Source organism: Nonomuraea sp. NBC_00507 (assembly GCF_036013525.1).
In the GTDB taxonomy this organism is placed as follows: domain Bacteria; phylum Actinomycetota; class Actinomycetes; order Streptosporangiales; family Streptosporangiaceae; genus Nonomuraea.
Map to the genome: position 1 here is coordinate 9,891,759 of NZ_CP107853.1, position 115,343 is coordinate 10,007,101.

At 68.6% G+C, this 115,343-nt stretch carries 99 protein-coding genes, 1 tRNA gene and 2 pseudogenes (2 of these 102 cut by a window edge); 51 read left to right on the forward strand and 51 right to left on the reverse strand.

Features of this window, described 5'->3' with window-relative positions; genetic code table 11:
- On the reverse strand, positions 1 to 192 hold the 5' portion of the coding sequence (locus OHA25_RS47685) for a response regulator transcription factor (RefSeq protein WP_327583457.1). The gene continues 444 nt to the left of window position 1, outside the view; only the first 192 of its 636 coding nucleotides appear in the window; it begins with the start codon at positions 190 to 192; its stop codon lies off the left edge, out of view.
- The gene (locus OHA25_RS47690) at positions 180 to 2,135 is read right to left on the reverse strand and encodes a sensor histidine kinase (protein ID WP_327591149.1); all 1,956 of its coding nucleotides are present in this window, start codon (positions 2,133 to 2,135) and stop codon (positions 180 to 182) included. The genes OHA25_RS47685 and OHA25_RS47690 overlap by 13 nt, the downstream gene beginning before the upstream one ends.
- 167 nt (positions 2,136 to 2,302) lie before the next feature.
- Here OHA25_RS47690 and OHA25_RS47695 point away from each other — a divergent pair, with 167 nt between their 5' ends.
- The 4 genes from OHA25_RS47695 to OHA25_RS47710 all read left to right on the forward strand — a co-directional run bounded on the left by OHA25_RS47695 (position 2,303) and on the right by OHA25_RS47710 (position 3,969).
- On the forward strand, positions 2,303 to 2,620 hold the full coding sequence (locus tag OHA25_RS47695) for a hypothetical protein (protein WP_327583458.1): 318 nt from the start codon (positions 2,303 to 2,305) through the stop codon (positions 2,618 to 2,620).
- Between the two features lie 264 nt (positions 2,621 to 2,884).
- A tRNA-Ile gene (locus tag OHA25_RS47700) sits at positions 2,885 to 2,958 on the forward strand.
- A gap of 199 nt (positions 2,959 to 3,157) precedes the next feature.
- A complete protein-coding gene (locus OHA25_RS47705) occupies positions 3,158 to 3,712 on the forward strand; it encodes a hypothetical protein (RefSeq protein ID WP_327583459.1) in 555 nt (184 codons plus the stop codon).
- Complete coding sequence (locus tag OHA25_RS47710; protein WP_327583460.1) at positions 3,709 to 3,969, forward strand: hypothetical protein; 261 nt, start codon at positions 3,709 to 3,711, stop codon at positions 3,967 to 3,969. The genes OHA25_RS47705 and OHA25_RS47710 overlap by 4 nt, the downstream gene beginning before the upstream one ends.
- 385 nt (positions 3,970 to 4,354) lie before the next feature.
- Here the strand turns inward: OHA25_RS47710 and OHA25_RS47715 are convergent, their stop codons facing one another.
- On the reverse strand, positions 4,355 to 4,633 hold the full coding sequence (locus OHA25_RS47715; protein WP_327583461.1) for a hypothetical protein: 279 nt from the start codon (positions 4,631 to 4,633) through the stop codon (positions 4,355 to 4,357).
- Positions 4,634 to 5,104: 471 nt separating this feature from the next.
- Between OHA25_RS47715 and OHA25_RS47720 the strand changes: the two genes are divergently transcribed.
- Positions 5,105 to 5,299, forward strand: coding sequence for a hypothetical protein (locus OHA25_RS47720; RefSeq protein ID WP_327583462.1), 195 nt, complete (start codon positions 5,105 to 5,107; stop codon positions 5,297 to 5,299).
- A gap of 212 nt (positions 5,300 to 5,511) precedes the next feature.
- Here the strand turns inward: OHA25_RS47720 and OHA25_RS47725 are convergent, their stop codons facing one another.
- Complete coding sequence (locus OHA25_RS47725) at positions 5,512 to 5,721, reverse strand: hypothetical protein (RefSeq protein ID WP_327583463.1); 210 nt, start codon at positions 5,719 to 5,721, stop codon at positions 5,512 to 5,514.
- A gap of 108 nt (positions 5,722 to 5,829) precedes the next feature.
- Between OHA25_RS47725 and OHA25_RS47730 the strand changes: the two genes are divergently transcribed.
- Positions 5,830 to 6,111 (forward strand): hypothetical protein, encoded by a 282-nt coding sequence (locus OHA25_RS47730; RefSeq protein WP_327583464.1) that lies wholly within the window; start codon positions 5,830 to 5,832, stop codon positions 6,109 to 6,111.
- Positions 6,112 to 6,124: 13 nt separating this feature from the next.
- On the forward strand, positions 6,125 to 6,673 hold the full coding sequence (locus OHA25_RS47735) for a hypothetical protein (protein WP_327583465.1): 549 nt from the start codon (positions 6,125 to 6,127) through the stop codon (positions 6,671 to 6,673).
- 69 nt (positions 6,674 to 6,742) lie between these two features.
- On the opposite strand, the gene OHA25_RS47740 is transcribed toward OHA25_RS47735, so the two are convergent.
- The 10 genes from OHA25_RS47740 to OHA25_RS47785 all read right to left on the reverse strand — a co-directional run bounded on the left by OHA25_RS47740 (position 6,743) and on the right by OHA25_RS47785 (position 20,335).
- Entirely contained in the window at positions 6,743 to 8,548 is a 1,806-nt protein-coding gene (locus OHA25_RS47740) for a tyrosine-type recombinase/integrase (protein ID WP_327583466.1), read from the reverse strand.
- Between the two features lie 347 nt (positions 8,549 to 8,895).
- The gene (locus tag OHA25_RS47745; RefSeq protein ID WP_327583467.1) at positions 8,896 to 10,431 is read right to left on the reverse strand and encodes an amylo-alpha-1,6-glucosidase; all 1,536 of its coding nucleotides are present in this window, start codon (positions 10,429 to 10,431) and stop codon (positions 8,896 to 8,898) included.
- On the reverse strand, positions 10,431 to 11,252 hold the full coding sequence (locus OHA25_RS47750) for a carbohydrate ABC transporter permease (protein WP_327583468.1): 822 nt from the start codon (positions 11,250 to 11,252) through the stop codon (positions 10,431 to 10,433). The genes OHA25_RS47745 and OHA25_RS47750 overlap by 1 nt, the downstream gene beginning before the upstream one ends.
- A 10-nt stretch (positions 11,253 to 11,262) precedes the next feature.
- Complete coding sequence (locus OHA25_RS47755; RefSeq protein WP_327583469.1) at positions 11,263 to 12,189, reverse strand: carbohydrate ABC transporter permease; 927 nt, start codon at positions 12,187 to 12,189, stop codon at positions 11,263 to 11,265.
- Between the two features lie 2 nt (positions 12,190 to 12,191).
- On the reverse strand, positions 12,192 to 13,472 hold the full coding sequence (locus OHA25_RS47760; RefSeq protein ID WP_327583470.1) for an ABC transporter substrate-binding protein: 1,281 nt from the start codon (positions 13,470 to 13,472) through the stop codon (positions 12,192 to 12,194).
- A 57-nt stretch (positions 13,473 to 13,529) separates the two neighbouring features.
- A complete protein-coding gene (locus tag OHA25_RS47765; protein ID WP_327583471.1) occupies positions 13,530 to 14,291 on the reverse strand; it encodes an SDR family NAD(P)-dependent oxidoreductase in 762 nt (253 codons plus the stop codon).
- Positions 14,288 to 15,538, reverse strand: a complete 1,251-nt coding sequence (locus OHA25_RS47770) for an ATP-NAD kinase family protein (protein ID WP_327583472.1) — start codon at positions 15,536 to 15,538, stop codon at positions 14,288 to 14,290. Before OHA25_RS47770 ends, OHA25_RS47765 begins: the two co-directional genes overlap by 4 nt.
- The gene (gene gcvPB / locus OHA25_RS47775) at positions 15,505 to 17,046 is read right to left on the reverse strand and encodes an aminomethyl-transferring glycine dehydrogenase subunit GcvPB (protein WP_327583473.1); all 1,542 of its coding nucleotides are present in this window, start codon (positions 17,044 to 17,046) and stop codon (positions 15,505 to 15,507) included. Before gcvPB ends, OHA25_RS47770 begins: the two co-directional genes overlap by 34 nt.
- The gene (gene gcvPA, locus OHA25_RS47780; RefSeq protein WP_327583474.1) at positions 17,043 to 18,368 is read right to left on the reverse strand and encodes an aminomethyl-transferring glycine dehydrogenase subunit GcvPA; all 1,326 of its coding nucleotides are present in this window, start codon (positions 18,366 to 18,368) and stop codon (positions 17,043 to 17,045) included. The genes gcvPB and gcvPA overlap by 4 nt, the downstream gene beginning before the upstream one ends.
- Complete coding sequence (locus tag OHA25_RS47785; RefSeq protein WP_327583475.1) at positions 18,365 to 20,335, reverse strand: beta-galactosidase; 1,971 nt, start codon at positions 20,333 to 20,335, stop codon at positions 18,365 to 18,367. The genes gcvPA and OHA25_RS47785 overlap by 4 nt, the downstream gene beginning before the upstream one ends.
- A 108-nt stretch (positions 20,336 to 20,443) precedes the next feature.
- Between OHA25_RS47785 and OHA25_RS47790 the strand changes: the two genes are divergently transcribed.
- Together OHA25_RS47790 and OHA25_RS47795 are read left to right on the forward strand one after the other, a co-directional pair.
- The gene (locus OHA25_RS47790) at positions 20,444 to 21,091 is read left to right on the forward strand and encodes a GntR family transcriptional regulator (RefSeq protein WP_327583476.1); all 648 of its coding nucleotides are present in this window, start codon (positions 20,444 to 20,446) and stop codon (positions 21,089 to 21,091) included.
- Positions 21,092 to 21,350: 259 nt separating this feature from the next.
- Positions 21,351 to 21,770, forward strand: coding sequence for a sulfatase-like hydrolase/transferase (locus tag OHA25_RS47795; RefSeq protein WP_327583477.1), 420 nt, complete (start codon positions 21,351 to 21,353; stop codon positions 21,768 to 21,770).
- A 74-nt stretch (positions 21,771 to 21,844) separates the two neighbouring features.
- Here OHA25_RS47795 and OHA25_RS47800 read toward each other — a convergent pair whose 3' ends face one another.
- The 10 genes and pseudogenes from OHA25_RS47800 to OHA25_RS47840 all read right to left on the reverse strand — a co-directional run bounded on the left by OHA25_RS47800 (position 21,845) and on the right by OHA25_RS47840 (position 32,558).
- On the reverse strand, positions 21,845 to 23,140 hold the full coding sequence (locus OHA25_RS47800) for a hypothetical protein (RefSeq protein WP_327583478.1): 1,296 nt from the start codon (positions 23,138 to 23,140) through the stop codon (positions 21,845 to 21,847).
- On the reverse strand, positions 23,141 to 24,166 hold the full coding sequence (locus tag OHA25_RS47805) for a LacI family DNA-binding transcriptional regulator (RefSeq protein WP_327583479.1): 1,026 nt from the start codon (positions 24,164 to 24,166) through the stop codon (positions 23,141 to 23,143). It abuts the gene before it with no gap.
- Complete coding sequence (locus tag OHA25_RS47810) at positions 24,167 to 25,876, reverse strand: glycoside hydrolase family 36 protein (RefSeq protein ID WP_327583480.1); 1,710 nt, start codon at positions 25,874 to 25,876, stop codon at positions 24,167 to 24,169.
- Positions 25,877 to 25,878: 2 nt separating this feature from the next.
- Positions 25,879 to 26,688 carry a carbohydrate ABC transporter permease gene (locus OHA25_RS47815; RefSeq protein ID WP_327583481.1) on the reverse strand — a complete coding sequence of 270 codons (810 nt, stop codon included), beginning with the start codon at positions 26,686 to 26,688 and terminating at the stop codon, positions 25,879 to 25,881.
- Entirely contained in the window at positions 26,685 to 27,587 is a 903-nt protein-coding gene (locus OHA25_RS47820) for a carbohydrate ABC transporter permease (protein WP_127931646.1), read from the reverse strand. Before OHA25_RS47820 ends, OHA25_RS47815 begins: the two co-directional genes overlap by 4 nt.
- Entirely contained in the window at positions 27,584 to 28,894 is a 1,311-nt protein-coding gene (locus tag OHA25_RS47825; RefSeq protein ID WP_327583482.1) for an ABC transporter substrate-binding protein, read from the reverse strand. Before OHA25_RS47825 ends, OHA25_RS47820 begins: the two co-directional genes overlap by 4 nt.
- Positions 28,891 to 29,997, reverse strand: coding sequence for an aminotransferase class V-fold PLP-dependent enzyme (locus tag OHA25_RS47830; RefSeq protein ID WP_327583483.1), 1,107 nt, complete (start codon positions 29,995 to 29,997; stop codon positions 28,891 to 28,893). The genes OHA25_RS47825 and OHA25_RS47830 overlap by 4 nt, the downstream gene beginning before the upstream one ends.
- Positions 29,998 to 30,137: 140 nt before the next feature.
- Positions 30,138 to 30,316, reverse strand: a pseudogene (locus tag OHA25_RS61695) (transposase); the annotation flags it as partial.
- A gap of 43 nt (positions 30,317 to 30,359) precedes the next feature.
- Positions 30,360 to 31,736, reverse strand: coding sequence for an NAD(P)/FAD-dependent oxidoreductase (locus OHA25_RS47835; RefSeq protein ID WP_327583484.1), 1,377 nt, complete (start codon positions 31,734 to 31,736; stop codon positions 30,360 to 30,362).
- Positions 31,737 to 31,748: 12 nt separating this feature from the next.
- Entirely contained in the window at positions 31,749 to 32,558 is an 810-nt protein-coding gene (locus OHA25_RS47840; RefSeq protein ID WP_327583485.1) for an amidohydrolase family protein, read from the reverse strand.
- A gap of 142 nt (positions 32,559 to 32,700) precedes the next feature.
- On the opposite strand from OHA25_RS47840, the gene OHA25_RS47845 reads away from it, so the two are divergent.
- The gene (locus OHA25_RS47845) at positions 32,701 to 33,402 is read left to right on the forward strand and encodes a TetR/AcrR family transcriptional regulator (RefSeq protein WP_327583486.1); all 702 of its coding nucleotides are present in this window, start codon (positions 32,701 to 32,703) and stop codon (positions 33,400 to 33,402) included.
- A gap of 159 nt (positions 33,403 to 33,561) precedes the next feature.
- On the opposite strand, the gene OHA25_RS47850 is transcribed toward OHA25_RS47845, so the two are convergent.
- Complete coding sequence (locus OHA25_RS47850) at positions 33,562 to 33,696, reverse strand: hypothetical protein (RefSeq protein WP_327583487.1); 135 nt, start codon at positions 33,694 to 33,696, stop codon at positions 33,562 to 33,564.
- Positions 33,697 to 33,758: 62 nt separating this feature from the next.
- Complete coding sequence (locus OHA25_RS47855) at positions 33,759 to 34,868, reverse strand: LacI family DNA-binding transcriptional regulator (protein ID WP_327583488.1); 1,110 nt, start codon at positions 34,866 to 34,868, stop codon at positions 33,759 to 33,761.
- A gap of 157 nt (positions 34,869 to 35,025) precedes the next feature.
- On the opposite strand from OHA25_RS47855, the gene OHA25_RS47860 reads away from it, so the two are divergent.
- Genes OHA25_RS47860 through OHA25_RS47890 form a run of 7 tightly spaced genes read left to right on the forward strand, consistent with a single transcriptional unit; the run spans position 35,026 to position 43,396 of the window.
- Positions 35,026 to 36,642 (forward strand): ABC transporter substrate-binding protein, encoded by a 1,617-nt coding sequence (locus tag OHA25_RS47860; protein ID WP_327583489.1) that lies wholly within the window; start codon positions 35,026 to 35,028, stop codon positions 36,640 to 36,642.
- Positions 36,639 to 37,601 carry an ABC transporter permease gene (locus OHA25_RS47865; protein WP_327583490.1) on the forward strand — a complete coding sequence of 321 codons (963 nt, stop codon included), beginning with the start codon at positions 36,639 to 36,641 and terminating at the stop codon, positions 37,599 to 37,601. Before OHA25_RS47860 ends, OHA25_RS47865 begins: the two co-directional genes overlap by 4 nt.
- Entirely contained in the window at positions 37,598 to 38,464 is an 867-nt protein-coding gene (locus OHA25_RS47870; protein ID WP_327583491.1) for an ABC transporter permease, read from the forward strand. Before OHA25_RS47865 ends, OHA25_RS47870 begins: the two co-directional genes overlap by 4 nt.
- Complete coding sequence (locus OHA25_RS47875; protein WP_327583492.1) at positions 38,461 to 39,429, forward strand: ABC transporter ATP-binding protein; 969 nt, start codon at positions 38,461 to 38,463, stop codon at positions 39,427 to 39,429. The genes OHA25_RS47870 and OHA25_RS47875 overlap by 4 nt, the downstream gene beginning before the upstream one ends.
- The gene (locus tag OHA25_RS47880) at positions 39,422 to 40,324 is read left to right on the forward strand and encodes an ABC transporter ATP-binding protein (RefSeq protein ID WP_327583493.1); all 903 of its coding nucleotides are present in this window, start codon (positions 39,422 to 39,424) and stop codon (positions 40,322 to 40,324) included. Before OHA25_RS47875 ends, OHA25_RS47880 begins: the two co-directional genes overlap by 8 nt.
- The gene (locus tag OHA25_RS47885) at positions 40,321 to 41,736 is read left to right on the forward strand and encodes an amidase (RefSeq protein ID WP_327583494.1); all 1,416 of its coding nucleotides are present in this window, start codon (positions 40,321 to 40,323) and stop codon (positions 41,734 to 41,736) included. The genes OHA25_RS47880 and OHA25_RS47885 overlap by 4 nt, the downstream gene beginning before the upstream one ends.
- Positions 41,737 to 41,767: 31 nt before the next feature.
- Positions 41,768 to 43,396, forward strand: coding sequence for an amidohydrolase (locus OHA25_RS47890; RefSeq protein WP_327583495.1), 1,629 nt, complete (start codon positions 41,768 to 41,770; stop codon positions 43,394 to 43,396).
- Positions 43,397 to 43,498: 102 nt separating this feature from the next.
- Here OHA25_RS47890 and OHA25_RS47895 read toward each other — a convergent pair whose 3' ends face one another.
- The 4 genes from OHA25_RS47895 to OHA25_RS47910 all read right to left on the reverse strand — a co-directional run bounded on the left by OHA25_RS47895 (position 43,499) and on the right by OHA25_RS47910 (position 47,520).
- Positions 43,499 to 44,221 carry a fibronectin type III-like domain-contianing protein gene (locus tag OHA25_RS47895; protein WP_442941973.1) on the reverse strand — a complete coding sequence of 241 codons (723 nt, stop codon included), beginning with the start codon at positions 44,219 to 44,221 and terminating at the stop codon, positions 43,499 to 43,501.
- A gap of 234 nt (positions 44,222 to 44,455) precedes the next feature.
- Positions 44,456 to 45,157 (reverse strand): discoidin domain-containing protein, encoded by a 702-nt coding sequence (locus OHA25_RS47900; protein ID WP_327583497.1) that lies wholly within the window; start codon positions 45,155 to 45,157, stop codon positions 44,456 to 44,458.
- An 85-nt stretch (positions 45,158 to 45,242) separates the two neighbouring features.
- Positions 45,243 to 46,112, reverse strand: a complete 870-nt coding sequence (locus tag OHA25_RS47905) for a helix-turn-helix domain-containing protein (protein WP_327583498.1) — start codon at positions 46,110 to 46,112, stop codon at positions 45,243 to 45,245.
- A gap of 223 nt (positions 46,113 to 46,335) precedes the next feature.
- Positions 46,336 to 47,520 (reverse strand): CdaR family transcriptional regulator, encoded by a 1,185-nt coding sequence (locus OHA25_RS47910; RefSeq protein WP_327583499.1) that lies wholly within the window; start codon positions 47,518 to 47,520, stop codon positions 46,336 to 46,338.
- Between the two features lie 259 nt (positions 47,521 to 47,779).
- Between OHA25_RS47910 and OHA25_RS47915 the strand changes: the two genes are divergently transcribed.
- From OHA25_RS47915 to OHA25_RS47925, 3 genes are read left to right on the forward strand one after another with little or no spacing between them, the layout of a single operon-like run.
- Positions 47,780 to 48,679, forward strand: coding sequence for a substrate-binding periplasmic protein (locus OHA25_RS47915; protein WP_327583500.1), 900 nt, complete (start codon positions 47,780 to 47,782; stop codon positions 48,677 to 48,679).
- An 18-nt stretch (positions 48,680 to 48,697) separates the two neighbouring features.
- Positions 48,698 to 50,209: an amino acid ABC transporter permease/ATP-binding protein gene (locus OHA25_RS47920; RefSeq protein WP_327583501.1), complete on the forward strand. Its 1,512-nt coding sequence runs from the start codon at positions 48,698 to 48,700 to the stop codon at positions 50,207 to 50,209.
- 1 nt (position 50,210) lies between these two features.
- Positions 50,211 to 51,476 carry an NAD(P)/FAD-dependent oxidoreductase gene (locus OHA25_RS47925; RefSeq protein WP_327583502.1) on the forward strand — a complete coding sequence of 422 codons (1,266 nt, stop codon included), beginning with the start codon at positions 50,211 to 50,213 and terminating at the stop codon, positions 51,474 to 51,476.
- An 89-nt stretch (positions 51,477 to 51,565) separates the two neighbouring features.
- Here OHA25_RS47925 and OHA25_RS47930 read toward each other — a convergent pair whose 3' ends face one another.
- From OHA25_RS47930 to OHA25_RS47940, 3 genes are all read right to left on the reverse strand, one after another.
- Positions 51,566 to 53,566, reverse strand: coding sequence for a P-loop NTPase fold protein (locus OHA25_RS47930; protein ID WP_327583503.1), 2,001 nt, complete (start codon positions 53,564 to 53,566; stop codon positions 51,566 to 51,568).
- On the reverse strand, positions 53,566 to 54,975 hold the full coding sequence (locus OHA25_RS47935; RefSeq protein WP_327583504.1) for a hypothetical protein: 1,410 nt from the start codon (positions 54,973 to 54,975) through the stop codon (positions 53,566 to 53,568). Before OHA25_RS47935 ends, OHA25_RS47930 begins: the two co-directional genes overlap by 1 nt.
- A gap of 1,088 nt (positions 54,976 to 56,063) precedes the next feature.
- Positions 56,064 to 56,882 (reverse strand): GNAT family N-acetyltransferase, encoded by an 819-nt coding sequence (locus OHA25_RS47940; protein ID WP_327583505.1) that lies wholly within the window; start codon positions 56,880 to 56,882, stop codon positions 56,064 to 56,066.
- Between the two features lie 155 nt (positions 56,883 to 57,037).
- On the opposite strand from OHA25_RS47940, the pseudogene OHA25_RS61700 reads away from it, so the two are divergent.
- The 4 genes and pseudogenes from OHA25_RS61700 to OHA25_RS47955 form a co-directional block, all read left to right on the forward strand.
- Positions 57,038 to 57,115, forward strand: a pseudogene (locus tag OHA25_RS61700) (hypothetical protein); the annotation flags it as partial.
- A 50-nt stretch (positions 57,116 to 57,165) separates the two neighbouring features.
- Positions 57,166 to 57,324, forward strand: coding sequence for a hypothetical protein (locus OHA25_RS47945; RefSeq protein WP_327583506.1), 159 nt, complete (start codon positions 57,166 to 57,168; stop codon positions 57,322 to 57,324).
- Positions 57,325 to 57,402: 78 nt separating this feature from the next.
- Positions 57,403 to 57,900, forward strand: a complete 498-nt coding sequence (locus OHA25_RS47950) for a hypothetical protein (protein ID WP_327583507.1) — start codon at positions 57,403 to 57,405, stop codon at positions 57,898 to 57,900.
- A gap of 301 nt (positions 57,901 to 58,201) precedes the next feature.
- The gene (locus tag OHA25_RS47955; RefSeq protein ID WP_327583508.1) at positions 58,202 to 58,363 is read left to right on the forward strand and encodes a hypothetical protein; all 162 of its coding nucleotides are present in this window, start codon (positions 58,202 to 58,204) and stop codon (positions 58,361 to 58,363) included.
- A gap of 512 nt (positions 58,364 to 58,875) precedes the next feature.
- On the opposite strand, the gene OHA25_RS47960 is transcribed toward OHA25_RS47955, so the two are convergent.
- Positions 58,876 to 59,421: a dihydrofolate reductase family protein gene (locus tag OHA25_RS47960; RefSeq protein WP_327583509.1), complete on the reverse strand. Its 546-nt coding sequence runs from the start codon at positions 59,419 to 59,421 to the stop codon at positions 58,876 to 58,878.
- Positions 59,418 to 60,008 carry an NADPH-dependent FMN reductase gene (locus OHA25_RS47965; RefSeq protein ID WP_327583510.1) on the reverse strand — a complete coding sequence of 197 codons (591 nt, stop codon included), beginning with the start codon at positions 60,006 to 60,008 and terminating at the stop codon, positions 59,418 to 59,420. The genes OHA25_RS47960 and OHA25_RS47965 overlap by 4 nt, the downstream gene beginning before the upstream one ends.
- Before the next feature lie 72 nt (positions 60,009 to 60,080).
- Here OHA25_RS47965 and OHA25_RS47970 point away from each other — a divergent pair, with 72 nt between their 5' ends.
- Positions 60,081 to 63,167 carry a BTAD domain-containing putative transcriptional regulator gene (locus tag OHA25_RS47970; RefSeq protein WP_327583511.1) on the forward strand — a complete coding sequence of 1,029 codons (3,087 nt, stop codon included), beginning with the start codon at positions 60,081 to 60,083 and terminating at the stop codon, positions 63,165 to 63,167.
- Between the two features lie 106 nt (positions 63,168 to 63,273).
- Here OHA25_RS47970 and OHA25_RS47975 read toward each other — a convergent pair whose 3' ends face one another.
- The 9 genes from OHA25_RS47975 to OHA25_RS48015 all read right to left on the reverse strand — a co-directional run bounded on the left by OHA25_RS47975 (position 63,274) and on the right by OHA25_RS48015 (position 78,692).
- On the reverse strand, positions 63,274 to 64,179 hold the full coding sequence (locus tag OHA25_RS47975; protein WP_327583512.1) for a neutral zinc metallopeptidase: 906 nt from the start codon (positions 64,177 to 64,179) through the stop codon (positions 63,274 to 63,276).
- Positions 64,180 to 64,664: 485 nt separating this feature from the next.
- Positions 64,665 to 65,024: a CAP domain-containing protein gene (locus OHA25_RS47980; protein ID WP_327591150.1), complete on the reverse strand. Its 360-nt coding sequence runs from the start codon at positions 65,022 to 65,024 to the stop codon at positions 64,665 to 64,667.
- Positions 65,021 to 66,313 carry a trypsin-like serine peptidase gene (locus OHA25_RS47985; protein ID WP_327583513.1) on the reverse strand — a complete coding sequence of 431 codons (1,293 nt, stop codon included), beginning with the start codon at positions 66,311 to 66,313 and terminating at the stop codon, positions 65,021 to 65,023. The genes OHA25_RS47980 and OHA25_RS47985 overlap by 4 nt, the downstream gene beginning before the upstream one ends.
- 499 nt (positions 66,314 to 66,812) lie before the next feature.
- Positions 66,813 to 67,172 carry a glycoside hydrolase family 20 zincin-like fold domain-containing protein gene (locus OHA25_RS47990; RefSeq protein WP_327591151.1) on the reverse strand — a complete coding sequence of 120 codons (360 nt, stop codon included), beginning with the start codon at positions 67,170 to 67,172 and terminating at the stop codon, positions 66,813 to 66,815.
- 297 nt (positions 67,173 to 67,469) lie between these two features.
- Positions 67,470 to 69,143, reverse strand: coding sequence for a ThuA domain-containing protein (locus OHA25_RS47995; protein WP_327583514.1), 1,674 nt, complete (start codon positions 69,141 to 69,143; stop codon positions 67,470 to 67,472).
- 68 nt (positions 69,144 to 69,211) lie between these two features.
- On the reverse strand, positions 69,212 to 72,751 hold the full coding sequence (locus tag OHA25_RS48000; protein ID WP_327583515.1) for a ThuA domain-containing protein: 3,540 nt from the start codon (positions 72,749 to 72,751) through the stop codon (positions 69,212 to 69,214).
- A 154-nt stretch (positions 72,752 to 72,905) separates the two neighbouring features.
- The gene (locus OHA25_RS48005; RefSeq protein ID WP_327583516.1) at positions 72,906 to 75,599 is read right to left on the reverse strand and encodes a ricin-type beta-trefoil lectin domain protein; all 2,694 of its coding nucleotides are present in this window, start codon (positions 75,597 to 75,599) and stop codon (positions 72,906 to 72,908) included.
- An 898-nt stretch (positions 75,600 to 76,497) separates the two neighbouring features.
- Positions 76,498 to 77,643, reverse strand: coding sequence for a galactonate dehydratase (dgoD, locus tag OHA25_RS48010; RefSeq protein ID WP_327583517.1), 1,146 nt, complete (start codon positions 77,641 to 77,643; stop codon positions 76,498 to 76,500).
- Positions 77,640 to 78,692: an ROK family protein gene (locus OHA25_RS48015; protein WP_327583518.1), complete on the reverse strand. Its 1,053-nt coding sequence runs from the start codon at positions 78,690 to 78,692 to the stop codon at positions 77,640 to 77,642. Before OHA25_RS48015 ends, dgoD begins: the two co-directional genes overlap by 4 nt.
- 272 nt (positions 78,693 to 78,964) lie before the next feature.
- On the opposite strand from OHA25_RS48015, the gene OHA25_RS48020 reads away from it, so the two are divergent.
- From OHA25_RS48020 to OHA25_RS61705, 6 genes are all read left to right on the forward strand, one after another.
- Positions 78,965 to 79,759 carry an NAD-dependent epimerase/dehydratase family protein gene (locus OHA25_RS48020; protein WP_327583519.1) on the forward strand — a complete coding sequence of 265 codons (795 nt, stop codon included), beginning with the start codon at positions 78,965 to 78,967 and terminating at the stop codon, positions 79,757 to 79,759.
- Entirely contained in the window at positions 79,756 to 81,045 is a 1,290-nt protein-coding gene (locus OHA25_RS48025) for an ABC transporter substrate-binding protein (RefSeq protein WP_327583520.1), read from the forward strand. The genes OHA25_RS48020 and OHA25_RS48025 overlap by 4 nt, the downstream gene beginning before the upstream one ends.
- Positions 81,045 to 82,004, forward strand: coding sequence for a carbohydrate ABC transporter permease (locus OHA25_RS48030; RefSeq protein WP_327583521.1), 960 nt, complete (start codon positions 81,045 to 81,047; stop codon positions 82,002 to 82,004). The genes OHA25_RS48025 and OHA25_RS48030 overlap by 1 nt, the downstream gene beginning before the upstream one ends.
- A gap of 8 nt (positions 82,005 to 82,012) precedes the next feature.
- Positions 82,013 to 82,843 (forward strand): carbohydrate ABC transporter permease, encoded by an 831-nt coding sequence (locus OHA25_RS48035; protein ID WP_327583522.1) that lies wholly within the window; start codon positions 82,013 to 82,015, stop codon positions 82,841 to 82,843.
- Between the two features lie 2 nt (positions 82,844 to 82,845).
- Positions 82,846 to 83,613 carry a peroxiredoxin family protein gene (locus tag OHA25_RS48040; RefSeq protein ID WP_327583523.1) on the forward strand — a complete coding sequence of 256 codons (768 nt, stop codon included), beginning with the start codon at positions 82,846 to 82,848 and terminating at the stop codon, positions 83,611 to 83,613.
- A 148-nt stretch (positions 83,614 to 83,761) separates the two neighbouring features.
- Complete coding sequence (locus OHA25_RS61705) at positions 83,762 to 85,348, forward strand: carbohydrate binding domain-containing protein (protein ID WP_442942241.1); 1,587 nt, start codon at positions 83,762 to 83,764, stop codon at positions 85,346 to 85,348.
- A 166-nt stretch (positions 85,349 to 85,514) separates the two neighbouring features.
- Here OHA25_RS61705 and OHA25_RS48050 read toward each other — a convergent pair whose 3' ends face one another.
- On the reverse strand, positions 85,515 to 86,609 hold the full coding sequence (locus OHA25_RS48050; protein ID WP_442941974.1) for a LacI family DNA-binding transcriptional regulator: 1,095 nt from the start codon (positions 86,607 to 86,609) through the stop codon (positions 85,515 to 85,517).
- 377 nt (positions 86,610 to 86,986) lie between these two features.
- Here OHA25_RS48050 and OHA25_RS48055 point away from each other — a divergent pair, with 377 nt between their 5' ends.
- From OHA25_RS48055 to OHA25_RS48075, 5 genes are all read left to right on the forward strand, one after another.
- Positions 86,987 to 87,838 carry a carbohydrate ABC transporter permease gene (locus OHA25_RS48055; RefSeq protein ID WP_327583525.1) on the forward strand — a complete coding sequence of 284 codons (852 nt, stop codon included), beginning with the start codon at positions 86,987 to 86,989 and terminating at the stop codon, positions 87,836 to 87,838.
- Between the two features lie 2 nt (positions 87,839 to 87,840).
- Entirely contained in the window at positions 87,841 to 88,788 is a 948-nt protein-coding gene (locus OHA25_RS48060; RefSeq protein WP_327583526.1) for a carbohydrate ABC transporter permease, read from the forward strand.
- A 110-nt stretch (positions 88,789 to 88,898) separates the two neighbouring features.
- Positions 88,899 to 90,197: an ABC transporter substrate-binding protein gene (locus tag OHA25_RS48065; RefSeq protein ID WP_327583527.1), complete on the forward strand. Its 1,299-nt coding sequence runs from the start codon at positions 88,899 to 88,901 to the stop codon at positions 90,195 to 90,197.
- A 652-nt stretch (positions 90,198 to 90,849) separates the two neighbouring features.
- Positions 90,850 to 92,409, forward strand: a complete 1,560-nt coding sequence (locus OHA25_RS48070) for a ricin-type beta-trefoil lectin domain protein (RefSeq protein ID WP_327583528.1) — start codon at positions 90,850 to 90,852, stop codon at positions 92,407 to 92,409.
- Positions 92,410 to 92,558: 149 nt separating this feature from the next.
- Positions 92,559 to 93,929 (forward strand): GH1 family beta-glucosidase, encoded by a 1,371-nt coding sequence (locus tag OHA25_RS48075; RefSeq protein WP_327583529.1) that lies wholly within the window; start codon positions 92,559 to 92,561, stop codon positions 93,927 to 93,929.
- 159 nt (positions 93,930 to 94,088) lie between these two features.
- Here the strand turns inward: OHA25_RS48075 and OHA25_RS48080 are convergent, their stop codons facing one another.
- On the reverse strand, positions 94,089 to 94,754 hold the full coding sequence (locus OHA25_RS48080) for a nitroreductase family protein (protein WP_327583530.1): 666 nt from the start codon (positions 94,752 to 94,754) through the stop codon (positions 94,089 to 94,091).
- 68 nt (positions 94,755 to 94,822) lie between these two features.
- Between OHA25_RS48080 and OHA25_RS48085 the strand changes: the two genes are divergently transcribed.
- Together OHA25_RS48085 and OHA25_RS48090 are read left to right on the forward strand one after the other, a co-directional pair.
- Positions 94,823 to 95,230, forward strand: a complete 408-nt coding sequence (locus OHA25_RS48085; protein ID WP_327583531.1) for a winged helix-turn-helix transcriptional regulator — start codon at positions 94,823 to 94,825, stop codon at positions 95,228 to 95,230.
- 575 nt (positions 95,231 to 95,805) lie between these two features.
- Positions 95,806 to 97,368 (forward strand): cytochrome P450 family protein, encoded by a 1,563-nt coding sequence (locus OHA25_RS48090; protein ID WP_327583532.1) that lies wholly within the window; start codon positions 95,806 to 95,808, stop codon positions 97,366 to 97,368.
- Here OHA25_RS48090 and OHA25_RS48095 read toward each other — a convergent pair.
- A complete protein-coding gene (locus OHA25_RS48095) occupies positions 97,349 to 97,957 on the reverse strand; it encodes a TetR/AcrR family transcriptional regulator (protein WP_327583533.1) in 609 nt (202 codons plus the stop codon). The two genes, OHA25_RS48090 and OHA25_RS48095, sit on opposite strands and share 20 nt — an antisense overlap.
- A 50-nt stretch (positions 97,958 to 98,007) precedes the next feature.
- Here OHA25_RS48095 and OHA25_RS48100 point away from each other — a divergent pair, with 50 nt between their 5' ends.
- Genes OHA25_RS48100 through OHA25_RS48110 form a run of 3 tightly spaced genes read left to right on the forward strand, consistent with a single transcriptional unit; the run spans position 98,008 to position 101,286 of the window.
- Entirely contained in the window at positions 98,008 to 99,459 is a 1,452-nt protein-coding gene (locus OHA25_RS48100; protein ID WP_327583534.1) for an FAD-dependent monooxygenase, read from the forward strand.
- On the forward strand, positions 99,456 to 100,637 hold the full coding sequence (locus OHA25_RS48105) for an FAD-dependent oxidoreductase (RefSeq protein WP_327583535.1): 1,182 nt from the start codon (positions 99,456 to 99,458) through the stop codon (positions 100,635 to 100,637). The genes OHA25_RS48100 and OHA25_RS48105 overlap by 4 nt, the downstream gene beginning before the upstream one ends.
- 4 nt (positions 100,638 to 100,641) lie before the next feature.
- Positions 100,642 to 101,286 (forward strand): DUF3159 domain-containing protein, encoded by a 645-nt coding sequence (locus OHA25_RS48110; RefSeq protein ID WP_327583536.1) that lies wholly within the window; start codon positions 100,642 to 100,644, stop codon positions 101,284 to 101,286.
- Here OHA25_RS48110 and OHA25_RS48115 read toward each other — a convergent pair.
- Complete coding sequence (locus tag OHA25_RS48115; protein WP_327583537.1) at positions 101,193 to 101,915, reverse strand: TIM-barrel domain-containing protein; 723 nt, start codon at positions 101,913 to 101,915, stop codon at positions 101,193 to 101,195. The two genes, OHA25_RS48110 and OHA25_RS48115, sit on opposite strands and share 94 nt — an antisense overlap.
- Between OHA25_RS48115 and OHA25_RS48120 the strand changes: the two genes are divergently transcribed.
- Positions 101,871 to 102,389 carry a hypothetical protein gene (locus tag OHA25_RS48120; protein WP_327583538.1) on the forward strand — a complete coding sequence of 173 codons (519 nt, stop codon included), beginning with the start codon at positions 101,871 to 101,873 and terminating at the stop codon, positions 102,387 to 102,389. The genes OHA25_RS48115 and OHA25_RS48120 overlap by 45 nt on opposite strands.
- Before the next feature lie 93 nt (positions 102,390 to 102,482).
- On the opposite strand, the gene OHA25_RS48125 is transcribed toward OHA25_RS48120, so the two are convergent.
- The gene (locus OHA25_RS48125) at positions 102,483 to 104,489 is read right to left on the reverse strand and encodes a cation:proton antiporter (protein ID WP_327583539.1); all 2,007 of its coding nucleotides are present in this window, start codon (positions 104,487 to 104,489) and stop codon (positions 102,483 to 102,485) included.
- Between the two features lie 307 nt (positions 104,490 to 104,796).
- Here OHA25_RS48125 and OHA25_RS48130 point away from each other — a divergent pair, with 307 nt between their 5' ends.
- Both OHA25_RS48130 and OHA25_RS48135 read left to right on the forward strand, forming a co-directional pair.
- A complete protein-coding gene (locus OHA25_RS48130) occupies positions 104,797 to 106,296 on the forward strand; it encodes an FAD-dependent monooxygenase (RefSeq protein ID WP_327583540.1) in 1,500 nt (499 codons plus the stop codon).
- Entirely contained in the window at positions 106,293 to 106,778 is a 486-nt protein-coding gene (locus OHA25_RS48135) for a VOC family protein (protein ID WP_327583541.1), read from the forward strand. The genes OHA25_RS48130 and OHA25_RS48135 overlap by 4 nt, the downstream gene beginning before the upstream one ends.
- Positions 106,779 to 106,836: 58 nt before the next feature.
- Here OHA25_RS48135 and OHA25_RS48140 read toward each other — a convergent pair whose 3' ends face one another.
- Positions 106,837 to 108,177, reverse strand: coding sequence for an ATP-binding protein (locus OHA25_RS48140; RefSeq protein WP_327583542.1), 1,341 nt, complete (start codon positions 108,175 to 108,177; stop codon positions 106,837 to 106,839).
- A 152-nt stretch (positions 108,178 to 108,329) separates the two neighbouring features.
- Between OHA25_RS48140 and OHA25_RS48145 the strand changes: the two genes are divergently transcribed.
- Genes OHA25_RS48145 through OHA25_RS48155 form a run of 3 tightly spaced genes read left to right on the forward strand, consistent with a single transcriptional unit; the run spans position 108,330 to position 110,826 of the window.
- Positions 108,330 to 109,781 (forward strand): ankyrin repeat domain-containing protein, encoded by a 1,452-nt coding sequence (locus OHA25_RS48145; RefSeq protein ID WP_327583543.1) that lies wholly within the window; start codon positions 108,330 to 108,332, stop codon positions 109,779 to 109,781.
- A gap of 15 nt (positions 109,782 to 109,796) precedes the next feature.
- A complete protein-coding gene (locus OHA25_RS48150; protein ID WP_327583544.1) occupies positions 109,797 to 110,105 on the forward strand; it encodes a muconolactone Delta-isomerase family protein in 309 nt (102 codons plus the stop codon).
- A 28-nt stretch (positions 110,106 to 110,133) separates the two neighbouring features.
- Positions 110,134 to 110,826 (forward strand): EthD domain-containing protein, encoded by a 693-nt coding sequence (locus OHA25_RS48155; RefSeq protein WP_327583545.1) that lies wholly within the window; start codon positions 110,134 to 110,136, stop codon positions 110,824 to 110,826.
- 51 nt (positions 110,827 to 110,877) lie between these two features.
- Here OHA25_RS48155 and OHA25_RS48160 read toward each other — a convergent pair whose 3' ends face one another.
- Positions 110,878 to 111,957, reverse strand: a complete 1,080-nt coding sequence (locus OHA25_RS48160; protein WP_327583546.1) for an IS701 family transposase — start codon at positions 111,955 to 111,957, stop codon at positions 110,878 to 110,880.
- Between the two features lie 295 nt (positions 111,958 to 112,252).
- Between OHA25_RS48160 and OHA25_RS48165 the strand changes: the two genes are divergently transcribed.
- The 4 genes in view from OHA25_RS48165 to OHA25_RS48180 are tightly spaced (at most 5 nt apart) and all read left to right on the forward strand, a layout consistent with a single transcriptional unit that may run on beyond the window.
- Positions 112,253 to 113,080, forward strand: a complete 828-nt coding sequence (locus OHA25_RS48165; protein ID WP_327583547.1) for a type 1 glutamine amidotransferase domain-containing protein — start codon at positions 112,253 to 112,255, stop codon at positions 113,078 to 113,080.
- A 5-nt stretch (positions 113,081 to 113,085) separates the two neighbouring features.
- Complete coding sequence (locus tag OHA25_RS48170; protein ID WP_327583548.1) at positions 113,086 to 114,720, forward strand: thiamine pyrophosphate-binding protein; 1,635 nt, start codon at positions 113,086 to 113,088, stop codon at positions 114,718 to 114,720.
- Positions 114,717 to 115,271, forward strand: a complete 555-nt coding sequence (locus OHA25_RS48175) for a DJ-1/PfpI family protein (RefSeq protein ID WP_327583549.1) — start codon at positions 114,717 to 114,719, stop codon at positions 115,269 to 115,271. The genes OHA25_RS48170 and OHA25_RS48175 overlap by 4 nt, the downstream gene beginning before the upstream one ends.
- On the forward strand, positions 115,268 to 115,343 hold the 5' end (the start) of the coding sequence (locus OHA25_RS48180) for an AGE family epimerase/isomerase (protein WP_327583550.1). Its footprint extends 1,724 nt past the window's final position; 76 of the gene's 1,800 nt are visible here — the first part of the coding sequence; it begins with the start codon at positions 115,268 to 115,270; the stop codon falls past the right edge of the window. Before OHA25_RS48175 ends, OHA25_RS48180 begins: the two co-directional genes overlap by 4 nt.

The following is a 115,343-nucleotide window of genomic DNA, read 5'->3' on the forward strand; positions in this document are numbered from 1 at the left end:
CACTCCGTCGTCACTCATCGTCGGCGGCATCCGCACATCGATGACCGCGATGTCGGGCCGGTGCCCGCGTACCGCGTCGACCAGGGCCTGGGCGTCCCCGACGGCGGCGACGACCTCGTGACCCGCGTCTTGGAGCAGCCGGACGATCCCCTCCCGGAACAGCGCCGAATCCTCCGCCACTATGACGCGCATGGCATCTCCGCCTCGATCGTGGTGCCCTCGTGCGGCGCACTGATCACCGAGAGCGTTCCGCCGATCGCGCTGACACGATCGCGCAGGGTGGTCAGGGACGCCTGGGACGGCGTGAAGCCGACGCCGTCATCAGTGACGGCGATGTGCAGGCAATCCCCGGCCTGGCGCACGCTTACGCGGATGCCGGTCGCCTCGGCGTGTTTCAGCACGTTGGTCATGGCCTCGGCCACCAGGAAGTACGCGGTGGTGGCCACGACGTCGCTCGTCACCACCGTGCCGGCGCGCAGGTCGACGGGCAGCGCGCACTGGGCGGCGAGCCTGCGCAGGGCGGCGGTGAGCCCGTCGTCGAGACTGGCGGGGCGCAGGCCGTGAGCCAGCCTTCGGAGCTCGCCGACGGTGTCCTCCAGCCGGTCCACCGCCAGGTCCAGCTCGAGGGAGAGCGGGTCGGCAGGGTCGAGACGCCGCTGGGCGGCCCGTAATTGCATGCCGACCGCCAGCAGGTGCTGCTGGGCGCCGTCGTGCAGGTCGCGTTCCAGCCGCTTGCGCTCGGCCACGGCGGCTGAGACCAGACGCCGCCGGCTCTCCGACACCTCCGCCAGAACCCTGCGCAGGCCCAGCCGCAACCGGCTCACCTCGATCGGCAACCCGGCCGCCGACACCGCGAGGCGGACCCGCCTGAGCTGACGAGCCGACACGCGGCCGAGGACCACCACGCCGATCTCGGCATCGGCCGTCCGCAACGGCAGCGTGGTGCGGTCCGCGGGCACCTCGGCGTCGGTCCCCCAGATGTCCACGTACCCGCCGCGCTCGGCCTCGGTGAGCAGCAGGACCAGCCCGGGGTCGCCGGCGAGCGCGCGCAGCGCCTCCTGCACCGACTCCGGCTCCGCCGTGCCGTCCCGTACCCGGTCGACGAAGTCGGCGATGCCGGCGAGGATCACCGTACGGTCCCGGTCGAAGACCCGTCCGGTGGCGTCGTGCACCCGCCGGAACACCGGCATGAGGATCAACGCGGCCACGAACACCGCCCCGTACCCGCCCAGCGGCGAGTCACGGCCGAAGAAGGAGCCGAGCACGACGGCGGACGCGGCGAACACGCCCGCCGCGATGATCGTGGTCAGCACCCACGCCGCGGAGTCGCCGAGGATCCTGTCGATCTCGAACAGGTCATGGCGCAGTACGGCCACGGCCACCGCGGCGGGGACGAGCACCACGATCCCGATCAGGAAGCCGCCGTACGCGGCGGGTCCCGCCCAGCCGAGCGCGGTGATCGCCCAACTGGCCACCATGAGCGCCACCACCAACACGGCGGCCAGGACGAGCCATCTGGTCTGCGCGCGTACCCGCTCGTCACCGCGGCGGTAACGCACCACCACGGAGCTCACACTGGCGACCGACACGACGAGCAAGGCCGCGAGCGCGGCCACCATCAGCGGCATCCAGATACCCGCCGGCACCGCCACCGGTGAGCGGACCACCGGCGGCGGGTCGTAATGGTTCATGGTCACCACCATCGCCGCCGTCACACCGGCCGCCGACAGGGGCACCGCGGCCGCCGCCACCCGCCACCGTCGTCCCGGGAGCAGCCCGTCAGGAAAGACCAGTAACAGGAGGAGAAACCCCACCACCTGCCACGACCAGATCACCGCCCCCCACCACGAGTGGCGGCCCCATTCCTCCAGCGCGGGCACGGCCAGCATCGAGACCGCCACCCCCGCGAGCGCGCCCGGCACAGGACTGGCCGGCGCCCGTACCGCGATCAACCAGCCGAGTCCCAGCGGCACCAGCCCGAGCAGATAAACGGCGAACGCCCAGCCCCCGCCCGCCGCCCAGCCCCCGCCCGCCGCCCAGCCCCCGCCGGCCGCCGACGCCCCGCCCGCCGCCCAGGCCAGCGCGGTCCACGCGCCGGCGCACGCGATCGTCGCCGCCACCATCCACCAGCGCATGCGGCTCACCGCGACATTCTCCTGCGCGAGCGCCACCCTGGCATCAGTGCCACCACGTACCGGCCTGCCCGGCACGACATCCAGCGCTGCCCTCGATGCGCGCCCAGGACCGATCCACCGACAGTGGATGCGTCCCGAACACCTCCGAACAACAAGGAGAGAACACCATGGTCGCCATCATCGTGGTCCTGCTGGCCCTGCCGATCGGTTTGCTGATCCGCAACCGGCTCGGCGCCTACCTGGCGTTCGCCGTCGTCTTCGCCCAGGTCTACACCTTCCAGACGGGACTCCTGGTCATGGAGTGGACCAACGGCGCGACCGCGGCCTTCCCGCGCAGCACCTCGCCGGAGCTGCTCGACAGCAGCCTCGGCTACCTGGCCTTCACCTCGGTGGTCTACCTCGTGGGGTTCGGGCTGGTGACGCTCGGTCACTGGCTGCGCGGCCGACGCCGCCACAACGCCGAGGAAGTACGGCTGGACCGCTGACCGACCCCCTCCATGTGCCCCGCCACCCCTCAGCAGACAGCGACCCCGCCCCGCCACCAGTACCCTCTTTACGCGTGCACTCGACCTGAAAGATCCGCGGATACGATCGACTGAGGGTCCGCTGACGTTGCGGAGCGTGGAATGATGTCCGGGGGACCTTGTCTCCCGTCCGGCGGGGCACCAGAACGGGATCGAAATGCTCTAGCCTTAGCCATGCACGAGGCCGGGTATGACACCCTGCCGCGCTGCACACAACTGAATCCAGGGGCGGTAGCTCAGCCGGTCAGAGCATCGGACTCATAATCCGTGGGTCGTGGGTTCAAGTCCCACCCGCCCTACTCTCCCACTCCAGGCTGTACCTGGGGGTTCCTTGATCCCGCCAAGTCGGCGGGACGGCGGTCTCCCAGATGGGAGACCGTATGGAGACCGCCAGTTTGGGACGCCTCCCCCACGGCGACCGCCCGAGGCACCAGAACAGCACTCGCTTCGGCCGCTTCCCGCGCTACTTCCGGCAGCACCGTTGTGTAAAGATCTGCCGTGATCGACACGCTCGAGTGCCGCAGCATCGCCGACGTCGTCTTCATGTCGTTGCCGGCCGCCAGGGACAGTGTGGCCGCGCCGTGGAGGTCGTGCAGCCGGATCGGCGGCAGGCCAGCCGCGAACGCCAACCGCTCGAAGTGCTCACTGACCCAGTCAGGCGTCAACTCGCTGCCGTCCTCGCGCGTGAAGATCCGGCCTGTGTCCGTCCACGCCGATCCCCACGCCAGCCGCTCCTCGTCCTGCCGGGCCTTGTGCGCCCGCAGGACGGCGACCGTGACCTTGTCCAGCGCAACCACCGCGTCCGACGACTCTGTCTTCGGCGATCCCTCCTTCACCTCCCGGCCGACGTTGGTGAGCTGCGTGGCCGTGGCCAGCAGACCCCGCCCCGACCACTGGTGGTGCCTGATGCAGGCCCGCTCCGTCTGGGCGCGCGTCGGCTACTGGCTGCCACTCGGCGGCGGCCATCGGGCACTCGGCGACGCCCGTGACGCGCACGAGCTGGCACGCGATCGCCGCCCCGCTCGCACACTGACCACAGGGAGACACGCATGAAGATCCGCCTGGTCGGCACGGCGGAAGAGGCAGAGGCCGCCGCCGCCCTGATCGGCACCGTAATGACCGTGCTGGAGGACTCCGGACCGCGCTCCCGTCGTGGCGGTGGCCTGCAGATTCAGCGCTACCTCGACGTCAGGCTCACACCACCGGACCCGCCGGGCTCGAAGGACCAGCCGCCGCACCGGTGCTCTGGCGATGCCGGGCGCGAAGCGAAGGCCTCGCACGACGCCGTCGACCTCAGCTCATGGGGCTGACGATCTCGGAACGCACCGGCTCCCATCTGCGACGCAGGGAGCCGGTGCCGTGTCAATAGGCGATACCGCAGCTCAACGGCATGACGTCGGCGCCGAGTCCGTCGCCGGCGAGGCCTCCCCGGCCGCCGCGGTGGCGAGAGAAACCCCAGCTCAGCGTTGTGTCGGCCCCTACTCGATCGCTATTGACAGCGCCGAAAGCACGTCGATTTGTCGGAACGGCGGCGTAGCGTCGCAGCCATGACTGTGGGTCCTCGTCTGGAACGGCGAGTTCGCAGGCGATCTGGCGGAGCAGGTGGCGAGCTGTCATCTGATGTGGCGGAATGGCGGCACACTGAACGAACGGGAGTGCCGTGGTTGTGGAGGATCCGGGAGCTATCCCGTGCGGCTACTGGGCGCTCGTGCCATCGCGCGCCTCAATCACCGCGGCCATGAATTCCTGGAAACGCGCGAACTGCTGCTGATCCATCTTCAGCGGCACCCCGTTGGCGATCCGGTCGTTGTACCTGGTGCCGATCGTAACCTTGAAGCCGTCACCGTGTGGTTTCGCGTCCACTCCGAGGAACGCCACGTGGTATCGCCTGGCATCCGTCAGACAATGGAAGATTTCGAAGGTCCTGCCATCTCGCACCAGGATGTACTCGCCGATCGCGAACTCCGCTGTCATAGCTTCCCGTTCATGCCGCTTGATGTGCCGGGAGTCAGGGTCATCCCGGGGCACACGTCATAAAGGGAGACTCCTCTCTATTACACCGCAGATAGCCGACGCCGACCGGCGTGGGGCTCTGTTTCCCCCGAAATCCGCCACTTCAGATGAGAGACCAAGGCAAGTGACCATCCCGGCCCCAACTGGCGAACCGCAGGTCAGCGACGGTGTTCCTCGACAGATCAGAAGAGAGGCCACAATGACGATGGTGACGACAGCACCTCGAGCACCCGCCACCAGGAGAACTTCATCGCGCTCGCCGATGACCTCGCCGAGCTCGACGCGGCGCTGCTGGCGCAGCTGGACCCGGTCGACCGGGCCCGGCAAGTCCGCGCCCGCCGGGCACTGTGGCTGTACGCCGACGCACTGTGGGACGCGGCCAAGGCGACCAGGCCCGACAGCGAACCCGGCAACCTCGACGGCTACAACTGCGTGGCCGCGCTGCGCGACTTCACCGCCGAACTGCACACCATCGCCGAGCAGGCACAGGCCGACGCCGGCGACCCGGACCCCGACGATGACGACCAGGGCGACGTCGACATGTGGAGGGAGCGGTTCGGCGGGCCGGGCATCGCCATCGAACCCACGCCCGCCTACACCCTTCCGGACCGCCCTCCCCCGCGCTGAGCCACAGGCGCCTGCCCGCAGGGGGATGTTCTGGCACGTCACCTGAGGGCCGCTACCTGGCGTCGCGCACCGCTGAGCCCTGCCCTTCCAGATTCCCCCCGGAAGGCAGGGCTTTCACGATGTCATGGCCCCGCCCAACTCGCAGTTGCCCGCTCCATTGCGTTCCGCCCCGGTCACATCCAGGCGAGCACAGGGACGCGGGAGGCAGGCGGTCAGCTGGTACTGGCCCGCCTGAGCAGGGCCTTGATTGCTCGGTTGTCGTCGCGGGATAGGCTCTCGCGGTGGGCCTTGCGCAGTGCGTGCAGGCGCCGTGCGCACCGGGCCGTGTTCTTGCGGTCTTCCAGGACCAGCGCCTCTTTCAGGTGCGCGATGGCGTCCTTGAGTTCGTTGGCGATCTGCTCTTCGGAGCGGGGCGCGGGCACCCTCACTGCGAACGCGTGCCGCCCAGTGGGCTCTGACGCACGTGGGCGGGGAGCAGCCAGCCGGCCTCCCGGCCCGGGCGCGAAGGCAGGTTCGCGCGTGGGCCCGCTTTGGTCGGTGAGATCACGATCGAGGACGCCGATGGGCCGTGGCTCAGCGGTCGGTTCGTTGCCGGGCCTGCGTTCCCTGACTTGGAACCGCTGTTCCAGCAGGAGCTGGCGCTACTCGACACCCTTGACGAGGACTATGAGCGGTGGGAAACGATCTATGGCAAGATCACGCGGGCGGTGCACCTGGTAGCGCCTCATGGGCAAGTGGCAGAGTTCCTGCTTCACGTTCAGGACGGTGAGGCGTGGTTCCGTTGGAGCGACGAACCGTTCGCCGAGGAGTAGGAGCTGGTTGGCTGTGACCGATGCTGAGGCTGAGTCCAAGAAGCGTTTCCTTGTCCTGCATGACTATGGCATGGGCGGGGTGTGGTGGTGGGTCCATGCGAGGTCGGCCCGGGAGGTTTTGGAGACGTTCGCGGAAGTGGAGGTCATCGACAGTCCGCAGGCTGTTGACCAGGCTGAGGGATGGGATCTGGCCGAGGTCGATATCGACTCTCCCACGATGCCCGGGGGCTTGAATGACCTGCGGGCAAAGCGTGACGCTCAGCGTGCTCTGCCCGGCTTTGGCGCGTTCGCGGACAGGGCTGTTCTCCATCTGCGGCGCCGTTGGGATGGCGACGACGGCGTGGACCCGGCGACCTATCTGATGGAGATCGGATCTGATGGTCGCCGGCTCCGTCAGGTGGAACAGGCCGACGACGGCACCGCTATCAAGAGTGATCCGAACGATTGGCCCTTCAACCCGCCTGTTGTGGATCTCTTCGATCCTGAGCTGGTGGAGATGGAGATCAGCCAAGACGAGTTCGAGGAAGCGTGGCTGCGCGCGAAGAGGGAGCACGCTCGGTAGTCGCGACGCCCCTGCCGCCTTTTGATCATTAGATGATGCGGCCAGCATCCCGGCAGACTGTGCGTTCGGTCACGACGCCTGTCCGTCGAGTCGATTGAGTAGGCCATTGAAGATCTGTTCGCGGGCGACTTGCCCCTTGGCCGCGGCGTCGTCGCGTTGACGTTCGAGGGTGGGCCGAAACTCGATGGTGGTGACGAAGAAGGTGCAGGACTCGCAGATGGACTCGAAGTGGCAGTCCATCTCGACGGGGCGGGCGCAGTAGCCGTTGCCGAGCATCCGGCGGTGCATCTCCCGGCGGAGCTTGGCCATCTCGCTGCCCTCGGCGTCGGCTGGTAGCTGGCGCGGGGCGTCGTAGAGGGCCTCGACCTTCTCGGTGACCGCGAAGTACTCGTCGGCGACGGTTCGATCGGCGATGCGGGCATAGACGCGGGTCATGGACAGAGATCGGTGCCCGAGTAGCGCGGCGATGGCCTCTAGCGACATGCCCCGGTTGATTGCCTGGGTGGCGAGCGTGTGCCGGAGTTGGTGCGGGGTGACTCGGCCCAGGCCGGCGCGGTCGGCGGCGTTGCGGACGGCGGCTTCGATGCGGGAGGCGTTGACGGGGCGGCCGTGGTCGGTGAACAGCAGGTTCGAGCGCAATCCTTCGGGCCGTTGCTGCAGCCAGTCGTCCAGCAGCGCTTTGAGCTGGGGATGCAGGGGAACGTAGCGGTCGGTGTGCATCTTGCCCACCGGAACCCGCAGCCAGTAGGCGGAGCCGATCTGGACGACGGCGTCGATGGTGAGGCCGAGCATCTCGCTGCGCCGCATCCCGGTGCGGGCCAGGATCTCGATCGCCAGCCGCGCGAATGGGTCGGGGTCTTGCCTGGCGGCGGCCAGCAGCTTGGCGGCTGCGGCGTCGTCGAGGAACCGCGGGAGTGGCTCATCGGCGATGGGCATGTCGCTGTCGAAGACCAGCTGTCGAGCAGGGCGATCGTCGGCATCCCACTCATCCAGGCGCCGCAGGAAGGTCCGCAGCGTGCCCAGCCGATCGCGGACCGTGTGCCGGTGCAGCGGACCGCCGCGTGCGGCCGGTCGTTCCAGCAGCCAGCCCTTGTAGCGTTCGATGTGTCGACGCTGCAGCTCGGCCACGCAGCTCACCGTTGGGTCCTCGGCCGTGATGAGCAATGCGAACTCGCGCAGAGTCAGTTCGGCGTTCTTCACGGTGCTCGATCGCAGGGTTCCGCTGATCTGCTCCAGGTAGTGGTGCATCGTCGCTGCCATCGTGGCCGGGACGGTCGACCACTGCCGCGCCCGGACATTGCCACGGTTGGGCGAGCGGCGACGTGGCAGGTCGTTGGTAAGCCCGCAGTGGAAGAGTGTGGCCTCCAGGTTGAACAACGACGTCGACAGCGCCTTCACCCCGCGGTTGGGGATGCGGCGTGCGGCTTCCAGCAACAGCCGCCGTCCTTCGTCCCAGTCGGCTTGCCGGAGCTGATCGGCTGGCTTGCCGGCCAGGGCCACCAGGTGGGCGAGCAGATTGAACTGGGTCATCGCCAGCGGCTCGCGAAAGCCGAGAAGGCGAGCGGTTTCCATGAACCGCAGGTGCAGCTCGGGGTCGGTGCGGGCCAGTACGGTGCCCAGCCGTGGCCGCCGGGCCACCAGGTAGTCCGCTCCGGGCCGCAGGTGCCCGGTGACGGCCAGCCAGCTGACGAACCGGTGGCTCTCGTGATGAAGGGCCAGCTGTCGCTCCAGCGGCAGGCAGCGGAACGCCTCCAGGTCGGGTGAGAGGGATAGGCGTGCCCGACGAGGAGCAGGTCGTAGCGCGCCGCCTTGAGCTCCTTGAGAGCGACGGAGCCCGGGGCGGTGTCCTCCAGCCGGGTCGGCCGCAGGTCCCACGCCTCGTTCAGGTCGGAGCGCCAGCCGGGGCCCAGGAGGTGGACGTTCGAGCCCGCGCGGCGCGCGCCCAAAGCCAGCGCCCACAGCCAGCGTTCGATCCCTCCGTAGCCCTGTGGCCGAACCGCGACTTCGCCGCGGCCTCGGCCTCGCCGGCAGCCATCGGCCATCTGCTCAAGGTGTGCTCGCCAGAGGAACTGTTCCAGGGCATCCGCGCAGGCTCGGCTACAGCACGTCCGGCGAGCTGACGCACCGTGAGCGCGTGCACCGCCAAGGTCATCGGCGACGAGGATCCGGTACGCGGTCATCGCCGCGGTCTGGTCCGCCCGCGTTCCGCCGTCCAGCGCCGGTCAGCCCTCCTGGGCGAGGTCCAGGAAGAGGGCGGCCGACCAGCCGAAGGCGGTCGTCGCGCGGCCCGCGCGGCGGCCGGTCAGCGGGTTCCAGTACTCGTGGAGACCGCCACCGTCGCGGACCATGGCCAGCGTGCGCTCGCGTAATTCGGCGGCCGTACCCTGATGCCCCGAGCGGCGCAGGCCGTCGATGAGCAGGTAGTTGACGTTCAGCCAGACCGGTCCGCGCCACATGGCCTCGGGGTCGAATCTCGGGTCGTCGAAGGCGACGGTCGGCACCGGGTGCTCGGCCCAGAAACTGGGCGAGCGTAGGTCGGCGACGAGCCGGTCCGCGATCCCGGCGGGGAGCCTCCCGGTGAAGAGCGGCATCAACTCCAGCGGGGTGCGCACGCCCGCCTCGCGCCCGCCGACCACGGTGACGAACCTCGTGCCGTTCCACCGGCGCGCGATCACGCGGTCCACCAGCGCCTGCGCCCTGGCCCGCCACGGTGCGGCATCCTTGCCGAGCGCCTGCGCGATATCGCCCAGGCGGTCGTACTGGAGAGCGAGGTAGGCATTCAGGTCGGGCGGCTCGGCGCGGGGGCCGGCGTCCCAGATGGGGCTGTCGTCCAGGCCGGACGAGTACGGGTGCAGGTACTCGGCCAGGCCGTCGCCGTCCGGGTCGGAGTGACTGAACCACCACTCCTGGGAGCGGGCCAGCGGCTCGTAGACCTCGGCGAGAAAGTCGGGGTCGGGGTTCGCCTCGTGGATCTTCCACACCGCCCAGGCGATAAGCGGCGGCTTGGTGACGGGGACGACGTCCCCGATCGGCTCGCCGCCCACGTGGGCGGCCAACCTGACCAGGTCGGAGCGGGGCAGGTCGGTGGTCTCGGCCAGCACGCCGTGGTCGTGGACCACATCGGGGATCAGGCCGTCGGGGCGCTGGTTGTCGAGCAGGATGCGGATCTGCTCCCTGGCCAGGGCGGGGTCGGTGTGCCGGAGCGCGATGGCGTGGAAGTAGGAGTCCCAGTTCCACAGGCCGACGTAGCCGTTCTTGGAGGGGACGAGTGCCTCTCGGTCCTGGATCCGCACCAGGTTCACCGCCAGCGTCCACCACGCGTCCTCCGCTCGTTCGCGCAGGTCCGCAGGCACGGCGGGCATGCGGGCGAACCAGTCGCGCCACCGTGCGGCGGCCGCGCCCAGCACCGCCGCCGCGTCGTGCGGCTCGCGATCCGGGCCCACGAGGGTGACGCAACCGTCGATGTCGGCCTCGCCGCCGTCCCACACGGCCCGCGCGCCCGCACCGGTCAGGACGAGCGTGTCCGGTCCCGCGAAGGCCATGGCCACGCCGGCCGCGAACTCCACGCGGTCCGGCAGCACCCGCAGCACCGGCAGCTCGCCGCTCCCCGAAAGGATCCGCAGGCCGGTGAGCACCGTCGCGTCGGCGAGCCTGGTCTCGTACAGCGCTCTGGCGATCCAGAGCGAGCCGTCGTCCGCCGCCATCACCAGCAGCCGCGAGCCGCGGTCGGTGAACGGGCGTTCGCGCAGGTCCGGCATCAGCGACCTCCCAGGCCGGAAGCGGCCATCGAGTTGATGATCTTCCGCTGGCCAATGAGGAAGGCGATGAGCGTCGGCACGACGGCGATCGCGGAGGCGGCCAGGATGAGCCCGTAGTCCACGGCCGTGTGCTGGCCGGAGAACTGGCTGAGCAGCAGCGGCACCGTGGCCAGCTCGGGCGAGTTCAGGAAGATCAGGGGGAAGAAGAAGGCGTTCCAGGACGCCAGGAAGGCGATGATGCCGAGCGCGCCGAGGCCGGGGCGGATGTTCGGCAGCACGATGTTCCAGAAGCAGCGCCAGCGGCCCGCCCCGTCGATCCTGGCGGCCTCCTCCAGTTCCACGGGCACGGCCCTGATGAACTGGCGCAGCAGGAACACCGCGAACGGGTTCGCGATGCTCGGCACGATGAGCGACAGGTGCGAGTCGATCCAGCCGAACGTGGCCAGCATCAGGTAGAGCGGCACGACCGTCACCTGCGCGGGCACCATTTGGGTGGCCAGGAACACCAGGAACAGCACGCCGGAGCCGCGGAACCTGATCCGGGCGAAGGCGTAGGCGGCCATGGCCGAGGTCAGCAGCGTGAGTGTGACGTTCAGCGCGGCGATGTAGAAGCTGTTCCAGTACGCGGCGCCGAACGGCATCGCGCCGAGCGCGTCGGGGTAGTTCTCCCAGCGCCACGGGTCGGGCAGCCAGTCGAGCGGGTTGTTCAGCATCTGCCGCACGCCCTTGAACGACGTCAGCAGCATCCAGACGAACGGGAACAGCATCGCCAGCCCACCGAGGGTGAGCGCGGCGTGCAGGGCTACCTGCCTGGGTCGCATCCTGGCCCCCTCACGAGTCGTAGTGGACGAGGCGCTTTTGCGCCGCGAACTGGACGAGCGTCACGAGCAGCGTCAGGACCAGGAGGATCAGCGCGGCGGCGCTGCTCATGCCGAACTGGAAGTCCTTGAAGCCCAGCTCGTAGACCTGGTAGACGATCGTCTTCGCGCCCTCGTTGTCCTCGGGGTCCACCAGCACGTAGATCTGGTCGAAGGCCTGGAACGAGCTGATCACCGCGACGACAGTGGAGAAGAAGATCGTCGGCGAGAGCAGCGGCAGCGTGATCGAGCGGAAGATCCGCAGGCTGTCCGCGCCGTCCATGCGGGCGGCCTCGACGATCTGCAGCGGGATCGTCTGGAGCCCGGCCAGGAAGATCACCACGTTGAGGCCGAGCGACGACCAGATCGTCACGACGGCGATGGCCACGATCACCCAGCCGGGGTCGCCGAGCCAGTCAGGCGCGCTGATGCCGAACCAGCGCTCCAGCGACGCGTTCAGCACGCCGTAGTCGTTGCCGGCCAGGATGATCTGCCACATCAGCGCGACGGCCACCGAGCTGGTGACCACTGGGAGGAAGTACAGCACCCGGTAGAAGCCGCCGCCCTTGACGTTGTTCAGCGCGACCGCGATGAGCAGCGCGAGGCCGAGCCCGAAGGGCACGGTCAGCAGCGCCAGCTTGACCGTGTTCCACACGGCCAGCCCGAACTCCGGATCGGAGAGCTGGGCGGCGAAGTTGTCGAAGCCGGCCCATTCCTTCTGCCCGAGCCCGTCCCAGCGCATGAACGCCAGCACAACGGCGAAGCCGAGCGGGAAGGCGAGGAACACCAGCAGTGCGGCGACCTGCGGCGCGAGGAAGAACGCGGCCCACCAGCCGTCGCGGTTGCGCACGGGCCGCGCCTGGTGGACCGCGCGGGGCCGGGCCCGGGTGAGGACGGTCACGGCTAGCCCAGCTTGCCGTCGACGAGCTTCTGGAGCTGCGTCATGCCCTCGTCGAAGCCGACCTTGCCGGTCCACACCTTCATCAGATGCTCGTTGATGTCGGCAGTGAGGCCGGGCACGGCGACCTCCTCGGGGTAATTCGCGAAGCCGGTGTCGCGTACGTCAAGGAAGGTCTGGGCGTGGGCGGGGTAGCCGCCGGCGAGGACGATCTGCTCAGCGCCCTTCACTGACGGCACGGCACCGCCGTCCTTGAGCCTGATGAGCTGGCCCTCCTTGCTGACGAACTCGGTGAGGAAGGTGAACGCCTGCTCGGGCAGCTTGGTGTCCTTGTTGAGCGCCAGGTAGGAGGCGGCCACCGCGCCGGGCATGGGTCGGCCGGTCTGCGAGGGGAACGGCACGATGTCGTAGTCGCCCAGCTCGCCGCCCTTCTTCAGGGAGTCGATCACCCACCGGCCTCCGGCGTAGAAGCCGGCCTTGTGCTTGAGGAACTGCGTGCTCGGACCGTTGCTGTCGGGCAGCAAGTCGGCGCTGAGGAAGGTCTTGTCCTGGTAGCCCTTGGTCAGAGCCTGCAGGGCCGCGCGCGCCTTGGGGTCGGTGGTGGCGACGAACTTGCCGCCGTCCCAGACCTTCCCACCGAAGCCGTTGATCATGGAGTACGTGGAGCCGTACCAGTTCCAGAAGATCGACCCGGCCTTGCCCGCGGCCTTGAGCTTGGCGTTCATGTCGAGGTACGTGGCCATGGTCCACCGTCCGGCCTCATTGAGCGCGGCAGGGTCCTCGGTGATCCCGGCGTCCTTGAGCGCCTTCTTGTCGAACCAGAGCACCTCGGGGTTGGTGTCGTTGGGGACGCCGTAGATCTGGCCGTCCTTCTTGGCGCCGCCGTAGATGCCCTCGAAGAAGTCCTCGGGCTTGCTCTTGGAGGAGGGACCGGCCAGCTTGTCGTTGAGCGGGGTCAGCACCCCGGCGGAGACGAACTTGCCGATGTTGTCGTCGCCCACGAAGAACACGTCGGGGGCGGTCTTGCTGGTGAGCTGGGCGAGCAGTTTGGGGTGGTAGTCCTCGTACTTGGCGACCGGCTCCAGCTTGAGCTTGATGTCGGGGTGGCGCTGCTCGAAGTCCTCGGTGAACTTCTCGTAGAGCTTGATGTCCTCGGCCGATCCCCAGGTGGACCAGCGGATGGTGACCGGGCCGGATCCGCTGCTCACTCCTGGGGCCTTCCCGCTGCCGCTGCACGCGGTCGTCGCGACGGCGAGGATGCCCAGGACTGCCAGGGCACGGTTCATGGTCGGCTCCTTCGGGGGTTGCGTGGGGGGTGTGGGTGAGGCGGGTGGATCGGGGTGTCAGGCGAGCCCGCCGCCGTCGACGACGAGGGCGGACCCGGTGATGTAGCTGGCCGCGTCACTGGCCAGGAAGAGCACGGCCTGGGCGATCTCGTCCGGGGTGCCCGCGCGACCCATCGGCCGGTCTGCCGCGTCGGACTGGAAGGCGGCCCAGTCCTCGCCTAGCTGGCGGGCCTCGTCGCGCAGCATGGGCGTGTCGGTGTCTCCAGGGTTGACGGAGTTGACCCGGATGCCGGCCTTGGCGTGGTCGATGGCGAGCGCGCGGGTCATGTTGACCACGGCGGCCTTGGAGGCGCAGTACGAGATGGCGTTGCCGCCGCCCTTGAGGCCCCATCCCGACCCCGTGTTCACGATCGAGCCGCCCTGGGTCATCGCCGGGATGGCGTGCTTGCACATCAGGAAGACCGAACGGACGTTGACCGCCATGACGCGGTCCCACTCCTCGACGGCGAGGTCGAGCGCGGTGGTGCGGCGGATGATGCCCGCGTTGTTGAACAGGACGTGCAGGCCGCCGAAGGTCTCGACGGCGGCGCCGACGACGCGTCGGCAGTCTTCGGGGTCGGAAACGTCGGCCCGCACCGCCACGGCGGTCGCGTCTCCCGCCTCCGCGACGATCTGCGCCACGGTGGCGTCCGCGCCGGCCGCATCGATGTCGGCGACCACCACCCGGGCGCCCTCTCTGGCGAAGAGCAGGGCGGTGGCCCGCCCGATGCCCGAGGCGCCGCCCGTGACGATCGCGACCTTGCCGTCGAGCGTCTTCATCTGTCGAACTCCTCACTTGCCGCACAGATGCGATAAATCGTGCTTTCGCGGTATCCAGTGATCACCTGGACGTGCCCGCCGAGCTTCTTGTCGAGGTCCTCGTCGCCGCTGTCGGCCAGCAGCGGCCGTCCCTTCAGCGCCGCGAGCTTCTGCTGGGTGGCAAGGACGAGCAGCCGCTCACCCGGTCCGAAGCGGCCCCCATCGAGCACCGCATCGAGTACCCGGGGCGACACCTGCTGGTTCCCGCGCCCCAGCACGAACCCCTGCCCGCCGACGACCGACAGAACCAGCACCGACTCCTTGCCGCTGACCAGGCCGAACAGCTCGGTCTCCGCGACGTCCGCCGCCACCAGGCGGCCGCCACGACCGCCCTCGGGCGTGCGTTCGACCACGTCCACACCGAGCAGCGTGGTGGCGAGGCCTAGCGCGCGACCGACGGCCCGCGTGGTGGCGCCCGGCCCAAGAACGTAACGGACGCCGAGCCGCATCCTGGCCACGACCTCCCGTGCGACGCCCTCGGCGGTGGCGGACGCCACGCCGGACGACCCGGCCTTGCGCCCCGACAGCGCGGTGCGGACAGCGGGGACGCGCAGGCTGCCGTACAGCCGGGGGCTGACCAGGCCGCGGCGGTAGGCGTCCTCGTCGAGATCCACCACCTCGGCCTCGGCCGTGCGCGCCGGGTCGAACTCCGCCGCGACGAATCCGGCGGCGGCCGGGCTGACGGCGAAGCAGCCGGAGTACACCTTCACCCCGGCCGGGACGCCCAGCACGGGCGGCGCCTGGCCACCGAGCGCGCGGACCGCGTCGAGCACGTCGCGCGCCGTCCCGTCGCCGCCCGCGAACAGCAGCAGGTCCACCCCGGCCAGCGCGGCCACGGCGCGCCGTGTGTCCTCCGCGCTCGTCCCGGCGGCGGACCAGCCGGAAGCCGCTCCGGCAGATCTGTCAGCGGACGGCGTCCGGATCAGGTCGCATGGGACCCCGGCGGCGCGCGCGCTGTCCTCGCCCATCTGGCCCGGCACCGTGAGCACCCGGATGCCGGGACGGCGGGCCATCAGCGTGCGGACAGCACGCGCCGCCCGCTCGCCGGCCCGGGGCGTGGCACCCCTGGCCAGGGCCGCGCGCTGCACCTCCACGCCGTCGCTGCCTTTGAGCCCGGCCGTGCCGCCGAGACCGGCGACGGGGTTGACGACCAGCCCGACCACCGCCGCGCCCGTCATGACAGGTGCTTGCGGACGTAGGCGCGCCACGTGGGCGCCCACTCCTTGGGGTCGTCGAGCGGCGTCATGTCGATCTTGTGGACGGTCTGGTTGTACGGCGCCCCCTTGACGAACTCGGGATCGCGCCGCGCCTCTTCGGCCACGTGCGCCAGGATGAGCGCGTACTCGTCGAGGTCCTCCTTCGAGTACGACTCCGTGGGCTCCAGCGTGAACGGCTCGGGCACCACGTACGGATGGTGGCTGGTCCAGTAGTGCACCCCGAAGTCGGCGGCTCTGACGCCGATCTCCTCCGAGTGCACCCCGGTCTGCTCCGACAGCTCCTGCCACGAGTAGCGCACCTGCTCGACCCTGCGCCTGTCCCACGGTGCGGACGCGCCCGGTATCTGCAGGATCTTGTGCATCAGGTAGTTGTTGTTGAGCACCGCCGTCTCGGCGACCTGCCGCAGGCCCTCGGCGCCGAGCGCCATGATCCAGGCGTAGGCGCGCACGATGTTCGGGGTGACGCCGAGGAACGGCCGCACCTTGCCGATGGAGGCGGGCGGCGTCTCCAGATGGTAGGACTCGCCGTCGAAGGCGACGACCGGGCCGGGCAGGAACGGCGCCAGGTCCTCGGAGACGCCGCACGCCCCGGCCGCGGGGCCGCCGCAGGCGTGCGGCGTGGAGAACGTCTTGTGCAGGTTGAAGTGGCACAGGTCGAATCCGGCGTCGCGAGCGCGGGTGATGCCGAGGATGCCGTTGGCGTTCGCCTGGTCGTAGCAGGCCAGGCCGCCCGCCTCATGCACCAGGTCCACGAACTCCCTGATCCGGGGGTTGAAGATGCCCGTGTCCTCCGGGTTGGTGATCATCAGTGCGGCGGTGCGCGGGCCGACGGCGGCGCGCAGCGCCTCGATGTCGGGCAGGCCGTCGGCGTCCGGCATCAGGGTGATGACCTCGTAGCCCGCGGTCTTGGCGCAGGCCGCGTTCGACGGGTGGGAGAACATCGTGGTGATCACCTGGTCACGGCGCGCCTCGCCGCGGGCCGCGTGGTACGCACGGATCATGGCGATGTTGGCGTAGATGGCTGCCGACCCGGAGCCGGGCTGGAGCGAGACCCGCGCCATGCCGGAGATCTCCCCCAGCATGCGTTCGAGCCGCCAGTAGATCTCCAGCACGCCTTGCACGGTGTCCTCGTGCTGGAGCGGGTGCAGCTCGGCGATGGCGGCGGCGAACCTGTCGTTGACCTTGGGGCTGTACTTCATCGTGCAGGTGCCCTGCCCGACGTCGATGTTGAGGTCGGCGCCCAGGTTCTCCTGCGACAGCCGCAGGTAGTGTCGCAGCACGTGCAGCTGGGACATCTCGGGCAGCTTCGGCGGCTGGGCGCGGCTCACGGAGTCGGGCAGCTCGACGCGGGGCGCGCCGGGCTCGGGCACGGCGATGCCGCGGCGGCCGGGCGCGGACAGCTCGAAGATGATCGGCTCGTCCCAGCGCGCCTGGTGGAAGCGGCGCAGCGGCGGCTTCGGCGTGACGGGGAGCTCGGCGAAGGACTCCGTGGTGTTCACAGCGTCTCCTGTACGGCTGCGGCGAGCAGGTCGATGTCGGCGATGGAGTGGCGTTCGGTCACACAGACCAGGACCGTGCGGTCGTCGAGCGCGACTCCGCCGTAGATGCCGTGCTCGCGAAGTCCGTCAAGCAGGGCGGCGCTGGAGGGCACCTCGATGGCGAACTCGCGGAAGTGGATCGCGTCGCGGTGCAGCACCGTGACCGACGCGGCCAGGGCGTCCATGGCGTAGCGGGTGCGGGCCAGGATCGTCTCGCCCAGATCCCGCATGCCCTGTGGGCCCATGAGCGCCAGATAGACCCCGGCCGTGATGCCCCAAAGGGCGGCGGCGGTACCGACCCACTCCTTGCCCTCCTCGCGGTGCGCGAAGGAGGTGCGGTCGTAGTAGACGTCGCCGAAGCCGTACTCGCCGGGCACCTTCGTGGGTGCGATGCCGAACAGCCGGGACGGGAACTCTGCGACCAGCGGCTCGTGGTCTTGGGTGGCGATGTAGCCGGCGTGGCCGCCGCCGTAGCTTTGGTGCATGCCGAGCGACTGGATGTCACCGCAGGCGATGTCCGCGCCGTAGGAGGCGGGCGGGGCGAGCACGCCGAGGGAGATCGGGTCGGCGCCGACCACGAGTAGCGCGCCGTGCGTGTGCGCCAGGTCGGCCAGCTCGCGGCCGCGCGTCTCGACGACGCCGTAGACGTTCGGGGTCTCCAGGTAGATCGCGGCGTAGGAGGCATCGAACGCCTCGACCGTGATCTCGCCACCCTCCCCCACTGGGGCCAGGACGATCTCGATGTCGGGGGCGAGGAAGTCGCGTAGCTTGCTCATTTTGTCGGAGCTGACGGCGGCGCTGAGGAGGATCTTCGAGCGCTCGGTGTAGCGGCACGCCATGCGCAGGGCGGTGCCGGCCGACTGGAAGCCGTCGTAGGTCGGGACGTTGACGACGTCCATCTCCAGCAGTTCGCCCATCATGCTGACGTACTCGAACAGGGCCTGGAAGCGGCCGTGGTCCTCGTACGGCTCGCCGGCGTACGCGGTGAGGAACTCGCTCCTCGCGTTGACCTCGTCGCACACGGCCGGAACGTGGTGCGGGTAGCAGCCGTGGCCGAGGAAGCTCAGCGCCTGCTCCGTGTCGGTGACGCGGTCCAGCAGACCCTTCATGTGGCGTACCAGGTCGTGTTCCGCCGTGAGCGGCGCGGGCAGATCGAGCGGCCGGGCCAGGCGCAGCTCCGCGGGAATGTCGGCGTAAAAGTCCTCGACGCTCGACGCGCCGATCGCGGCGAGCATCTGGGCCCGCACGCCGGGTTCGGCGTTCGGGATGTACGGGTGCGTCACGTGTCTCCTTCGATCCTGAGCACTACGGCGTCGCGCGGGGCGAGTTCGATGTCGCCGCGCAGGCGGGTCTGGGTGAGCAGGTCTGTGCCGGGGTGCGGCAGCGTGACCCGCTGCCGGGTGGTCGTGTGGTTGAGCAGGAAGAGGTGGCTCCGGCGGCGGACGGCCTCCACGCCCGCAGGCACCTCGACGGCCGCGACGCCGCCGAGCACCAAGTCGAGCACGGGCGTCACGTCGTCGAGCAGGCAGCTGACGTAGGTGGCGTTGCCCTTGCGGGTGATCGCGGGCAGGCCGTCGAGGTCGCCGCCCTCGTACGTGGCGAGCACCGCCGCGGGATCGTCGCCGTCGAGGCGCACCCATTCCGTCCAGGTCCTGGCCACGCCGGTGGCGCCGCCCGCGTACCGCACCGGCTGGGTGGCGCCGTAGGTGAGCGGCCAGAACTCGTCGATCGAGACGCCGAGCAGGTGGCGCAGCGGGCCGGGCGCGCCGCCGTCGTGGACGCGGTCGGCGGCGTCCACGACGCCGCTGAACGGGCCGACCACCAGCTGGCCGGTGACGGACGCCAGCCTCCCGGCCTGCTCGTGTGTGCACAGGTAGAGATTCGGGACGATCACCACGCGGTAGCCGGACAAGTCGCGGTCCGGCGGCGCGAGATCGACCGTGATGCCGCGGGCGCGCAGCGGCGCGTACCAGGCGAGCAGCAGGTCCTTGAGCTTGAGCCGGTTGGACGGCATCGACTCCGGCGCCTCCAGGCCCCACCAGCTGTCCCAGCCAAGGACGAGTGCCACCTCGGCGTGCGTGCCCGTGCCCGCGACCTCCGCGAGCCGCCGCAGGTCGGAGCCGAGGCGAAGGGTGTCCTGCCAGCCGCGCGTGCGCGTGCCGCCGTGCGGGAGGAGGGCCGAGTGGAACTTCTCGGGGCCGTACTTGGCTTGACGCCACTGGAAGAACATCACGCCGTCGGCGCCGTGCGCCACTGCCTGAAGGCTGTGCAGCCGCATCATGCCGGGCGGTTTGGGGACGTTCACCTCGCGCCACGACACCGCCGACGGCGCCGACTCCAGCAGCAGCCAGGGGCGCCCCTTGAGCGAGCGCATCAGGTCGTAGCTGAGCGCGACCGCCACGTGCGACTCCCCGTCGGCCGGGTCGGGATAGGCGTCGTCGCTCACCAGGTCCTCGGCCGCGGCCCACGCCCAGTAGTCGAGACCGTGCAGGATGCTCATGAAATTCGTGGTGACGGGAACGTCCGGGGTTATCACGCGGAGCACGTCACGCTCAGCCGAGAACAGCTCCAGGAGCGCGTCGCTGCAGAAGCGGCGCCAGTCGAGGAGCTGGGCCGGGTTGATCGGGCCTGGCGCCTTGCGCGGCGGCTCGATCTGGCCGAACGCGGTGTAGTGCTGGCCCCAGCAGGACGTGCCCCAGGCGGCGTGCAGCGACTCGATCGTGCCGTAGCGGGCCTCCAGCCAGGCGCGGAAGTGCCGGGCCGACTCCGGGCAGAAGCACTCCAGCGTATGGTCGGCGTACTCGTTGCCGACGTGCCACATGGCCAGGGCGGGGTGGCCGCCGTACCGCTCGGCCATGGCCGTGGCCAGCCGCACGGCGTTCTCGCGGAAGACCGGCGAACTGGGGCAGTAGCCCTGGCGCGAGCCGAACTCCAGTCGCACCCCCTGCGCGTCGACCGGCATGACCTCTGGGTGCTCGCGGACCAGCCACGGCGGCGGGGTCGCGGTCGCGGTGGCGAGGTCGGCCGCGATGCCATGCTCGTGCAGCAGGTCGAGGACGCGGTCGAGCCAGCCGAAGTCGTACGCGCCCGGCTGCGGCTCCAGCCGCGACCACGAGAAGACCGCGACGGTGACCATGGTGACCCCGGCCTCGGACATGAGCCGCATGTCCTCGGCCCAGACCTCCTCGGGCCACTGCTCGGGGTTGTAGTCGCCGCCGAACAGCAGCCCGGGCACGCGGGTCAGGCTCACTCCTGCTCCCTTCTCCCGGCCGGTTATTTTGTATTCAGAATTCATAGTGCAGTATTTTGTATCGCGTCAAGCGGTAGGCTTGGCCCGGCTGAACAGCGAAGGAGCGACATGCCCATCGAGCGGCGACCGCTGCGCGAACAGATCAGGGAAGAGCTGCTGAGCAGGCTTGACCGGGGCGACTTCGCCGCGGGCACCGACATCAACGAGGCCGCACTGGCCGCGGAGTTGGGCGTCAGCCGCACACCCCTGCGCGAGGCGCTCATCACCCTCGCGGGCGAGGGCGTCCTGGAGAGCAACCAGGGACGCGGCTTCAGGTTCGCGCCAGTGACCCGCAAGGAGTTCCGGGAGCTGTGCGAGATCGTCGCGGCGCTGGAGTCGCTCGCACTCGACTGCTCCGACCCCGCCCACCTGCGCCGCATCGCGCCCCGGCTGCTGACGATGGCCCAGGAGTTCCCCGACCGGATCGCGGAACAGCAGGAGATAGAGCGTCACGACGACGAGTGGCACGACCTGCTGCTGAGCGGCTGCCGCAACGAGCGGCTGCTCGACCTCATCACCAGCGTCAAGGCGGGGATGCGGCGCTACGCCCACCTGCTGGCGGGCGACGACACCCCGCTGGAGCGCGAGGCGACCGAGCATCGCCGGGTGGCCGAGCTGCTCATCGCCGGAGATCTTCCCAAGGCCGCACAGGCCCTGCGCGACAATTGGGTCAACGGCATGGAGCGCATGATGTCCCGCATCCCCTCGGCCGATTAGCCCAGCAGGCCAATGGAACCTCGCCGGCCATGACACCGATGGCCCCGCTCCGCCTCCAGCTCGGCGATCCACCGGTGGGCGGCTAATCCCGAGGAGTTGGGCGACCTCGGCGACCGAACTCGGGGCCGTACAGGTAAGGGCGGCTTTTCGAGCACGCGGAGTTGGAGGACCCCTCCTGGACGCGTTGCCGCGGAGCAGGGAGAGTGGGTGATCCGCGTCAGTGCGCGGCGCTCAGCGGTCCTGCCGACGGCTCACGGGTTTGACGAGTTCTTCGGCAACCTCTACCACCACAACGCAGGGCGACTATCCGACCGAGGAGGAGTTTCCCGGGTTCAGGAAGCGGTTCGGGCCGCGAGGAGTGATCCACTCGTGGGCTAACCCGGACGGCACCCAGCGCATCGAGGACACCGGGCCGCTCGGCATCGGCGACGACACGATCGTCATGTACTCCACCGACAACGGCCCGCACATGAACACCTGGCCCGACGGCGCCATGACCCCGTTCCGGAACGAGAAGAACTCCAACTGGGAAGGCGCCTACCGCGTCCCCGCCGTGGTGCGGTGGCCGGGCAAGATCCCCGCGGGCACCGTGCTCAACGGCATCGTCAGCCACAACGACTGGTTCGTCACTCTCCTGGCCGCGACCGTCCGGCCGCCCGCGCTGTTCGCGCACTCGTGAAGATCCAGGTCTCCCGTAAGGGACGGCGGCTACAGGTGCGTCCGTGGCCATCGAGGCCGGAAGGATCCATGCGCTCAGCCGTGTTCCGCGGTGACGGTGGCGCCGGGCGGGACGTGTCGGGTGGTGGCGGACCCGTCGGGGAAGCGGGCGGTCCACCGGTACGTCACCCCGTCGGACAGGTTGGTGAGCGTGGTGGCGTGCCCGCCGTCGTGCCGAACCGTGACGCTGCCCCGCCCGATCGGGATGCCGGAGACGGCGGCCCAGCCGATCTCGGCGGGCAGCCGCGAGAGGGTGGTCAACGCGTTGCCCGGCGCGTCCGGCCGGACACCGAGCAGCCCCTCCACCACCTGGCTGACCAGGGTGAAGGAGAGCTCCGGGTAGTCGCCGTTGAGCCCGCCCGCGACGTGCGGGGCGGTGCGGGCGTGGAAGATCTCCCGCATCCACCGCCAAGCGGTCTCCTGCCTGCCGTGCCGGAAGAAGACGTCGGGCAGGTACGTCCACGCCTCGACGTTCTCCGGCCGCCCGGGACCACTCGCCTGCGCGTCGATGTAGTCGAGGTAGGCAGGGTCTTCGCGCAGACCCTTCAACGGCATGAACCAACTGTTCTCCGCACCCCACCCGGTGACCGGCCGGCCGTCGAAGGTGAAGCCGCGAGCGCCGTTCCACTCCTGCTCGTAATGGCGGCGCAGCCGTGCGGCCAGTGCTTCGAACCGCCCGCCGTCCTCGCCGCGCGCCCTGGCCAGCTCGGCCATCGCCAGGTGGGCGGCGTACTGCGCGGCGATGCCGTCACCGGCCACCGCCAGCGGCTCGCCGCTCAGTTCGTTGTAGCTGGCGATGCCCTGGAAGATGCCCGCGCCCCGACCGGTCGCGGGAAGCGCGATCGCGTTCGAGCAGTAGTCACGCAGCACGGAGTCATGGACGTAGGCGCGCTCGCCGGTCCAGCGGTAGAGCGCCGCCACGCATTCCACCAGCTCGAAGACCGCGGGCACCTCCCTCACGAACTCGTCGGGACCGCGGTAGTCGATCGACAGGTAGGAGCCGTCGAAATTGAACGCCCACACCGGACGGTGGCCGTGCTCTTCGGTCGCCGAGGCGGCGAAGCAGCGAATCATCGCCAGGTTGGCCTCGGCCAGGCCGAGCAGGTGGGCGCCCGCCGCCTGGTGGACGAAGTCACGGGCGTAGAACCCACTGCGGTGCGCGTACCCGGCCCAGTAGGAGGGCAGGTAGACGCCCTCGCCGGTGCCGTGCGGGCGCCGCTCGTCAACATTCACCGGGCCGCGCGTCCCGCCGGGATGCGCCCAGCGCAGCGCGCGGTCGCGCGCCCACGCGAACATCGCCACGAGCTCGTCGTGGCCGGAGTCCAACTGCATTCATGGTCCTAGGCTCGGGCGGATCACCAGCTCGCCGGGGAGCAAGAGCCCCGCCTGCGGGGTGACGCCGTCTTCGATGATCTGGAGGAGGCGGCTGATCAGGGCCTCGGCGATGCGGCGCAGCGGCAGCCGCACCGTCGTCAGCGCGGGCTGGAGGAACCCTGTGATCGGCAGGTCGTCGAAGGCGGCCACGGCCAGGTCCTTACCGATCTCCAGCCCTTCGGCGCGAGCCGCCGTGTAGAGGCCGAGCGCGAGCCAGTCGCCGCCGGCCACGATTGCGGTGGGCCGGTTGCGCCCGGCCAGCAGCTCGCGGGTGGCCGCGACGATCTCGTCTGGATCGTCGCCCGGCGAGTACACCTGCCCGGCCAAGCCATGGCGGCGCACGCCGGCCAGGAACCCGTCACGCCGGTCATCCATCCACGGCTGCCCGGAGGAGGAGGCCAGGAAGGCCACCCGCCGGTGCCCTCTGGCCGCCACCATGCCGACCAACTCGATCACCGCCTGCACGCTGTCGACGTCCACCCAGGACTGCGGCTGCTTGGGCGCGGTCCTGCCGAAGGCGGCGAACGGGAAGCCCGCGCCGGCCAGGTGGGCCACACGAGGGTCATCGCGCAGTATGTCCGACAGCAGGAAACCGTCCACGGTCCGCGCGGCGATCAGTTCGTCGAGCGCCTGCTCCTGGCTCTGGCCCGGCTGCGGGCGCACCAGCAAGATGCGGTAGCCCACCTCGCCCGACGCCGCCACGACCGCTTCGAGAAAGCCGCCCATCAGCGGGTTGGGATTGGCCGGATCATCCACCGGAGTCGGGTAGCCGATGATCCGCCTGGTGCCCGACTTCAGGCTGCGTGCCGATTGGTCGGGCCGGTAGCCGAGCTCCTCGATGACCGCCGAGACCCGCTCCAGTGTTTCCGCCTTCAGCCGGTACGGGGCGTTGAGCGCGTTGGAGATCGTCTGGCGGGATACGCCGGCCGCCCGCGCGACATCCTCGATGGTGACCCCGCGTGTGCGTGGCCGGCGTGTCGTCACTCAATCTCTCCTCAGCGTGAGCAGACCACCCATGGGCACCTCGACGACGCAGGCCCCGGACTCCAGCGCGAGCGTGGCCGCGCGGACCGGGGCGCCGCCGCAGTCATGCACCTCGACGTGCGCCGAGCCGGTGCCGTAGAGGACGACGCGCGGATCGGAGTCGGCGTTGGCGACGAGCAGCTCCCCGGACTCCGGCACGTCCACGGGCAGCGCCGCGTACCGAGCGACGATCGTGGTGTGATAATCGTAGGCCCGCACGAGCGGGTAGCCGTGCTCGGGCTGCTCGGGCCGCAGCGTCCCCAGCTGGAGCGTGCCCAGGTAGCGGTGGAAGATCCCCAGCCAGAACCGGATCGCGGCGAGTTGGTCCGGGCGCTGTACCGCCAGGTCCACAGAGATCTGCGGCACCGAGAACAGCGCGTTGATCAGGTGCACGGCCACCTGCTCGGCGGGCTCGTCGGGATGCCAGAGGATCATATCGGAATGCACGGCCACAGGACCGGCGGCGAGCCGCAGGTCCACGGTCCGCTGCCGGTTCTCCTGAGAGCTGAGCGGGCAGTCCACCGCTCGGATCATGTTCGCGTACGGCCACAGCCCGGGGCTGGTGTACGGCTGGCGATGCTCGATCAGCACGTCCGGCCTGGTACGGCGGAGCCGCGCGTCCAGATCGTGGAGCAGTCGCCTGACCCCTTCGTCCACATCCGTGCAGTCGGTCCCTTCGCCGGGCGCCGGGTCACCGCCCGGGGTCGCGAAGCGGTCCACGAAGTCGATCTTCAGGCCGTCCATGCCCCACGTCTCGACCGCTTGGACGAGCCGGTCGATGAGGAACTCGCGTACCTCCGGGTGGCGCGGATCGAGCACGGCGGCGTCCATATGGTCGAGGTAACGCAGGAACTTGCCCTCGAAGCGCTCGAAGGCGGCGTTGTGCTTGCCCACGAACGGCAGCGCGTACCAGAGCATGTAGGACATGCCGAGCTCGCGCACCCGAGCCACATGTGTCGAAATATCGGGGAATGCGGCCGAGTTCGGCTCCCAGTCACCGCAGAACGCGTAGCCGCGCGTCCGGTCGGCGGTCTGCCAGCCGTCGTCCACGATGATCGTCTCGCAGCCCAACTCCTTGGCCAGCCGCGCCTGGAGTTCCACGGACTCGGCGGTGACCTCCTGGTGCATGCTGTACCAGGTCGAGTAGACCGGCAGCCGGGCACGGTCCGGCGCAGGCGGCAGGTCGCTCGCGTCGTCCTTCCACCAGGCCGCCACGTCGGCCACCGCCGCCGAGAACGGTCGCTCCGACAGGTCCAGCCGGATCCGCAGCCCGTCGCCGTGCAGGGTGAAGACGAACTCGCCGGTCTCCTCCATCACCCCGCCGGTGAAGCTCACCTGGGCCACCGGTTCGGCCAGGCCAACCGTACAGACGTTGGCGCCGGCCGTACCGATGAGGGAGACCACCGGCGCGCCCGCTGTCAGCCTCGACACCAGCGGCGCGCTCCAGATCGGCGGCACCCAGCAGGTCCCGCCCAAGGGCGTCCAGAACGCGCTGACGCGCACGCACGGCACTCGCCACTGCGCGGCCGTGGCCTCTGGCGCGTCGATCAGCCAGGTGCGGTCGGCGACCTGCGTCACCTTCGCATCGGCCGCTCCGGCCAGTGCCAGCTCGACCGTGCCGGCCCGTACCGCGGTCGTCTCGCCGAGCGCGTAGGGCTCCCAGACCTGCATGCTTATCCCTTCGTGGCACCGGCCAGCAGGCCGGAGATGAACTGTTTCTGGAGGACGAGGAAGAGGACCATCATGGGAAGCGAGGAGATCGCGGTGCCCACCATGACCTGGCCGAAGTCGGTCCTGGCCAGCCCCTGCAGGGTGGCCAGTGCGACGGGCAGGGTGTACATCTCCGGCGTGCGCAGCGCGATCAGCGGCCACAGGAAGTCGTTCCACGCGCCGAGGAAGAGGAAGACCGCCAGCGCCGCGAGTACCGGGCGCATGACGGGGATCACCACCCGCCACAGCACCCGCAGCTCGCCCGCGCCGTCCACCCTGGCCGCGTCGAGCAGTTCGTCGGGGATGGCCAGCAGCGACTGGCGCATCAGGAAGATGCCGAACGGGACGGACAGGCTTGGCAGGATCAGCGCGGGGAAGCTGTCGATCAGCCCGATGTCGTTCATCATCTCGAAGATCGGGATGATGGTCACGCCGCCGGGGATGACCAGCGTCGACAGCAGCAGCACGAAGAAGGTGTTGCGCCCGACGAATTGGAACTTGGCGAAGGCGTAACCGGCCAGCAGCGAGACCACGATCGCCCCCGCGGTCTGCACGACCGCGACGAAGAGCGTGTTGCCCAGCACGTTGACCAGACCGATCGACTCCTCCAGTTTCGCCGTGTTGGCCACCAACTGGTCGCCGGGGTAGAACCTCGGCGGCCAGGAGAAGATGTCGGAGTTGGCGTGCGTGGCCGCCATGGCCAGCCAGTAGAACGGGCCGACGCACAGCGCGAACACCGCGGCCAGCACGAAGGTGAGCGTCCAGCCCTTCATCGTTTCTGCATCCTCATCTGCGCGATCCCGAATCCGGCCACGATCAGCGTGAGCGCGTAGGCAATCGCCGCGGCGTAACCGAAGTCGAAGTAGCGGAAGCCGTTCTGGTACAAGTACAGCGAGATCGTCAGGGTCGAGTTGTCCGGCCCGCCGCCGGTCAGCACGAACGGCTCGTCGAACAGCTGCAGGGTGCCGATCGTGGACAGGACCACGGTCAGCAGCAGAATCGGCCGCAGCTGGGGCACTGTGATCGACCAGAACCTGCGAGCCGAGCCGGCGCCGTCCACCATCGCCGCCTCGTAGAGGTCCTTCGGGATGCTCTGCAGGCCGGCCAGGTAGATCACCGCGTTGTAGCCGGTGTAGTGCCAGGTGAGGGCGATGACGATGGCGATGCGGGCCCAGAACGGGCTGCCCAGCCAGTCGATCGCGTCGACGCCGAAGAGGCTGAGCAGCCAGTTGAGCAGTCCCGCGTCCTTGCGGAGGATCACCGAGAACATCACGCCGTAGGCGACCAGACCGGTCAGCGACGGCATGAAGACGCCCAGCCGCCACAGGCCGCGCAGCCGTACCAGGGAGGAGTTGAGCGCGAGCGCCAGCAGCAGCGCGAGCAGCAGCATGATCGGGACCTGCACGACCAGGATCAGCCCGGTGTTCCACAGCGACGTCCAGAACAGCGGGTCGTTCACCAGCCGCACGTAGTTGTCCAGCCCGACGAAGCTGCGTGCCGCGCCCGCGCCGGTGGTCAGGCTGATGTACATGGCGGCCACGATCGGATAGGCCTTGAACCCCACGAAGCCCAGCAGCGCGGGCAGGACCAGCAGGTACGGGATGTTCCGCTTGGTGACGAGGGAGCGCCTGCCCACCGCCACCCGCCCGGGGCGCGACAGTGTGAGTGTCATCCCGCGAGCTTCCTTTTCGTCTGCTGGGACAGCAGCGTGGCGGCCTCGGTCAGCGCCGCGGCCGGGTCGGCGCCCTTGAGCAGGACCTTCGTCTGCGCGTCACTGGCGATCTTCAGCGCCCTGGCGTAGTCACCCGAGTAGTAGGTTGCGTCCGCGCCCTCGGTGAGCGCGTCCACGAAGGTCTTGAGCGCGGGCTGATCGCCGAAGTAGGGCTGGGGCGCGGTGAACGCCGGGTCGGAATAGGCCGCGGTCAGTGCGGGGAAGACGCCGCCCTCCTTGAAGACCTTGTTGATGACCTCGGGCTTGGTCAGCGCGTACTCCACGAACTTGAACGCCTCCGCCTGGTGCGGGCTGCTCCCCGAGACCGACAGATGGGTGGAGTTGACGATCGCGGCGCGCTTGCCGCCCGGCGTCACCGCGGGCGGCTGCATGACGCGCCACAGGCCCTTCTGCTCGGGACGCATCTCGGGGATGTAGCTGACCGCCCAGGCCGCCCACGGCAGCACGGCCAGCTTGCCGCCACTGATGAGCTGCTTGGCCGTGTTCTCGCCGGAGGTGTCGGCGACGATGCCCGCGTCGTTCATCTTCTTGATGAGGGTCATCGCCTGTATGGCCGGCGCCGAGGCGAGCGTGACCTCGCCCTGCTGGTTGAAGTAGAAGGCGCCCTGCTGCTGCAGCAGCGACTGGTAGAAGTCCATGTCCACGCCACCGGCCGCGGGCTTGTTCAGCCCGATCAGGAAGGCGCCTGTCTTCTCCTTGAGCGTCTTGCCGGCCTGGATGGCGTCGTCCCAGGTCTGGATCTTCTCCGGGTCGATGTCTGCCTTCTTGAACAGGTCCGCGCGGTAGAAGAAGCCGACCGGGTTGACCTCCCAGGGCATCGCGTAGACGCCGCCGTCCTTGCCGGTCACCGTGGGCCACAGGCCCTTGGCGAAGGCATCCTTGTACGTGTCGGCGCCCAGCTTGCGCAGGTCGGCCAGGCCGCCGGGGAACTTGTCCATGTACCCGGGCAGGTAGTCGATGCCGATATGCAGCACGTCGGCCAGGCCCTTGCCGCCCGCGGCCATGCCAATGGTGATCTTGTCCCAGATGGCCGGGTTGCCGACGGCCTGAATGTCGATCTTGATGCCGGGGTGGGTCTGCTCGAAGTCCTTGGCGACGGCGGCCAGGCCGTCGGAGGCGGGCTTCCAGCTCCAGACGGTGATCTTGACGGGCCCGCTGCCCTTCTCCGGGGTCTTGCCGCCGCCGCAGGCGGCCAGGGCGAGCGTGCCGGTGAGTGCGAGCGCGAGGGCTCCACGACGGTTGATCATTTGTGTGTTTCCTTTCGGGGGGTGAGTGCTGCGCGGAGCCGGTCGGCGGCGTCGCCGGGGGTGGTGGCGTGCGGGGAGAGCCGGATCCAGCCGCCGCGCAGCGTGGTGGTGAGTCCGGCGGCGCCGAGTGCCGCGTGCGTGTTGGCGGGGTCGTGGCCGGGCAGCCGCACGCGGGCGATCCCGGCCGGCTCGGCGGGGACCAGGACCTCGGCGCCCGCGGTCCTGGCGGCATCCAGCAGGCTCGCCAGGGTGTGGGCGATCTGCCGGGCGATGTTCATTTCTCCGGCGGAGAGCACCAGGTCGATGGCGGCTCCCAGTGCGGCGACGGCGGAGAGGTCGGGGTTGGTGGGCGTGTGCGCGACGGCTCCGGGCAGCGGCGGCATGGGGTGCCGGGCTCCGAAGGGAGCGTGCACGCCCGACCAGCCGCCGAGACCGGGGGCGAGGCGGTCGGCCACCCGGTCGCGGACGAGCAACAGCGCCGCTCCCCAGCCCGCCCGCAGCCACTTCTGCCCGCCGCAGGCGAGCACGTCCGCCGCCGCCACGTCCAGCGGCACCGCGCCGAGGCCCTGGATGGCGTCCACCACCAGCAGCCGGTCCTCGCCCAGCACCTCCTTCAGCGCGCCCAGCGGGGCGCGGTGGCCGGTCGTGGCGTCCACCGCGCTGACCGCCAGCGCCAGGACGTCGTCGTCGAGGTGCTCGAGCAGGACGTCAGCGGTGATCGCGGCCGAGTCGATCCAGCGTGGCCGCAGCCCGCCGCGTTCCTGGAACCGCAGCCACGGATAGACGTTGGCGGGGAACTCTCCGCGCGGGACGAGCACCACGCCGCCGCCCAGGCCCGCCGCGGCGGCGAACAGCGCGTGGCTGGTGGAGGAGACGAAGGCCACCTCATGCGGGGCGCAGCTCAGCAGGCGGGCCGCGGCGGCGCGTGCACTGCTCGCCTCAAGTTCCAGTCTGGTGAGCGCTGCGGACGGATCGCGGGCCAGCAACTCCGCAGCCTGCGCGACGGTCCGTGCTACGGCCAGCGAGGGCGGCCCGATCCTGGCGAAGTCAACATATCCGGCCGGTTCCCGGAACTGGCTCAGATAGGCAGGTGGAACGTTCAAACCAGCTCCATACCAGGTAGAGGACATAAAGACAGCAGATAGCAGGAGGCAGTGCGCCAAAATGCTAGGCAGACGATATTTGAACGTTCATATCTGTGCAAGAGGCAGTTTGCCGCGATGTGGCAGAACAGGAGCTAGAGCTCGTAGAAGCGCTCCAGCGCGGCGGCCTTGGTCGGGGCGGTGCAGACGGGGCTTGAGCGCTTGGCGATGGCGTCCCAGTGCCGGGGCCGGCATACCGGAACGAGGCGCGCAGCAGGGGCACGACGCACGTCTGGACCACGGCCTGTGGCCAGACGGTCTCGATGGCCTGCGGCATGCCGCAGGCCGATCCGATGTGCCGCCGGCCGGAACACGAGATGGCCTCATGAGGCGAACCCCATCCCGAGGCGGTCGAGCAGGCGCAGCCACAGGGTGCGCCTGCCCGTCTCATCCTCCCCGGCCATTGCCCGGCGGGTGAGCTGGATGCCCGCCCAGGCGAGCGGTTCCGGCGGGAAGGGCACCGGCTTCTGCCGCACCATGCGCAGGCGGGTGCGCTCGGTGTCGGCTCCGGACAGCAGGTCGAGCATGACGTCGGCGGCGAACCTCGACGCTCCCACGCCCAGGCCGGTGTACCCGGCGGCGTGGGCGACGCGGTCGCCGTGAGTGAGGCCGTAGAAGGCGCAGAAGCGCGAGCAGGTGTCGATGACCCCGGCCCAGCGATGGGTGAAGGAGACATCGCTGAGCTGCGGGAAGGTCTCGAAGAAGTGCCGGGCCAGGAGCCGGTGCGTCTGAGGGCGGTGCTCGTGCTCGGCCCGGATGGACCGGCCGTAGTGGTAGATCGCGTCGTAGCCGCCCCAGAGGATGCGGTTGTCCGCGGTACGGCGGTAGTAGTGGAACTGGTGGCCGATGTCGCTGATGCCGTAGGGCTCCTGCCAGCCGATGGATTCCCATTGTTCGGGGGTAAGGGGTTCCGTGGCGAGCACGTAGTCGTAGACGGGGACGACGGCGAGCGAGCGCAGGCCGAGCAGTGACGTGAACGCGTTCGTGGCCAGAACGGCCTGGCCGGCGTGGATCCGTGTCGCGCCGCTGTGGACCGTCAGCCCGTCGCGATGCTTCCGCAGCCGAGCGACGGGGGTGTGCTCGGCGATACGCACCCCGAGGGCTTCGGCGACCCGGGCCAGCTCCCAGACCATGCGTGCCGGGTCCACGGTCGCGTCTTCCCCTGTTTCGAGGCGTCCGGCGAGATAGGTGGGCGATCGCACGAGGCGGCGGACGTCGTCGCGGTCGAGGAACCCGGCGACGTCGGGCTCCAAGGAAGCGATCGCATGCGGGCGGGTGGCTACCGAGAGCGCGCCGCCCGGCGTGAAGCCGCAGCTCATCTCGTACCTGTCCACGGTCGCGGCGATGCCGGCGAAGTTTTCCGCGCCGAGCCGCTCCAGGAGGTCGTACTCGTCGGGCCAGCGCCTGAGCCCGTTGGCACGGCCGTGGGTGAGGCTCGCGTCGCAGAAGCCGCCGTTGCGGCCACTCGCGTGCTCGGCGATGCGATCGCCCTCCACGAGGAGGACGTCACGCCCGGGATCTCGTTCCTTGGCCCGGACAGCGGCCCACAGGCCCGTGAACCCGCCGCCGACGACGACCAGGTCCGCCGTGATCTCACCGTCCAGCGGTCGCCTGGGAGCCGGACGGTCGGGGGTGTCGAGCCAGAGGGGCGTCGATATGGCCTTGCTCAGAGCGCGGTCGATGAGGGATTCGGCATGCATGGTGCGTTTCCTTCAGGCGTCGGGTGCGGTGTGGACGCGCTCGCCGCTGGCGTAGGTGAGGGCGACGCGGGTGTCGGCCAGGGCGGCGTCCACCATGATCTTGACGGTGTCGCAGCGCAGTCGGCCGCAGGTGAGGCGGTCGCGCTGTTCCAGCAGGGCGGGGATCTGCTCCGTCCCCTGACCTCTGGCCCACCACAGCGCGCCCACCACGGTGGCGGTGAGCCGGCCGTCGCGGGCGGCGGTGAGGTGGGCGTCGGAGGGGTCGGGGTAGCCTTCGGCGCCGGCCACCATGGCGTCCTGCCAGGCGGCGATACCGAGGCTGTGCAGCAGGTCCTGCGCGCGCAGCAGCCCGGTCGGCCGGTCGGCCGTGGTGAGGGCGGGGACGAGGGTGCCCACCAGGGCGACGGCTCCCTCCTGGAGGGTTCCGCCGGGGGCGGGGCGGCGTTCGATACGGCCGTCGGCCGGGTCGGGGGTGGCGGCGGCAATGCCGATGATCCACTCCTTGCCGGGGTTCGCGTCGGCGTAGGCGCGGATCCGGCGCGCGTACTCCTGCGGATAGGTGGTGCCCGTCAGGTCGCACTGCCCTAGTTCCCCTCCGCCCATGACGGCATGGACGTGGGCGTCCTGGAAACCGGGGAGCAACAGCCGTCCCCGCAGGTCGACGACCTCGGTGCGGGGCCCGGCCGGCTCCTTCACCTCGTCATGCCCGATCGCGACGACCCGGCCGTCACGGACGGCGAGACTGCTCGCCCAGGTGCGGGCTCCGTCCATGGTCAGGATGGGGCCGCCAGAGAACAGCAGGTCAGCATGGGGATGCGCCATGGAGGACAGGTCCAATCAGGAACGGCTGCATGCGGCGAGCGACACGGCTCGAACCTCGGCGTGGGGGCTGTCATCGCCGCCTGGCCCCATGGAACTACCGGGCCGCTTGGCCCGTCAACGGTGTTGTCGTAAGCTTGAAGGCGTGAATGATCGCGTCATCGGCGCACCACGCAGGCGGCGGCCAGCCAAGTCAGGCGTGGTGCTCTCCCGCGAGCTGATCGTGGAGACCGCCATCCGGCTGCTGAGCCACCACGGCGCGGACGCGCTGTCGGTGCGCCGGTTGGGCGCCGCCCTGGGAGCCGATCCCTCGTCGCTCTACCGCTATTTCCGCAACACCGACGAGCTCGTCCTGGCGATCGCGGACGAGCTCATCCGCCACGCGATGGAGGGATTTCGCCCGAGCGGGGACTGGCGGGAGAGCCTACGCGAGCTCGGCCGCCGCCTGTATGCCACCTACCAGCGGCATCCCGAGGCTGCGCGCCTGTCGGCGGCCCGGGTCACCCGCCGCCCGAGCGAGATCAGGGCCGTGGAAGTGGGGCTGGGCATCCTGCGCGCGGCGGGCTTCGGTCCCGAGCAGGCCGCACGGCACTACCACAGCTTCATCGACATGAGTTTGGGATTCGCCGCGCTGGAAGCCGCCGCCAGGACGCTGCCGGAGCCCGCCGCCACCGCGGACGAGGACGCGTGGCGCTCGACGTACGCGAAACTGCCGGCAGAGGAGTACCCGAACATCGCCGCGTGCGCCGACGCCCTGGCCGCGACGATGATCGGCAGCGCCTATGCGGGGGCGCTGGAACTCCTGCTCGACGGGATGGCGGCGCAGCTTCCGCGGCCTGTCAGGTGACGGGCGTCAATCGGGCCTGCGGTCCTCGACGGCCTGGCGGCATCGAGGAGGAGGGCCTCGGCGAAGCGCGCGCCGATGAGCTGCATGCCCGTCGGCAGCCCGTCGGCCAGGCCGGTCGGCACCGTGAAAGGGCCGGGAAACCGAGGCCCGGCACGGCGGTCATGTGCCACTGGGCGGGATCAGGTCGCGGGTGCGGGCGGGGTCAAGGATGTCGGCGTCCTGTTCGAAGGGCGGCTCGGCTGAGGTCGGGGTGAGCAGGACGGTGCCCGTGCCGAGCAGTTTCTGCAGGTCCATCCTGCCGCGTCCGTGGTGGCGAGCCGGTGGGCATTTGAGGGCCCCAGCGATCAGCAAGCTGTTCAAGGCCGAGTTCGGCGTCCGACCCCAGGGAGTCCAGGACGCGCGTCAGCCGAGGGTGAGACTCGCCACCGCCGGCCTGGAGCGACAGAGGACGCGCGGACCTGGAAGTCGGCCGAGAACAGGCGGCCGAGATCGCCCGGGCGGCCTTCGAGGCAGTCGACGAGCAAGTTCACCGCCGCCTGCGCGGTCTGGCCGGGCAGGAAGCCGAGCGTGCTGATCGGCGGGTCGGTGTAGCCGGCCGCCGGGTCCTCCGTAGCGCAGACCAGCAGCAGGTCATCGGGAACGGATCGGCCGAGCCTGCGGATCGCGTCAAGCAGGAGCGGCGGGCTGAGCTCGACCAGGGTGAAAAGCGCATCCGGCGGAACGGGGGCGGCCAGCAACTCCGTCACCGCGTCCAGCGTCTGCCCGACTCCGGGGGCGGGGAGGAACGAGATCCGCGGTTCGCGCCGCCGCTCGGCGCACCAGTCGTGGTAGGCGCTGACGGTCTGCTGGTGGAAGCAGGCCGTGGTCGCGCCCGCGGCAACCGCGATCCGCTCGGCGCCCGCCTCTTCCAGGTGGTCGAGGACCTGGCGTACGGCGGCAGCGTAGTCGAAGTCGACCCACCGGCCGATCTCCCGTGCCTCGTCGGCGGCCTCCGCCAGCGCCCTCCGGTCGGCGACCACGGGGACGCCGGCCACGAGAAAGTCCCTGACCATCGGGTCTCCCTGGACCGGGTCGATGACGAACACGCCGTCGAGCGGCATGTCCAGCCAGCAGTCGTCCGGCCCGTATGTGGGCAGCAGGACGACGCCGTAGCCGTGGGCCAGAGCCGCCTGGGTCGTGGCGGTGACGATCTGGGTGAAGTAGGCCAGCTCCGCGTAGACCCACGGCGTCTCGACGTACTCACGGGCCGCGACGCCGAGCAGGCGGGTATGCCCGGCGCGCAGCAACCGTGCCGCGGCGTTCGGGCGATAGCCGAGGGACCGTGCCACCCTTCGCACGTGCTCCCGGGTGGCGGCAGGGAGGCGTCCGGCCTCATTCAGCGCGTCCGACACGGTGGTCTTGGACACCCCCGCAGCGCGGGCCACGTCCACGAGGCGGACTCTGGGCCTGCGGTCTGACTGGCTCATGAGTGAGATCGTGTCATCTGGCCGGACGCTCCGCCACCCCTCTCAGCTTTGCAGAATCGTTCCATCGGGCTCTTGTGCAGGAACGTTCCTTCACGAATACTCGCTGCCACCCCAGCCGCACCCTTTCGTTGCGGCCCGTTCCGAAAGAGGTGGTCTGATGCGCACCTCCCGTTTCGCTGCCACAACCGCACTGCTCGCGCTCGCGGTCGCTGCCTGCGGCGCCTCACCGGCCGGCAAGGACGGCCCCTCCGGCACCTTCGAGATCACCAACGACACCCCACCCGCCAAAGGCCCGGTGGACTCCGTGACCTGGTCGCTCTACGCCGAACCGCAATCCCTCGACTACGTGTACGCCTTCGACTACCCGCCCAACACCGTGCTCGCCAATGTGTGCGAGCAGCTCATGCGGATCACTCCGGACATGAAGGTGAAGCCCGGCCTGGCCAGCGCGGCCCGATCCCCCGACCCCAAGCGCTGGGTGTACACGATCCGCTCAGGGGTGAGGTTCCACGACGGCTCCACACTCACCGCCGGCGACGTCGTCGCCAGCCTGCGCCGTCACATGGACCCCAAAGTCGGCTCGTACTGGGTCTCCGTCTACCGCAACGTCGACAGGATCGAGAAGACGGGGCCGCTGGAGGTCACGGTCCACCTGAAAAAGCCCGACCAGCTCTTCAACGCGGAGATGGGCACCTCCGCCGGGACCGTCGAGAGCGCCGCCTTCCTGTCCAAGGAGGGCTACGGGACCCCGGACGTCGGCGTCAACTGCACCGGCCCCTTCTCCTTCGGCTCCTGGCAGAAGGGTCAGTCGATCATCCTCAAGAAGTTCGCCGGCTACTGGGACACGTCGCTGGCGCCGAAGGCGAACACGATCAAGAACGTGTTCATCTCGGACCCGGCCGCTCGCGTCAACGCGCTGCTCGCCGGCGAGGTCGACGGCGGCTACCTGCTGCCGTCCTCCGGGTTCCCCAAGCTCCGCACCGCCGCGAACGGCACGCTCTACTTCGGCCCCAACACGACGACAGTGAGCGTGATCCCCACCAATCTCAAGGGCGCGCTCGGTGACGTCAAGGTCCGTAAGGCGCTGTCCATGGCGCTCGACCGCGACGGCATCATCAAGGCCGCCGCGGGTGGTGTCGCCACCCCGGCGAAGGCGCCCGGCGCCACAGGCGCCTGGGGCATCGCGCCGGAGGCGGCCAAGGAGTACTACGCAAAGCTCCCGGCACTCAACCGGGACATCGCCGGGGCCAAGAAGCTGGTCGAGGAGGCCGGCGCCACCGGCAAGAAGATCGTGATGGCGACCAGCACGCTCTCCCCGGAGATCGGCGTCATCGCCAACGCCGTGCAGGCGGCGGGCCAGGCCATCGGCCTGAGGGTCGAGCTGAAGGCGGTCGCCCCCGAGGCCTACACGGCGCTGTTCTCCGACCCGAAGGCCCGGGAAGGCATCGACCTGGTCATGACGGTCTGGTACGACTCCACCCCCGACCCGCTGGAGTTCTACGGGATCCTGACGACGGGCAACTTCGCCAACTACGGCGGCTACTCCAACCCCGAGTACGACGCTTTGGTCGATGAGGCGAGCGCGCAGGCCGACCCGGCCGCGCGCGCCGCGACGGTCGCCAAGTTGCAGGAGATCGCCGTCCGCGACATGGTGTGGATCCCGTTGTACGAGGTGCCGCACACGCTGTTCCTCAACAAGCGGCTCACCGGCGCGCCGACTGGCATCGCCCAGCTCGTCTTCCCGTGGGGCGCCCCTCTGGGATCGGCAGGTTGAGCTCGACCATGGCCGGCTTCCTCCTCCGCCGGATCGGCGGCATCGCCTTGACATTGCTGATCACGTCGTTCTTGGTCTTCGGTTCCGTCCATCTCGCCCCCGGTGACCCGGCGTCCTTCCTCCTGGGAGGCCGCTCGGCGTCACCGGCGGCCGTCGCGGCCATCAAAGAGCAGTACCACCTGAACGACCCGTTCCCGATCCAGTACGCGAAGTGGATCGAAGGTGTCGTCACCGGCGACTTCGGCAAGTCGGCGCAGTTCAGGCAGGACGTCGGCGGTCTCATCATGGCCCGGCTGCCGACGACCCTGTGGCTCATCGGCTACGCCGGGGTGCTCATCATGATCGGAGGACTTGCGCTCGGTACGGTGGCCGCCCTGCGGCGGGGCGTCGTCGACCGGCTGGTCCTCGTCGGCACGGGCGTCGCCACCGCCACCCCGTCCTTCGTCGCCGCGATCGGGCTGATCTCGCTGTTCTCCATCCAGCTCGGCTGGTTCCCCGCCTTCGGCAACGGGAGCGGCCTCGGCGACCGGATCCACCATCTGACGCTCCCGGCGGCGGCGCTCGCCCTGACCTTCGTCGGCCTGCTGGCCCGCGTCACCCGGACGTCCATGCGGGAGGAGCTGGGACGCGAACACGTCGAGGTGGCCCGATCCCGCGGGGTCCCCGGCTCGGTCGTGGTACGGCGCCACGTGCTGCGCAACGCCCTCGGCCCGGTCACCACCGTGTCCGGGACCATCGTCGCCGGCCTGCTGGTCGCCACCTCGATCGTGGAGACCGCCTTCGGCCTGTCCGGGGTCGGCCAGTTGCTCGTCAGCTCCGTCACCGTCAAGGACTTCCCGGTCGTGCAGGCGGTCAGCCTGCTGGTGGTGCTCGCCTTCGTCACCGCCAACCTCGTCGTCGACCTGCTCCATCCGCTCATCGACCCCCGTCTGTCCCATCCGAAGGGCGGCACAGTATGACCGCCGTACCCGTCCACCGGCGCAAGCTCCTCGCACCGCTGGCCCATCTCGTCACAGGCGACAAGCTCGTCGCAGCCGCCCTCGCCCTGCTGGCCCTGCTGATCGTGGCGGCGGTGTTCGCCCCGCTGATCGCACAGCACGACCCCGACGCCGTAGATCTGTCAGCGACATTGAGCGGCTCCACTCCCGAGCATCCGCTGGGCGCGGACCAGTCCGGGCGGGACGTCCTGTCCCGGCTGATCTATGGCGCCCGGACGGGGCTGCTCGGCCCGCTCATGGTCGTGATCGTGTCGACGGCGCTCGGCACACTGATCGGAGTGACGGCCGCCTGGTACGGCGGAGCCGTCGACTCCGTGCTGTCGCGCGCCATGGAGCTCGTCTTCTCCTTCCCCGCCCTGCTATTGGCGATCATCCTGGTTGCGGTCTTCGGCGTCGGGCTGACCGCGCCGGTGATCGCGATGAGCCTCGCCTACGCGCCATACGTCGGCCGGTTGGCACGCAACGTGGCCCTGCAGGAGAAGGCCCGCCCCTACATCCAGGCGTACCGGGTGCAGGGCTGGTCCGGCTGGGTGATCTGCGTGAAGCACCTGCTGCCCAACATCGCGCCGCTGATCCTCGCCCAGTCCGCGATCAACTTCGGGTACGCGCTCATGGACCTCGCGGCGCTGTCCTTCCTCGGCTTCGGCGTGCAGCCACCCACGGCCGACTGGGGCGCGATGATCAACGAAGGTTCCACGTCCCTGCTCCAGGGCGCCATGCTGCCCTCCCTCGCCCCCGGCGTCGCCATCGTCGTCACCGTGGTCGCCTTCAGCCTCGTCGGCGAGTCCATCGCCGACCGCGTCGCACGGCGGGAGCAACGATGACCGCGCCACTACTGGAGATCGAGAACCTGACCGTGCGGCTCACGGGAGGCGGGGCCGCGCGCCCCATCGTCGACGGTGTCTCGCTGCACGTCGCGCGAGGCGAGGCCGTCGGCCTGGTCGGGGAATCCGGATCCGGCAAGTCCGTCACCTGCCGAGCGGCGCTGGGGCTGCTTCCTGAAGGGGCTGCGGCCACCGGCGCCCTGCGGCTGGACGGGGACGACATCCTGACGATGTCGCCCGTCCGGCTCCGCGAGCTGCGCCGCCAGGACGTCTCCATGATCTTCCAGGACCCCAGGGCCTCCATCAACCCGCTGCGAAGGATCGGCGACTTCGTCACCGAGGGGATGCGGGCCGGCGGCGTGCTGCGTAAGGACGCGATCAGGCAGGCCGAGGACCTGCTGGAGTCGGTCGGCATCCGCGAGCCGCGCGCGGCGCTGCGCAGGTATCCGCATGAGTTCTCCGGCGGCATGCTGCAGCGCGTGATGATCGCCGGCGCGCTCGCCGGAGAGCCCCGGCTGCTGCTGGCTGACGAGCCGACCACGGCGCTGGACGTCACCACCCAGGCCGAGGTGATCTCGATCCTCACCCGCCTGCAGGCCGAGCGCGACATGGGGATGCTCTTCGTCACCCACGATCTGGAGCTGGCCGCGGCGATCTGCGACCGCATCTACGTGATGTACGCGGGCCGGATCGTGGAGGCGCAGTCCGCCGAGGGGCTCTTCGGCCGGCCTCGCCACCCGTACACCGTGGGACTGCTGGCCGCGACCCCGCGGCTGGACTCCGACCAGGCGCCGCACGGGGTCCCCGGGCGGCCGCTGTCGCTCGCCGAGGCGCCTGCCGGATGCGCGTTCGCGGCCCGGTGCGCCCACGCGCGGCCCCGGTGCGGCGAAGGGAAGCCCGTCCGGCGGGACGTCGACGGCGCCCAGGTGGCCTGCCTGCGCGTGGAGGAGCTGATCGATGAGTGAGCACGCGCTGGAGGTCGAGGGCCTGCGCAGGACGTTCGGCGACCATGTCGCCGTCGACGGCGTCTCCTTCTCGCTGCCTCCCGGCGGCTCCCTGGCCATCGTGGGCGAGTCGGGGTCAGGGAAGACGACCACCGCGCGGATGCTCGTCGGCCTCGAACGGCCGGACGCCGGCCGGATCCGCGTCGGCGGGCGGGACCGCTCGCACGCCGTGCGCGGCCGGGCCACCAGGCTGGCCCACGCCAGGGAGATCCAGATGGTCTTTCAAGACCCCTACCTCTCGCTCGACCCCCGCGTCACCGTCGCCGGGTGCGTCGAGGAGCCGCTGCGCCTGCACTTCTCCATGAGCCCAGCGCAACGCCGGGCCCGGCGCGACGAACTGCTGGCACGAGTCGGCATCGGCCAACGCGAGGCAGGCACGCTCCCCAGGCGGCTGTCCGGTGGCCAGCGCCAGCGGGTCGCGATCGCCCGCGCGCTGGCGACCGCGCCGAAGGTGCTGATCCTGGACGAGGCGACCGCCGCACTCGACGTGTCCATCCAGGCCCAGATCCTCGACCTGCTGGCGGAGATCCGCCGTGACACTGGCGTCGCATACCTCTTCGTCACACACAACCTGGCGCTTGTCCGGCACGTCGCCGACGACATCCTCGTCCTCTATCAGGGACGGGCAGTCGAGACAGGCCAGACCCCGGACGTACTGGCCGCACCCGACCACCCGTACACCAGGCTGCTGCTCCACTCCGTGCCGCGACCCGGCTGGGACCCGGCCAGGATCGCAGCCGACCGGCGCGCCCTCGCGGCCGCTCTGCGGAAGACGCCGCCCGCTCCGACGCCCTCGACGTCCCTTCGTTCTCACGCCGCAGAAACCGACTCCACGGAAAGGAGTGCGGCCGAGTGACCGACCTCCCCTACCTTCCCGCAACCGACGCCTTGCGGATGTTCCGCTCGCGCGAGCTGTCTCCCGTCGAACTGATGACCGCGCTCATCGAGCGGGCCGAGGCCGTCGAGCCCCAGGTCAACGCGATGAGCGAGCACATGTTCAACGAGGCGCTCCTCCAGGCGGAGCAGGCTGAGCGCGCCTACCGCGCCGGCTGCCCGCGCCCCCTGGAGGGGATTCCCACCGCCACGAAGGACGAGCAGCCGATCGCAGGACGGATCGCCTCGGACGGCTCGCTGGCCCACGCCAGCCACGTGGCCGAGGTCACCCACCCGGTCGTCGAACGGATCGTCGCCGCGGGCGGCATCGTGCACGCCCGCACGACCACTCCGGAGTTCTGCTGCGCCGCGTTCACGCACTCGAAGCTGTGGGGCGTCACCCGCAACCCGTGGAACCTCGACTATTCCCCTGGCGGCTCCTCGGGCGGTTCCGGTGCGGTGCTCGCCTCTGGCACCGCCGTTCTCGCCACCGGCTCCGACATCGGCGGCTCGATCCGGCTGCCCGCCGCCAACACCGGCACCGTCGGTTACAAGCCGCCCTACGGCCGGGTGCCGGCGATGCCGCCGTTCAACCTCGACCACTACTGCCACGACGGGCCGATGGCCCGCACCGTCGCCGACTGCGCGCTGCTGCAGAACGTCATCGCCGGCCCGCACCCTCACGATGTGGTCTCGCTCCGCCCCGCCGTCCGGATCCCCGACAGGCTGGGCGACGTGGCCGGGATGCGCATCGCGTACGCACCCAACCTGGGCGACTGGGAGATCGAGCCGGACATCGCCGCCAACACCCTGGCCGTGGCCGACGCGTTACGGGAGGCCGGGGCGGTCGTCGAGGAAGTCGCGGTCGGGCTGCGCCGCGCCGACGTCATGCGCGCCGCCTTCATCCACTTCGGCGCCGTCTTCGGCCCCATGGTCGGCCGGATCGCCGCCGCGCACGGTGACACGCTCACCCGGTACGCGCTGGACTTCGCCGCGCAAGCCAGGACCACGTACGAGCGGGGCGGTGGCTTCCTGGCCGGCCTGGAGATGGAGGCGGCGATCTACCGCCCGATCGGCGAGCTACTCGACCGCTACGACGCGCTGATCTGTCCGACCACCGGCGGGCCCGGCCTGCGGGCGGGCGAGGAGTATGTCGACACCAAACTCACCGTGAACGGCGTCGAGCTCGACCACTACATGGAGTACTCGCTCACCACGGTCTTCAACATCGCCAGCCGCTGCCCGGTGCTCAACGTGCCCTCCGGACGTGCCTCCAACGGCGTGCCGACCGGCGTGCAGATCGTCGGCCGCAGCTACGAAGACGCCACCGTCTTCCACGTCGGCGCCGCCGTCGAACACGTCCGCCCTTGGACGCACCGCCCGGAATCGCTTTGATCACTCCGCTCACGCGAGAAGGAGAAACCACATGACCGCCCCCGCCGACCTCGTCTTCCGCGGCGGCCCGGTGCACACGCTCGGACCGGTGCGCCCCACGGCCACAGCGATCGCCGTCCGCGACGGCCGGATCGTCGCCGTCGGCGACCACCCCGACGTGCGGCCCCTGATCGGCCGCGGCACCGAGGTCGTCGACCTGGCCGGCCGCGCCCTGCTCCCGGGCTTCCAGGACGCCCACGTGCACCCCGTCCTGGCCGGCCTCACCATGATCCAGTGCGACCTGCATGACGCCCGCGATGCGGTCAAGGCGGTCACGGCCATCCGCGCGTACGCCGAGGCGAACCCGGAGGCCGAATGGATCAGCGGGGGTGGCTGGTCCATGGAGTGGTTCCCGGGCGGAACCCCCAGCAGGCGCCTGCTGGACACGGTGGTGCCCGACCGGCCCGTCCACTTGATCAACCGGGACGGCCACGGCGCCTGGGTCAACACCCGGGCGCTGGAGCTGAGCGGTGTCGACGCGAGCACTCCCGACCCGGCGGACGGGCGGATCGAGCGAGAGGCCGGCGGCGCGCCGCAGGGAACCCTCCACGAGGGCGCATCGCACCTGGTCGGCCGGCACGTCCCCGAGCCGACGGCGGAGATGATGCTGCGGGCGCTCCAGGCCGGCCAGCGGAGACTGCACGCCGCCGGCGTGACCGCCTGGCAGGACGCGATGGTCGATCCGAAGGTGCAGCGCGCCTACCTGGCGGCGGCCGAGTCGGGGCTGCTCACCGCCCGGGTGGTCGGCGCGCTGTGGTGGGATCGCGACAGGGGTGAGGAGCAGATCCCCGAGCTGCTCGCCCGCAAGGACGAGGTGGGCCGGTTCCGCACCACCAGCGTCAAGATCATGCAGGACGGCGTGGTGGAGAACTTCACCGCCGCGATGACCTCCTCCTATCTCAACGGGTGCGGGTGCCTGACCGGCAACCGAGGGCTCAGTTTCGTCGATCCTGAGGCGTTGCGCGGGTGCGTCACCCGCCTGGACGCCGAGGGCTTCCAGGTCCACGTGCACGCCGTCGGCGATCGGGCGGTCCGGGACGCTCTGGACGCGTTCGAGGCGGCGCGCGCCGCCAATGGTGCCAACGACCACCGTCATCACATCGCCCATCTGCAGGTCGTGCACCCGGACGACGTGCCGCGGTTCGCCGCGCTCGGCATCACCGCCAACGTGCAGCCGTTGTGGGCGGCACACGAGCCGCAGATGGACGCGCTGACCATCCCGTTCCTCGGCCCGGAACGGGCGGCCTGGCAGTACCCGTTCGGGGATCTCGTCCGTGCCGGCGCCCCGCTCGCGGCGGGCAGCGACTGGCCGGTCAGCAGCCCCGACCCGTTCCTGGGCATCCACGTCGCCGTCAATCGAACGCCTCCGGGCGGGAACGCCGAGGTGTTCCTGCCGGAACAGCGGCTGAGCCTGACAGCCGCGCTGGTCGCCTACACGCTCGGCACGGCGCGGTTGAACCACCTGAACGCCCGGACGGGCACCATCGACAAGGGCAAGCTGGCCGACTTGGTGGTCACGGACCGCGACCCGTACGCCGTCCCGCCCGACGAGCTCGCCGGGACGTCGGTGCTGGCCACCTACGTCGAAGGCGAGCGCGTCCACACTGATCCGGCCTTTTGACGGCCCCAACCGGAAGCGCGGGCGAGGGCCGCACGGCCTCGCCCGCAGCGATTGCGCCAAGCAGGCCCGGCCTGATGCGCTGGCCAAGCGTGCAGGCGGGCCTTACAGGGTGACGGCGGTGGTCAGGCGGATGTCGTCGAGCGCGTGGCCGATCTGGAGGACGTAGTCACCACGAACCAGATGCCATCCATTGTCGGTCCAGATCTCGGCCGCGCGGCGCGGGATGTCGATGGAGACAGTGGTGCTCGTGCCTGGGCCAACTTCAGCGACGGCGAACCCGGCCAGCGGGCGGGCCGCGAAGCGTCTGGCACCCTTGGCGCCAGATAGACCCGCACAACCTCGCGTTCCTGCTTGAGGATCTCCCAAACGGTGGAGGGCGCGACCTTGATACCGAGGGTGGTGAGCTCGCCGTGCACGCGCCGGTAGCCCCATGACGGATTCTCTTTGACCAGCCGTAGAACGAGATCGCCGATGGAGCGCACGGTAGCGGCCATCCGGGCCGCTTCTTCCGACACATGCGAGCATGGCGCTTGCTGGCCAGATCGCTGGTGCCAGCGAAGGACGGTGTCCGGGCGGATGAGGAGCCGGAGCCCGCGCAGGACTTCGCGCGGCAGCGACGTCAGGAGAGCCGCGAGGAACGCCCGGTCCTCCGGGGCGAATCTCGCCCTGGTGCCGACGCCGAGTTGCCGTTCCGAAATGGTGATCTGGTGTCGCAGGGCAAGGATCTCGACATCCTTGTCTCGATCTCCCAGCGGCAGCGGCCGCAGTGCGGCAAAGGCGTTCGTGACAGTCAGGTAGGCCAGACGGAAGAGCACGGATGATCATTTTGCCCTCCCCCGGTGGCTGTCGGCAGCCGGAACAGGTACACGTCGCGACGCCGTTCGACCTGCACGGATGGCGTTATCGGCAAGTACAGTCTGCCACTGAGTCGTCGTTCATCACCGCGGCACGGCAGGCGGGACGGCTTGTGTGCGGCTGGGAACTTCGACTCGGCGAGCAACGCGACCAACTGGAGCGCCGGATGCCCCGGCGCTCCTCTCGTTCCGGATCTGAGCCGGGTCAGGACACGGGGGCTCCGTAGACGCCCATCTCGTAAATGGAGTACCCCCACGTTGTCTTGCGCCGTACGCCCTGCATGCGGACGTACTGCACGGCCTCATCCTCGGTGATCCGGATCACGTCGTTGCCGCACGTGTCCGGACGCTGGGTGGAGGCGGTGGTCCAGGTGGCGCCGTCGGCGGAGGTCTGGATCCGGTACTCAGCCGCGCAGGCGTTCTCCCAGGCCAGGGTCACGGCCGCGACCTTCGCCGGTGCGGCGAGCTTGACCTGCACCCATTCGTTGTCGGAGTAGCCGGAAGCCCAGCGGGTGCCCATAAGACCGTCGTTGACGTGCCGGGCGGCGAGCCGGTCGAGGCCCTGCTCCACGCTCGACGCGGTCGCCGTGCCGTCCAGAGCGAGGTTCTTGCCGCCGCCGGCGACGTCCCACAGCTGGATCCGGACGTCAGCCTGGACCAAGAAGACGTCGAGGACCCCGTCGCCAACCTTGGGCTGGACCGAACCCCAGGTGTTGCGCGGCGGGCTGACCCGGACCGCGCGGGCCTGCTGCTGCAGTTCCCGGGAGTCGGCGAGCAACGCGTCGGCCCTGGTCGTGTCCCCGGCCTGCCGGGCTTCGAGCGCGTCGAGCATGGCGACCATCACCCTGCCCCACAGCTCGGTGGCGGTCAGCCAGGGCGCGGCGTCGTCGGTGAATCCCTTCTCCACCGCGCCACCGCGAATGGTGGCCGGGGCCGCGGCGTTCTCCGCGTCCTGCAGGAGCGGCTCGAAGTTCTGCGCCTGGAGGCGGACCTCATAGGTTGTTTACCTTGGCCTCGAGGCTCGTCCGTAGCGGTTCTTCGGCGGCGCTCGCCTGGTCGAAGAAGTCACCGTCGCCGAAGGCGTCGTCGACGAAGATCCCGATCGAGAGGCCGGACGTGGCGGCCGAGGACGAGGATGAGGACGTCGTGGGCGCGGTGCCGCCGCAGGCGCTCGCGGTCAGCAGGGTCGTGGCGGCGAGGAGGAGGGCCTTGGTACGCATGTCATGAGTTTCTTGCCAGTGCAGGACGGGCTCGAAGGTCGGAGGAGTGACCATCCAGAGGGCCTCGACCGTCTCGGGGCCGGGGTTGCGGTACCAGTGCGGCGTGGCGCACTGGTACGTGATGGAGTCGCCGGCTTCGAGCACGTGACACGTGCCGTCGAGCCAGACTTCGTGCCGTCCGGACAGGACGATGCCGAATCCCTCGCCCGGATGGGAGAACGGAGTGGCGGATGTGTCGTAGCCGGGTGGGGCCGTCACCCAGACCACCTCGAGCGCGCCTCTGAGCGACGGGGTCAGCAGCTCCAGCTGGGCGTCGCCGGCGATCCCGTCACGCGCGCCCAGTGTGCGCCGGTCGACCCTGCGTACCACCGGCGACTGCCGCTCGGGCACGTGGAACAGATGGCCGACCGAGATGTTCAGGGCGTGGGCCAGCTGCGCGAGCGTGTTGATCGACGGGTTGGCGATTCCACGTTCGATCTCGCTGACCACACCGATGCTCACTCCGGACAGGTCGCTGAGCGCCTGCAGGGACAGGTGGCGCTGCCCGCGCAGTTCGCGGATCTTCGCGCCCACCTTGCTCAGCAGTTGCTCGTCAGGAGCGACGTTCGTCTCGGCGCCACCCCACGCAGCGCTCCTGGCCATCCGCGTCTCCTTCCGGATTTCGCCATATCGAAAAATTTCAATAGAACGAACATAGGTCGCCGGATGGATCTCGCATTGCGAGCACGATCGCGCAGGTAAGCGCTTCGCAGGATTGATGTCAGCGGCGTTGCGGACACCGGGTGTCGCTTGCCGAGCAGCCGGTCGCCGTGCAGGCCTGTCCGATGTGTCCGCGCGGCCTCGTACCGAATATGCAGCCGGTCAATCAGTCCGGGGCAGGGTCCTCGAGCTCGTCGATGAGGCAGGCGAGGTAGAGACTGAGACAGGTCCTGGCGTCCTTGAAGCCGGGACCGAGCAGCGTCTCGATCTTGTTGAGGCGGTAGACCAGCGTGTTGCGGTGGATGTGCAGCGCGTTCGACGCCCGTACGAGGTGAAAGCCGGACTCGCACCAGGCGGTGATGGTTCTCCTGGTGACCTTCCACCCGGGTTCCCGCCGCAACGGGCCGATCGTCGCCTCGGCGAACCTGGACCGCGCCCCGTGCGCCACCGTGGTCAGCAGATCGTGCACGCGTACGTCCGCGATTCGGGTGACGCGTTCGCCGCGCCCCAGGCGATCGGCCAGGTAGAGGGTGTTGGCCGCGTCCCGGTAAGAGTCGTGGAGCTGCGTGACGGAAGCCGCGAGGCCGCCGACGCCTATCCTGCACGCGATCCCGCGCGGCCGCATGAGGTCGCCGGCCACCTGCCTGCATCTGGCCAGCAGGTCCGCGAGCGGATCCGCGTCGTGCGGCGCCGCGAGATGGTGCAGGACGACGAACCGTCCCGAAGCGATGCTGCCGAGCAGATCTCGCGCGTCGGGAAACCTACGGCGCAGCACCCGCAGGATGGCTGAACGCAGCGTCCCGGGCTCCGACGGCGAGCGGATCTCCTGGGTCGGGGCGTCGATGTCCATGACCACGACACAGCGGCGCAGCCGCAGGTCGTGCCCCAGCTCGTGAGCCTTGAACGCGATGAGGTCGGGCTCGGCGATCTCCGGATCGTAGTGGGCCAGGTCTCGCAGGAGGTCCTCGACGGCGCTCTCCCTCAGCAGCAGCGATCGCTGGAGCAGGGACTCGCGGAGCAGGATCTCCGTCTGGTTGCGCACCACCAGGCCGAAGCGCTCGACCTGCTCCGGGTCGCCGGTGATGCCGACGGTCCCGACGGATTCGCCGTTCAGCAGGATCGGCAGCGTGATGCCCGGTTGCACGCCGATGAGCCCCCTGGCGGCCTCGAGGCCGTGGCTCGCCGCGCGCAGGGTGTGCATGACCTCGACCGACGCCTCGTGAAAGGTCCCCAGGCGCGCGGTGTCCCCGCTCCCGATCACCATGCCCTCTCTGTCGGTAATAAGCACGTTAAATCCGATGATCGTGCTTGTTTCCCGGGCGATCTCCTGGGCGATCAACGGTGTCAGCATCGGCGCCTCCACACGCGAATCAGGGCAGAGCTGTACGGATCATACGACGACATTTCGCAAATATCGTGACGATTCGTATTAGTCGGCCAATGACGTGGACGCGCTGGCCACCTAGTGTTCACCCATCAGCCAGGAGTCGCCCACCAGTCCACCCCGCGATCAAACGAGCGACGCCAGCGATCTACAACCCCCCATCTCCCCCGCGAAGGGTGAAAGCCTCATGTGGACCTCTCGAGTACCTCGTCCGCGTCTGGCGAGATTGGTCGCCGGGCTCGCCACCGTGTTCCTGGCCGCGTCCTGCTCCTCCACCGCCACCTCCGCCGAGCAGCCGGCGACGACCCCGGACAACCCCCTCGGCACCATCGAGCCCGGCGTGCTGACCGTGGCGATCCAGCCGTACGCCCCCTACACCGACAAGCAGGGCGACGGCATGACCGGCCTCGACGCCGACATCGTCAACGCGGTCGCCGAACGGCTGAAGCTCACGGTCAAGGTCGAGGTCACGGACTTCGCGGGCATGCTCGCCGGAGTCCAGTCACGCCGCTACGACATGACCGTGGGCGGCGTCGCCTGGACCGCGGAGCGCCAGAAGTCCGGCCTGTTCACCGATCCGCCGTACTACTCTCCTCCTGCCATGGCGGTGCGCTCGGGCAAGACGTACCAGACCGTCAACGACCTGCAGGGACTCCAGCTCGGCACGGTCGAGGGATACGTGTGGGTCAAGTCCATCCAGCAGGTGCCGGGCGCCAAGCTGCACGCCTACCCGGACGGCAACGGGGTCCTGGACGACCTGGGCGCCGCCCGCATCGACGTCGGGTTCCTCGACCCGCTGATCATCCTCGCGGCGCAGCAGGCGCGCCCTGATCTGAAGATCTCGACGCAGTACCTCACTCCGCCCACCGACGACGCGGTCAAGGCGCATCCGGCATACGACTACTTCCGGCCGTACATGACCGCCTTCTACCTGCCGAAGCAGGCCACCGCACTGGAGAAGGCCTTCTCCGAAGAGATCCGCAAGATGTACGCCAGCGGCGAGATGACCACATTGGTGAAGAAGTACGGCGCCGACCCCGACCAGTTCCTGAAGCCCGCGCCGACCATGGCCAAGACCCGCCAGGGCGTCGACCGCCCGGCCGACTGGGCCCCGCCGTCCATCTGAGCCTCCACGGAGATCCCCATGTTCCAGGTGCCCTGGCCGGAGTACGCCGGCGATCTCGCCGCCGGGCTGTTGAAGACCCTCGAGTACACCGTGGCCGGTTTCGCCGGCGCGGTCGTCCTCGGCTTGCTGCTGGCGCTCATGCGGCTCAGCGGCCTCCGGTCGCTCCGCTGGCCCGCGGCGACGTACACCGAGGTGTTCAAGAACATCCCGCTGCTCGCCATCATCTTCGTGACCTACTTCGGCCTGGGCTCCATCGGCATACGGCTGGACGTCTTCAGCGCGGGGGCGCTCAGCCTCGTGATCTTCTACGCCGCCTACCTCTCGGAGACCTTCAGGTCGGCCATCTCCGGCGTCCACCACGGGCAGCGCGAGGCGGCCGAGGCGCTGGGGTTGGGCCGGGTCAGCACGTTCTCCTGGGTGATCTTCCCCCAGGCGCTGCGGCTGGCGCTGCCCGGCACCAACACCATGCTGGTCGACCTGCTGAAGTCCACCTCGCTCCTGGTCACGATCTCCGCCGCGGAGCTGATGTCGGAGGCCCGCCTGATCACCTCGGCCACCTTCAGGGCGCTGGAGGTGTACCTGGTCATCGCGGGCATCTACTTCCTGTTGTGCTACCCGCTGTCCCAGGGCCTGCTCTGGTTCGAGCGCCGCATCCGCGCGGGGACTCCGCTGTCCTGGCGACGCCGCCGGCGGCTCCGCGCCGCGGCGGCCCTGCTCTCCGCCGACGGCGACACGCCCGCCCCCTCCGGTACGGCCGGCGGCCCCGTCCAGCAGGAGACCGTGGTCCGGATCGAGCACCTCGGCAAGTCGTTCGACGGCCGCCAGGTGCTCGACGCCGTCAGCCTGATGGTCGGTCGCGGGAAGATCGTCAGCATCATCGGGCAGAGCGGCGGCGGCAAGACGACGCTGCTGCGCTGCGTCAACCTCCTCGAACGACCCGAGCGTGGGCTCATCGAGGTCAACGGTGAGCCGATCTTCACGGATCGGGGGATCGTCAGCCGTGACCTGGCGCGGCTGCGCCGCTCGGTCGGCATGGTGTTCCAGCGGTTCAACCTGTTCCCGCACCTGACCGCGGTGGAGAACGTGATGCTCGCCCAGCTGCTCGCGGGCGTCGCCGAGCAGACCGCCGTGGAGCGCGCGGTCGGGCTGCTGCGCCGGGTGGGGCTGGCGCACCGGGGTACCGCCTACCCCGAGCAGATGTCGGGCGGCGAACAGCAGCGCGTGGCCATCGCCCGCGCTCTCGCACTGCAGCCTTCGGTCCTGCTGTTCGACGAACCCACCTCGTCACTGGACCCCGAGTCGACGGCCGAGGTGCTGACGGTGATGCGGGAGCTCGCCGACGACGGGATGACGATGATCCTGGTGACTCACGAGCTGACGTTCGCCCGCGACGTGGCCGACTGGGTGGTCTTCGTCGACGGCGGGCGCATCGTCGAGGAAGGGCTGCCCGGCGACGTGCTGTCGCGCCCGCGCGAAGCCCGTACGCGTGCCTTCCTGTCCAGCCATCTCGCGGTCAGCGCGGAGGCATGACGTGGCGATCACGGAACACCCCGTCCTCATCGTGGGCGGCGGTGTCGTGGGACTGTGCGCGGCACACTACCTGACGGCCGCCGGCGTCGAGGTGGAGGTGGCCGAGCGCTCGAGCCTCGCCTCCGGCGCCTCCTGGGGCAATGCGGGCTGGGTCTGCCTCAGCCATTCCACGCCCGTGCCCGCCCCCGGGGTGGCCCGGTACGGCTTGCGATCCCTGGGCCGCCCCGACTCCCCCCTCTACATCCGGCCTTCGGCGGATCCCCGCTTCCTCGCCTGGCTGTGGCGGTTCTGGCGCAACAGCGGCGAGACCACCTTCCAGCGCGGCTACGCGGCCCTCGCGGAGCTGAACCGGCCCACGTTCGACCTGTTCGACGAGCTCGCGGAGGCAGGCGTCGACACCGCGCTCGAACGTCCGGGACTCGTGCACGCCTTCCTGTCCGAGCAGGAGGCCCTGCACCACCTCCACGTCCAGCAGGCGATGGCGGCAGGACGCTACGAAATGCCCGACGACGTCGTCGTGGGTGACGACGCGCACAAGCTGGACCCCGCGCTGTCACCCGAGGTCCGGGCGGCGTACCTGGTGCGGGGCGAGGGCGTGCTGGACCCCCGGCGGCTGGTGGAATCGCTCGGCAAGGTGGTCCGCAAGGCCGGCGGCCGCATTCACGAACACGTCGCGGTGACCGGCTTTCGTACGTCCGGAGGCCGGGTGGCCGCCGTCCGCACCAGCACCGGCGAGATCGCCTGCCGGGCGGTGGTCATCGCCGCCGGCATGTGGACGCCCCGCCTGCTGCGGCTGCTCGGGCTGCGCCTGGCCATGCAGGCGGGCAAGGGCTACAGCTTCACGGTCGATCTCGAGCTGGCGCCGCAGCACTCGCTGTATCTGGGTGACCGGCGCATCGTGGCCTCCCGGATCGGCGGCACGACCAGGCTCGCCGGAACCATGGAGCTCAGCGGCGACAACCGCCGCCTGAACTGGCAGCGCATCGTCGCCATCGCCAGGGGCAGCCGCCGCTACCTCGGCGACTGGTTCGACGACCAGGACGACCTGCCGCGGCTGATCCGCGACCCCTGGGTGGGAGGCAGGCCCCTGCTGCCGGACGGCCTGCCGATCGTCGACCGGCTCCCCGGCCACGACAACGTCTTCCTCGCCACGGGACACGGCATGCTGGGAGTGACGCTCGGACCCGCCACCGGCCGCGCCCTGGCCGACTTCCTGCTGAGCGGCCGCCGCCCCGCGGTGCTCGCGCCCTTCTCGTTCAGCCGCTGACGTCGACGGCGTTCCACCGGCTTGTCATGACCTGCCCGTGCGGAGACATTCCTGACCGCCTTCCAGCACCGGCGCCACTACAACATGAGTCAGCGTCGACGGGTGCCGAGGGATCCCTCAACAGGCGCAGCGCCGTTGTCAGCTCGGGTGAGGGGCAAGGACTCCCACGAGGCTCGGATTCTCGCCAGCTCGGCCCTTGCCAGATGGTTCGCCACGCCGATGCCGGCCCTGGCCCTGGCCAGGTCGGTCAGTACGGCCTCCGCCTCCGGCGCTCGCAGCTTGGCCGAGATCGTGGAGTCCTGGAAGACGTGTATCACCGTCGCGAGGAAGAGGAGCATCGTGCCGATCGTCGACTCGTCGTCGTCGACGACGAGATCGTCCTCGGAGATCTCGCGGTCGCGTGACAGCAGGGCCGCCAGCACGGCGGGCACGCGCTGGTCCGCGCTGCCTACTATGCGTTCCAGTTCGCGCTTGACCAGCCGCTGAGTGGTCTTGTGCAGCGACTGGTTGGTTCTGTCGGAGTCCGCGGTGACGATGATTCCCGCCCTGGCGGTGCGGACCAGGTCGCGAGGTATGCCACCGGCCAGCGCGTTGAACAGCCCGACGAAAGGGAGAGGAACGCCGACTACCCGCGGTTCGAGCAGGCGAGCGGCCAGTTTCTGGTCCAGCGGTTCGCACCTCACCACCTCGTCGATGGCGCTGTCGAACACACCGCGCTCTCCCACGTGGGCCAGGTCGGCCGCGCGCAGCGCCTCGTCCGACACCGTAAGGACGAACAGGCACCCCTGCACGTCGAAGATGACCTTGATCTCGTTGAGGAACTTCTCCGCATCCTCAGCGGGCTGGATTCTGTCCAGTTCGTCGATGCCGATCATCAAGCTCTTCCCCCGCTCGGCCATCGCGATCTGTTCGAGGAACCGCTTCAGCTCCGAGACGACTTCTGGATGCGTCAGCGGCTGCCGTGCCCAGCTGCCACCACCTTTCTGCGACAGGCCCAGCCACGGCAGTGTCAGCCCGCCTTCGCTCGTGCGTGTCTGCAGGTGGGTGATCTGCCGCAGATGCAGCCGCGCCAGCCTGCGCATGGACCGCGGCCCGTCCCCGTCGATCACCACTTTGCACGCCGCCGCGAACAGGTGCAGTATGAAGTCTCTCTTGTCATAGAGCACGGGCGCTTCCACCACGACGCTCCGCGTCTTGCTGTCCCCGCACAGCGCCTTGAGGAGTGCGCTCTTCCCGACACCGCGCGGTCCGGACAGCGCGATGCTGCCATCGCGCATCCCCCCTATCGCGGCTCGTACCCGGTCCGCGGCGGGTGTGTCGACGTAGGTCGACACACTGTCCCACACGCGTTCGAGGCTCTCAGTCCGGGCTACCGCCAGCGTGGTGGAGTAGAGCTGTGCCTTGGCCGTGTCGACTTCGGTGCGCAGTCTTTCGCGAAGAGCGTTGCGCAAGGAGTCGCGGGCCTGTTTGCAGGAGATGTCCAACCGCTCCTTGTCCCGCCTGACTGCTTGCGGGTCGATCAACGCCAGCAGCCAGGACCGGACAGGTTTGCCGAACAACGCCACCCACAACAATGTGCTCACACCCACACTTGCCAGAGCGGCGGGCCAGCCGAGTTCGGTCAACGTGAGGTATCCGCCCGCTCCCACCGTCACCAATCCGATCAGCGCCAGGGTGGCGTCCGAGGGACCGACCAATGGCCGCCTCCAGCCGCCCTCGGCCGGCGTCAGGATCCAGGCGATGCCGAACGCCAATCCCGCGCCGACCACCATTCCGCCAAGAGCCCACAGCGCTCCCGGCAGAGGGTCGGACAGCGGCGAGGTTGCTCTGCCGAAGAGCCAGCACGCCGCGAGCGTCGTGAGGAGGCAGAGTGTGAGATCGGCGGCAGGCCACACCGCACGCCAACCCCTGGGCGGCAGCCGGGCGGCGAGCTGATCATGATCGTGCACCCGGTCGTTCTGCGTGAGCACCACCGAGAAATGCTTTCTGGCGGCGGCCTCGAAGTCGCGTGGCAGGGTGGCGCCCTGAGCCATGGCTTCGGCGGTGATTTCCGTGACGGCCTCCGCGATCACCGAGTCGAAGTCGCACATCAGTACAGTCTCCTGATGGGGATATCCATCCCGACGCGGCGTCCTCCGCTGCCTTGCTCGAACTTGATCGGGCCCGACGCACCTCGCACGGGGGTGAAGGTGATGTTGTTGAGTTGGGTCGGCAAGTCCTGGGGTTTCGGTACGGGCTTGCTCACGGCGTTTCTCGCGGCGTACACCGCGGTGACCAGAGCATCATGATGAGCGATCGCCAGACCGTCGCCCAGATCCTGATCGTTGGTGAAACCCTCCCGGCGGTAGTCATTCAGGAAGTCGTGGTAGTCGGGCGGGGGTGTTTTTCCCTCCCAGCCAGGCGCGGCGGAGGACGAGGCGTAGTAGACCTCGATATTGCCCTTGCTCATCAGAGGTGCCAGACCACTCGCGCTGGCGAAGCCGGTCGCGGCCGTCAGCACGGTCAGCTTGGTTCCCACGCAGGTGCGCTTGCTCAGGTCGGTGATGAAGGCAGGGAAGTCGGCAACCCGCCCTGCGTAGAGAAGCGTGTCCACGGGATGCGTGCGGTCGTTGACCGCTCCGCATACGTTGTTGATCACCTGGTCGAACACGCCGGGCGTCGCCGGCTGGTCGATGGTGCCGCCGTTGAACTTCTGCTCGGCGGGGCTGACGTAGATCACTCCCCTGAGCTGCTCTCTGAATGCCGCAGCCAGAGAACTGGTAAATGGATCGTCGTTGGCATCGGCTATCGGAAGGGCCGCCTTGAGATTCTGACCGCGCACGAACGACGCCAGTGCCTGCACGTACTGGATGTTGCTCGGCGAAACGCTCCAGAAGTTCTTCATGCCGGTGAGGCTGTCGGCCGAGGTGATGGCGCTCACCATGGCAAGGCCCTTGTCACCGAGCTTCGCCACCACCGTCTCGGTATTGACGACACTGGAGCCGAGCCCGATCACGGCCTCCAGGGGATGGTCAGGCTCCGACTCGTCCAGCATCTCGTCGATGAGCCAGTCGTCGACATTCTGCCGACTGCCCTGGTTGACGAGGACGAGCTGGACCTGGAATCGCTGGAAGCTCCCGTACGTCCCGGTGCTGTTCACGCGTTTCAGCGCTGTGTACGCGCCCTGCAACGCATGCTCGATCTGGCTGAGCGGGATGGCGGATTGCTTGGACCTCGATATCGTCAACGGCATCAGCAGGGCGATCCTTACATAATGCTGCGCCTGGCCCTCGACCCGGGTGTTCTCTTGGTGGATTTTCTCGAAGATGGAGTTGATACGGTTCTGGGTGGCCTTCTTGGCGGGATCCTCCTCCGCGTGACCATCGTCGAAGATCGTGTCGCCATAGCTCACGCCGAGAACCTCATCCGTCTTCGATGAGTTCACTACCGTGATCACCGCCGCGATGACCAGCGCTAACGCCAGAGCCGCAATGGCGATACGTATCCGGGCATCCTTCATCGATCTCATGGTCGCCCTCCCCCGGAGGAATTGACGGAATGGCTCAATACTGCACCATGATCGTGAGCATTCACCTGTGGCGCAATCTCGGGTTCAAACGGGTGGAGACCTCCACCGGCACCAAGAAGCCCCGCCCATACGACCAAGCCGTCGCTCTCCTCCGCGACTTGCGCCCTGGCCATCCGCGACGTGCATGCCGGCACCTTCGCCCAGCGCCGCCTCACTGACCTCCGGGAACGACACCAGGGCAGCGAGTGGCCGGCGATTTCCAGGCCTGGCACTCAGCGATCCGAATCCATCCATTGGCCGGCCGGGCAGCGGCCATGTGAATCTCGGTGGTTCGGTCGATCTGTCATGAAGTAGGAGCCTCATCACGAAATCCTGGCCGCATGACCACCGAGATAGTGGACAAAAGGCCCATAATGACCATGGCAAAAACACGCGGTTGCTCGGTGGTTGCTCACGTGTACGCGATACAGCGCGATACGCATACGCACAGGGCGACATTCCAGCGGAGAGAATCCCTCTCACAACGATACAAAACAACACTCTCTGACACCGGCCGACACCAAACGAAACCGCTCGTAATCCGTGGGTCGTGGGTTCAAGTCCCACCCGCCCTACTCTTCCAGATCAGCCAAAACCCCCGCCTGACCTGCACTTACGTGCGGTGACGGGGGTTCCATGTGTCTGACTGTCTATGGCTGATACCGATCGTTTGCGGGTGTCTCTCCCCAATGCGTCCCCACGCATGCGTCGCCGGGCCAGCAGCACTCGGCCGCGACGGTAGGTTGAGGCCTGACGGGCGTTGCCGGTCAGGCGTACCGGGCCGGCGATCGAGGTGACGGTGACGGGGGTGCCGCTGGCGCGGCGCAGGCTGGCCTGGAATTTCTCGACGGTCAGGGCGACGTCCCGATCGGGCTGCGGAACCCGAACTCGACCACCGTTGTGAGTGCCGGCGGCGGCCAGGCGATCAGCATCCCGGCCGTGTTACGCACGAACCCGGCCGGCAGGGTTGGTGAGCCGCCCGGAGGCCGGACCGCGCGGGTCCGCGTCTTCGCCTGGGCGGCGGCCGACCTGATGGCCGGTCAGCCCATCGAGATGAGGATGGGCGCGACGTATCGCCCGCGGTCGCCCGGGTGGCGGTGGGCGCCGTAGACCATCGTCGGCAGAGCCGCGGGTCCCTCGGTGGGCCCCAGCCCAGTGAGCCACGGGCGCAAGCCCGGGTAGGCGTCCAGCAGATCGATCCGCACGTCGCGGTCGGCGCCGTGGGCGGCGGCCAGGATGAGCTCGCGGGCGGCTTCCTCCGTGGGCGCGACGACCGGGCCGATGACACGGTGGGGGCCGGCGTTCCAGGCCACGGCGAAGCCGCCGTCGGTAACGATCGTGCGCTCGGCCGTGGCCAGCAGGGCGTTCAGCGCCTTACTCCGGTCGGCCCCGGTGACCTCAGCGTCCAGGCCGAGGAGCGCGGCGTGATCGTCCGGTGTCGCCACGCGGACTCCGGACGACCCCGCCGCCCCCTCCATCGGGCCCATAGTGATCGTCAAGTTGCCCGTAGGCCGGAAGCCCAGCCGCTCGTAGACAGGGCGCCCGAACCGGGTCGCGGTCAGCTCCACAATGCGGTCCCCGGCGGCCTCCAGGGCGTGCTCCATCAGCCGCGTGCCGAGCCCCTGCCTGCCGTACCTGCTGGCGACCAGCATCATGCCGACATCGGCCAGCGAATCGCCGTAGCGGGTCACCACGACGCACCCGGCCAGACCGTCGCCGTCGGCCGCGTCGACGGCGTAGACCTCGCCCGTCTCGAACATCAGCCGCCATTTGGCCTCGTCGGTGGACCACTCGCGATCACTTTCGAGCCGCTGGCACAGGGGCAGCTCCTCGGGACCGAGAAGTCGAATACCACTCACAGGCGAGAACCTACTCCGTCGGCCACTGCGGCACAGCCCCGGAAGTACCAGAGCCTGTACGGAGTCGAGAACACAGAGACGCCCTGCGCTCCGGTCTGCGGTTCTGACAGACCTTCGCCATGACGCGCAGAGACCTCACCGACGAGGAGCGGTCCATGATCGAGCCTCACTTGCCCCTGGGTGAGCGAGGCCCGATTCCGGATCCGCGGCGGCAGATCAACACGGTGGTGGGGCGGTTTCGTACCGGTAGCCCGCGGCGGGACCTGCCCATCGAGTACGGGCCATGGTCCACCGGTTCCGCTTGTGCCATCTGGCTCGCGACTACGAACGCGATCCCGCGGTGTCCGCGGCGATCATCCGCTGGGCCGCCATCGCCGGTATTGCCCGCCGCCTTACTCGCGGCGGACCCGCCCAACGCCAGGCCCGTTACATCTGCAACTGACAGAGATGATCACCATCTCAGGCGCCTGGAGGTGATCCGTCGCGGAACGCTCAGTGTGAATCGGCCGTCTAATCGATCATGGATCTGCGACACCTGAAACGCTCGCCCGCCCTACTGTGCGCTCTGGCAGCGCCGTTGCTGTACGCCGGAGTGACCCTGATCGCGCTCCAGTTGGCCGCCCAGGCGGGGCTCAACCCCGGGCACGAAGGCTGGAACGACCTGCTGCCAGGCCGACTGGACGGGGCGATCGATTCGGCGAGGGGATGGGTGGGCGCCATCGCCCTCATCCTCGCCGCCGAGGCGGCCGTACTCGCCGCACTGGGGGGCTGGCTGAATCGCCCATCCACCGCCAGCGGCCTCGTGCTGTGCACGGCCGCCGGCATGGTCTACCTGATGAGTCTCGCCCTGGCCGTACTGAGCACTTACGCGATCGTGCTTTATCCTTCTGGCGATACCGATCTCGGGCCGCTTTTCCCGGGTTGGTACTTTCCTGCACTGATCGTCATCGCCATCGTGACCCTCACCGGGCTGACCGTCTGGCTGTCCGCCGCGGTCAGGGAGGCCTCAGCCTCCTGATGGTCGACGCTGCGACCACGGTGGCCGCATACGTGCCAAGCCGCGCTGCCCGAACATGTCCGCAGCCTGCCAAGCGGCTCCGTGGGCTGATGCGACTCCTTGAAGTGCACAACTCCACCCCCTCAAGCTGATCTTCTCAAACATGCTCTTATTTGTATTTGACGCGGTACACGCCTGACCCCCACCACCCGATAGAGCAAATCAAGATCGAGAAACACCGTTCTCTAGACAAACCCCCACCTGGCATCGGAATGAACCCGGCGTCGGAGGGCGAGAGCCGGTCGGAGACGGTCGCCGCCTCATGCCAGTACGGGTAGAGCAGCGGCTGTCGGTGGCCAGGAGGCGATCGCCGACGTCGACCTCTTCGATGGGTCTGTCCGTGCCGTCGGCCATCACGACCGCGGTGCCGGGGACGAAGCTGCTGTTCGGAGGGCTGATGGGGCACGCCGCGTTCAGAAGCTGATCCATAGGCTGTGTGGGCGGCCGAAGAGGGCCGGCACGCGTCGGGATCAGTTGGGCCAGCTGGATGACCTGCACAGATGACATTATCGGCAGGGACAGTGCTCATCGAGATCGGGCAGTCGCTGCCCACGAGCCTGATGCGACCGGTGCGCGTTGTAGTGATCGCGATACTCGTTCAGGCCGAACGCAGGTGACGCTCGCCGTAGATCAACATGCGGCCCGTGCACTCAGCTCGCACCGTCCGGACCCAGCGCTCCGCATTGCAGTTCGCCTCGGCGTCCGCCCCGGTTATCGCCCTTCGTCAGCCGGCACCTCGGCGTGCACGGCGCCTACAACTTCCTGCTTCCCGACCTGGCCCGGCACCATCCGCGACCTGCGCGATCCGGACGGTGCCGAAGATGACGACAAGATCTGACCGTCACCCCAGCGGGCGGGCCTCGATTACCCTCCACCACAGCGTTGGCCTTCGGCGGATTCCGCTGACCGGGGCGGGTTCGCAATGATCATCCTGGTCTACTGCTCGGGCTGGTAGACCAGGATGACCAGGCCGGAGCTGAACGTCTTGTTCTCCAGCAGCTTCAGCTTGGCCTTCGACTCACGCCTGAACAGCGGCTCACCCTCACCGAGGATGAGGGGGTGCACCCACAGGTGGTACTCGTCGAGCAGCCCGGCCTGCGACAGCGCGTCGGTCAGCCGCCCGTTGCCGTAGATGATGATGTCGCCGCCCGGCTGCTGCTTGAGCTTGGTGACCTCCTCGACGAGGTTCTCGCCCCTGATGATGGTGGAGGTGCCCCAGATGTCGGCCTTCTCCAGGGTGTCGCTGACCACGTAATGGTGCATGCCGTTGATCCGGTCGGAGAACTCGTCGCTGGGCCTGGTCGGCCAGACCGACGCGAACCCCTCGTAGGTGAGCCGCCCCGCCAGCAGGGCGTCCGACCTGCGCATCAGGTCCAGGGCGTACTGCATGGCATCGTCCGTCCGGTAGTCGAACGACCAGTTCTGCGGCTCGTCGATATAGCCGTCGAGCGTGGTGAAGGTCGAAGCGATGACTTTCCTCATTGTTCTCTCCATTGGTAATCGTTTCTGGCGTCCCGCAGCGTACGGGCCCACCATGACAGCTGGTCAAGCGTGATTCCGGCCGCCGCATGGCAGCTCGCGCCCCGTTTGGGCCACGAGCCGTCGGCGTCGAAGAGATCCCAGTAGCAGGGCAGGCTGACCGCCTCGGTGACGGCCACCGCCCGCAGCACGGCGAAGATCTCACGGAGCTGGGCGACCGCGTGCAGGCCGCCCGACTCTCTGCCGTACGACACGAAGGCGACCGGTTTGGCCTGCCACTCCGCGTAGTACCAGTCGATGGCGGTCTTGAGCGGTGCGGGGAAGCTGTGGTTGTACTCGGGGGTCACCACCACGAAGCCGTCCGCCGCGGCCAGCCGCGGAGCCAGCGCCCGCACCTCGGCAGGCAGCTCCTCGTCCTCGTCGGTGAGGACCTCGGGCAGCCGCGCCTCGGCCAGATCGACGACGTCGACCTCCAGCTCCCTTCGCCTGCGGGCCTGGGCGGCGAACCACTCGGCCACCGTCGGGCCGAACCTGCCGCTTCTGGTGCTACCGATGATCACCGCCACCCGCAGCCGTTCGTTGCTTGCCATGTGACTACTGTGCTGGGCGGCCCTTACCGATTTCTTCCACCGCGCTTACCGCTCCGGCATAGGGTGACGGTCATGCGGTTTGGGGTGCTTGGCCCGCTGATGGTGTGGGACGCGGACGGCGCGCCCGTCACGATCCGTGGGCTGAAGGTCCGCGCTCTCCTGGCCGACCTGCTCCTGCACGAGGGCCGCCCGGTGTCGGCCGACCGGCTGGTCGACGACCTGTGGGGAGACGACGCCCCCGCCAATCCATCGGCCACGCTGCAGGTCAGGGTCTCGCAGCTGCGCAAGGCGCTGGGCGATCGGAACCTGGTGGCGCACCGGCCCGCGGGCTACCTGCTGCAGGTGGAGGCGGACGCCGTGGACGCGCGCCGGTTCACCGAGCTCACCAAGCAGGCCCAAGCGGCGAAAGACCCGGGAACGCGGGCCGCGCTGCTGGCCGACGCGCTGGCCCTGTGGCGGGGCCCGGCGTTCGCCGATTTCGCCGACGAGGAGTTCGCCAGGGCGGCGATCGCCCGGCTGGAGGAGCAGCGCCTGGCCGCCGTGGAAGCGCACGCCGAGGCCCGGCTGCAGCTGGGAGAACACGCCCTGCTCGCCGGGGAGCTGGCCGACCTGGTGGCGCGACATCCGCTTCGTGAGCGACTGCGTGCCGTACACCTGAAGGCCCTGTATCGGGCCGGACGGCAGAGCGAGGCGCTGTACAGCTACGCCGACCTGCGCGAACGGCTCGGCGAGGAGCTCGGCCTGGACCCCAGCCCCGAGCTGGCCGAGTTGCAGCGGGCCATCCTCGCCCAGGACCCTGACCTCGCTCCAGCATTGCGGCACGCCACCAACTTGCCCGCTCCGCTCACCGAGCTGATCGGACGGGACGAGTCATTGGCCGCGGTATCCGCACAGCTCGGGACGAATCGGCTGGTGACGCTCTGCGGGTCCGGCGGGGTGGGCAAGACGCGGCTGGCCGTGGAGACGGCGGGCCGGCTGGTCTCCGCCCACGCCGACGGCGTCTGGCTGGTCGAGCTGGCCTCCATGCCCCGGTCCGGCGAGGTGGCCGAGCTCGTGATGGCGGTCATGGAGATCCGCGACCCGGGCGGCGAGCCGCTCTCGGCACGCGACCGGCTGGCGCGTGCGCTGCGCAACCGGCAGGTGCTGCTGGTGCTGGACAACTGCGAGCACGTCGTGGAACAGGTGGCGGATCTGGCGGAGGCGCTGCTGCGGGCCGCGCCGGCACTCCGAATCCTGGCGACGAGCAGGGAGCCGCTGGCGCTGCCTGGCGAGGTGGTGTGGAACGTGCCGCCGCTGGAGCAGGACAGCGCGGTCCGGTTGTTCGCGGCCAGGGCGGCGGCCGCACAGAGCGATTTCCGGCTCGACGACTCGACCGCCCCCGCCGTCTCGTTGCTGTGCAAGCGGCTGGACGGGATCCCGCTGGCGCTGGAGCTGGCCGCCACCAGGGTGCGGGCGCTGGGCGTGGACGGCCTGGTGGACCGGCTGGACGACCGCTTCAGGCTGCTGGCGACCGGGCATCGGGGTGCGCCTCCCCGCCAGAAGACGCTGACCGCCATGATCGACTGGAGTTGGGAGCTACTGACCGAGCAGGAGCGGCTCGTGCTGCGCCGCCTGGCCGTACACGCCGACGGGTGCATCCTGGAGGCGGCGGAGGCCGTGTGCCCCGGCGACGGCGTGGCCGCCGATGACGTCCTCGACCTGCTCGCCCGCCTCGTCGACAGGTCGCTGGTGGCCAGGGCGGGAAACCGGTTCCGCCTGCTGGAGTCCGTCGCCGCTTACTGCGTGGAACGCATGCGAGAGGCGGGCGACCTGAATGAGGTACGGCACCGTCACCATGCTTATTACACCGATCTCGCTGAACGAGCCGCCCCCCATCTCTACGGCCCCAACCAGCGCCAGTGGCTCGGCCTGCTCGACGCGGAGGCCGCCAACCTCCGCGCCGTCGTGGACGGCGCTCACCCGGACCTGACCCTCCGTCTCGCCAATGCCCTCACCTGGTACTGGTACCTCCGCGGTCGCCTGACCGAAGCCAGTCGCTCACTCGAAACCGCCCTCACCGCGGCGGGTGGCGGGGTGCGGTCTGTGGCGATGGCGTGGCTTATGGGCATCTCCGTTCTGAAGGGCGGGGGTGCCGAGTGGGTGGCACGCCGGGAGCAGGCAGCGGAGGTGTTCGCCGGAGAGCTGGGCGAGCGGGCCAGGGCCGCGTGGTTCCTGGCCCTCGCGCTGGTGAACCTGGGTGAGATGGAAGCCGCTGAAGACCTGCTCGACAGGGCTCTGGAGGCCCTGCGCGCCGCGGGCGACCGGTGGGGCGAGGCGGCGGCGCTGAGCACTCGCGCCCAGTTCGCGCACGTACGCGGCGACCTGACCACACTCGAGCGGGCAGCGACCAGAAGCGCGGAGCTGTTCACCGAACTCGGCGATCGATGGGGCCAACTGCAGGCATCGGGCTGGCTGGGCGGCCTGGCAGAGCTGACCGGCGACAACGACCGCGCCGCCAGGCTGCACGGGGAAGGCGTGCACATGGCGGAGGAGCTGGGCCTGTGGCCGGAGGTCAGCGGTCAACTGGCCTGGCTCGGCTGGACCCATGTGCAACTGGGCGACTACGCGAAGGCCTGGAAGCTGTGCGAGCGCGCCCTCCGCCTCGCCACGGAGCAGGACTACGCGGGCGGCGAGATCCTCGCCGAGATCGGCCTCGGCTACGCCGCCCGCAGGCAGGGCGAGCTCGATCTCGCCGAGGAACACCTCGGCAACCTGGTACGGCGGGCGAAGTCAGGAGGCGGCGCCGAGCCCCTGTACCTCTCGATGGTCCTGGTCGAACTGGGCTTCACCGCCGAGGAACGCGGCGACGCCGAGGCCGCCCGCGCCCTGCACCTGGAGGCGTACAGCGCGGCACGCAAGCTCGACGCCCCGCACAGCGCGATCTCCGCCACGGTGGGCCTGGCCGGGGCCGTGGCCCTCGCGGGCGCCCACGCCCACGCCGCCCGGCTCCTCGGCGCGGCTGCTGCGTCCCGCGAGGCCACCGCCCTCCCGCAGTCCCCAGCGGAACGTGCCGACGCCGACAGAATCGCCGCAACCTGTCGCCAGATCCTGGGCGAAGAGATCTTCACCACTGAATACACCGCCGGCCGCCACCAGACCCTGGACGAGACGATCACATGAGCACGTCGTGGTCCGGGAGGGCGGGGAACAATGACAGCATCGGAGTGGCGGGCGCTGCGCCGTCTCTCGCATCGCCCGCCACGGATGATCGGTTGATGAGGGAGGGTTAGGGCTGCTTGGCGAGGCAGGCTTGGGTGCCTTGCTTACCGCGCTCGAACGCGTCGATGCGCTGTTCAGCAGTGCCGTGATGATCTATGTTCGCTTCGGGAAGATCGTCGGAGATGCTTTCGAGAGCGTTGGCAATCCTCTCTGGATCTCTGCGATCCCAGTCGAGTCGACCCTGATAGAGGGATCCGATGAGTGCCGCGCCGGCGAAGCAGTCAGCCTGGAGCTCGTAGCGGTAGCCCATCTGGGCTCTCTGGTGCGGGCGGAGCTGCTCCTGGATGGCGTGTCCCCATTCGTGAGCAATCGCCACGTAGGGAAAGGTGTTTCCGTCCCGCTCCGGGTTTCCTTTGATGTAGTTCTTGTCCCAGGCGATGTAGTCGTCCGAGGAGCAGTAATAAACGTTGTTCGGCTTCAGCCGCTCGTCACCGCACATGGGCGGATCAGCGGGATGGTACGGGCCCCACACCGTGGGAGGCTTGTACCGGCCGGTGATGTTTTTCTCCCAGAACGAGCTGACGATCTGCACCGCGTCCCTTTCGTTTTTGCCCATACGGAGGCGCGTCTGTGGAATGGACGTGGACTCGCCGGGCTGCTCCAGGATCGTCAGCTCGGACGGTTCCTCGCCGGCGGTGGGGCCGGTGGAGCCGGGAGCCGAGTCCGGAGCCGATTCCGAGTCGCTGGACTGGGATTCCGAGTCGCTGGACTGGGACTCCGAGTCGCTGGACTGGTCTGCGGGGTCGGGTTCGGTCGGCCTCGCCCCCGTACCCGTCCCTGTCCGGCTTTCCGTAGCGGGTGCGGCTGTGGATTCGGATTCGGTGGGCGTTTCGGCGGCCAGCGCCGGTGACCCATAAGCGAGAGCGGCAAGAAATGCCGGGCCGAGCAACATGAGCCGTTGCTTCTCGTTCATTCCATCTCCTTTTCCCAGGGCTATGACCTGCGTCTTCGCCCCTTCGGGTTGCGGAGATCTCCTTCCGAGATGTGCAGACCGCCAATGAAGCGGCCGTCCCCTCATGGTTGGCAGCCGGGTTCGGCCATGTCGATGGCTCTTGACCCAGTCGATCCGCCTCTTTAACGACATGCTGGAGCATTCGGCGAGCCGGGACATGCTCACTTGACCGTCGTCCTGGCTCCGATTGGCCGCCCCGAACCATGACCGAAGACCAGGGACACACCGTGGACCACAAGCCTCGGAACCCCTGTTCGAGTGCTGATCGGGCTCGGCGATTGCGTTCCTTTTCGTCCCCATGGTGCACGTCGCCGAACAGGCCGAAAAGGCGAGACGCGCTTCTCAAGCCCCTGGCGAAGGTGGCCGACTCCTTGCGGGCACTCGGGATAGAGGTGCCCTCCCACAAAGCCGATGAGATAGCCGCTACGTGCCTCGCTCGGGCAGGACTACTTGGCGGCGAAGACCTGCGTCCAGTGGTTCGTCCCGCCGGAATTCTTGGCCAGGCCGACACCGATCAGGGTGTAGGCGCAGTTCATGACGTTGTTGCGGTGACCAGGGCTGTTCATCCAGCTCTGGACCACCGAGGCCGCGTTCGACTGGCCCTTGGCGATGTTCTCCGCCCAGCCCGATCCTCCGGTGAACCCGGCTCCCCTGATGCGGTCCACAAAGCTGCGGCCGTCCTTGGATTGGTGGCTGAAGTAGTTGTTCTTGGCCATGTCGTCGGAGTGGCCGAAAGCGGCGGCGCGCAGCTGCGGGTCGTGGGTGAGCGGCTTACAGCCGCCCTTGGCTCGCTCGATGTTGGTCAGGCGGACGACCTCGTTCTCTCTGCCGTGCCGACCGTTCCCGATGATGGCGGGGGCGCCGTGGGCGTCTTGGTGGGGCTGGATGACGGCGCCGGTGGCGTGGGGGATCCCTCGGTGGGCCTCGGGTTCGGCATCTTCGGGTCCTTGGGCAGGATGCTGCCGGACCAGACGTTGGCGGCGGAGGTGTAGATCTTGTAGGTCTCTCCGTCGAAGAACGGGGAGCCGATCTGGTCGTAGCGGCCGTTCTTGTCGGCGTCGATGAAGGTGGAGGTGACGCCGTTAACGTAGCCGAGGCGCTTGTTGTTGCTGTACTTCAGCAGCCAGGGGCCTCCGTCGAAGCCGTAGGTGGCCGCGCCCTTGAGCGCGATCTGCTCTTCGATCTTCAGGGCGGCGTCGGTCACGGTCTTGCCGGTCGTGCCGTAGAACCACTTCGGGGTGAGGCCGGTGTAGGGCTTGTCGCCGTCGGGGTGCTCGCCGGCCGGGTAGCCGAACACGTAGACCTTCTTGCCCGGCGTGATGTTGTAGGCGAACCCCTGACCGCCGACGGCGTCGCCGAGACGCCCGGCGTCCTCCAGGACGGCGTAGTGCCACTGGCCGTTGTAGGTCCACTTCGGACCGAGGTAGGCGTCGTACTCCGCCTTGCTGCCCTTGCCGACCAGCTTGACCTTGAGGCCGTTGTAGACCGAGACGAAGGCGTAGTCGCGGTCGAAGTCCTCATAGACGTCGAAGTCGTAGTGGGTGAAGGCCTGCTTGGCGGCATAAATGCCCCACGGGGCCTTGCCCTGGTAGTAGCCGGGGACGAACACCCAGTGGTCCAGGACGTGGCCGTCGTCGACGGTGTTGTAGGCGCAGTGGCCGGCCGTGGCGACCAGGTTGCGGTACCTGGACTGCACCGAGGTGGCCGAGCACCAGTACAGCTTGCCGTCACGGACGAAGAACACCTTGCCCACGGTCTTGGGCAGGTTGATGTTCCTGGACCTGGCGGTCTTCGTCTTCTCGTCGCCGATCGCGGGGATGACACCCGGCCTGCCATCGGCGGCGGGAGCACCCGTGGACTTCAGGCGAGCGGTGTGGGTGTTGACCTTGTAGTCCGGGTGGTACTCCTCAGAGTCCTTCAGGGCCTTACCGTTGCTCGCCAGCCAGAACGAGACGACCTCGTACGCGTCCTTGGCGGCGACCGGCTCACCGGACGCGGGTGCTCCTTCGGGAGCGGCCTGAGCCGGGGCTATGAGTGCCGAGGACAGGAGGCCGGCGGTGGCGAGGACGCCGCCGGCAGCGAGGATGCGGTTCAAAGGGGAACTCCTTGGTCTGTCGTGGAACGCCTCTTGCGCCCCAAACGTCAGGAAAGGGATCAGGGAAACAAGGCGCATGGCGTGGCACTCCGCATACGCCTCGGCGTGAGGTGCTCAGGGCTGCTGATCCACCGCGTGGCCTCTCGACCGCCGGGAGACGGCGAGGAGGACGGGCGTGGTGCCCGCGGCGCGAAGAGCTCCAGGCGCTACCAGCGGCAACACCAGACCCAACTGCCCTCTATTCATCAAAACTCCCTTCCTTCACCAGAAAGGAGTCCGGTCACGCGGGTGGATTACGGGATTTCGCAGGTTCTTGGACCCATCGGAACTCAGCCCGTAAACAATTGGACGGGATGGCGTACCGCAGAGGCTGCTGTACCTGCCCGAACTCGGATGATCTTTAGCCTCGCCCAGGCGTGAGGATGATCCATTGATCGCCTGAGTCGGTGTAGGCGCCGTAGAGGATTAACGCGGTCGGTGGGCGGGTGCCGGAGAACTCCTAGCCGATCGACAGCGACGCGTCCGTGGCGACGTTGACCAGGCGGGGGCCGGGAGGAAGTGCCGGGCGACGTCGAGCATCATCCCCCCGGTAGGTGAAGCGGGGGTAGTCCACGATGTGGCCGCCCGGCACGACCCACGGACCGGGGCGCACGGTCGAGCTCTCGATGTCCGCAGGCAGGAGCTGCCGCAAGGTCTGCACCCCGTTGAAGAGCCCGATGGTCGTCTGCGCGGGGATCACCACCGCGCCAGAGGTGACATCGAGCTGGTAACCCTGTGATCCCATACTCGCGTCCGCGCCACCGAGGAGGAGCGAGATGCCACTGGTGGGAGAGCCGGAACCGGCGGCCGAGACCGGCAGCGCATAGCACGGTGGACGGTCGCAGGACGCCGGCCAGGTAGGCGCCGAGGTCCGCCGCCGGAGCCAACCCTGCCTCGGATGCTCACGCCAGGCGGAACCGTATAAGTCGTACCGCTAGCCGGCTGCACTGAGACGGGCACCGGCAGCACGTCACTGAGGGATGCAGCCTGCACCCGCACGGGAGCGGTGAGTAACGCGGCGGCCAGCCCGGCGATGGCCATGACTTTCGTGAGGGCGTCCTCTTCTGTACGCTCCCCGGTCCGCTCGGGTGAGCGGACCGGGGATGGCAGGTCCCGCTCAGGGCAGGGTCCACTTCTGGTTGAACCCGCTGTGGCAGTCCCAAATGATGAGCTGGGTGCCGTCGGCGCTGGAGCCGCCGGAGGCGTCCAGGCAGCGGTTCGACTGCGGGTTGCGCAGCGACCCGTTGGCCTGGGCCGTCCACTTCTGAGCATCGGCGCCGTTGCACGTCCACACCTGGACGGGGGTCCCGTTGGCGGTCGCTCCACCCTTGACGTCCATGCACTTGCCCAGCGCCCTGATCGTGCCGTCACCCGGCAGCGTCCACGCCTGCGCCGCCGTGCCGTTGCAGGTCCACAGCTGGATCTTCGTGCCGTCCGCCGGATTGGCCCCGTTGACGTCGACGCACTTGCCGCCGACGCCGGTGATCTGCCCCTGGCGAGGACCGGATCCCGCTGCCTTGATCCGCACGTTGCGGAACGACACGTGATCGGCGTCGCCGTGGTTCTGCAGCCCGATGTGTCCCTGGGCGAGGCTGCGGGCCGGATCGGTGTTGGTGAAATCGTTGATCTTCACGCCGTTGAGGAAGACCTGCAGCCGTTCGCCCTGGACGAGCAGTTCGAAGGTGTTCCACTCCCCTGGCGGGTTCAGGGCCGTGTCCCTGGCGGCGATGTCCGGCTCCTTGAACCCGTAAATCGCGCCGGTGGTCTTGTCTGGCGCGTCGGTGGCGTCGATCTGCACTTCGTAGCCGTTGTTCACCGCCGACCACGGGTCGTCGCCGGCAGGGAAGCCAATGAAGACGCCGGAGTTGTCGTCGCCGGTGAGCTTCCAGTCCAGCTTGAGCGAGTAGGAGCTGAACTCCCGAGCCTGGTACCAGTACAGGCCCATTCCGCCGGAGGAGCTCAGCGTTCCGTCGGCGTAGGCGAACCCGCCGGGGCCGGCCTGCTTCCATCCGGTGGTGGTGTCGAGCAGCCTCGTGTAGTCGTTCTCCGGTCGGCAGTCGGCCTTGGAGACGCCCGCAGCGTAGTGGATGCCGCCGAGCAGGTGGGTGCGGAAGGCGGGCTCGCCGTAGGAGGCGATGGTGTGCCCGCCACCGGTGTACCAGGAACGCCCACCCTGGTACGGCTGGCACCAGGAGGTCGGGTGGTCGCCCATGTCGCCGCCGGAGTAGCTGCCCTCGTCCAGGGTGGCGAGCACGTGCAGGTCCGGGCGAGGGTTGGTGCGGTAGTTGTACCACTCGTCGGTCCTGGTCCAGGTCGCGGGCAGATGCCCGGTGGAGGCGTGGGCGCGATCTTCCACCTTCACCTGGGCCTGCTGGGTCGCCGGGTGGCTGCGGAAGTACGCGCCGACCAGGCCGCCGTAGAAGGGCCAGTCGTACTCGGTGTCGGCGGCCGAGTGCACACCGGCGAACCCGCCGCCTCCCTTGATGTAACTCTCGAAGGCCGTCTGCTGGGTGGCGTTCAGCACGTCGCCGGTGGTGTTGAGGAACACCACCGCCTTGTACTGCGCCAGGTTGGACGCGGTGAAGGCGGCGCCGTCCTCGGTGTGATTCACGGTGAAGCCGTTGCCTGCGCCGAGGTCGCGGATCGCCTGTACGCCGGCGGGGATCGAGTCGTGCCGGAACCCCGCCGTTTTGGAGAAGACCAGGATCTTGTACGGCTCCGCCTGCGCTGGAGCAGTGAGCAGGGCGCCGGCCAGCAGGACTGCGCCGGTCAGGATTGCCATGCGTCTCATGAGCACGTCCGTTTCGGGGTGTGGCCGGCGGCATCTGGCAGGCGCCGCCGGCCGTGGCGAGTCGTCCGTCAGCTGATCCGGGTGAGCTTCCACTGCTGGTTGCTGCCGGTTCCGCAGGTGTACTGGATGAGCTGGGCGCCGTCGGCCGTGGAGCCGCCGGGTACGTCCAGGCACTTGCCGCTGTTGACCGAGACGATGCGGAAGGCGCCGCCGGTGGCGGGTTCGAACGTCCACTTCTGGTTGTTGCCGCTCCAGCATGCCCACTGCTGGATCAGCGCGTTGTCGGCGGTGGAGGCACCGTTGACGTCCAGGCACTTGTTGCTGTGGGCAGCGGCCAGGGTGAAGGCGCCGCCGCCCGCGTCGGTCGCCTTCCACCGCTGGTTGGCGCCGCCATTGCCGGGCCACTGAACCACGGCGGCGCCGTCAGCGGTGGAATTCCCGCTGACGTCGGCCACCTTGCTGCTGTGGACGGCGGTCAGCGTGTAGACGCCGCTGTTCACCGGGCCGGAGCCGCCGCTGCCGGGGATGCCCACGCCCGGCCCGTCGACCGTGAAGGAGTCCAGGTCGAACGGCGAGTTGACCGGGGACCTGAAAACGGCGTAAAGGGTCTTCGTGCCACCGGGATCGGTCACGGGTACGGCGGGCAGTGACACGTAGGTGTCCCATCCGCCGGTGCTCGGGACTGTCTGGCCGGCGACGAGCGGACCGGTGGGTGAACCGCTGCGCAGTTCGATCGAGCCGCCGTTGTTCGCCGGTGAGGAAACCCGGAATGACACGGAAGTGATGTTCTTGAGGTTGATCGGGTCGAAGGCGATCCAGTCGTTGTTCGAGACGTCGCCGATGCGCTTGCCGTTCTCGGCTCCGGCCTGGTCGACCACCCGGATCCCGGACGAGCTGGTGAAGTGTTCGGCCTGCTTGTGCATCGGATGAAGCTTCACATTGGCCGTTCCGACCAGGCCTCCCTTGTCGGTGTACTTCGCCAGCAGCACATGGAAGAAGTTGGAGGTCGCATCATGGCCGCCGTTGTCGGTGGAGAATGAGCCGGTGCAGCCGTTGACCGTGCTGACGTCGTGGCTGTGCTCGTCATGGCCGATCGCATACAGCACCGAGACCTTGGAACAGTCGATCGCGGTGCCGTCTTCGGGATCGGTGACCTTCACCCGGTAGTTGATCGTGTGGCCGGAGCCGAGGAATCCGCCGTTGGGCGGCTCCTCGAGCAGGACGCTCGGCTTAGTGTTGCCGACGGTGATGTCGGTGGTCGCCGAGCCGGTCTTGCCGCCGGGGTCGCGGACGGTGAGCCGCGCCGTGTACGTGCCGTTGGCGTTATAGGTGAAGGTCGGGTTGGCGGCGGTGGAGTCTGTGGTGCCGTTCCCGTCGAAGTCCCAGGCGTAGGTGAGCGCGTCCCCGTCGGGGTCCGCGGACCCGGCCGAGGAGAAGGCGACCTGCAGCGGCGGCTGCCCGGAATCCGGAGTGGCTGCGATCTTCGCCAGCGGGGAACGGTTACCGTTGACGTAGTCGACCCGGTAGACGCCGTCGTCGGGGTGGTCCTCGAACCAGCCGATGCCCCAGTCGAGGTAGTACATCGCGCCGTCGGGCCCGAAGTCCATGTCCATCGGCGAGCGCAGGTTCAAGCCGGGCACAAAGTTGTTGATCTTCAGCAGGTTGCCGCTATCGTCCAGCCGCATCTCGCGGATGTAGTTGCGACTCCACTCGAAGAAGAACGGCGTCTTGTCGTAGTAGGCGGGGAACTTCCGCTCGGAGGTGCTGGCGGCGTCGTAGTGGTAGAAAGGTCCGCCCATCGGCGCGGCTCCGCCGCTGGTCCCCATCTCCGGGTACGGAGAGCCAGCGTGGTAGTCGTACCAGACGGTAGCGGCCTTGGCGGCGGGCAGGGTCTGCAACCCCGTGTTGTTGGGCGAGGTGTTGACCGGTGCCGCGCAGTTGAACTTCGGTCCGGACGGCCCGCTGGGGAAGGTGAAGTCGTTGAACGGCGTGTTGGCACCGATGCAATAGGGCCAGCCGTAGTTGCCTGGCTCCTTGATCAGGTTCCATTCGACGATGCCTTCCGGACCGCGGTTGGCGTTGGCGGTGCCCGCGTCGGGCCCGTAGTCCGCGGCAGAGATCCAGCCGGTCACGGGATCCACGTTGAACCGGAACGGGTTGCGCCAGCCCATGGCGTAGATCTCAGGCTTGGTCTTCGCGGTGCCGGACGGGAACATGTTGCCGCTCGGGATCGTGTAGCCGCCGTTCTCCTCGGGATGGATCCGCAGGATCTTGCCGCGCAGGTCGTTGGTGTTGGCCGCGGTGCCTTGGGCGTCGAACCGCTCGCGGCCCGGCCGCTCGTCGATCGGGGTGTACCCGTCGGACTCCGACGGTTTGATGTCGTCGCCGACGCCGATGTAGAGGTTGCCGCCGGGCCCGAACTCGATGTTCCCGCCGCTGTGGCCGGGTTCGGGCGTGCGCCAGCCCGGAATCTCGATGATCTTCTGCTCGCTGGCCATGTCCAGGGCGGTCCCTGCCGCGTTCAATGTGAATCGGGAGACCCGGACGATCTCAGCGGTGCCGGTGGGCGAGTAGGTGATGTAGATACGTTTGTTGGTGGTGAAGGCAGGATCGGCGGCGATGCCGAGGACCCCGTCCTCGCCTCCGGTGTAGACGTTCAGCGTCGCCAGCGTGGTGGTCTTGTTCACGCCGCCCTCGCTGGTGATCATCTTCACCTTGCCGAGGCGTTCGACGTAGAAGACCCGGCCGTCGGCCGCGACGTCCAGGGCCATCGGCTGGGCGGGCTGGTTGTCGAGGGTGACCTTCTGGAAGCGGTTCGCAACCGTGCCGCCGCAGGAGCCGGCCTCGGCACCCGCGGCCCATTTCACGCCGCCCAGGATGTGCTGCTGAAACAGCGGCTCGGAGTAGGACGAGGTCTGGTGTCCCATGGCTGTGGCCCACACCTTCGCGGGCTGACCCTCGCGGCACCACGAGATCGGGTGGTCGTGGCCCATCTTCGATGGGCCGGCGTCATAGGTCGTCTCGTCCGCGGTCACCAGCACGTGGACGTCGCCGCGCAGGTTCTTGTCGAAGTTGTACCACTCCTCGGTGCGCACCCACCGGTCCGGCAGCCCTTTCGTCGAGGGGTGGACCTTGTCGGCGACCTTTGCCGTCCCCTGGACGGTGGCCGAGTGCGCGGTCATGTGCGCGCCACCCATCACGACCTGGTCCCACCAGGGGAACTGCGACTCGATGTTCATGTCGGTCGTGTTGTGGATGGCGACGATGCCCTTGCCGCTCGCCACGTAGTTCTGGATGCCCTGGCGCTGGGCGTCGGTGTCCCAGACCATGCCCGAGTTCTGGAACATGATGATGGTGTCGTAGCTGCTCAGGGTGGCCGAGGTGAAGACGTTGGCGTCCTCGGACAGGTCGAGCTGGAAGTTGTTGTCCGCCGCGAGCTTCTGGAACATCGCGATGCCGGCGGGGATGGAGTCGTGCCGGTAGGCACCGGCGGCCGTCTTGGTGAACAGCAGCGCCTTGAACAGGGGCGCCGCCGCCTGCGCAGGCAGGACGGGGCTGAACAGGAGGGTCAGGGTGAGGGCGAGGAGGGCGGATAACGTCTTTCGCATGGGGGGTGTCCTGTCGGGCTAGAGAATCCACTTTCTGGTTGGCGCCGCCGTGGCAGGTCCACAGGACCACCGGTGAGCCTGCGGTGGCGGCGCCGTTCTTGACATCCAGGCACTTGCCGCCGATGCCGGTGAGCGTGCCGTCGGGATTGACGTGCTAGGAAAGCGTCCAGCGTTGGTTGGGAGCGGCTGTGCAGTCCCAGATGATCAGCTTGGTGCCATTGCCTGTGCCGCCCTGGAAGGCGTCCAGGCACTTGCCGAGGGAGCGGAATGTCTGGGTCGCCGTGTCGTAGGTCCACTTCTGGTGGGCACCGCCGTTACACGCGTACAGGTCGACGCTCGTCCCGCTGGTGCTGCTGCCACCGCGGACGTCCATGCACTTGCCGAGCGCGCGGATGGTGCCGTCACCCGGCCTGGACCAGGTCTGGTTGGCGCCGCCATGGCAGTCCCAGAGCACCAACTGGGTGCCGTCGGCGGTGCTGGCACCGGGGACGTCGGCACATCGCCCGCTGGCGGCACCGCGGATCGGGCCGCTGGTCTGCCCGCTGGGCGGGGTTCCGTTGGCCTGGGTCGCGGTGGGCAGGGTGGCGCCGGAGGCGACGACGGTGAACGTTGCGCTGGTCGTCTTGGTGCCGGTCTTGACGTGCAGCACGGTGTCGAAGAACCAGCCGGTGGCCGCCGCGTCGAAGGCCGCGCGGGTGGCGTGGGCGGTGAGTGTCGCGCCGTCCAGGGTCACCGCCGTCGGGGCGGCGCTGATGTGCAGGTCCAGCTGGTAGCCGCGGGAGGTCTGCTTGCCGGTGAAGTTCCCCTGGGAGGCGCCTACGGTGACGGTGATGTCGCCGCTGCCCTGGGCGGGTGCGGTGACGTCGACCTTCTGCCGGGCGGATGCGCCGTTCTGGTAGGCGCGGGTGATCCCGTCGTCCTCGTAGAGGGTGAAGGTGGAGGAGCCGCGCGGGTAGACGTCGAAGGTGATCGGTGTGAGCGGCTTCTCGCCGCTGTGGTTCATCTGCGGCCACATCGGCACGATCGAGCCGCCCTTGACCAGGAGTGGCAGCCTGTCCAGCGGTGCGCTGTAGCCGTCCAGCCAGCCCGGCCCGCTCCAGGTCTTGCCGGTCCAGTAGTCGGTCCAGGTGCCTGCGGGCAGGTAGATGTCGTCGCGGACGGAGGTGTCGGAGGTGATGGGCGCCACGAGGAAGGCCTCGCCCGCCATGAACTGCTGGCTGGTCAGGTCGCCGCGGGCGGTCGGGTCGGCGGGGAACTCCAGCGGCATGGCGCGTACGGTCGGTACGCCGGTGTCGGCGGCGTGGCGTGCGTGGGTGTAGAAGTACGGCATGAGCCGCATCTTCAGCTTCAGGTACTTGCGGTTGATCGACAGGTACGGCTCGGCCCATCGCCAGGGCTGCTTGTCGGTGTAACCGGCAGTCGGGTTGGTGGCTCCCCAGCCGGACATCGTCATGAACGCCGGAGTGAACGCCTTCCACTGCAGGTCGCGGACGTAGGTCGGGCCGGAGCCGGCGTAGATGCCGTCCACGTCGCCGGAGGCGTAGTTGAAGGCGGAGAAACCCGCGCCGGCGATGGCCGGGACGTGCCAGCGCATGTCGTTCCACGTGCCGGAGGTGTCGCCGGTCCACACGACCGCGTTGCGGTGGGTGCCGGCCCAGCCGTCGACCGTCCAGACGAACCGCCGGGCATCGGCGTTGCCCTCGATCCCGTTCACCGCGGACTGCACGCCGTCAAAGGCCCGCTTGTAGCCGCCGCCGACCCAGGCGACGTCGGTCTTGACCGCTCTGGTGCCTGCCGTACCGACCTCCCAGCCGATGGTGGACAGGCTGCTCTCGGTCCACAGGCCCGTCTGGAAGCCGAGCTTCTTCAGCTCGGTCACCGCATGCGGCAGGTCCTCGTACCCGCAGCTGTAGCCGTCGTTGGGCAGGAACCAGCCCGACGGCATGTCCTCGGCGCGGGCGTCTTGGGCGTAGGCGATGACGTCGGGGGTCTTCAGGTGGCCGAGCCGGTTCTGCGGCCCGGCCCCCGCGGGGGTGTTGTAGGTGGACCAGCAGTCGGCGTTGCCCAGCTCCAAGCCCCAAATCGGGGCCAGGAACGGCTTGCCGGTGACGTCGGTGTAGTCGCCCAGGAGGTTCTTGGGGGTGTCGCCGACTAAAAAGAAGGCGTCCAGCCGGTTCTCCTCGTGCCTGGTTGTCACCGGAGAAGCGAAGGTGTACTGGCCGGGCTGCCAGGTGTTGCGCATGACCGCGTACCCGCTGGTGGAGATGTAGAACGGGGCGGGACTGGCGCTGCTGTTCTCCTTCCAGCTGTTGGTGACCCGCACCGGAACGCTCTTGTCGCGCAGCGCCCAGGCGCCCAGGCGCAGCCCGGTGCCGTAGAACTGCTCGTCGGCGCCGCGCGACAGGGTCTGCGTGGCGGCGGCTCCGTCCCAGGTCAGGCCCGTGGTCTCCGACCAGATCAGCGTGCTGTTGTCGGCCTTGTAGAGCGCCAACCTCAGCGGTGACTTGTACACCCGCAGGTTGAGCGCGCTCGTCGTGATCCGGTAGTGGTCGCCCGCATCGGTGAAGGCCGGGTTCACCGGACCGAACTCCGTCGTCGTGGCGAGCTGGCCACCGACCGGATCGGTGAACGTGCCGTCGGGGGCGAGCCATAACCGGAAGATGTCTGCGCGGGCGAAGTCCACCCGCACCTTGGCGGAGCCCGCAGTGATCGTGAACGTGTCGCCTGCCACGCCGAATCCGGTGACCGGGCCGATGGTCGTGGCGGCGGAGGCCGCCGGCGTCACGGTCACAACGCGGACCAGGCAGACGAGGAGGAGTAAAGAGAGGAGGGCGCGGGTGTGTGACATGGCATGACCTCCCAGGACAGAGACGATCAGCTTGTGCTCGGCACCGTCCGGACGAGGCGGCACGACCAGAACATGGTTCGGACGGCGGCGCAGTGTAAGGCCAAGGTTTGACGAAGCATGCCGGCACCAATCCGCTGGGGGGTGGCGAAGTTAACGCGGCGTTTCGCCGTAATATAGGGCGGTTTTCGTTACTTGCCCAGACCTTTCGCCGAAAATCAATGAAAGCTATAGATGGTTGAAGACAAAACAACAGCTGTTACGCAGAGACTCAGCACTGTCACTATGTGCACACGCTGTAGCCGCTCGCCGAATTGGGCCTTGAAAGCTCGTTCTTGCGCTGATAGCAAAGATTTTGCTCATATCTAAGCAAGGCCCTCACGATCACCCCACCGGTCCCATCGATGCCCAGTTCTTCCAAGCGATCCACGACGTTGAACTGCGGAGCTCTGGCACCTCCAGTCCCCGGGCAGCCTCCCGCGCAGGTACGAACCAACTGCGCACCCCCACGAGAGGCGGTTAGACGGTGAACAACAAGCTCGTTGGCGCGGCCAGACTCGGCCTCGCCGCCAGGCTCACCCTTGCCGGCTGCGGCTCCGGGACCAAAACCGGTGGTGAGACCGCCGCCGGCGAAGGCCGGCAGGTGACGCTGAAGATGGCCGCCGGTGTTGATCTCGGACCACTTGGGTTCCTGGAAGGGGTAGGAGCTGGCATCGCCGGATCCGTACGGCTGCCACCTGCCCACACGCCGTGCCCTCCTGGAGGTTTTGACATGAGAAAGTGGCGCGCCGCACAGGACCGGCACGTCCAGACGGCGCGCCGTGTCGAGAACCTCGGGCAACACGACGGGGGTGACGAGGTTGCCCGCTTCCGCGGCGACGGCGTTCCTGGCGTAGCAGGTCTACCACTCGGCGAAGCTCCCGTCGGCATGCCGCCACACCGCGTTGCGCCACCGGTGCCCGAGCTCCGCGGCACGTCGTACCGCATCCTCGTCGACCGAAATACCCAGCCCCGGCGCGACGGGCCGATCGACGTAGCCATCGCTGAAGGCGAACACGGCCGGGTCCACCAGGTAATCGAGCAGATCGTTGCCGGTGCTGTAGGGGATGCCCAGGCTCTGCTCCTGGATGAGGAAGTTGGGCACCGCGAAGTCGATCTGAAGGCTCGCGGCCAGCGCGATCGGCCCCAGCGGGCAGTGCGGCGCCAGGGCCACGTCGTAGGTCTCGGCGGCGGCGGCGATGCGGCGTACCTCGGAGATGCCGCCCGCGTGCGACAGGTCCGGTTGCGCGACGGCGATCCCCGTGGTCAGCACGTCACGGAAGTCCCAGCGCGAATACAGCCGTTCGCCTGCCGCGATGGGGATCGAAGTGGACTCTGTGACGTGGCGCAGGTCACGGGAGAACTCTGGAAGTACGGGCTCTTCGACGAACAGCGGCAGGAGCGGTTCGAGCAGCGGCAGGATCCGGCGCGCGGCCGCACTGGTGAAGCGGCCGTGGAAGTCCAGTGCGATGTCCACTTCGTCGCCGACGGCTTCGCGGAGCACGGAGAGGCGGTCGACGATGGCGCGGGTTTCGGCCGCCCCGGGCACCGGTGGCAGCGCACTGGACACGTTGCATTTGACGGCGGTGAACCCGGCATCGACCTTTGCCCGAGCGTCGTCGGCCAAGTCGTCCGGGGTGTCGCCGCCAATCCAGGTGTACATCCGAACCCGCTGGCGCACCGGCCCGCCGAGCAACTCGTGCACGGGCACCTCGTGGTACTTGCCCTTGATGTCCCACAACGCCTGATCGATGCCGGCGAGGGCACTGGACAGCACCGGGCCGCCCCGGTAAAAGCCGCCCTTGGCGAGCACCTGCCAGTGCTCCTCGATGTGCAGCGGATTCTTGGCGATCAGAAGTTCCATGAGCGTGGCCACTGCGGCCTGGACGGTCTCGGCGCGGCCCTCCACGATCGGCTCGCCCCAGCCGGTGATGCCCTCGTCGGTGTCGACGCGCAGGAACAGCCAGCGAGGGGGCACCAGGAACGTCTCAAAGCCGACGATCTTCATACGGGGGTCCTTTCGGTGGCCAGGAGGGCGGCTGCCAGGCTGCCGGCTTCGCGCAGCACCAGCGCGGCGCCGCCGCGGGCGCCCGCGCGTGCGCCGAGGTCGAGTTGGGCGGCGACGATGTCGACGTCGCGGACCGGGGTCATCGCGTGCCTGCGCAGGCTGGCGCGCATGGGATCCAGCAGCCGGTCACCAGCAAGGGAGAGCTCTCCGCCGATGATGATGCGTTCGGGGTTGAGCAGGTTGCACAGGTTAGCCAGCACGCGCCCGACGATCTGGCCGACATCGGCGATGACGCCCAGGCAAGCGCGGTCACCAGTGGCGATGGCCGCTTGCAAGTCTTCGGTCGTGGCGTCGGGGCCGAGGTGGACACGTAGCGCGTGGAGCACGGCGGGGATCGCGGCGTACTGCACCAGGCAGCCCCGGTTGCCGCAGGGGCAGGCGGGACCATCGAAGTCGACGGAGACGTGTCCGAGCTCCCCCGCGCCGCCCCACGCGCCCCGGTGCAGCTTGCCGTCGAAGAACAGACCGGTGCCGATCCCGGAGGACAGTCCTATGTAGAACACGTGCTTCGCATCTCGGCCGACGCCCCAGGTGACCTCGGCGACGGCTTCCAGCCGGGTGTTGTTCTCCACGAGTACCGGTGCCGTCAGGCGCCTGCCGAACTCCTCGGCCACGTTGACTCCGGCCCACGCCTGGCCTGGCAAGGACGGTCCGACCACGCCGGTGCCACGTTCTATCTGTCCGGGCACGCCCGCGCCGACACCGATCAGCCTTCGGTGGTCCTGTCCCGCGTCCTCCAGAAGCGTGTCAAGCAGGTCGAGTCCGACGGCCAGACGCTGCTGCCAGGTGCTGTCGGCCGGTACGGCCCGGCCGACATCGGCGACCGGTGTGCCGGCCAGGTCGGTGAGGTGGCCCCAGACATGGCGCAGGGTGAAGTCCAGGCCGGCGGCGCTCCCGGCCGCGGGGTTGACCGCCAGGAAGCCGCGGGCACGCCCATCGACGCCCGGGTACGGGTGCTCATCGTGCTCGACGATCAGTTGATTCGTCAAAAGTTCGGAGGTGATGGTGGAAACCGATGTCCGCGACAAGCCCGACAAACGTGCCAGCTCAGCACGGTGGCTTGGGCCACGCTCCAGCAACAGAGCAACGATGGCCTCCTGATTCGTTCGCCGCAGAGACTGAAGTGATCCACCACTAGGCATCGTCATGGCGCCTACCTTAGCTCCTCGACGCCCAATCTGCGTCAAGACTCTTGACATACATGCGCGATCGAAAAAGAATACCGGTCCAAGAGATGACGCATGTGTTACCGGAGGGGACCTTGGCCGCTCATGCTGAGACCCGCCCCACGGTGGTGGTCACCGGCGGGCTGGGCCGGGTGGCGCAGCTGATCCGTCCCGCGCTGGCATCTCGCTATCGCCTCCGTCTGCTCGACCGGGAGGCGTACACCGCCGAGGACTACGTCCGAGCGGATCTCACCGAACCGGGTGCCGCCATCGAGGCGCTACACGGTGCGGCGGCTCTGGTGCACCTGGCCGGGTCGGCCAATCCACGCATCGGCTGGGATCAGGCGTACCGGGCCAACATCGTCAGCACTCAGTGGCTCCTGGACGCTGCCGCAGCCACGGGAGTGCCTCGCGTGGTGCTGGCCAGCTCCGTGCACGCCATCGGAGAGTACAACCGCGCGCAGTACCGGCCGGTCCCACACGACGTTCCTCCGTGGCCGTGTTGCCCGTACGGATTGAGCAAGGTGGTGATCGAGACGCTGGGCCGCCATCACGCCGAGTCGACCGGCGCCAGCGTGATCTGCCTGCGACTGGGCCTGGTCGGCTGGCCGCTGGTGGAGGAACGGCATCTGGGCATGTGGCTGTCTGATGGCGACGCCGTCCAGCTGTTCGAGGCAGCCCTGACCGCTCCTGTCCCCTACGGGGTTTACACCGGCGTATCCGCCAACTCCCGCCATCACTGGGACATTACTCGAGCTCGCGATGAGTTGGGCTACCACCCCCGCGACGACAGCGAATCACAAGCCGTCGGTGCCGGCCCTCCGACCGAGGTGCTGTGCCGGCTGTTCGACGAGACCGAAAACACCATCCCTGGAGGGGGAGTCCGATGAGCACAACCCGACGTCGCGCGCTGGCGGGGATCGCCACGCTCGCATTAGGGGCGGTAGTGGCCGGTTGCGGTCAGCCCAGTAGCGGCGGCGGTAACGCCGGCGCGTTCACCTACTGGTCGATGTGGCGGGTGGACGAGCCGCAGGCCAAGGTGATCAAGGCGGCCATCGACAAGTTCCAGGCCGAGACCGGCGTCAAGGTGACGGTTGAGTGGCAGGGCCGGGACGTCCGGCAGAAGATCGGTCCCGCGATCGCCGCCGGCAAGGCACCCGACCTGTGGGACCAGGGAGCGGACGTGGTCGCCACCACCGCGCTGGCCGGACAGGCCGCCGACCTGTCCTCGGTCTACGACTCCGAGGTGCCCGGCGAGGGCAAGAAGGTATCGGAGATCATCGACGCCAAGTACGTCGAGGGGCTGCCGAAGGACCCGGCGGGCGTCAACAAGTGGCTCGTGCCGTACGAGCTGGTCTCCGCCGGCTTCTTCTACAACGCGGCCGACCCCGACCTGGCCACGCCGCCCGGCACGTGGGAGGAGCTCATCAAGCTCTGCGACACCCTCAAGGCCAAGGGCAAAGCGTGCCTGGCCTCCGACGGAGATTCGGCTTGGGAGAACTTCCTGACCCTCGACTACCTGCTGGTCCGCGACAACGGCGCCGGCACGCTCAGGAAGATCTTCGAAGACAAGACCGGCGGCGGCTGGGACAACCCCGGCGCTCTGGAGTCGGTCAAGCGGGTGGAGCAGCTGGTCAAGGGCGGCTACCTGATCGAGGGGTACGACGCCAGCAAGTACCCTGCCCAGCAGACCAACTGGGCCAAGGGCAAGGCCGCCCTCCTCATGCAGGGCAGCTGGGTGCCCACCGAGGTCAAGCCGCTCGTCGGCGCCGACTGGAAGACGGGCTACTTCCCGATGCCCACCACCAAGGGCGGCAACACCGAGGTCGATGCCATCCTGTTCGGCTTCTCGGTGCCGAAGAAGGCGAAGAACCCTGACCCGGCCAAGCGGTTCATCTCCTACTTCCTGAAGAAGGAACGCCTGGAGAAGATCGCCACCGAGGCCGGCAACATCACTCCCCGCGCGGACATCCCCGCCCCTGCCGGCTTGCAAGACGTGCAGAAGGCACTCAGCGAGGAACCCGTCCGGTGGATCATGGACAACGTTCCCGGTGAATACGGCGACAAGGTCGTCTTCCCGGTCTTCTTGGAGCTCTGGCACGGCAAGATCACTGCGGAGCAGTTCGTGGCCAAGGCCAAGGCGGCCCATGTCCAGTACTGGAAGGTCGCGGGTTGATGGCGTCCTCCCTGACGACCCGGCGCCCGGGGGCGGCGCACGCCGCCCCCCGGGTCCGGGGGCGTGGGCGAGCTCCGCTGGACCGGGAGCGGCGGCGGTTGTTCTGGCCGTTCGTCCTGCCTGCCGTGCTCACGTACGGCGCGCTGTTCCTGGCCCCCATCGCATACGCGGCTTGGACAAGCCTGTACAAGTGGGACGGAATGGGAGACAAGCAGTGGCGAGGCCTGGATAACTACCGGATGCTCTGGGATGATCCGACCTTCACCACCTCGGTGGGCAACACCCTGAAGATTCTCGTCGTCGGCGGCCTGACCACCTTTGTCCTCAGCTTCGCGCTCACGCTGGTGCTGCGTGAGATGAAGGCCAAGCTGTTCGCCCGATCGGTGCTCTTCTTTCCCTGTCTGGTCAACGCGCTGGTCTTCGGCGCGGTGGCCGGCTTCGTCTTCAGCCCTGACGGCCCCGTCAACGTGGTGCTCGGCTGGGCCGGGGTGGACACCCCGCCCAAGTGGCTGTCGACCGACAACATCTTCTCGCTGATCATCGCCACGACGATCTGGACCGCAACCGGCTACTACACGACCATTCTCATGGCCGCCGTGGACCAGATCCCCCGCTACCTGTATGAGGCGGCCGAGTTGGAGGGCGCGACGGCCTGGCAGCAGCTACGGCTCGTGACCATCCCGCTGGCCTGGGATGTGATCACGGTATGCGCGGTGCTGTGGACCGTGTCGTCGGTGAAGGTCTTCGAGCTGATCCTGCTGTTCGGCGGAAGCACCTCGGGCCAGCCGCCGACGCAGACCTGGACCACAGCCATGTACGTCTACGTCTCGGCCTTCCCGACCGGGTCTGTCCCCAAGCTCGGGCTCGCCTCCGCGGCCGCCCTGGTCAGTCTGCTCATGGTCGGCCTGTTCACCGTAGTGCTACGCCGCCTGATGCGGCGTGACCCGATCCAGTACTAGGAGCGCGCGTGAATCGATTCCCAGTGCGCGGGGTCGGCCTGACGCTGGTCTGGCTGATTGTGATCGCGGACCTCCTGCTGCTTTTGTGGATCTTTCTTACGTCGCTGCGGGAGACCGGCGACATCTTCGACCGCCCGTTCGCGCCGCCGAGTGCGATCGAGCTGGGCAACTATGCCAATGCCTGGACCAGCGGCGGCTTCGGCGCCGCCGCGCTGAGCAGCGTCATGGTCTCGGTGATCTCGTCCGTGGCCGCGGTGGCGATCTCGGCGCCCGCCGCCTACATGCTGGCGCGCCGCCGTACCAAGGTCTCGGGCGCGATCACCATGTCGTTCATCATGGGCCTGGGCGTGCCGGGGCAGGTGCTGCTGGTCCCGCTGTTCGTCGGGCTGGCCGCCGTGGACCTGGTCGACTCCTACACCGGACTCATCCTCATCTACGTGGCGCTGGCCCTGCCGTTCACCGTCTACCTGCTGACCGGGTTCTTCTCCGGCGTCCCCATGGTGCTGGAGGAGGCGGCCTCCATCGACGGGGCCGGTCCCTTGTACATGTTCAGGCGGGTGATCCTCCCCGTGGCCAGGGGCGGATTGATCACCGCGTTCCTGCTGCAGTTCATCGGCGCGTGGAATGAGACGCTCTTCGCGATCGCCTTCATGCAGAGTGACGACAAGATCACCCTGCCGGTGGCGCTGGTCAACTTCGTGAAGATGCAGCAGCTCAACGGGCTGGACTGGGGGACCATGTTCGCCGGAATGTGCATCATCCTGGCCCCGATGGTGGCGCTGTTCGCCTGGATGGGCAGCCGCATCATCGAAGGCATGACCGTGGGGATCGGCAAGTAGCCATGACGATCCCGCGTACCGTCCTCGCCATCACTGTGGCACTCGCGCTCGCCTGCGCGCCGGGATGCGCCGCGCCACCCGTTCCCTCGGTCGGCGGCACCCCCGTGGCGCTGTCGATCACGCTACTGGACGGCCGTCGCGGCCAATTCCCGGCCAGAGGCCCGCTGCTGCTGGCGTTCCTCGACCCCACCGCGCCGGCCGGTTTCGCCTCTCGCAGCCAGATCCCCGTCCTGCGCAGCATGGCCACCCAATACGGCCATGCGGGCCTCAGCATCCTCATCGTCGACGCCACCGGCCGGGCGGGCGCAGACGACTTGGTCAACTTCAGCCACGACTGGAACCTGCGCCCACCTTCCATCGCCATTGCCGCGCCCACCGAAACCGCAACTCTCGCCCGGGCCTATGGGGTGGCCACCGCGCCGGACACGCTGCTCGTCACCGCCGACGGCGTCATCCGGCACCGCTGGCGCGGCACTGTAGCCGCCGCTCAGGACCTCGCCCTCACCCTGCAAGCCCTGCTGCCCCCGCCACCTCCACACGCTAGGAGACACCCCCATGTCCGTCCCACCTCCCAGGTGGCGGACGGCCTTCGCTGTCCTCACCACGCTCGCCACCGCCACTGTGCTGACCGCCGTGGCCGCGTCCAGCCCCGCGGCCGCCGCCACGGCCTTCTACGTCGACTGCTCCGCAGCCGGCAATGGCTCCGGCACGGAGGCCAGCCCCTGGAACACCCTGTCCAGCGTCACCTACCGCACGTTCAGTGCGGGTGATCAGATCCTGTTCAAGCGTGGCACAACCTGCAACGGCAGGCTCGCGCCGTGGGGATCCGGCGCTCCGGGCGCACCCATCGTCATCGACGCCTACGGCACCGGCGCCAAGCCACATATCGCCGGCGGCGGCGGATCTGACGCCGTCCGTCTGCACAACCAGCAGTACTGGGAGATCCGCAACCTCGAGGTCACCAACAAGGGCGCCGCCGTCGACAACCGCCGCGGCGTCTACATAACGCTCGAGGACATCGGCACCGGTACGTACTACCGGCTCACCAACCTCACGGTGCATGACGTCAACGGCGACGACACCAAGGATCTGGGCGGCAGCTCCGGCATCCATTTCGACGTGCTGGGCAACAAGACCAAGACCAAGTTCGACGACGTCGTCCTCGATGGCAACGAGGTCTATGCCGTCGACCGGTCCGGCATCAACATGTCGACCACGTGGAAATGCCGCGCCACGACGAACTGGGACCGCTGCCCGGACCGCGTGGACAATTACTACCCGTGGACGCGCTTCATCGTCCGCAACAACACTGTGCACGACACCGGCGGCGACGGTGTCGTCATGCAGTACACCCAGAATGGGCTCGCCGAGCACAACGTCCTCTACGACATCGCCATGCGGTCGCCCAAGGCCAACGCCGGCCTCTGGGCGTGGAACGCCGACAACGTCACCTTCCAGTTCAACGAGGTCTACCGTGTACGGCGCGCGCCTGGCACCAATGACGGCAACGCCTTCGACGCCGACTACGGCACCAAGGGAACGCTCTACCAGTACAACTACAGCCACGACAACGAGGGCGGAATGATCCTCTACTGCGGCTGCGGCGGCGGGACATCCGAGACGCGCGACGCCGTGGCCCGCTACAACGTCAGCCAGAACGACAAGTCCCGGATCATCATGGGCGCCGGCGCCATCGGCGACTCCGCCTTCTACAACAACACCGTCTACCTGCCCCCGGGCTCCACCACGAAAATCATTGAGGAGTACAGCTCCGGCACGCACCTGACCATCGCAAACAACATCATCGTCAACCACGGCAGCGGCGGATACAGCTATACGGCCGACCACTACAAGTTCGCCAACAACATCCTCTACGGCAACCATCCCGGAGGACCTTCAGGTCAGCTCGCCACTGATCCTAAGCTCGTGGCCCCCGGCGGGAACTCTGTAACCGGCTACCAGATCGCCGCCGACTCGCCGGCGATCGGCGCCGGGCAGGTCATCGCCGGCAACGGCGGTCGTGACTACTGGGGCAACCGGGTATCGGCCGTCTGCGCGCCCGACATCGGCGCCCACCAGCGCTCGACCCAGAACGACGCCACCTGCGGCACCGTCAGCAATGGTGGATTCGAGACCGGTTCGCTGTCGCCCTGGTACGCCTGGAACGGCGCGTCCGTCGTGACCGGCAACGCCCACTCCGGCACCCAGGCGTTGCGTGTCGGCCCGGCACCCGCCTCGGCGGAGCAGCGGATCACCGTCTCCCCGAACACGACGTACCGATTGGCAGGCTGGGCGAAGACCGCCACCGCCGGCGAGGAGGTCCATATCGGGGTGAAGAACTACGGTGGCGCGGCCGCGTACAAGTCCATCACCGACACCGCGTACACCAACGGCTCGGTGTTCTTCACCACCGGCTCCGGCAACACACAGGCGACCATCTACTGCTACAAGCACACCGGCAGCGGCTACGCCTACTGCGACGACATCACCGTCACCAAGTCCTGACCAACCGGCCCCAGCGGCCCCAGGGTTCAGGCCGCCGGACCGCACCCACGCGAGCCCGCTGGACCAGGCGCAACGGGCGTTTCGTCCCGGAGAACCCCGCGAACTCGCGTAGTTGCGTGCGCAGCGTCTGCCATGACCCTTACATGAGCTCGGCCGTGCCTCCCCCTTACCGCTTCAGGGGCGGTGGTGCAGTGCTGCGCCTGACCACCAGGCGCGTGGGTACGAGGTCAGTGCCGGATCGCGGGACGTCGTGTTCGCGGATCTGCCGCAAAGCCTCCTGGGCACTTTTCCGGCCCACCTCGGCGAAGTCCTGGTGGACCGTGGTCAGGGACGGGGCAAAGAAGGCGGATTCGGGGAGGTCGTCGAAGCCGACCACGCTGATGTCGCCGGGGACGGCCTTGCCTCGTTCTTGGAAGGCGTGCAGGAGGCCGAGTGCCATGTGGTCGTTGGCGGCGAACACCGCGGTGCAGCCCGGCTCTTCTGCGAGCTTGAGGCCGGCCGCGTAGCCCGATGCGGCCGTCCAGTCGCCGTGCAGGGGCGGTGGCACGGGCCGTCCGGCTTCCTCGAGCACGGTCCGCCATGTCCGGGCTCGGCGCTGGCTAGCGTACGAGGTCTCCGGGCCGGTCACGTGCCAGACGGTCTCATGTCCGAGTTCGAGCAGGTGACTGACGGCATGCCGGGTGCCGCCGGCCTGGTCCGTGTCGACCACGCGATAACGGTCGCCGGCGTCGGAGTCCACAATGACCACGCGCACGCCGGGCGGCAACTTCACGGTGCCTGCGTCGAGCAGGCGGACCTCGATGAAGACGATGACGGCATCGACGGCCAGTTCGCCCATCCGGGTGAAGGCGCCCAGCACACTGTCCTGGGTCGGGACGTCGACGGGGATCACCGTGATCGCGTATCCCTCGGCCGCAGCCTGGGTCGCGATCGCTCCCACGGTTTCGCTGTGGCCGGTGGCGGAGAGGCTGTAGAGGATCACGCCGATGGTCTTGAACTGCCCGTATCGCAGGGCGCGCGCGGCACTGTTGGGCCGGTAGCCCAGGTCCCGCATCGCCGCAAGCACCCGCTCCCGGGTCGAACCGATCACGCTGGGATGGCCGTTGGCGACTCTTGACACGGTCTGAGGCGAAACTCCAGCAAGCTTGGCCACGTCGGCCCTCGTGACGTGCTGTTTGTGCCCGCCCGGTATGGCCGAGCCGTCTCGCTGTGCACTTACCGCAGGACCAGGATCCTGCTGTCCCTGTTCACTCAGGTCCATCGACCCCTTCGCTCCTGTCCGTCCGCTCGTCGCCGTCCGCTGAAGGCTCGGGCGGAAGATTTAACGTGCGAGAAACCTTGACTTCTCACTGTGACGGGTGCCACGCTACCGCATCATGTTCACGTGACCATCACGCCCAGGCAATGGCACCCCTGAGCACAGTTTCGGTCGGCGCGTCGAGTCGGGCTCGATGGTCACGTGACCACGAGATTCGGTCGATGCGTCGAGTTGGTCAATGGTCACGTGACCACTAGTCGATGGTCACGTGACCACGCGGTGCTGTCAGCGTTCGAGTAGCGAGGAGTGAAGCGGTGGTCTCAGCACCACAGGCAGGGGTTCTAGGTGTCGGAAGGCCGTCGGCCTCGAGACGGCGATCATTGATCGGCTGGCAGTTCGTCGGGCCGTTCATGGCGGTGTTCGCGCTGGTCTTCCTCGCGCCAATCGGCTACTCGATCTACCTGAGCCTGTTCCGTACCCGGCTGATCGGCGGAACCACCTTCGTCGGAGCCGACAACTACACCGAGGCGTTGGGCGACGCGCAGTTCTGGTCCGCCTTCGGCCGGGTGGCGATGTTCCTGGCCGTGCAAGTCCCGATCATGTTGTTCCTCGCGCTTCTGCTCGCCCTGGCGATCGACAGCGGGCGTCTGTACGGGGCGGGCTTCTTCCGGATCTCCGTATTCCTGCCCTACGCGGTGCCCGCGGTGGTCGCGACCCTGATGTGGGGCTTCATGTACGGAACTCGCTTCGGCCTGATCGGCAACATCAACGAGTCGTTCGGGATCTCCCTTCCGGATCCGCTGTCACCCGATCTGATCCTCGCGTCGATCGGCAACATCGTGACCTGGCAGTTCGTGGGCTACAACATGCTGATCCTCTATTCGGCGCTGCGAGTGGTCGATCCCGCGCTGTACGAGGCCGCGGAGATCGACGGTGCGCGGCAGCTGCGGATCGTCTGGGCGATCAAGCTCCCCGCGTTACGAGCGGCGCTGGTCATCGCGACGATTTTCTCGATCATCGGCAGCTTCCAGCTGTTCAACGAGCCGAGCGTCCTCAAGAGCCTTGCGCCGAACGCGATCACGACGTACTTCACGCCGAACCTCTACGCCTACTCGCTGTCCTTCGCCGGGCAACGGTTCGACTACTCGGCGACGATCGCCATCGTCATGGGCGTGATCACGATGATCATCGCCTACGCCGTCCAGCTGCGCGGCATGCGGAAGGAAATCTGATCATGGCCACCACGACTTCCGCCGCCGCCCACAAGTCCCGTAAAGGTCGGCGCTCAGGTGCCTCGTCTGGCCCCCGCCTGGCCCGGCATGCTCGGCTCGCGTCCCGCCCGACCCGCCGGAGCGCCACGCTGACCGCCCTGACAGCGATCATGTTGGTCTACACACTGCTTCCACTGGCCTGGCTAGCGATCAACGCCACCAAAACGCAGGAAGACCTGCTCGACTCCTTCGGGCTGTGGCTGGCCGGAGACTTCGCCCTGTTCGGCAACATCGCCGACACTTTCACCTACAACGATGGCATCTTCACCCGCTGGCTGATCAACACCTTGCTTTACGTCGTGGCGGGCGCGGGCGGCGCGACATTCCTCGCAACGCTCGCGGGATACGGGCTGGCGAAGTTCGGCTTCCCCGGCAAGAAGGCCGTGTTCGCCACCGTCATCGGGGCGGTCGCGGTGCCCGGCACCGCACTGGCCGTCCCCACGTTTCTGATGTTCTCCGAGCTGGGGCTGACGAACACCCCGTGGGCGATCATCATCCCCTCGCTGGTGTCGCCGTTCGGCCTCTACCTCATGTGGACCTTCGCCATCGATGCCGTCCCGAAGGAGGTCCTCGAGTCGGCCCGCATCGACGGCGCCGGCGAGCTCCGCACGTTCTTCTCCATCAGCGTGCCGCTGCTGGCCCCCGGAATCGTCACTGTTCTGCTGTTCAACGTGGTCGCGACCTGGAACAACTACTTCCTCCCGCTGATCATGCTGAAGGACCCCGACTGGTATCCGCTGACCCTCGGCCTGAACAGCTGGAACGCCCAGGCCTCCACCGTGGGCGGCGAAGCAGTCTTCAATCTCGTGATCACCGGGTCACTGCTCACCATCGTCCCGCTGATCGCGGCGTTCCTGCTGCTTCAGCGGTACTGGCAGTCGGGGCTGGCCGCCGGAAGCGTGAAAGGTTGACCGGCGCCCGGCCCGACTGCCCATGCCCCTCAAGTACACCCCCAACGAAAGGCACATTCATGACGATATCCCGTCGTCACGCCCTTTTTCTGGGCGCGGCCACCCTCTCGGTGTCCCTTGCAGCCAGCGCCTGCGGCTCCTCCAGCACGAATGACTCCAGCAGCGTCAAGCCCACGACCGTCTCCGACGCCGACCTCCAGGCCGCTCTGGACACCGGCGGCAGCATCACGGTCTGGGCGTGGGAACCGACCCTCAAGCAGGTCGTTAGCGACTTCCAGGCCAAATATCCGAAGGTCAAGGTGAACCTGGTCAACGCCGGCACCACCAACGACCAGTACACGGCCCTGCAGAACGCGGTCAAGGCCGGATCGGGCATCCCCGACGTCGCCATGATGGAGTACTCCGCCCTGCCGCAGTTCACCCTCGCCAACTCCATCGCCGACCTGAGCACCCTCGGCGCGGACAAGCTCGAAGGCACCTTCACCCCCGGCCCATGGGACGCCGTCCACGCGGGTACCAGCGGTATCTACGGACTGCCGATGGACTCCGGCCCGATGGCCCTGTTCTACAACAAAGAGGTCTTCGACAAGCACAAGATCGCGGTGCCGGCCACCTGGGAGGAGTACATCGCCGCGGCCAAGAAGCTGCACGCCGCCGACCCCAAGACGTACCTCACCGCCGATACCGGCGACGCCGGTTTCACCACCAGCATGATCTGGCAGGCCGGCGGCAGGCCCTACACGGTCGACGGCACCACCGTCAGCGTGAACTTCACCGATCCGGGCACCCAGAAGTTCACCTCCGCCTGGCAGCAGATGGTCAGCGGCAAGCTCGTCGCCCCGATCGCCGCCTGGAGCGACAGCTGGTACAAGGGCCTGGGCGACGGCACCATCGCGTCGCTCGTCACCGGCGCGTGGATGCCCGCACCCTTCGCAGCCGGGGTCAAGGCCTCGAAGGGCAAGTGGCGCGTCGCGCCCATGCCGCAGTGGCAGGCAGGCGGCAAGGTCACCGCCGAGAACGGCGGCAGCTCCCTGGCTGTCATGGAGGCGAGCCCCAACAAGAAGCTCGCCTACGCCTTCCTTAAGTACGTCAGCGTCGACGAGGGCGCGCAGACCCGCATCGACCAAGGTGCGTTCCCCTCCACCACCAAGCACATGAACTCCCCGGACTTCCTGAACAAAGAAGATCCGTACTTCGGCGGCCAGCAGATCAACCAGATCCTCGCCCAGTCGGCCACCCAGGTCGCCCCTGGCTGGTCCTACCTGCCCTTCCAGGTCTACGCCAACAGCATCTTCAACGACACCGTCGGCAAGGCCTACGTCTCCGGCACCACTCTGCAGGACGGCCTGAAGTCCTGGCAGGACGCCAGCATCAAGTACGGCCAGGAACAAGGCTTCACTGTCAAGTAACGCGCTGCCCAGCCCGCGTCCTTCCGCCTGTGGGCGTGATAGCAGGATCGCGCAACGGCACTTCTTCGCACCTCAACCCTGAGGGCACGAGGCCTCAAGACCGGCCGCCACCGGTCCCCGCTGACAACGACCTCAGCAACCCGCCCGCCACATCCCCATCGCCAGGCCGACCACCTGACGGGCCGGCGGGGTCCCACCCCGGCCTCACCAAGCCACGCGCAGCATCCCCCATCCTCTGAGCCGCCCCTACCCCGAGGAGCAATCGGATGCACGGATTCTCGCCCAGCACCCTGCCCAGGCCACCGCCCCGCAGGTTCTGGCGCCGGTCACGATCACCGCGGCCGGCCGCGCAGCCGCCATCAGCGTCCCGCACCCGCCGCACCGAGCAAGGACACTCAGCGGGCGGTGACAACGCCGTAGCGGCCCCGGCGAGAAGTAGGGCGGCCGTGCCCGCCAGCCGCCCGGAGCGAGCACGTCAGCTCTGGCAGCCGCTCCCCTCGCTGCCCCGCCGTTCATCGCCACCTAGCTCCATGCCTTCTTCAGGAAGGCACCCAGGCGCCACCACAGCATCACCGTCGCAGCGAATCGCTTCGTGGCGCCCAAGGCGGCAACGACCGCCTGCACAGAGCCGCAAACACACAAGGGACACGACATGCTCAACTCCCCACGCACCCGACCCAGTCCTCACTCCACCGCACGCCCGACCGCCCGTACCCGCTCCCGCCGCCGCGCGGCGGCCGGTCTGCTGGCCGCGCTGATCACCGTGCCGCTCAGTGTTCTGTCCGGCGCATCACCGGCCGCCGCCGACGACAACCCTGTGGACGCCAGCAAGTTCAAGGGCGTGAACTGGGCCATGCCGGAAGACAACTACCAGAGCGAACCCATCGTCCCCGAGGGGCTGGAGGCATCCGACGACTACGACACCGTCAAGGCCAAGGCCAACGCCATCCTCAGCGGGTTCCAGAGCACCACCGGCGCAAACACCGTCCGGCTGCCGATCAACATCCACACCATCCCCGGCACGACGTGGGGCGACAAGTACGCCGGCGCCATCGATGCCGCGACGGACATGGGCTTCAAGGTCATCCTGTCCTATTGGGAGGGGGACGGCGTGGACGAGAACAACGACGGGAAGCCGGACGGGCCCGGCAGGGACGGCAAGATCGTCGACATGGATGCGTTCAAGTCGATGTGGAAAGCCGTGACGGACGCGTACAAGGACAACAGCCAGGTCTACTTCGAGCTGCTCAACGAGCCCTATGCCATCGACCCCAAGGACTGGGCGAACATCGCCGCCACCTGGATCGCCGACAACCCATCGATCCCCAAGAACCGAATCATCGTGAGCGGAGAGCGATGGAACGGCGACGTCACGTCCTATTGCGCCGATGAGCGCCTTAACGGGACCTACCTCTCGTTCCACCACTACGCGTTCAACAACGACGAGAAGACCTACGACGAGTGGGTGGAGGATTTCAAGCGCCAGGTCGGCAACTGCGGCAAGCGCACCATCCTGGACGAGTTCGGTGCGCCGATGGACGACGGCCGCGACTACAACGACGCGGACAGCACCGACAACTTCGTCCGGTACCTGCGCGCAGAGACCGACACTGTCCTCGAACTCGGCATGGGCGCGGTCCAGTGGCCGGCCCTCGGGGGCAAGCACGGCTCCCGGCCGAAGCCCGAGTACGACGGGCACGACTGGTACTCCCTCTTCCACCTGGAGGGCAGCGGAACCGACCTGGCGCTGGGCGTCCGCAATATCAGCGGCATCGAGCGCCTCAAGTACGCCTTCGGCATTGACGCTGACGCGCGCACGAGCGTCCTGCGCAACGTCGACGCCGGCCAATGCCTCGACGCCCCCGACAATGCCACCTCCTCCGTCAAGGTCGCTGACTGCGACGGAACGGACGCCCAGAAGTGGACCAGGATGCCCTCCGCGCTGATCAAGGTCGGCGGCAACAAGTGCCTGTACGCCGCAAGCTCGGGCGACGGTTCCCATGTCGGCACCACTGACTGCGACGACCGGGACCACCGCCAGAAGTGGATGTTCTACTCCGACGAAACGATCCGCTCAGTGCATCCGATGACGCCTCCGAAGGCGGAGGAGCCCGCCCCTCTGTGCCTGGACAAGGACCTGGCCTCCTCCAGGGTCCAGCTCTACAAGTGCTGGGGCGGCAAGAACCAGCAGTGGAACATCAAGACCAGCTAGACGAAGTCCCGCGGGACACACCCGCAGGCCGGTCGCGGACCTCAAGGGCCGCGACAGGCCTCCCCGGGGGCGCCCCCCGAGCAGCGCCCCGATCCATCCGCGGTCCATCCGCACCCCGAACACATCCCGACCACGCAGTGAGGACAGCTGTGCCCCTTGACGACCTGACCGCCTTCCGCCCCGGCTTCGCCTGGGGTGCGGCCACCTCCGCCTACCAGATCGAAGGCGCGGTCGCCGAGGACGGCCGAGCACCATCCATCTGGGACACCTTCTGCAAGCAGCCCGGCGCCATCGCCGGTGGTGACACCGGTGACATCGCCTGCGACCACTACCACCGCTGGCCCCAGGACGTGGCGTTGATGAAGGCCCTCGGCCTCAACGCCTACCGCTTCTCCATCTCATGGCCCCGCGTCATGCCGGAGGGGGACGGCCGCGTAAACCAGGCGGGGCTGGCCTTCTACGACCAACTGGTCGACGCGCTGCTGGAAGCGGGCCTTGCTCCTCATGCCACCCTCTACCACTGGGATCTGCCGCAGGCCCTCGAGGACCACGGCGGCTGGCCCGCCCGCGACACCGCCCTACGATTCGCCGACTACGCCACCGTCGTCGCCGAGAAGCTGGGTGACCGGGTCACCGACTGGGCGACGCTGAACGAGCCGTACTGCTCCGCATGGCTCGGCCACCTCCAGGGCGTCATGGCGCCGGGTCGCACCGACCTGACCGCCGCCGTACGCGCCTCACACCACCTGCTGCTCGCCCACGGGCTCGGCGTCCAGGCGATCCGGGCAGCAGCCCCACGAGCGCGGGTCGGCATCGTCAACATCCTCACGCAGTCCGAGCCCGCGAGCGACCGGGACGAGGACATCGCCGCCGCACACCGCGACGACGGGCACAGCAACCGTTGGTGGCTCGATCCCATCCACGGCCGTGGCTATCCGGCCGACATGGTCGAGGTATACGGGACCGAACCACCCATCGAGCCCGGAGATCTGGAGACGATCGCGGTGCCGCTGGACTGGCTGGGCGTGAACTACTACAAGCGGTCAGTCACCGTTGACGATCCGCAGGGACCCGCACCTTTCGCCCGTCCCGTCACACCGCCGGGAACACCCCGTACCGGGATGGACTGGGAGGTCCACGCGGACCGGCTGGAACACGTGCTCGTCCGGGTCACCGAGGACTATGCGCCGCGATCGGTCCTCGTCACCGAGAACGGCTCCGCGTACCCCGACCGTGTAGCACCAGACGGCAGCGTGCACGACGTCGAGCGCACCGCCTTCCTGGAGTCCCATCTGGCGGCCTGCGCGCGGGCTGCCCGCCGCGGCGTCCCGCTCGACGGCTACTTCGCCTGGTCCCTGCTGGACAACTTCGAATGGGCGTACGGCTACTCCCAGCGGTTCGGGATCGTCTACGTCGACTACGAGACCCAGACGCGCACGGTCAAGGACAGCGGCCACCGCTACGCCGAGATCGTCCGCGCCCACCGGCGCACGCGCGAGCAGGCCGTCGTCGAGCTCTGACCGACGTCCACGCCGCCTGGCAGGCGAACCATGCCCGGCCACTGACGGCAGTTGCCGGCGCCCGCCCACGCCCGCGCAGCGCCGCGAGGACCTAGCCGTGCGCCAGCGCATCCTGCGCGTCCACCTCACCCCGCAAGGTGAACGCGCAGGCGGCTGCGGCTACTCCGTGGGGCGGTGCGGAGCTCCGTACCGCTGGTAGAACACGTTGCGTTCCAGTGGGCGGCGACCGGGATGGCGCCGCTCCTCGGCTGGGTAGCCGAGCGCTACCAGCAGTGCTATGGCGAGGTCGTCGCGATCGTCAATGCCGATGGCCTTCTTCACCTTGGTCTCGTCCCAGCCATTCATCGGTGAGGTGGCCAGTCCCATCTCCGTGGCGGCAAGCATCACGTACGTGGCGGCGATCATGGCGTCCTTCACCGCGTATTCACGGAGCAGACCGCGTTTCTCCAGGTCCTGCTGGAATACCTGGGAGGCCGCGGAGAACATCGCCACGAACTCCTCGTTCCAGGCTTCATTGCGGCGTGCCCGGTCATAGATGTCGCCGCGGTCGTCGCGCCAGGATTGGGTCTCGGCGACAAAGACGAGGACGACGGGTGCCTCCTGCGGTTGAGGCTGTCCTCCAGTGGCCCAGGTCAGCCCTTCGCGGCCCTGGTGGGAGTCGACCACCACAATCGAGCGGTCCTGCAGGTTCCAGCTGGTGGGCGCCTCGATGGCCAGGCTGAGAAGGGAGGCGAGCTGGGACGCCGGGACAGGATCCGGCCGGTAGTGGCGGATGGTGCGGCGAGTGCGGATCGCCTCGGCTACGGAAAGTGCGTCGCTCTTCATGGGACCAACTATTGGAGAGTGGCTCTCCAATCGGAAGAAGGCACCAATTAGTGCGCTACTCTCCAATCATGAAGACCGTCGTTGAGTCGTCCGGGCTACCGGCCGATGTCTACTCCGCCAAGTGCCCGACTCGCCAGGTCCTCGACCACATCGCCGGCAAGTGGACCATCCTGGTGGTGGATGCCCTGCTCGAGGGCACCATGCGCTACACCGACCTGAGCCGCCGCATCGAGGGGGTCTCGCAGAAGATGCTCACCCAGACGCTGCGTGCTCTGGAGGCTGACGGGTTCGTGACCAGGACCATGCACCCCACCATTCCGCCCCGCGTCGAGTACGACCTGACCGAGCTCGGCCTCAGTCTCGCCGAGCCGATCACCGCGCTCCGGCAGTGGACCGAAGACCACATCAACGACATCGAGAAGGCTCGGCGCAAGGCACCGGCACCGGCAGCGGTGGACGCCTCTCGCGAACCGTGACGATCGGCACTACCGCGATACCGACGTCGCCGGAGGCCAAGAACACCGCCTGGACCGCCAATCCCGTGCGCGGTTACCCGCACCTGACCATGCGCTGGTAGCTGTCCGCCGACACGCGCTCCCGACCGCGGGGCGATCGATGCCATCCAGGCCCCCACCTCACGCCGGTGGTGTTGAGTCTGTCTGCGATCAGATGCCGACATGCGCCCGCAACGATCCCGGTGGCGATCAGCCAGCCTGCCGCCAGCGCGTCGGCCTAGTCGAGGTAGCCGCGCGGCCGTCAGATACTTTGCCCACATCTCCAGGCCTTTGCACTGGTCGGCGGTCCGTCCGGCCGCCCGGGCCCGCCAGCGTAGCTCGGCGAGGGTTTCGTCGAGCCGCCCCGATTCGGCCTGCTCCCACCGCTCCCCGGACGGAACCGGCCAGCTACTCGAGCGCGACCTGCCGCCGCACTTCTTCGCCATCCTCCGCGCGCACGGAGCGGTATTACTTCATTTCATGTTGAAGTAATGGCCCCGATCGCCTACATTTCTTCCTCAAGAGATGAAGTTTTTCTGGAATGAGGGAGCCCGAGCATGAGCATCGACGGCACGTGGGCGTTCACCGCGGAGTCTCCGAGGGGCGCGCAGAGCTTCTCCGCGACGTTCACCTCGGACGGCGAACGGCTGACAGGGACGATGACCGGCGCGCAGGGGTCCTGGGAGATCGATGAGGGCTCGGTGCGCGGCAACGAGGCGGGCTGGCTGGTGCGCCGGGCGGTCATGGGGATGAACCTGCGCTTCACCGGCATCGTCGACGGCGATCAGTGGACGGGTAAGGTCAAGGCCGGAGTGCTCGGAAGCTTCCCGGCCAGCGCGGTCCGCACGACACAGGAGCGACCACCGCCGGCCCCGTCCGAGCCCACCTTGATCAGCCCGGAGGGACGGGCCGACCCGTATCCCCTGTACGCCCGCATGCGAGAGGAGGGTCCCGTCCGTCCCGTCGAAGGCCCGCTGGGCGCTCAGGTCTGGATGGTCACCGGGTACGGCGAGGCCAGGGCCCTGCTGAACGACCCGCGCATCTCCAAGCACCCCCGGTATGCCCCCCAGTGGCTGCGTGAGCTGGGCATCGTCACCGCCGACGAGGGGCCGACCGGAACGAACATGCTCAACAGCGACCCGCCTGACCACACGCGGTTGCGCCGCCTGGTGAGCAAGGGATTCACCCCGCGCCGCATCGAGGCACTGCGGCCCAGGGTGCAGCGCATCACCGACGATCTGCTCGACCGGATGGCACCGCTGGGACAGGCAGACCTGATCGACGCGTTCGCCTACCCGCTGCCGATCACGGTGATCAGCGAGCTGATCGGCGTGCCGGAGGAGGACAGGGCCGACTTCAGGTCCTGGACCGCCGCCATGTTGCTGCTGCCGCTGGAGGAGGACCTGCGTGCCAGGCGCTTGAAGGGCATCGAGGCCATCAACGCCTACCTCGCCGCCCTGATCGAGCGCAAGCGCGGCGACCTGCGGCCCGGCGTGCCGAGGGACGAGCAGCCCGACCTGGCCAGCGCGCTTGTGGCGGCTGCGGACGACGAGGATGGCGGGCTGAGCGAGCGAGAGCTGGTGGGCATGCTGAATCTGCTGCTCGTCGCCGGCCACGAGACGACGGTCAACCTGATCGGCAACGGCATGGCGGCGCTCCTGCGCCACCCCGACCAGCTCGCCCTTCTGCGCGCCCAGCCGGACCTGCTGCCTTCCGCGATCGAGGAGATGCTGCGCTACGACGGCCCCGTCGAGCAGGGAACGGGGCGGACGGCGGTGGAGGACATCCAGATCGGCGGGGTGACCATTCCGGCGGGCAGCCAGGTGACGGTGGCTCTGGCCGCCGCCGACCGGGATCCCGGGCGGTTCCCCGAGCCTGACCGGTTCGACATCCAGCGCGAGGACAACGCCCATGTCGCTTTGGGCCACGGGCTGCATTTCTGCCTCGGCGCGCCGCTGGCCAGGATGGAGGCGGAGATCGCCTTCCGCGGCCTGCTGGACCGCTTCCCGGACCTGGCGCTGGCCTGCCCGCCCGAGCAGCTGCGTCAGCGGCCGGGGACGGCCATCCTGTTCCGCGGGCTGGCCGAACTGCCCGTGACGTTCACCCCAGTGGCTCGGTGATCAGTCGCTGGATGACGGGCGCCATCAGCGGGACGAGCGTTTCCGCGGACATCGAGGCCAAGGGCTCCACGCCCAGGAGGTGTCGGGCCACGGCCAGGCCGGCGAGCTGGGCGCCGATCAAGCTGGCCCGCAGGTGCGCGTCCGGCAGGTCGAGGTGCTGGGCGAGCGAGCCGGCGAACTCGTTCTCGATGAACTCGCGCAGCTTGGCCGCGGGCTCCGGATCGGTGACGGCCAGGCGGGTCAGGGCGCCCACCCCGTCGGCGGCGTCGCCTCCCTCGGTGACTTCGAGGAACCGGCGCACCAGCCTTTCCCCGAAGTGCTCCACCCCCTCCGACAGCAGCTCACCCACCGGATCGCGCTGCGGGCTGTACCTATTGAGCACGGCCTCATAGAGACCCTGCTTGCTGCCGAAGAAGTAGTGGATCATCGCGGGGTCGACACCGGCGTCGACGGCGATCGCTCTGATGGTGGCCCGCTGGAACCCCTCGGCGCCGAACCGCGCCGCTGCGGCCTCGACGATGCGCTGTCGGTTGGCCGCGCCGGTGCGCCATCGGCCGCGGCGTCCCTGCTCACCGACGGTGTCGCTCACGACGTCAGCTTACTTCACCGCATGTCGAACTTATCCGAGACGGAGGACCCATGGACCGGAGTGTCCACGTTCTGGTGGTCGGTGGAGGGCTCAGCGGCTTGGCCGTAGCCACCCTCCTCGGCCACTATGGCGTGCCCTGTTTGATCGTCGAACGCCGGACCGAACTGCCACCCACCTCGCGCAACGAACGGCTCAGTGTGCGCGCCATGGAACTGCTGCGCACCCTCGGCCTGGAGGAACCGGTCCGCGCGGCCGGATTCCATCCCGATGAACTCGGCGACATGCTGCAGGCCGACACCCTGGCCGGCGCCGAACTCGGGCGGGTGCCGCAGCCGTGGGTGGCCGTGCCGCCGCAGCTGAGCCCGCTCGAGCCCGTTTGCTGCAACCACGCGTGGCTTCGTGAGCTGCTGCGCGAGCGCGCCCGGGAGCTGGGCGCGGAGATCTGGACCGGCTCCGAGCTGACCGACCTGCGGGAGGAGGCCGACGAGCTCGTCGCCGACGTGCGCCGACCCGAGGGCGAGACGAGCGTGCGGGCCTCGTACGTGGTCGGCGCCGACGGCCCGCACAGCCTCGTCCGCGAGCGCGCCCTGATCGAGGCGGAAGGTCCGGGCACCATCGCTCAGCTGTACGGCGTGGCCTTCCGCGCGGATCTCAGCGAGGCCATCCGCGGGCGGCACTTCGCCGGCGTGCAGCTCGATGGCGTGGGCGGCACCCTGCTGAAGGAGTCCGGGCCCGACTCCTGGGTGCTGCTGCGCCCTCACCCGGCCGACGACTCCCTCGACGACGGCGAGGACCTGGTCGAACTCGCCTGCACAGCGGCAGGCCTGCCGGACCTGAAAGTCGAGATCGACGGCATCTTCAGGTTGCCGATCACCCTGCTCACCGCTGAGCGGTTCACGCGTGGCAGGATCGCGTTGATAGGCGATGCCGCCTGCTCGCTGCCACCCACACCCGGCATGCACGGCGGCAGCGTGCTTCAGGACGCGCAGAATCTCGCCTGGAAGCTGGCTCTGATACTCAGCGGCAGGGCCGGTCCCGGGCTGCTCGACAGCTACGACGCCGAGCGCCGCCCGCTCGCGAGCCTCGCGCTCACCGACGCGCTCACCCGGATCAGTGTGATCCCACCGTCGGAGGATCTGCCCGACCGGCTCACCCTGGAATTCGGTGCGGTGTACCGGTCCTCGGCGGTGGTCCCGGAAGGCGAACAGACCTTCGTGGACCCCTTGGAGTCCGCAGGACTGCCGGGCACCCGCGTGCCCTACGTGGGGCGCGATCTGTTCGGTCGGGACTTCGTCTGTCTGGCCGGCCCCGGCTGGGCGAGCACTGACATCCCGCTCACCGCACTAGAGGCGTCGTGGGCCGAGGCCCTCGGTGTGAGCGCGAGCGGTGCCGTACTCGTCCGTCCCGATGGCATCATCGCCTGGCGCGCGCGGACGGCATCACCAGAACACGACCTCGAAACCGTACTCAACCAGATCCTGAACAGAGGAGATCAGCCGTGACCTCGCGCGTCATCATCGCCGGAGCCGGACTCGGCGGACTCACGCTCGCCCGCGGGCTACGCCGAGCCGGGATCGATGCGGCCGTCTACGAGCGGGACCCGGCACCGGACAGCCGCGCCCAGGGAGCCCGCTTCCACATCGACGACAGAGGAAAGCAGGCCTTGCACGCCTGCCTGCCCCCGGCCCATGCCGAACTGTTCGAGGCGACCCTGGGGCGCGACAGCCGAGCACTCAAGGTGATCGGCGACGTGAACGGCCGCCTGGAGCTGCTGGCCACGAACTCCTTCGACGGCGGACAGGGCAGGCCCGACGCCGTGCGGCCCGGCCACCCGGTCAGCCGTCAGCTACTGAGGCGCATCCTGCTGCACGGACTGGAGGACCGCGTGCACTTCGGCCGGGAGCTCGTCCGGTTCGAGTACCTGAGCCAGGGTGTACGCGCGTACTTCGCCGACGGCGGCCACGCCGACGGAGATCTCCTGGTCGGAGCCGACGGCATCGGCTCCGCCATACGCCGCCAGCTCCTCCCCCACGCCGAGGTGATCGACACCGGGGCGCGCTGGCTCGGAGGCAAGAGCCCGATCACCGCGGAGATCACGAGCACCGGGATCATCGATCTGATCGGAAGCAACTTCACCATCACCGAGCTGGACCACCTCGGCATGATCCTGGCGGCCATGCAGTTCAGCGAGCCACCACCGAGCGCCGCCGCGCGGCTGCTGCCAGGACTGGACCCGGGCGAGGCCGCCGACTTCCTGATGTGGGCGCTGATCCCGCCCAGCGACAGGCTCGGGACGGGATTCCAGACCATCGGTGCCAGGCGGCTCTGGGAGCTCGCGCGCGAGCTGGTCGAGCCGGCTCATCCGACGTTGCGGCTGGTCATCGAGCAGGCCTGGCCGGAGCAGACGCTCTGCCTGCCGCTCGGCGCCTCGATGCCGATCGACCCGTGGCAGCCCACCGCCGTCACCCTGCTGGGCGACGCCGTCCACGCCATGCCGCCCAACCGCGGCTCGGGCGCCAACACCGCCCTGCAGGACGCCGCGCGCCTGTGCCGCCACCTGGCCGGCGCGCAGCCGCTGCTCGATGCGGTGGCCACCTACGAGGAGGAAATGCGTCGTGACGGGTTCGAAGCGGTCAACGCTTCGGTGTCCGCCATGGGCGACTTCCTGCTGCGCGGCTGAACCCGTGCATCTGCTGCGCCGCGTCGGCGCCCACGTTCTCGAGACCGCGCTGCCCGTCATCGGCTTCACCGTCGCCTACGCCACGACGAGGCAGATCGCTCCCTCTCTGGCGGCCGCGCTGGCGGCAGCCGCCGCAGTGGCCCTCTTCCGAGTACGGCAGGCCCAGAAGCCGTGGGCGGCGCTCGCCGGGTTCGGCGTGTCGGCAGCGGCGGCGGCACTGGTCACCGCCTCAGGCAACGCCGCCGACTTCTTCCTGCCGCTGCTGGTGATGCGCGGGACACTCGCCGTCGCCACGCCCATCCTGCTCCTGCTCAGGCTGCCGCCGTTCGGACTTGCGTACGGCGTGCTCACCCGGCAGGGCCTGGCCTGGCGACGCTGCGCCATCCAGCTACGCGCCTTCACCATCGTCAACCTCCTCTGGTTCCTCATCGACGCCACGCTCACCGCCAACCAGATCAGGCTCTACCTCGACGATCAGGCCGTCGCGATGGGAGCCGTCAAGGTTCTCATCGAGGCACCCACATACCTCCTGTCCGCGGTCGTTCTCTGGAGGCTCTATCGCCGCCTGGCCGCGCGACCCTGCCGTCGGCCGACTTGCCCCTTCCACGCCCACCCGGCCGCGCTGCCCGCACACGGCTTGTCGTTGTAGCCAGTCGTGGGGTTGGTCGCGCCCCAGCCGGACATGGTCATGAACGCCGGGGTGAAGGCCTTCCACTGCAGGTCGCGGCTGAAGGTGAGCGGCGAGCCGCCGTAGATTCCGTCGACATCACCCGAGGCGTAGTTGAGTGCGGAGAATCCGGCGCCGGCGATGGCCGGCACGTGCCAGCGCATGTCGGAGAAGGTTCCGTAGGTGTCGCCGGTCCAGACGACCGCGTTGCGATGGGTTCCAGCCCAGCCGTCCACGGTCCACACGAAGCGGCGCGCGTCGGAGTTGTCCTCGATGCCGTCCACGGCGGACTGGACGCCGTTGAAGGCCGGCTCGTAGCCGCCACCCACCCAGGCGACGTCGGTCTTCACCGCGCGGGTTCCGGCCTGGCCGACCTCGTAGCCGATGTTGGCCAGGCTGCTCTCGGTCCACAGACCCGTTTGAAAGCCGAGCTTCTTGAGCTCATTCACGGTGTGAGGCAGGTCCTCGTAGCCACAACTGTAGCCGTCGTTGGGCAGGAACCAGCCGGACGGCATGTCCTTGGCGCGAGCGTCCTGGGCGTAGGCGATGACGTCCGGGGTCCTGATGTGGCCGAGCCGGTCCTTCTGACCTACGCCCAGCGGCGCTCGCACGATCTGTCCCGCTACCAGGAGCCGGAGGCGATGATCGCCGGGCGGGTGCGCGCGCCGTACGTGCCGCTCGGCAACGACCGCATCGACCGGCGGCACGCGCACTCCGCGGCGCTGGCCGCCTTCTTCAGGCACGCCAAGGAGACCTCGGGCGTGGTGTGGAAGACGGCGGGCGACTTCTTCCTGTCCGGCGCGAGCGCGCAGGTCAAGGACTTTCTCACGCCGGAGCCCGACGAGGTGCTCAGCTCGCTGCGCCGGGTGCTGCCCGCGCCGGTGCAGGCGCAGATCGGGGTCGGCTCGGGCGCGTGGGTGCACGACCTCGCAGACCTGCTCGAGAAGATACGACTGGAGCTCGCGGCGGACATCGAGGCCTTCGAGGAACGCAGGAAGGAAGCCTTCGACAAGCGCCGCAGCGATCTGGCCGCCCGCTACGAGCGGACAATCAACACACTGACCCGCCGATCCCTGATCGGTTAACCCAGGAGCGGCTGCACAAGGAGGTGCGCAGGAGGACCGGCGTGGTCGGTATCTTCCCCGGGCCGCGATGCAGGGGCCTCCCCGATTGCGACGTCAGCTTTGGTGCTCGAAAAGCCGCTCGTCCGCGAAGCACCAGCCCCAGCTCTCGCCCGGCTCGGCCGACTGCACCACGCCGTGCCCCGTCCCGGTGAAGTGCGCATGGGCGTGACGTCCGGTGGAGGAGTCACAACATCCGACGTGGCCGCACGTCAGGCAGATGCGTAGGTGCACCCATGTGGTGCCCATGCGCAGGCACTCGGCGCAGCCCGCGGTCAGCGGCAGCACCGGGTGGATGAGCCGGGTGTGCTCGCAGCCGTCGCCCTTGGCGACGGTGAGACGGAAGACACGCGAGGTGTCCAGGGACTGGTTGTGGGGATGGGCGGTCGGCAGGCCGAGTTCCGTGTGCACCCGGGACGTCAGGGCCACTGAGCTGGTGAGATCGGGGTCGACGATGTGATCGATGCCCGCGTTGGAGAGATGCTCGACAGAGCTCAGGCCGATGGGCCGGCTGACGATGACGGCCTTCGGGTTGAGCTGCCGGGCGAGGGTCGCCACCTGGGCGGTCATCTCGTGCTCGTCGTCCGGGATCACGATCATCCGCGCCTGGACCACGCCGGCGTGCTGGAGGATCTGGGTCTTGCTCGGATCGCCCAGCACGACATCGTAGGAGAGCCGCCGGGCCTCCGCCGCACCCTCCGGGCTCAGCGTGATCACGGTAAAGGGCATCTGCGTCAGGGCCAGCTCGGCGGCCAGATGGCGCGCCGAGCTGCCGTAGCCGGAGATCAGCACGTGGTCGTGCCGCCTTCCGCGATCCTCGTTCCGGGTGGCCGGATCCGCGGCGCGGCGAGATGGCGCGCGACGGCTCCAGCGATCGCCCAGCCAGTTCCCCGCCCCGCCCAGGAGCGGGGTCGCGGCCATGAGCAGGACGGTCACAGCGATGAACGCCTGCGAGCCTTCCTGGCCCAGCCCGGCGGGGGACAGCCCGGCGGCGGAGCCCGTCCGTTCGAGGACGAACGAGAACTCGCCGATCGGGACCAGCAGGAGCGAAACCGCTGTCGCGGACCCCGTGCCCAGCCCAAGCAGCCGGGCGGGTATCCAGCTGGCCAGCGTCTTCACCAGCAGGATCGCACCCACCCCCGCCGCGACGAGCGGCAGGTGGCTCAGGACGAAGGGCAGGTCGAGGAACATCCCGATGGAGACGAAGAACGTGGCGCTGAACAGGATCTGCAACGGCATGATCTCGCCGATGGCGTGCTCGCTGTGCTCGCTCTCGCTGACCAGCAGCCCGGCGAGGAAGGCGCCGAGCGACACGCTGACGCCGGCCAGGTTGGTGACGAAGGCGGTACCGAAGCAGATCGCCACGATCGCCAGCAGGAAGAGCTCCGGCGAGCAGGTCCTGGCGACCACGGCCAGCAGCGAAGGCATAACCTTGCGGGCGACGACGAGCACCACGACGATCACCGCGGCGGCGGTGCCGATGGCCCGGAGGATGTCCCAGACCGAACCGCCGCCCTGGCCCAGAAAGGGAATGATCAGCACCATGACGACGATGGCCAGGTCCTGGAAGAGCAGGAAGGCCAGCGTCGCCTGACCGCGTTCGGTGTTGGTCTGTCCGCGGGAGGCCAGCAGCTTCAGCACGATGGCCGTGGACGACAGCGACACCAGCATGCCGGTGAAGGCCCCGACCTGCCAGGGAATCCCGAGTGCCGCCAGCACGGCGAGTACGCCACCGGTCGCCAGCAGCACCTGAAGGCCGCCGCCCAGCAGAATCAGCCGCTTGATCCGCGCGAGCTGCTCAAGGGAGAACTCCAGCCCGATCGAGAAGAGCAACAGGATGACGCCGAACTCCGCGGCGATCTCCACGACCTCGGGCTCGCGGACCAGGCCCAGGGCGTTCGGCCCAATGACCGCGCCGGCGATGAGAAACCCAACGATGGGGACGATCCGCAGCCGGAATGACAGATAACCGATAAGCGCCGCTGCCAGGACAATGGCGACGACGCCGCCGAGAAAACCGATGGTTTCCGAAGCGAAGGAACCCGAAACATACGCGACGGCCAACAGGCCCACTCCTCAAACGTCAGTGGTCGACAATAGCGATTCACAACCCGCGGACCGGCGTCAAGCAGCTCGATCCGACCTCGTCAGGTCGGCCGGACCAGGGCCGGACTAAGTCGAATCAAGGGCCGAAGTCGAATCAGGGCGAAGGCGGATTAAGGGCGGAGCCGGATTGCGGGCGGAACCGGACCGGGCGAAGCGGCCCGGAAAATAGTCAAGGCATACTTCGTGAGGTCCGCGTTGTGTTTCCGGGTGCCCGCCTCCGATCCTGTCGAATGTCGAAATATCACCGAGTCGACTTGGAGCAAGCGTGCCCAATTCTTCGGTCAACAACGTCCTGCCGGGAAGCACGGACGTCCTCATCGTCGGCGCGGCACCTGTCGGCCTTGCCCTCGCCTGCGCCCTGCGCTCCTTGGGCGTGGAGACTGTCGTCATCGACAGGCTGAGCGAGCCGCTGGTGCACACCCGCGCCGCGGCCATGCAGGCGCGGACGCTCGAATCGCTCGCCACCATCGGAGTCGACCAGGAGCTGATCGCCCGTGGGAAGCCCACGCCCACGCTGACGGTCCGGGACGGCAAGCACCGCCTGTGGACCACTCCGTACGCACAACTCGACACGCCGTACCCGTATATTCTTGTCGTTCCGCAGCCGACCACCGAAGCGGTGCTCGCCGAGCGGTTCGCCGAGATGGGCGGCACCGTCTTCCGTGACCACACCCTGGTCAACATGTGGGACCAGTACCCGGGCATGGTCGCGACTGTGGCCTCGAAGTCGGGTGAGTTGCGCGCCATCGAGGCCCGCTATGTCATCGGCTGCGATGGCATGCACAGCACTGTCCGGCAGCGGATGGGCATCGCCTGGGAGGGGACCGAACGCCCGCAGAGCTTCGCCCTGACCGAGGTCGTCATGGACTGGCATGGTCCGGACGAGGGCATCGTCTTCTTCTTCTCGCCCGAGGGACTGCTCGTCGTCGCCCCCCTGACCGGTGAGAACCGGTACCGCATCGTGGCGCTGGAGAGCGATAGCACGCCCCCGCAGGATCTGGCCGGCATCCAGCGCCTGCTCGAGACCAGAGGGCCGGCCGACGCGGGCGCCGTCGTGCACACGATCGAGCGCACCTCGAAGTGGCGGGTGGGCCTGCGCCTGGCCGAGACCTTCGGCGAGACCGGCCCCGTCTTCCTGGCCGGTGACGCGGCGCATGTGTACAGCCCGGTCGGCGGCCAGGGCATGAACACCGGCATCCAGGACTCGATCAACCTCGCCTGGAAGCTCGCGGCGGTCATCGACGGCAGCGCCTCACCCAAGTTGCTGGAGACCTACACCGCCGAGCGCCGTCCGGTCGCCGACGGCCTGGTCACGATGACGGCGCAGATGACCGACATCTCGTCGATCCTGCACCCCGAACGGCTGGCGCTGCGCAACCACATCTTCGCCGCGGTCGGCGGGCTGCCGGAGTTCCCCTCATGGTGGGCACGCCGACTGGCCCAGCTCGAAGTCGACTACGGCGGCGGGGACCCCGAAGGCCCTCAGCCGACCGTGGGCCACCGGATGCCGCCGCGGCACGGCATGGCGCAGGGGCTCGCGTGGTCGCTGATGGTCCCACCCGACGCCGACGTTGTCGCGGTCAAGGAGGCGACCGGGCAGATCAAGACGCCCATCACCGTGGGCACCGCCGACCTGCCGCATGCGGTGCTGGTGCGGCCCGATGGCTACGTGGCCATGACGGCGCCCGCTGAGGACGCGGCGTCGCTGCCCGGCCGGCTGCCCGGCTGGCTGCAGGACCCCCGAGCCGCCCAGAGACAGAAATGACCGGGGCTTACAGCCGGCCGATCGGCGCGGCCCCGCTCATGCACGTCGCGGTGCTCTGCGCCGACGTGGACAAGTCGCTGGCGTTCTACCGCGACGGACTGGGTTTCTCGGCCAGGTACGAGTGGACCAAGTCGATCGCCGAGTCCGGGCAGGTCGTCTACGACGCTCGCGGGGTCTACCTCGAGCTGGGCGGACACACCTACCTGGAGCTGTTCCCCGGAGGCAGATCCGATGCGGACTCCTCGCCCGGCCCGATGCACCACATCGCGATCATCGTGCCCGACGTGGACGAGGCGTACCGCAAATGCCTCAAGTCCGGAGGTGCGGCGTTCCCCGTGGACACCTGGACCGGTGAGCCGACCTCGGTCGTACTCAACGGTGAGCCCGAGGTCAAGTGCCGCGTGGCCTTCATCAAGGGCCCCAGCGGTGAGCTCATCGAGCTCTACGACCAGCGGGGCCCCATCCATTGCGCCATCCACTGACCGACGCCTGATCTTGTGCGGCTGACGCGTCAGCCGCACAAGATCGGATACCACGCGGTCAGTCGTCGCACGTGGATGGGGTGATCGGGAGCAGCACCTGGAAACGGGTGTCACCGGGGCGGGAGGTCACGCGGATGTCGCCCCCGTGCCGATCCACCACGATCCGGTGGCAGATGTCGAGGCCGAGACCCGTCCCGTCGCCGACCGGCTTGGTGGTGAAGAACGGCTCGAAGATCCGGTCGCGGATCTCCGCGGGGATGCCCGGGCCGGTGTCACCGATCTCGACGGTCAGGTAGGTGTCGTCACCGAAGGTCCTGATATGCAGCTTGCCATGGCCGTCCATCGCGCTGACGGCATTGTCGATCAAGTTGGTCCACACCTGGTTGAGCTCGGCGGCGTAGGCGTCGATGGAGGGAAGCCCGCGGTCGTACTCTCGCGAGACCTCCACGCCGGACAGCTTGTGGGCCAGGATCGCCAGTGTGCTGTCCAGCAGGATGTGCACGTCGGCGCGCTGGAGCGGCCCGCGATCCATCTGGGAGTACTGCTTGGCCGCGCCGATGAGGTCGATGACCCGCGTGGTGGCCTCGGTCATCTCCTGGAGAAGCTGATCGATCTCCAGCACGGTGGTCAGCCGGTCGATCGCACCGGCGAAATCCTCGGCGTGGCTCTGCTCGAAGTTCTTGGCCCATTCGACGTCCGCGCCCGCGGCCACCAGGACCGGGGCCGCCTGCCACGGATTGGCCACACCGCGGTCGTCCAGCCAGTCGCCCAGTTCCTCTTCGCGATCCCCCATCTCCAGGAAGGAGAGCGTCGAGGTTCCCGCCAGGTCGGCGGGCAACTCGCCGAGGACCTTGGCCAGCCGCTCACGCAGCACCCTGCTGGCCCGCACGGTCGCCGCGGCCGGGTTGTTGAGCTCGTGCGTCAGCCCTGCGGTGAGCGATCCGAGTGCGGCGAGGCGCTCACGTTCGGCAACCCGCTCGTTGGCGGTGCGGATGCCCCTGCTCATCCCCTTCATGATGTGCATCGGCATCGGGAACCACTCGTTCAACGCCTCCAGGAGATCGACGACGGGGAGCGAGAAGATGCGGCAGGGAGTCAACGCCTCCAGGGTGTGCGGGTAGGTTTTGACCTCCTCATCCACCACGGCCAGCACGCCGCCCGCGTAGGCGCCGCGAAAATCGCTGCGGTTGATCTCGACCTCGGCGCCGCCCCGCACCCTGCGCGTCATCTTGATGGTCCCCGACAACAGCACCACGAAGCACTCTGCCGGGTCACCCTCGCGGTAGATCCGCTCTCCGGCTGCATAGGTCCTTTCGCCACCCCGGGTGTTCAGCCACTCCAGGTGACTCTCATCCAGCGATTCGAACAGAAACAGGCTCTTCAGCTCGACGGTGTCCACAGGACGACCATAGGCAGCGGACGAGCCGGCGGGTGATTTCCGTGCACACTTCGTCAACTTCACGGAGTGTGCGGGGAATCCCGGGTTCCCTTGCTCTCCCCTGAGCGGGGTGACTCTACTAGTGCCAATCCATCATTGTCGGAGGAGCTTTCATGGCCGATAGCGCAACCACCCGAAAGGTCGTCACGAAGCTTTTCGCGGACGTGCAGAGCGGAAATGTGGAAGGCGTTCTCGACGCCCTGTCGCCGTCGATCGTCTTCGCTCTCCCCGGGAACAAGTTCAATACCGTGGTGCCCAATCTCAAGACCTGGCGGGGCAAGGACGGGGTGATCGAGGCTTTCCGGCTGAGGTCGCTCTGGACGGACGTCACCGACTTCGAGCAGCGCGAGATGATCGTCGAGGACGACCGGGCCTTCGTCATCAACTGGCAGTCGATCCGGCACAAGGCGACGGGGATGGAGGCCGACTTCGAGTTCTCCATGGTGCTCACCGTCGGGGACGACGGGTTGATCACGCACTGGAAGGCCTTCTTCGACTCCTCGCCCGAGGTGGCGATCTTCCGGTCCGACATCAACGAGCGGATGATCAGTGAGGTCCTCGCGGGCGCGGCCGACAAGGTGGCCGAGCTCGTGGCCCAGGGTGCGAACCCCAGCCACCGGGACCCCGGCACCGGCCTGACGGCGCTGATGATCGCCGCCGGGCGCGGGGACGTGACGACCGTCCGCACGCTGATCGAGGCAGGCGCCGACGTCCTGAGCGCCGACAGCGGCGGCGGCGCGACCGCCCTGCACAAGGCGTGCCAGGGCGGCAGCCTCGCGGTGGTCAAGGCGCTGGTCGAGGCGGGCGCCTTCGTGGACTGCGTGGCCGCGACGACCGGCCACACGCCGCTGATGGACGCGCTGTGGTTCAAGTTCCCCGCCATCGTCGAGTACCTGCTCGGCCAGGGGGCCGGCCTGCAGTTGTCCACCCACTACGGGTTCCCGCTCAAGGAGCATTTCGACTACGAGCTGAACGTCAACGCCATCGGCAAGGACCGCCTGCTGGAGGCCGAGCGGCACATCAAGGAGAGGCAGCGCCGCGACGAGGAGGCCATGGCCGGCCAGCGGCTGATGGACGCCGTCACCAAGGGCGACGTGGAGCTGGTCAAGCAGTTCATCGCCGAGGGCGCCGAGGTGGACGAGCGCTTCCCGGTCGTGAACGGCTTCAACGACCGGCACACGCCGCTCCTGGTCGCCGCGCGGGACGGGCACACCGAGATCGCCCGGCTGCTGCTGACGGCCGGCGCGGACGTCAACGCGGTCGAGCCGACGTTCGGCGCGGTCCCGCTGCACAAGGCGGTCTACAACGGCCACCAGGAGCTGACCAGGCTGATCGCCACGTGGCCGGGCGTCGACCTGAACTTCCAGGGCGCCACCAACGGGTACGCGCCGCTGCACGACGCGATCTGGCACGGCTACCACGAATGCGCCCGCATCTTGGTCACCGCCGGAGCCGGGCTGGACCTGGTGGGGCACGACGGCAAGACGCCCCTCGACCTGGCGATCGAGATCAACGGCGCCGACCACACCTTCACCCAGTTCATCAGTGCCGCGGGCGCCCAGTAGAGGAAGGGACTTGCGATGTTGTTCTACGTGCAGATGCGATGGAACCACGAGGGCCGGATCACGCTCGACGAGCTGTGGGAGGTCGAGGCCGAGGAGGCCGAGCACGCGCAGGAGACGCTCGACTCCGGCTTCTGCGTCGGCATCTGGAAGGTGGCCGCGCAGAAGCGGGTCATCGCGATCATCGAGTCGCCGGACGCCGAGGAGCTCGACCGCACGGCACTGGGCCGGCTCCCGATGCGGGAGTACCTCGAGTTCGAAGAGGTCTGGCCGCTGCGCGACTATCTCGGCTTCGCCGAGGACGTCCGCAAGCGCTACAAGGTCTGAAAGCGGCGAAGCGGAAGAAAGGCACACCGTGATTCATCAGTTGATCTTCGCCGCCCCGAAGCCGGGAATGAGCGACAAGGAGTTCCAGGACTACTGGCTCAATGTGCACGCGGTGAAGTACGCGAGCAAGATCCCGCAGATCCGGAAGTACAAGATCGACACCGTGCTCCCGTTCCCGGCGCTCGGTGAGCCGCTGTGGAGCGGCATCGCGGAGATCTGGCTGGCCAACGAGGAAGAACAACTCGCGTCTTTGCAGACCAAGGAGTTCCTGGAGGGCGCCAGGCTCGACGAGCCGCGCTGGGCGGCGTTCTGGCGGACGCTCGTGCTCGACACCGACGCCTACGAGCTGGCGGGCGGTCCCGACGCGAGCACGGATCCGGCGGGGGTGAAGCTGGTCTCCCTGGTGAAGCGGAAGGAAGGCCTGCCCCTGGAGGACTTCAGGGAACGCAGCAGAACCAAGCACGCCGACCTGGTCACGCGGATCCCGGGACTGCGCCGCTACATGCAGGGTCACACCCGCGACGGCGCCTACGGCATCGGTGAGGCGGTGCTCGACAGCGCGCACCAGCTCTGGTTCGACAACGTCGACGCCCTGTCGGCGGCACTGAACTCGCCGGAGTTCCGTCAGGCCGAAGAGGACCTGCGCACCTTCACCGAGCCGCGCTACATCCACCGCCTGGTCGTCCGGGAGCACTGGGTCATCGGACCCGAGCCTCGCTGACGTGGGGCTCACCAAGACGGAGCCCTGCCCGATGCCGGGCAGGGCTCCGTCTCAGATCGCGGTACGGAAGCCGTCGGATTCGGCGATCCGCCGCAGGCGATAGCCCCAGGCGAGCGAGGAGAGGGTGACGTGATGGTGCCAGCCGCGGAACGAGCGGCCCTCGAAGTGGCGCAGGCCGGTCTCATCACTCATGCGCGCCAGGCCGTCGGCAGCGCTGTGCCGCAGATTGATCAGCGCGGTGAGGCCGTACAGATCGATATGAGTGAGGTTGCTGAGCCACGCGCTCTTCAGCCAGCCGCGGGGGCTCCACTCCACGATCAGCTTCCGGTCGCTCGACGGCAGGCGAGTTCGTAGCAGGACCGACGTGAACCGCGACTCCCCCGTCCCGTCGTCTCGCCACAGCGTCAGCCCCCCGCTGCCGAGGGCCGCGCGCGACGCCAGGTCTCCCACGGTCACCTCGCCGGACATGGCCGTGGTCTCCGCCACACGGACCACGTACTGCAGAGCGCGTTCCTCCAGCGCCGTCACCAGGCGCAGGACGTCCGGGTCCGGTTCGGCCGGCACGATGACCGGGGCGGGCCGCAGGCCCGCGGCCGTCCTGAGTTCGTCGACGAGGTCGACGACGTGGCACACCCGAGGCCGGTGCCGAATCGTGTCGGGCACCCCGGTAAGCGCGCGCCGCTCCTCGTCCTGGTCCCACGACTTGGGCAGCATGAGCCGCCAGTCCACGGGACAGGCACCGGGGTCGCCCACCAGGAGCGCGGCCAGGGCCAGCTGGCAGTTCAGCCGTCTGCCCTCGGTGGCGGCGAACTGGCGGGCCACGCCGACCGACTTGTCGCCGTTCTTGGGAAAGGCCACCTCCGCCACCACCCAGGCCCGCGGGCGAACGACGCCTACCAGGCTGCGGGCGAGCACGTGCCGGACGGCGACGTGGTCCCACGGGCTCTGGTTGACGAACTGCTGCAGGCACTGGTCGGCCGGCCGGCCGGTGATCTGCTCGGCAATGCGACGGAGGGACTTCCTGCCGGGGATCTCCACGAGCCCCCGGATGTAAACCTCGCCCCAGCGCCGCTGATCGGACCGGGGCAGCGGGGACAGCATGTCATGGCAATATCGGCCGAGGTCGTCCATGGTGGGTTCCTCATTGTCGGCTTTCCGCAATTGGCCCCAAATTAGGCGCGCCCGCCGGGCGGGCGGCAATGATATGCGGAGACTTTCAGAACTAGCCGGATCCGCGGCCAGACTAAGTCAGGTACGAAAAGGCTCCGTGACGGAGCGTGCGGTATCAGCGGCGATCCGGAACATGACTTAGTCCGACCGGTGGCGGGCCGATCTCGGAAAGTCCGGCCAGCGGCGTTGCCGTCCGACCTTGGCACCCCGGACAGTTAAGGAAATATCGGGGGAAATTCGATTTCAGGGAGAATTCATGTCGCCCAAGATTCTGGTGATCCTGTCCGAATACGGGTACTGGGGAGAGGAGTTGGTCGGGCCGCTGACCCGTTTCGATGAAAAGGGTTACGAGGTGGTCTTCGCCACCCCGACGGGGCGGCGCGCGCACGCCCTGCCGCCGAGCATGGACCCTGGGTACGTCGACCCGCCGCTGGGCCGGTCGGTGACCACGCCGGAGGTCGCCAAGCTCACCAAGGAGCTCGACGAGTCCAGCCGGCTGGACAACCCGCTCAGCCTGACGGACATCGTTCCCGAGCGGCCCTACACCGCCGACGCCGACTACCTTCGCCAGCTGGAGCGATACCATCACGCGCTGGCCCGGGTGGAGGACGAGTTCGTCGCCGGATTCGACGCCCTGCTGATCGTGGGGGGCAGCGGACCCATCGTCGACCTGGGCAACAACGAGCGGGTCCACGCGCTCATCCTGGCCTTCCTCAAGGCGGGCAAGCCCATCGCGGCCGAGTGCTACGGGGTGACCTGCCTGGCCTTCGCCCGGGACTGGGAGGACCGCAAGAGCATCATCTGGGGCAAGCACGTCACGGGTCACTGCAAGGAGTACGACTACAAGGACGGCACCGGCTTCCTCGGCACCGACTTCGTCATGGGCCCGCCGCCGTACCCCCTCGAGTACATCCTGCGGGACGCCACCGGTCCTGACGGCCGCTACCACGGCAACTTCGGCAAGGAGACGTCCGTCATCGTCGACTACCCGTTCATCACCGGGCGCTCCACCCCGGACTCCTTCCTGACCGGCGAGAAGATCGTGGAGGTCCTCGAATCGGGCCTGCGCCGATACGGCTGGTGACGGCCGTGACCAGGACCGGCAACGAAGCGATCATCGAGCAGTTCCTCGCCGACGGGATCACCTGCATGTTCGGCAATCCCGGCACGGTCGAGCAGGGTTTCCTTGACGCGGTCGAGAAGTTCGAGGAGATGCGCTATGTCTTGACGCTTCAGGAGGGCGTGGCCGTCGGCATCGCCGACGGATATGCCAGGGCCACCGGCGGGCCCGCGCTGGTCCAGCTGCACAGCGGGGTCGGCCTGGGCAACGGCATCGGCATGATGTACCAGGCGATGCGCGGGCACGCTCCGCTCGTCGTCATCGCCGGCGAGTCCGGCGTCCGCTACGACGCGATGGACGCGCAGATGGCCGCCGACCTCGTCGCCATGGCTCGGCCGGTCACCAAGTACGCCACCAGGGTGATCGACCCTTCCTCGGTGCTGCGGGTGCTGCGCCGGGCACTGAAGATCGCCATGACTCCGCCGAGAGGGCCGGTCTTCGTCTCCCTTCCGCTGGACGTGCTGGACCATCCGAACGACGAGCCGATCGTCCCGACGAGCCTGCCCATGACCGAGTCACTCCCCGTCCCTGAGCTGGTGGACCAGGCCGCCGGGCTGCTCGCCCGGGCCGAGCGTCCGCTGGTCCTCATCGGGGACGGCGTCGCGACTTCCGGCGCGCAGTCCGCACTCACCCGGGTGGCCGAGCAGCTCGGCGCGGACGTGTGGGGCGTGGACTACGCCGAGGTGGGGATCGACGGACGGCACCCCCTCTACCGGGGCCAGACCGGGCACATGTTCGGCGAGGTGAGCAGGGCCATCGTGCGGGACGCGGACGCGATCCTCGTCGTGGGCACGTACCTGTTCCCCGAGGTCTTCCCCGATCTGTCCACGCCTTTCCGGGCCGACGCCCGGATCGTCCATATCGATCTCAACGCCTATGAGATCGCCAAGAACCATCCCGTGACGCTCGGCCTGGTGGCCGATCCCAAGGCGACGCTCACCGCCATCTCCGAGCGCCTGGAACGGCGGTTGACCTCCGCGGACCGGGAGGCGGCGGCGCTCCGGCTGCGTACGCTGCGCGACCGTGCCCAGGGTGACACGACCCACTCGCTGGTCGGGGAGTTCGCCGCCAGGCTCGCCGCGGTGGCGCCGGCCGACCTGATGGTCTTCGACGAGAGCCTCACTGCCTCCGGCGCGATAAGCGCCCATCTCCCCCCGGGGCTGCCCGGCCACTGGTTCCAGACCCGTGGCGGCTCGCTGGGGGTCGGCATCCCCGGCGCCATCGGCATGAAACTGGCCCACCCCGACAAGACCGTCGTCGGCTTCACCGGCGACGGCGGGAGCATGTACACCTTCCAGGCGCTCGCGACGGCCGTGCGGGAGGGCGTCGGGGCGAAGTTCGTCATCTGCAACAACCGGAGCTATCGGCTGCTCGACCTCAACATCGAGAAGTACTGGAAGGAGCGGGGCATCCCGCACCATGCCTATCCGCGCGCCTTCGATCTGTCCGACCTGGGCCTGGCCTTCGTGGACATCGCCCGCGGCTTCGGCGTGGACGGCATGCTCGTGGAGAAGCCGGCTCAGCTCGACGAGGCGCTGGACCGGATGCTCGCCAACGATCGCCCCTTCCTCCTCGATCTGAAGAGCGACGAGGGGGAATTGTGAGCCGGATCGGCGTCCTCATGGAGAGTGACTACTTCGAGCCCGAGATCTTCTACTATCGCTGGCGCTTCGCCGAAGAGGGGTACGAGGTCGACTTTCTCACCAGGTTGTGGGACCAGGACGAGCTCACCTTCACCGGCCACGAGTATCGTGCGCCGTTCACGGTGCGGCAGAGCCTGGAAGACCTCGATCTCGACCGCTACGCGGCGCTGATCGTGCCGTCCGGCATGGTGTCCGACCGGCTGCGCTACAGCGACGACGTCGACGTCCTCGCCCCTGCCGTCAGCCTGCTCCAAAGGGCCTTCCGCGACCGGGGAACGATCAAGGGCATCATCTGCCACGGCATGTGGCTCGCCGCGCCCATCCCCGAGGTGGTACGCGGACGCAAGGTCGTCTGTCACAACAACCTCGTCGGCGATGTGCGGAACATGGGCGCCGAATACACCGACCAGGACGTGGTGATCGACGGGGATCTGGTGACTGGCCGGACCGGCCGGCATGCCCACCTCTTCGCCAGAACGATCATCGACATGTTGAAGGGAGACCGGCGGTGAACTTCACCTTTTCCGACACGATTGCCGGTCGGGTCGTCGGTTACGAGCGCGCCGGCAAGATCCTTCGCTTGA

What these genes read in the sequence shown, in the direction of transcription:
- OHA25_RS47880 (WP_327583493.1), top strand. Translation starts at nt 39,422, where the DNA reads ATGAGTGAGCACGCGCTGGAGGTCGAGGGCCTGCGCAGGACGTTCGGC.
- OHA25_RS47800 (WP_327583478.1), bottom strand. Translation starts at nt 23,140, where the DNA reads ATGCAGTTGGACTCCGGCCACGACGAGCTCGTGGCGATGTTCGCGTGG.
- OHA25_RS47875 (WP_327583492.1), top strand. Translation starts at nt 38,461, where the DNA reads ATGACCGCGCCACTACTGGAGATCGAGAACCTGACCGTGCGGCTCACG.
- OHA25_RS47825 (WP_327583482.1), bottom strand. Translation starts at nt 28,894, where the DNA reads ATGATCAACCGTCGTGGAGCCCTCGCGCTCGCACTCACCGGCACGCTC.
- OHA25_RS47695 (WP_327583458.1), top strand. Translation starts at nt 2,303, where the DNA reads ATGGTCGCCATCATCGTGGTCCTGCTGGCCCTGCCGATCGGTTTGCTG.
- OHA25_RS47815 (WP_327583481.1), bottom strand. Translation starts at nt 26,688, where the DNA reads ATGAAGGGCTGGACGCTCACCTTCGTGCTGGCCGCGGTGTTCGCGCTG.
- OHA25_RS48040 (WP_327583523.1), top strand. Translation starts at nt 82,846, where the DNA reads ATGACGATCCCGCGTACCGTCCTCGCCATCACTGTGGCACTCGCGCTC.
- OHA25_RS47760 (WP_327583470.1), bottom strand. Translation starts at nt 13,472, where the DNA reads ATGAACCGTGCCCTGGCAGTCCTGGGCATCCTCGCCGTCGCGACGACC.
- dgoD (WP_327583517.1), bottom strand. Translation starts at nt 77,643, where the DNA reads ATGAAGATCGTCGGCTTTGAGACGTTCCTGGTGCCCCCTCGCTGGCTG.
- OHA25_RS47870 (WP_327583491.1), top strand. Translation starts at nt 37,598, where the DNA reads ATGACCGCCGTACCCGTCCACCGGCGCAAGCTCCTCGCACCGCTGGCC.
- OHA25_RS48000 (WP_327583515.1), bottom strand. Translation starts at nt 72,751, where the DNA reads ATGCGAAAGACGTTATCCGCCCTCCTCGCCCTCACCCTGACCCTCCTG.
- OHA25_RS47745 (WP_327583467.1), bottom strand. Translation starts at nt 10,431, where the DNA reads ATGCCGGACCTGCGCGAACGCCCGTTCACCGACCGCGGCTCGCGGCTG.
- OHA25_RS47855 (WP_327583488.1), bottom strand. Translation starts at nt 34,868, where the DNA reads ATGAGCCAGTCAGACCGCAGGCCCAGAGTCCGCCTCGTGGACGTGGCC.
- OHA25_RS48150 (WP_327583544.1), top strand. Translation starts at nt 109,797, where the DNA reads ATGTTGTTCTACGTGCAGATGCGATGGAACCACGAGGGCCGGATCACG.
- OHA25_RS47965 (WP_327583510.1), bottom strand. Translation starts at nt 60,008, where the DNA reads ATGGCAAGCAACGAACGGCTGCGGGTGGCGGTGATCATCGGTAGCACC.
- OHA25_RS47715 (WP_327583461.1), bottom strand. Translation starts at nt 4,633, where the DNA reads ATGACAGCGGAGTTCGCGATCGGCGAGTACATCCTGGTGCGAGATGGC.
- OHA25_RS47945 (WP_327583506.1), top strand. Translation starts at nt 57,166, where the DNA reads ATGGTCCACCGGTTCCGCTTGTGCCATCTGGCTCGCGACTACGAACGC.
- OHA25_RS48145 (WP_327583543.1), top strand. Translation starts at nt 108,330, where the DNA reads ATGGCCGATAGCGCAACCACCCGAAAGGTCGTCACGAAGCTTTTCGCG.
- OHA25_RS47750 (WP_327583468.1), bottom strand. Translation starts at nt 11,252, where the DNA reads ATGCGACCCAGGCAGGTAGCCCTGCACGCCGCGCTCACCCTCGGTGGG.
- OHA25_RS48070 (WP_327583528.1), top strand. Translation starts at nt 90,850, where the DNA reads ATGCTCAACTCCCCACGCACCCGACCCAGTCCTCACTCCACCGCACGC.
- OHA25_RS48030 (WP_327583521.1), top strand. Translation starts at nt 81,045, where the DNA reads ATGGCGTCCTCCCTGACGACCCGGCGCCCGGGGGCGGCGCACGCCGCC.
- OHA25_RS48135 (WP_327583541.1), top strand. Translation starts at nt 106,293, where the DNA reads ATGACCGGGGCTTACAGCCGGCCGATCGGCGCGGCCCCGCTCATGCAC.
- OHA25_RS47975 (WP_327583512.1), bottom strand. Translation starts at nt 64,179, where the DNA reads ATGAACGAGAAGCAACGGCTCATGTTGCTCGGCCCGGCATTTCTTGCC.
- OHA25_RS48005 (WP_327583516.1), bottom strand. Translation starts at nt 75,599, where the DNA reads ATGTCACACACCCGCGCCCTCCTCTCTTTACTCCTCCTCGTCTGCCTG.
- OHA25_RS47790 (WP_327583476.1), top strand. Translation starts at nt 20,444, where the DNA reads ATGCCCATCGAGCGGCGACCGCTGCGCGAACAGATCAGGGAAGAGCTG.
- OHA25_RS47935 (WP_327583504.1), bottom strand. Translation starts at nt 54,975, where the DNA reads ATGAAGGATGCCCGGATACGTATCGCCATTGCGGCTCTGGCGTTAGCG.
- OHA25_RS48100 (WP_327583534.1), top strand. Translation starts at nt 98,008, where the DNA reads ATGGACCGGAGTGTCCACGTTCTGGTGGTCGGTGGAGGGCTCAGCGGC.
- OHA25_RS48160 (WP_327583546.1), bottom strand. Translation starts at nt 111,957, where the DNA reads ATGGACGACCTCGGCCGATATTGCCATGACATGCTGTCCCCGCTGCCC.
- OHA25_RS48060 (WP_327583526.1), top strand. Translation starts at nt 87,841, where the DNA reads ATGGCCACCACGACTTCCGCCGCCGCCCACAAGTCCCGTAAAGGTCGG.
- OHA25_RS47970 (WP_327583511.1), top strand. Translation starts at nt 60,081, where the DNA reads ATGCGGTTTGGGGTGCTTGGCCCGCTGATGGTGTGGGACGCGGACGGC.
- OHA25_RS47920 (WP_327583501.1), top strand. Translation starts at nt 48,698, where the DNA reads ATGTTCCAGGTGCCCTGGCCGGAGTACGCCGGCGATCTCGCCGCCGGG.
- OHA25_RS47860 (WP_327583489.1), top strand. Translation starts at nt 35,026, where the DNA reads ATGCGCACCTCCCGTTTCGCTGCCACAACCGCACTGCTCGCGCTCGCG.
- OHA25_RS47710 (WP_327583460.1), top strand. Translation starts at nt 3,709, where the DNA reads ATGAAGATCCGCCTGGTCGGCACGGCGGAAGAGGCAGAGGCCGCCGCC.
- OHA25_RS47850 (WP_327583487.1), bottom strand. Translation starts at nt 33,696, where the DNA reads ATGGACCTGCAGAAACTGCTCGGCACGGGCACCGTCCTGCTCACCCCG.
- OHA25_RS48050 (WP_442941974.1), bottom strand. Translation starts at nt 86,609, where the DNA reads ATGGACCTGAGTGAACAGGGACAGCAGGATCCTGGTCCTGCGGTAAGT.
- OHA25_RS47890 (WP_327583495.1), top strand. Translation starts at nt 41,768, where the DNA reads ATGACCGCCCCCGCCGACCTCGTCTTCCGCGGCGGCCCGGTGCACACG.
- OHA25_RS47820 (WP_127931646.1), bottom strand. Translation starts at nt 27,587, where the DNA reads ATGACACTCACACTGTCGCGCCCCGGGCGGGTGGCGGTGGGCAGGCGC.
- OHA25_RS47895 (WP_442941973.1), bottom strand. Translation starts at nt 44,221, where the DNA reads ATGATCATCCGTGCTCTTCCGTCTGGCCTACCTGACTGTCACGAACGC.
- OHA25_RS47765 (WP_327583471.1), bottom strand. Translation starts at nt 14,291, where the DNA reads ATGAAGACGCTCGACGGCAAGGTCGCGATCGTCACGGGCGGCGCCTCG.
- OHA25_RS47910 (WP_327583499.1), bottom strand. Translation starts at nt 47,520, where the DNA reads ATGCTGACACCGTTGATCGCCCAGGAGATCGCCCGGGAAACAAGCACG.
- OHA25_RS47840 (WP_327583485.1), bottom strand. Translation starts at nt 32,558, where the DNA reads ATGGCGCATCCCCATGCTGACCTGCTGTTCTCTGGCGGCCCCATCCTG.
- OHA25_RS47950 (WP_327583507.1), top strand. Translation starts at nt 57,403, where the DNA reads ATGGATCTGCGACACCTGAAACGCTCGCCCGCCCTACTGTGCGCTCTG.
- OHA25_RS47835 (WP_327583484.1), bottom strand. Translation starts at nt 31,736, where the DNA reads ATGCATGCCGAATCCCTCATCGACCGCGCTCTGAGCAAGGCCATATCG.
- OHA25_RS47955 (WP_327583508.1), top strand. Translation starts at nt 58,202, where the DNA reads ATGCCAGTACGGGTAGAGCAGCGGCTGTCGGTGGCCAGGAGGCGATCG.
- OHA25_RS47995 (WP_327583514.1), bottom strand. Translation starts at nt 69,143, where the DNA reads ATGAGACGCATGGCAATCCTGACCGGCGCAGTCCTGCTGGCCGGCGCC.
- OHA25_RS48085 (WP_327583531.1), top strand. Translation starts at nt 94,823, where the DNA reads ATGAAGACCGTCGTTGAGTCGTCCGGGCTACCGGCCGATGTCTACTCC.
- OHA25_RS47810 (WP_327583480.1), bottom strand. Translation starts at nt 25,876, where the DNA reads ATGCAGGTCTGGGAGCCCTACGCGCTCGGCGAGACGACCGCGGTACGG.
- OHA25_RS48165 (WP_327583547.1), top strand. Translation starts at nt 112,253, where the DNA reads ATGTCGCCCAAGATTCTGGTGATCCTGTCCGAATACGGGTACTGGGGA.
- OHA25_RS48090 (WP_327583532.1), top strand. Translation starts at nt 95,806, where the DNA reads ATGAGCATCGACGGCACGTGGGCGTTCACCGCGGAGTCTCCGAGGGGC.
- OHA25_RS47960 (WP_327583509.1), bottom strand. Translation starts at nt 59,421, where the DNA reads ATGAGGAAAGTCATCGCTTCGACCTTCACCACGCTCGACGGCTATATC.
- OHA25_RS48080 (WP_327583530.1), bottom strand. Translation starts at nt 94,754, where the DNA reads ATGAAGAGCGACGCACTTTCCGTAGCCGAGGCGATCCGCACTCGCCGC.
- OHA25_RS47930 (WP_327583503.1), bottom strand. Translation starts at nt 53,566, where the DNA reads ATGTGCGACTTCGACTCGGTGATCGCGGAGGCCGTCACGGAAATCACC.
- OHA25_RS48025 (WP_327583520.1), top strand. Translation starts at nt 79,756, where the DNA reads ATGAGCACAACCCGACGTCGCGCGCTGGCGGGGATCGCCACGCTCGCA.
- OHA25_RS47690 (WP_327591149.1), bottom strand. Translation starts at nt 2,135, where the DNA reads ATGCGCTGGTGGATGGTGGCGGCGACGATCGCGTGCGCCGGCGCGTGG.
- OHA25_RS47905 (WP_327583498.1), bottom strand. Translation starts at nt 46,112, where the DNA reads ATGGCCAGGAGCGCTGCGTGGGGTGGCGCCGAGACGAACGTCGCTCCT.